The organism is Sphingomonas sp. PP-F2F-A104-K0414 (assembly GCF_004340945.1).
In the GTDB taxonomy this organism is placed as follows: domain Bacteria; phylum Pseudomonadota; class Alphaproteobacteria; order Sphingomonadales; family Sphingomonadaceae; genus Sphingomonas.
Genome location: NZ_SLYD01000008.1, coordinates 1 through 114,220, shown reverse-complemented (window position 1 = coordinate 114,220; position 114,220 = coordinate 1). Strand labels below are relative to the sequence as shown.

The following is a 114,220-nucleotide window of genomic DNA, read 5'->3' as shown; positions in this document are numbered from 1 at the left end:
CGTGGAAAGCGCTACTCCGTCAACATCACCCCGATGCCAATCATGGTGCGGATGTCTCTGCTCGTGCGAAAGAGATCAACGAGGCGTATTCCGTTTTGGGGAAGAAGGAAGCACGCGCCGCCTATGATCGGTCGCAGATCAGGCCGTCTGCTTACCGAGCGACCGCGGACCGCCCGTTTCACCCTAGGAAAGCCGGCGGGCGCCCTACGCGGCCTAGCCCGTCGATGCAGCCCAGCGGTGGCTTCTCGCAGCCCCTACAGCCCAACGAATGGCTGATGGGCCTTTTCCTGCTGATCCTCACCGCCGCACCGATCGCTACAATCCTGGTTCTGTGGAACGAGGAATCCGGATTGGCACCTACGGTTCGACGTAGCGTCACCGCTCATCCCGTGCGTGAGCCTCTCGCAAAAGCCGTCGGGAGCTCATCGCGCACAAAACTTCGACCTAGACAGCCTGCTCCTTAAACTATTGCCCTGTCACGACATTCGAGTTCGCAGGGTCAGGCTCCCAAAGCGGTCGTAACCCCGAGATGAACGAGCGGCCGAAGCTGGGAAGCTGGAAAGGGGGCGGGGACGTCTGCTTGTGGGTCTCAGTGACCGGAGGCTTTTGCATGCCTTATGGCCTAGCTCAGGATGTGCAGTAAATTTGCAACGAAAATCAAACCAGCTGTGTCAGCTACCACTTATAGTATCTCAGTATTTCGCAATTAGTGTGACGCCCCCTACCATCAGTAATGCACCAAAGAAGCGCCAAGGATTCATTTCGTGCTGCTCCATGCGAAACAGCCCGAAGTGATCAATTGCTAAACTGGCAAGGATATTGGCGGTGATCGTAATGCCGTTGACGGGACCGGCGCCAAGTTTCTGGATGAGCAGAAACCCGGCAAACACTGCGACCGCACCGACGATGCCCCCGAGTGGCGCCCACCACGGCATCGCGGCAAGGTCGCCCACGGTAGGTAGCGGCTTAGGCATGCACGCGAAAAGAGCGACCGTCAGGAACAAGACGAGCATGAACGAGATGGATGTAGCGAGCCATGGATTGCCGATCGACTTGTTTAACTGACCGCCCATCGACGCACCCACGGCCTGCAGCATGCCAGCTACGAAAATGAAGGGATAGGCCCAGGCTGCGTTCATAGAATATCCCCCAATTCAAGAATGATAGGTCCGCCGCGTCTCACTCAGGCGCAAACCAGACTTCTAACTGCCAAACCCGGAAGCATTATAAAATATCCGAGGCGGTCCCTCTTTCTTGGAAGACGGGCGTCAGGCTGGTCGCTTTCGGCATCGAGCTTTAGATAGCAACGGGGTTCACGCGATTGCCATCGCACCATGCTTGCGCTTGGCCTCGGGCTACGTGGATCGAGATGATGCTGTCGGGATGATCGGCCTTCAGGGCCGCCTCGATGCGGTCGCAGATAGCGTGCGACGCATCGACGGTCATGGTGCCCTCGACCACCGGGTGGAAGTCGACGAACGTCATCGGGCCAGCGTGCCGCGAACGCTCGGCGTGGCGGATATGGGACCGGGTATACCGGCAAGCCAGCGCGAGCATCCCATGACGCGCTTCGCTCGGCTCGACACCAGCCGTCATTCTGATGGCAGTGGCCTTGGTCTCAGCATTGCACGGGTCGCCGCCCGCGTTCATGGCGCCTCGCTGACGCTGAGCGACAATGCGCCAGGGCTTCGTGCGGCTGTGCACTTTCCGAAGGCGTAAGCATCAGTCTGTCGCGGCCCCACCAAACATGACGCATTCATGAACTTATCGCGAGTTAGGACCCAAAACATGTGAGCGATGTTAGGGGCTTAAGGTCGGCGCCGGGTCGTCCTCATGACAGGGGGCTCCCTCGTGGATCAAACCGCTTTTCTGATCGGCTTCAGCGTGATGTCGGTCGCGTCGCTGGCGATATACGTGACGGGTAAGAAGACGCAGCCGTCGGGTCATCATACGCTCCTGCACGCCAGCGTTCCGTTCATCGCGGCAACCGCGTATCTCGCAATGGCCTTTGGGATCGGCACGCTGGTCAACAGCGACGGCTCGGCGACCTATCTGGCACGCTATGTCGATTGGTCGGTAACGACGCCGATACTATTGTCCGGGCTGGTGCTGCTGGCGTTCCACGAGCACGGAAAGACAGGTGAAGTCGGCGGGTATTTGACATCGGTCATCGTCCTCGATGTCCTGATGATCGTCACGGGCCTGATATCGTCGCTTGCCGCCCCATCGCTGGCGAAATGGATCTGGTACGGATGGTCCTGCGTCGCGTTTCTCGGCGTGCTGTATCTGCTCTGGGGTCCGTTGCGGTCACAGGCCGTCAACCGCGGTGCGGCGTTGGGCGCAGCTTACGCCAAGAACCTCATATTCCTGACGGTGATCTGGTTCCTCTATCCCATCGTCTTCCTGGTCGGTCCGGAAGGTCTAAAACTGATCACTGATCCCACATCGGTCTGGGCGTTCCTGATAATGGATGTCATCGCGAAGGTCGTCTATGCGTTCTATGCGGCAGCCAACCTCGACAAGGCGTTGGCGCATCAGGGCGACGAACGCGGCTACCGGGCATGACACTACGCGCCCCGGCCCTTGGCTGGGGCCTCGTTTTCGGGGCGGCTTTGATCGCATCATTGTGCTCGCTCACCGTGCAGCTTGCGTTCGCAGCCATCGCGGTCAGCATCGTCGGCATAGTGCACGGCGCCAGTGATCTTGAAATCATCGAGCACCAGCGACGCCCGACCTTCCTGGCACTGTACGTCTCCGCGCTACTGGTCTGTCTCTGGTGGTGGATCGTCGATCCCGCGATCGCACTTCCCGCATTCCTGCTGGCATCCGCCGTCCATTTTGGCCTTGAGGATGCCCCGGCAAGCCGTCCGTTGGAGAGGATGGCCCGCGGCATAAGCCTGGTTGCCACCCCTGCGACTCTGCATGCGGCGAGCCTGACCCGCATTCTCCATTCTGCCGGCGTTCAAGCGTCAAGTCTGCCGACCATGGTCAGCAGTCTGGCGATTGCCGGTGGCATAGCCGCCGGCTGCCTCGCGATCATCGGCGTCGCGCGTCACGATCGACGTCTCCTGGTTGGAACGACAGCACTTCTGGTTCTACCCCCGCTCGTCGGGTTTTCGGTGGGGTTCCTCGTGCTGCACGCGGTGCCACAGACGAAAGCGCGTCGTGATCGCTTGCAGTGCGTCACGACCACCGCGTACCTTCGTACCACGGCGCCGGTCCTCGTCGCGGCCGTGACGCTGGTGGGGATCGTGGGAGGGTTGCTGCTGCGATGGGACCCTTCGGGCGCGCGTTCGCTATTTGCCGGCATCGCGGCACTGGCAATGCCGCATCTGCTGGTGACGCCGTATTTCGAAGGGGTTGCCCGGCAATCAGGGATTATGCCCCAGCCTCAAGCACGCCAGAGCTTCCTGTAAGCCGTATCGAAGGCCGTCAGATCGTCAGGATCCGTGATGGTGGTCGTCACCCGCTTTGCGTGGCGAAGCGCGAGCGCCCGTAGCTGCGAACGTGCCTGAAACCTGATCAGACGAAACCGCCATTGGCGCGGATCGTCTGACCATTGACCCAGCCACCATCGGGGCTGGCTAGAAATGCCACGACCGACGCTATGTCGTCGGGCTGGCCAAGCCGCTTCAGTGGATTGGCGTCGATCATCGATTGCACCACGGCCTCCGACTTGCCGTTCATGAACAAGGCCGTTGCCGTCGGCCCAGGCGCGACCGCGTTCACGGTAATGCCACGCACGCCCAATTCCTTGGCGAGGATACTCGTCATGGCCTCGACCGCAGCCTTTGTCGCGGTGTAGACGCCGTACCGGGGAAGTAGCGCGCCGACGACGCTGGTCGAGAAACTGATGATGCGACCTCCATCGCGCAAGCGACGCGCACCTTCTCGCATCCCTCGGAAGACGCCAGCGATATTGACGGCAAGCTGGTGATCGAAATCGGCGTCGCTGACATCGGCAATCGGCGCGAAGATGGCAACACCTGCATTGTTGACTAGGATATCGAGGCCGCCGAAAGTGCGTTCCGCAGCGTCGAACAGCGATGGTATGCCGTTCAGCGTGCTGACATCGGCCTGTACCGCGATCGCTTCGCCGCCTGACGCGGCGATCTCGGTCACAACGTCCTGAGCATCCTCGTGACCGCGCGCGTAGTTTACGATCACGGCCATGCCGTCGGCCGCAAGGCGCTTCGCGATGGCCGCGCCGATGCCCTTCGATCCTCCGGTAACCAGTGCAACTTTACGTTCCGTCATGATCCGTCTCCTTCTGAGCCGGGTATGTAGACGGTCGTGTGGCCGGGATAATCGGTCAGGTCTTGCCAAGTCCATTCGGATATGGCGAACAATAGGCATGGATCGCCTTGAAGCCATGCGGCTGCTCGTACGGATCGTCGAACGTCGCAGTTTCACGGCGGCGGCAACCGATCTCGATATGTCGCGCTCGACTGCGACGGAGGGCATCAAGCAGCTGGAAGCCCAGTTGGGCGTGCGCCTGCTGGAACGCACGACACGCATCGTGACCCCGACGCTCGATGGCGACGCCTATTATCGTCGCTGCATCGCGATCCTGGCCGATATCGAAGAGGCGGAGGGCGCGTTTCAGGATGCCGAGCCGCGTGGGCTGCTTCGGATCGACGTCCATGCGATGATCGCGCGGCGGTTCTTGATCCCGCACATTCCCGCGTTCCTTGACCTTTACCCGCGGATCGATCTTCATATCGGCGAAGGGGATCGCCTCGTCGATCTCGTGCGCGAAGGCGTGGATTGCGTCATCCGTGCAGGCGAGCCAACTGAAAGTGGCTTGATCATGCGTCGTGTTGCCACGCTGAACGAGATGACGTGCGCGAGTCCGGCATATCTCGCCCGCCACGGCGTCCCAGCGACACCCGCCGATCTCCAAGGTCATCGAATGATCGGCTATTTGTCATCACGAACCGGCGAGATCATCCCATTGGAATTTACGGTCGAAGGTCGGCTCGACTATGTCACCTTGCCCAGCCGCGTGACAGTCGGCGGTGCTGATGCGATGGGGGAGCTTGCCCGGCTCGGCATGGGGCTCATCCAGGCCCCGCGTTATCGCTTCGTCGACGATTTTGCCGCTGGCACGCTCACCGAGGTGCTGGCCGACTATCCACCTTCACCGACGCCCCTCGTGGCGCTCTATCCGCAGAACCGACAGCTCTCACCGCGTGTCCGGGTTTTTCTTGACTGGGCTGTAGGCATTTTCGCAACGGCCGATCTTTAAGAACGGGTGCCACCACAGTTCGGCGCAGTACCCGATGTCGCGATCGATCGGCGCCAGTTAACACGAATGTGCGGCAAGCTGTTGAAAGCAGTATGCGACTCCTGTCAAAGTGAGAATGTGAACGAGCGTTCGAAGTTGGGAGGCGAAAAAGGACGCCTGAGTGTCTGGAAGTGGGTCTCCGCAACTGCGGGGGGCCGATCCTTCCTGGATCTCGGTTGGTGGCCGTTGGTGCTGCGCCGAGGTCCTAATCATGAGCTACAACGCCTGCGCGACTATCAAACGCCTGCGCGACTATCAGCTGCTGAAGTATGCCGGACTTCTTAGGTCATCGATTAGGGAGAGCCCGACCGGTGCCCAGCCAAGTTCAGCTTGGGTGAGCGTGCTGCTCACTGGGTTGTCAACCGAGACGAACGGCGCCGTAAAGCCAAACTGGCGTGTGGCGTCGGCCTGCGTCCCCGAGCGCAGGGGCAGGCCCAATCGCTGGCCCATGACCTCGGCAATCTCCCGATAAGTGAGCACGTCGTTACCTACGCCGTGGTAGACGCCCCCAGGCTTTCCGTTTTCGAGCGCCAGCCTAAACAGCGAGACGGCGTCATCGATATGGACGCCGCTCCAGTGATTGGAGCCCTCACCGACATAAATAACCTCGCCGTGTTTGCGCGCTGCCAGGGCGAGCTGGGGGATTAGGCCCTTGTCGCCCGTCCCGTGTACTGCGGGCGCCAGTCTGACGATCGAGGCTCGCACTTTGTGGGACGCCCAATGCTCCACGAGTGCTTCACTGACAGAGCGGACGTAGCCAGGCGACGCCGCGTTCGGGCAGTCAGTTTCAATGGCAATGCCCCGTGCCGATGCACCCGACGCACCAGCTACGCCCATCGTGGCGAAGGCGGTGACTAAGGGGCGCTCCGAACCGCTAAGTGCGCTCGCCAGGGTATTGAGGGCCGCATCGTTGGTTGCTGTAATGGCCTTCATCATTCTTCCCATGATGCCACCAGGCCAGCCACCAAAGATGGCACTGAGCATACGTGTACGCGGCATGTCACCCGGCGAGAAACTGTATGCCAGATGGATTACGCCGTCGGCCGCCTCGGCGCCCTGCCGCAGAACCGAAAGGTTGGTAAGGCTGCCAATGAGAGGTTGGACACCGTTCGCTCGCAGCATTTCAGCGGAGGCTTGAGATCTAGCGAGGCCCACAACTTGGTAACCGCGCTTAATGAGGTCATTCGCAATCGCAGGTCCTAGGAAACCCGTTGCGCCAGTGATGAAGACCCGCATGCAGATTACTCCTATTTGTTGTTCAAGGAATTGCGTCGGCATTGCTGAAGGTTAGGTACAGCTCTGCCAGGACCATGTTGGGCAGCCAGCATGCCCAGGAAATCACGCGATAGGACAGGACCGGGTCGAGCCCGAGTTGAAAGCTAGTCGGCAGGTAGAGCCGCAGCGTTACTGCCGATAACGTCAGTGCAAACGAGCGGATCATCCAGCGCCGATGCGACGACACTCGTTGTGCTAGGATCTCCCGGACCGCAAATATGGTGGCTGCAATCCAAGCGATACCCAGCAAGCTGAAACCGGTGCCGGCGATAGGTCCTGCAGAGACGCCGGTCGCAAGCACCAGCGCAGCGGTGCCCCCGGTGACGCACCCGGCGACGTAGATTTGCCCGCACATCCGGTGAGCGGCTGTCTGGCGCCGACGAAGCACAGGCAGAAACTGCCATGGGCCAACAAAAAGTGCTGTTGCGGCCCCGGTCGCGTGAATCACAAGCCATGGGTTCACATGGGCATTGGCTGCAATTGTCACTGGAACGGGTCCCGCCTTGGCGAGATAGCGATAGGAAACAAGCGCCACAGCGCTACTCAGCATCGCCATGAACGCCCAAGACACACGTCGCACTAGAGAAGAAAGTGGTCGCGGCCTTTCCGTTCGTGGTTGGGTCCAGGACGGCAGATTGGGATCGATCATGCAAAGGCCTCGTATCTCGACACCGTCTAGGCATGAGGCGCTGGACCGAACATACTCATCCGTCCTCTAATTCATTGCGATCGTCCAAACTCATGGACCCACTTTCTGATATTCTGACGTTGATGAAACCGACTGGTTATGGCTTTCGCGGATTGAACGCGGCGGGGGATTGGGCGCTCGCCTTTGAGCCCGCGCAGGGAATCCGCTGTTTTGGTATTGAGACGGGGGCCTGCCAATTGCAGGTCGCGGGCACGTCCGCACCGATATCGCTAGCCGCCGGTGACGTCGCGCTGGTGACGGTAGGGGGAGCGGTGCTCCAATCCTCCGACGCGGCGATACCGGTTGATGCGTTTGCACTGATGACGAGTGTACGAGCTGGACATATCGTCGTCCTGAACGGAGGTGGCGAATGTCGCGGGCTAGGCGGCTTCTTTGGGCTTGGCGGGGTCCAAGCCAAAACGCTGGTCGACGCCATTCCGGCGATGATCCATGTCGGTCCTGGTGCAGGCCGAGAGGCATTGCTGACCGGGATGCGACGGCTGATGGCCGAATTGAGCGATCCTCAGCCAGGCAGCGCTCTTCTGGCGGGCCACCTTGCTCAAGCACTACTGGTCGAGGCTCTGCGTGAACATCTGAAAAGCGGTCAGTCTACCAGCGGCTGGTTAGCAGCGCTTGCTCATCCCAATCTACGGCATGCCATGGCCGCGGTGCATAACGATGTCGCACGTCATTGGTCTATTAGCGACATGGCCCGGGCGGCGGGAATGTCGCGATCAAGCTTCGCCTCGCACTTTGAGAGGGTCACCGGCGCAACGCCGATGGCCTATCTGACCCGCTGGCGCATGATGCTGGCGTCCGAGCTTCTAATTAGCACCGGCATGTCGCTGCCTGCCGTTGCGTCCTCGGTAGGTTATGAATCGGAGAGCGCATTCGGGGCTGCTTTCAAGCGTATCACCGGTCATTCGCCACGCAGGGCCGGGAAGCAACCTCGCAGCTTGCTCTCCGCGACTAGGCCTTAGAACCTGAAGTTCGAACACCGAGGAGTACGGAGGCGAGCTGGAGAATGAAATCCGGTTGGAAACCATAGTATCGTTGTCTTTTCAGATCTTGAAACGACCCGCAGTCACGCCGAAGGCTGCGCGTAGGAGCGTAGTTCATCGACGATCGAATGCCGCGACGGGTGCCAACCAAGCTCACGTACGGCGCGTTGGCCGGAGACCACCTGATCGCATGCGATCGCATCCGCGAAGCTTCCCAGCACCTGCCGAGCTTCCCCCAGTGGCCATTCCGCCAACTGGCCCCCGGCACCTGCTCCCTCGCTGGCGGCCCGTGCAATTTCGATCAGCGGAACAGCGACGTCATGAGCCCCGTTGTAGATCGATGCGGCAGGCGCCTTCTCGAGCGCGAGCTGCCTCATACATTGCTCTGCTTCCAAGATGTTCGCAAAGCTATTGGGCGCGATGATCGCAATCGTCCGCAGCAAGCCGTTGTCAGTGTCTCTCATGCCTGAGGCCACGCGAACTCCGGAAACCTTGCCCATCGCTCGACGGTTACCTGCGAAACAACTGCGAGACGTATATGCTTCTGATCGCCATTGAAGAGCATATCTTGCCACTTAGCGTTCGCGAGGCGTGGGCCTCCGCGCCGCCCCCATATGACCCCGTATCCGCCATTGCGGACGGGGGCGAAACTGGCGAACGCCTAGCCGATTTCGGCAGGGGGCGCCTGGCGCTGATGGACGAGCAGGGCGTTGACGTGCAGGTTCTCTCCCTGACCACGCCAAGTCTCCACAACCTGAAGCCTTTACCGGCCGTAAAAGCGGCTCGACGCGTCAATGATCTGATCGCCGATGCTTGCGCTCGTCATCCCAGCCGCTTTCAGGGCTTTGCGGCATTGCCCACCGCCGACCCGGAAGCTGCTCCACGTGAGCTGGAACGTGCCGTCCGCGAATTGGGCCTCAAGGGGGCGCTACTATGCGGGCGCACGCGGGAACGGCATCTCGACCATCCCGCCCTTAGGCCCATGCTGACGAAGGCGACCGAGCTTGGCGTGCCTCTCTTTATTCATCCCCAGACTCCCGCGGGAGCGGTGCGCGAGGCCAACTACTCAGGGATCAGCGACCGGGCGGACGTCGCACTCGCTGCTTTTGGCCTCGGCTGGCACTACGAGGCAGGCCTCGAATGGGTACGGCTCGCGGCGGCGGGCGTTTTTGACGAACTGCCTACGCTTCAAATCATCCTTGGCCACTGGGGCGAGGTGGTGTTGTTCTACCTCGAGCGCACGGCGGCCGTTATGAGCCGGGCACTCGAACTCGACCGGTCGCTTGATGATTACGCCCGTCGCAATCTCTACGTTACGGGCAGCGGCATGTGGAGCGAGGCTTACCTACAGCGCTGCCTGGCGATCGTCGGACCGGATCGTCTGCTCTTCTCGACCGACTTTCCCTACCAGTATCGCCCAGGCGGCGAGCCGCGGCGGTTCCTCGAAAGTGTCGACCTGGATGACGCGACGCGACGTGGTCTCGCCTTTGCGAATTGGGAACGACTGACCGGACCGGCAACCGACTAGGTTCAATCGGTATCACCGCCAATTTGAAGATGAACCCCGCCCGCAAGCCAAGCTCACTGTGGAGCGTGCTGCGGCGGCCGGCTTGCAGGCGGTTGCGCAAGACGCGGTGTTCGCGCGCAGCGACGTGATCAGCCTCCATCTGGCCTATGCAACCGCGAAACATGGCATCATTGGGCGGGATGCAATCTCGGGGATGAAGCCGGGCGCTTTGGCACCTCCTCCGCTGTCCACATGAATGAATGGCAGAAGGTGGGGAGCCAAAAAGAGGCCGCGAATGACCGGATGTGGGTCTCCGCGCCGATAAGTAGCGCTGGCGGATGAATAGGTGCAGCAAGTTATCTAAATTCCTGAGCTACCCATTTGTCGCCCGCCGCAGTTATCTGGCGGAAGGCAATGTCACCATATTCGTACACGGTCGGCCGGTGCGAGATACTGCTTCTGGCTGGGATCGATCTTCCACGCGGCGTACCAAGCATCCACGTTGCGTAGCGGGTTCACCGCACGGATCTGGCCCGGCGAGTGCGGGTCGCTAACCAGCTGCTGTCGGAGCGCCTCGTTCCGGAACAGCGTCCGCCATACCTGACCCCAACCCAGGAAAAAACGCTGATCGCCAGTAAAGCCACCGATCACGGGGGCAGTCTTGCCGCCAAGCGAGGTATGATACGCGTCGAGCGAGATCAGCACCCCGCCGAGATCGCCGATGTTCTCGCCCATCGACGCGCGGCCGTTGATATGAATGCCGGGCAGTCCGTCGAAGCTGTACGCCTCGTACTGGCCACCGAGCCGCGCCGCCTGCGCCTCGAACTTGGTCGCGTCCTCCGCCGTCCACCAGTCGCGCAGGATACCGCGGCCATCCGACTTTCGGCCTTGGTCGTCGAAGCCGTGGCTGATCTCATGGCCGATCACACCGCCGATGCCGCCATAGTTCACGGCGTCGTCCGCCTTCGGGTCGAAGAATGGCGGCTGCAGGATTGCGGCGGGGAAGACGATCTCGTTCTTGACCGAGTTATAGTAGGCGTTGACCGTCTGTGGGGTCATTCCCCACTCGGCCTTGTCGACCGGGATACCGATCCGTGCCCGCCGGTAATTCCATTCGAAGCGTTGCGCGGCTTCCGCGTTGCCGACGAGGTCGCCCGGCTTGATCTGGAGCGCGGCATAGTCGCGCCACTTGTCCGGGTAGCCGATCTTGACGTTGAAGCCCTTGAGCTTGTCGAGCGCCTGCTCCTTCGTGGCAGCGCCCATCCAATTCAGATTGCGGATGCGCCCGGCCAGCGCCACGCGCAAATTGCCGACGAGCTGGTCCATCTTCGCCTTGGACGCAGGCGGGAAGTAGAGCGCGACATAGTCTCGGCCGATCCCCTCACCGACGCCGTTCTCGGCGAACGCCACCGCCCGCTTCCAGCGCTCGCGCTGCTGTGGTTGGCCGTTCAGGAACTTCGAGCGAAACTCGAACTGCGCGTCGACGAAGCGCTTCGACAGTAGTGGCGCGATGTCGTCCGAGATGCGGAATGCCTCCCACGCCTTCAACGTTGCGAGGTCGCTATCGGCGAATACCTTGGCGATGCCGGGGAAGGCGGTGTTCTGCGCCACGATCGCGCGGTTGGCGGCGTCGACACCAGCGGCCTTGAAGAAGGTCGCCCAGGGAAAACCGGGTGCCTGGCTTGCCAACTGCGCGGGCGTCGTCGGGTTGTAGGTCTTGTCGCGGTCGCGGCTCTGTGCGCGCGTCCAGTGCGCCTGGGCGAGCTTGGTCTCCATCGCCACGACGTTCCCCGCCGCGGTGTCGGCGTCCGGCCATCCCGCGAGCGTCAGCATCTGCGTCACATATTGGCGATACCGCGCGACCTGTGGGGCGAATTTGGGATCGAGATAGAGGTCGCGATCGCCGAGGCCCAGACCGGATTGGCGCAAATAGAGCGCGTACACGTCTGGCTGCTTGGCGTCATCGTTGACGCCCGGCGCGAAGAAGCTCGCGCCGAAGCCGCCGAGCGAGCGACCCATGAATTGTGCGATGTCGTCCTTAGACGTTGCAGCCTTCAGCGGCGCCAGTCGCTGGACCAGCGGCGCGGCGTCGAGCTTCTCCGCCGCCGCCGTGTCCATGAACCCGGCGTAGAGGATCGCTGCCTTCATCCGGTCGGGATGCTCAATATCGGAGGGACTGTAGCGGCCGATGAGGCTGCGCAGCCGCTGCTCGGAGATGTCGCGTAAAACCGCGAAGGCACCGTAGGACGAGCGATCCGGCGGGATCTGGGTTCGATCCGCCCATGCGCCGTTGACGAAGCGGAACCAGTCGTCGCCGGGCTTCACGCTACGATCCATCCCGGTGACGTCGAAGCCCCAACTGCCATAGCTGGTCGCCGCGGTGCTGTCCGTCGGCGATGGTGCTCTCGACTGCGGGGTCTGTCCTGTAACTGCGCTCCCGATCGTGACCACACCGAGGAGGGCAACAAGCGGCATATGCTTCAAAACCAACCATCTTCTCCGATCAAGGACATTGCACCTTACCTTTATGAGGGCTTCGCGCTAGCGGAAAACATTCAATAAGTGGCCGACATCAAGATGCTGCCGAGCTCGTCTGGATAATGAATTGATGCGTAGGTCCCGGAATCGGAGAGGGGCGCGCGAATGCCAGCTATGGCATTCCTGCTCCGGGCCACTCATATTCGCTAGCTCGCCGAACGGCTGGGAACATGTCTCAAGTCGTACACCTCCCGTTTGGGTCGTCCATGGTGCATCGGATGGCTACAGCTGCCAACAACCTCGGCGCTTACCGCAAGACGTGAGAAGGGCATCCGAGTCGCCTCGAATGCCCTAATTTTGTAAGCCGCTTGGGAGCAACCTGCCTGCAACTCTAAGCGCTCAGTCGCTTAGATACCATTCGAAAGATTGGTATCCGGATCGTTGGTGCGCATGTCTTCAGCCTGATTCTGGCCTGTCGCGCGTACTGCGTCGGCCTTGTTCTCCAGGCTCGCTTCAGCTGCTTCGTTGCCCGTCGCGTCGGCCGCGTCTTCGAGGTTATCGGCGACGGCTTCGGTGTTCGACTCGATCTGATCGGCCGCCTGCTCGCGCGGGCTGGTGTTGCATGCTGCGAGCGAGAGCAGACCGGTAACGACGGCGACAGCGAAAACTTTCTTCATGATCAACCCTTTTTGTGGTGCGGTACGGATACACGACGGCGGTTGGAATTCAACGCCGATCCACTTGGTGGGGTATAACCGGCCAGCGGTCAGCAATGCCTTGCCTAAGCTATCCCCTCAACTGGCAGGAACCAGTGGCTAAGCCCATGCGCTCCGATCGGCACCACTAAGGAAACAGCGATGGATGAGTTTGCGCGCATGATGAGTATGGAGGGTGTGCGTCCTCTTGATACCCCAAAGGAAACATCCCGGCGGGTCGTCAAACAGCCATCTCCAGTTTCGAGCCAACCGTTAGTAACTATGCCAGAATTGGGGGTAGGCGGTTATGCGTGGGTTACAGGAAAACGTGCGCGCACTGCGCTCGAGACGGCGTTGGAACGCTTGGCCAGCGAGATCCGCGGCGGACGGCGCGGCTGGGCAACCGGCATTCTGCAGGATGGCAGGACAGTCACATTGCCTGCTTCGTCAGGAGCAGCGTCACTGCTTGGCACCGCAGATCGCCAATCGTTACGCCTGATGATTGTCGGCGGCGACGGCTGGACCTTCGTAATGCATCCGATGATGGGTGTCGCTACGCTGGATGACGATCCTGCCTAGCCCGATGAACAAGCGTCAGGGACGGGAACGCAGGTGGAGCGGCTTGAACGTCGAGAACTAGGTTGTCCTGACTGAGGGGCGGCGGTCCGCGTTACTGTTGCTGATCCGTGGCTCGTTGAGCCCTTTCATCGGATTGTCCTTTCTGCCACGGCCAGCGCCCGTCAATCTCGACCTCGAGCGAGAAGCTCAGGAACGTCCTGATAAGAACAATGCCAGCAAGAACGAGCAGACTTTCGATTGTCGGCTCGACCGCTACCGTGTTGATGATGTCGGCCGCGACCAGGAACTCGAGGCCAAGAAGGATTGATCGGCCAAGACCCGACCGAAAGTCAGCGACTAGCGTTGCTCGGCTGGTTTTGCCCCGGGCCAGACCGAGCAAGAAGGCGGCCAGCGTTCCGAATGCCCCTACAACGATAATGGCGGTACCGACGATCTCGACGGCGCTCGTTGCTAAGTGGATCCACTGGGCTTCGTTCGTGATCATGGTGCTTCATGCCTGAGCGGCTGCAAAGGCACAAACTGCCAGAGGGCAGGTTGGGCTGGGAAGGTTGTTACGGTCCAAAGTTTGCGGCGTTTGCAGGTAAATCCGAGGGCATGCCCAGCCTCCGCGCGCCCACGATGTCGTTCTCCCAAAGTTGGTAAGCTGCGGATGCGTTTACCTTGGCCTGGTCGCCGCTTGCTGCGGGCTTCCTGACTGGCGAATATGCGCGCAGACAGCAGCGAACAGGCTCTGCGGGAACTCGCAAAATGCAGCTGTCGCGCGAATTAAACCCTCGCCAAGGCGTGCTCTCGACTGCCCCCTACTCATCTCATCGAGACAAAAGCTTCTTCCAGCGCACCATCCCCATTCCGAGCGCGATCTGCTTCCAGTCGATGCACGAGAAGTCGATCTGATGTAGTTCACGGTGGATCGTTCGGATCCTGGGCTCGGAGCCGTACCGGCTGCCCGTGCTGACGGGCGCGTGGCCGCAGATCTGGTCCAACGTGCGATCGGTCAGGCGAGCATCGTTACCCTTGGCCTTGAACGCATGGCGAAGGGAGTGGAAGACCAAGCGTCGATCGTTGGAAACATACCGATCGATGATGCGGTTGACCTTCTGGCTGGCTTCCTTCGTCCGCTTGCCTACGCTGTTCTCCTTCAAGTCGGGAAATAGCTGCGTGTGACCGAACGCAGCTAGCGCCTCCAGGTACTCGCGGAAACCAAGTTCGAGGAGCTTATCGTGGATCGGGACGAGCCTGATCGAGTCCTCGGTCTTGACGCTCTTGTCCTCGGCGTCCTCATCATCGGCGTATTCGTCGATGTCGAGGTAGACGATGTCACCGTCGTGGCGAACGTCGGCAAGCGCGACCTGACCGACCTCTTCCAGCCGGGCACCCGTGGTGATCGAAAGCAGAAAAAGCCAGAAGATGGTCACGTCGCTGATACGGGATTCCGTATTCCAAGCGGCCGGTTCGACGAAGAGCGGACTGGCGCAAAGCGTCGCGAGCTCGTGATCCTCGAAGCTACGCCGAGTGCGCCGCTTCTTCGTGTAGCCGACGATCTTGATCCCGCTGCCAATGTTCGCGGGCGTCCAGCGCTGATGGAAGGCATAGGTGAGCAGCGCCTGCAGCGCGCCTACCCGCTTCTTGAGAGTGGGAGGCGCGCATTTGGGCGTGGCGTCCTTGTGCTTCGCCACTCGGGCCGTGAAGGGCAGGGCGCGATCCGCCCTAGGCATCGAGGCGGGGAGCTTCGCGGCCTCGTCGCGGTAGTCGTACAGCATGTCGGCATCGATCATTGATACGGTCGGGTCGCCCGCGAAGTCGATGAAGTCGTCTACCGCGGCCTCGTATTCCCCGGCCGTCTGCGGGCGCGGTTCGTTTCCCGCCTTCCATTCGTGGAACAGCGTCTTGAGACGCAGGTTCGGACGTCGCCTCGAATTCGGAACGCGCGGGCGGTGACGGCTCAGACGTACCCGGTTGACCTCCTCGTCGGCGCTGCGCTTCTCGTCGACGACGTCCAGAAGCGCCTTGATGATCTCCTCCTCCGAGAAATGCACGGCACCCGGGTCGAATGCCCGTAGCCGCGCCGCAGGACCGGTGAGACAGGGGCGCCAAAGCTGTTCGTTGTGGTGCCACCGCAGTCGGATCCAGTTGGTGCCGGTCTGCTCGATGTCGCCCCCATAGGAGTCGGCCACCAACCTTTCGAAGCGTGGCTTGTCCCCGCAAACCAGATCCCAGTCGGTATTGGACGGCGGACCCATGATCGCGGGCGGGAACGGGTCGTCCAAGCCGATCGACTTGCGCGCGCCCGCCGCGGCATCCAGTTCCATGAAAGTTGCGACGAGTCGCTGCTGACCGGTGAGACCGGTGCCCGTTGCGGGGGCTTCGCACCAACGCCGCACCAGCGCGCCGGGTGTCGGGATCAACGTGCCTTCCGCAAGGCGGCGACGCGCGTCTGCGAGTTTCGTCTCGAAGTCGGCGTTCTCGCGCGCGAAGCCGATCTTGGCTTCGGCGGGATCCTTCGTCCTGAGCGATATCTTGATCGCGGCCTTGCCGTCGAACGCCGCCCGGAGTGCTTCGGGGACCGCGCGTCTAAAGTAGAGTTGCCCGGTCCGGGGATCGGCGAAAGGGGACGCCATGCTGGTCTTCTTCACGTTCTTCTGTACCCATGTTCTGTACACATGACGGGTAAAAGAGACGTAAATCCGCGCATTTCCGACGTTTAGTCGAGAATGGTGACCCCTACGAGAATCGAACTCGTGCTTACGCCGTGAGAGGGCGTCGTCCTAACCGCTAGACGAAGGGGCCGTGTAGCAGAAGCGGGCGTCTACGGAATGGGTCGGTAGCCGTCAAGACGGTTACCGACAATTCTTGCGACGCCCGCGTATTTTATCAGGCAGCGACCTTCTTGCGTTCGGCCATTTCCTCGTTGAGCATCTCGGCCAGCAGGAATGCGAGCTCGAGGCTCTGGCTGGCGTTGAGGCGCGGGTCGCAGTGCGTGTGGTAGCGATCGGCGAGCGACTGCTCGGTCACGTCGACCGCGCCGCCGGTGCACTCCGTCACATTCTGGCCGGTCATCTCGGCGTGGATGCCGCCGGCATGCGTGCCCTCGGCGCGGTGGACCGCGAAGAAGCCGCGGACCTCGGCGAGGATGCGGTCGAACGGCCGCGTCTTGTAGCCGTTGGCGGCTTTGACGACGTTGCCGTGCATCGGGTCGCAGCTCCACACCACCGGATGGCCTTCGCGCGTCACGGCACGGACCAGACGGGGCAGGTTGGCCTCGATCTTGTCATAACCATAGCGCGTGATCAGCGTCATGCGGCCGGGTACGCGGCCGGGATTGAGCGTGTCGAGCATCCTCAGCAGGGCGTCGGGCTCCAAGCTAGGCCCGCATTTGATGCCGATCGGGTTGCCGATGCCGCGGAGGTATTCGACATGCGAAGAGCCCTCGAACCGCGTGCGATCGCCGATCCAGAGGAAATGCGCGCTCGTGTCGTACCAGTCGCCGGTCAGCGAATCCTGCCGGGTCAGCGCCTGCTCATACTGGAGCAGCAATGCCTCGTGGCTGGTGTAGAAATGCGTTTGCGCAAGCTGCGGCACGGTCTCGGGATCGATTCCGCACGCCGCCATGAACTCGAGCGCCTCGCCGATCCGGTCCGCGGTCTCGGCGTATTTCTTCGACCAGGGGCTGCGGCCCATGAAGTCGTGCGTCCAGCGGTGCACCTGGTGGAGGTTCGCGTAGCCGCCTTGCGCGAACGCCCGCAGCAGGTTGAGCGTCGCAGCCGACTGCGAATAGGCGCGGATCATCCGCTGCGGATCGGGCGCGCGGGCCTCAGCGGTGAAGGCGATGTCGTTGACGTTGTCGCCGCGGTACGAGGGCAGCTCGACGCCGCCGATCGTCTCGGTATCGGTCGAGCGCGGCTTGGCGAACTGACCCGCCATGCGGCCGAGCTTCACCACCGGGAGCTTCGACGCGAACGTCAGGACGACCGCCATCTGCAGGATGACGCGGAACGTGTCGCGAATGTTGTTCGCGCTATGCTCGGCGAAGCTCTCGGCGCAATCGCCGCCCTGGAGCAGGAACGCCTTGCCGGCAGCGACCTCGGCGAGCGACGCGGTCAGGTTGCGGGCCTCGCCCGCAAAGACGAGCGGCGGGAAGGTCGCCAACTGGTCGGTCGCGGCGGTCAGTGCAGCCGCGTCGGGATAGGTGGGGAGCTGTCGTGCTTCGTGACGCGTCCAGCTGTCGGGGGCCCAGTTCGCGGCCATATCATGTCGTCCGGATGGTGAATTGTGCGGCTGGCCATGCGCGAAAACGCCTTTTCGCGCAATGAAGTAAAGCTTGTCTGCGTTAAGCCTGCGCCCTTGCGCCAGCGATCGGGCGGCTTGCCAGACGCCGCTATGGTACCAAGCCAGGCCCAAGGCTGAGCTCGTGCACGACCGGCCGCGCAGTTCGCATCCGCTCGAACGGTCAATAGCCCTCGTCGAGATCGGCGACGTTCCTCATCGGTTCACCGGCGAGAAACGCGGCAAGATTTTGGAGGAACATCGTCGCCCCGCGTTGGAACATCGTCGTCTGGCTCCTGCCCGACAAGTGCATCGTCACGATCGCATTCGGCGCGGACCAGAGTGGGTGGCCAGCAGGCAGGGGTTCGGGCTGGGTAGGGTCGAGAAACGCGCCGCCGATCGTTCCGTCCGCCAGCGCACTGCATAAGGCTTCGTCGTCAATCATGTCGCCGCGGGCGATGTTGATCAACCAGGCCGACCTTTTCATCTGCTGGAGTTCGGCATGGCCGATCATCGCCTGCGTCGCGCCGGTCGACGGTGCGGCGAGAATGATCCAATCGAACGCGCCGAGCCGGTCGCGCCAGGCATCCGCCGTGATCGTGCCATCGCGGCCGGTCCGCGAGACGCCCGTCACCGCGACGCCAAACCCGGCAAGCCGGTCGCCGATCAACCGGCCGATCGTGCCATAGCCGATGACCAGCGCCTTCGTCCCCTCGAGCTCGATCTTCCCTGGCGCGTCCTTGAGCCATTCGTGGCGGTCGTACGCCCGCAACACCGTATCGAAGCGCTTGGCGGCGACCAGCACGCCCATCACGGCATATTCAGCCACCGTCACCGCATTGATCCCCGCGCCGTTGGTCAGCGTGACGTTATTGGCCTTGAGGTGTTCGAGGGGGAACGCGTCCAGCCCGGCATAGATCGTCGATACCCACGTCAATCGGGGCCCTGCCGCCCGGATCGCCTCGGCAACGAGATGGGTCGGCTGCATGTCGACCCAGGCGATGTCGGCATCCGCGATCATCGCCTTCGCATCGTCCGGCGTCGAAAACCAGGCGACATCGAGCGTCGTCGGGAGATGGGGTTCGAGGAGCGGGCGGGCAGCTGCGGGCAGGACGGCTTTCATTCGCTCAGCATCGGTCGTGGACGGAGCCTGTCAAGTGCCGTGATCGGTGCCGGTACCTCGTCGCCACCTCGTCGCATTGCCGGCCGTCCTGACCGTCATCCGCCGGTCACCGCGGCGACATTGTCGTCGCCGTTACGGTCCACGTAGAAATTATAGGGATCGACCCCGGCGAATGCGGGCTTGCGCGTCGTGACGATGCGGATGACCTGTTCTCCCGAGCGGATCGGGCGGCGTTCCTTCAGGATGACGTCCTTTGTCGCAAAGCTGCCAAGCCCGGGACGCTGATCGAACACGCCGACGTCGATCATATCCGACAACGGTGCTTCGGTTTCGACGCCTGCACCATTGGCATGAGACTTGGTGGCTTTGATCGTCAGCAGCGTTTCGAAACGGCCGTCGGATCGCTTGCGCGTAACGGCTGCGGTCGTCTTCAGGTCGTATACGGTGATCCGGTCGAGCAGGTCGAGCACGAGTTCTCTTTCCGCCGGGGTTCGCGCCAACGACCGGAACCCGTCGACCAGATCGAGCGAGCGCGGATATGGCTTGCCCTTGAACCGATACCGCGCAAGCAGGCCGCGCAGCATCGCATTGACCCGCGCCTCGCCAAGCCGATCCTGGAGAAGATACATCACCAGCGATCCCTTGCGGTAGTGGATGTACCCCTGGCCCTCGACCCGGTCGAGCGGGACTTCTTCGACGACCTCGCTACCACGCGAACGCAGATAGCTGTCGAGTTCATACTTCAGGAAGCGGCGAATCTTGTCGTCGCCATATTGATGTTTCATCACCATCAGCGCCGAATATTGCGCCATCGTCTCGATCAGCATCGAGCCGCCCTGCATGTCCGCGCTGACCAGTTGATGACCCCAATATTGGTGGCCTAGCTCGTGTGCGGTGATGTAGCTGATATAGTCGACCTTGGCCGGATCGCGGTTGTCGGCAATGAACCCGAGCCGTTCGGAATAAGGGATCGTGCCAGCGAACGCCTGCGCGTAGCTCGCATAGCCCGGATATTCGAGGATGCGGGCATAATCGAACTGATAGGGCCCGAAATTGGCGCGGTAATAGCGGAGCGAACGCTGCATCGCGTCGAGCATCCGATCGACGTTGAAGGCGTGCTGCGGATCGTAATACACCGTCAGTGCAGTTCCGTCGGCGGTACCGTTTTTCTGCGCGTACGCCGCTGACTGGACCGAGAAGAAGGCGAGGATTGGAACGGTCGACACGAACCGGGCAGTGCGCCGCCCGCCAGCGATGGCGTCCGAGACTTTCCGACCCGGCGCGATCGGGATCTGGCTGGCGAGCGTCGAGACGGTGATGTCGGAACGAACCCATGGTGCGTTGCCCAGCAGGTTGCGGTCCTGTGCAGTGCGATCCTCGAGCTTGGCAGGACGCAGTTCGGGAGTCAGGCCGTATTTGCGCCGTTTCGAACGCTCCTCGAGCAGGCCATCCTTGCTCATGCCAATCTGCGGCGCGAATTCGCGATTCTCCAGAAACGTACCGTTGGCCACCACGCGGGTGTCGTCGCCCGTAGCGACGAGGCCGCGTTGCCAGCGGGTCGTGTGGAACGTCAGCGTGCCACGCGCGCCCGGCGCAAGCGGAGTCGCGAACCTGTAGATACGGTATTGCAGGTCGGAATCGTCCATCACCAGCACAGCGCCGGGAATGGCGACAGCCCCCAGCCGGGTCCTGTCGTCGGGCAGGCGAACGTGAAGGTCGCGTACCGGCGCACCGCTATCGTTGACGAACGCGTAGGTGCCGTCGGTCTCGAGCCGGCGTTGGTCGGGATAGAGCGCGACGTTCAGCCGGATATCCGTGACCGAAGGCTGCTTTACGCCGAGATAGCGTAGATATTTTTTCTCGTAGAGCGCTTGGCGCGCCTCGCCGTCCTGCTTGGTGCGATAGACGCTCAGAACGTCCATCTGGTAGTACAGGAAGACGCCGGTCGCAGTGGCCACGATGAGCGCGCTGGCCAGGACCGCGCCGGGCGTGCCGATCAGACGACGTGGCACCTGCACAAGCCGTACCCGCAGTCGGGTTTCGGTGCCGCGCCGCCAGAGCAGATGCGCGAACACGCACAGGCCCAGCGCAATCGCGCCCCAGTACAGCCGCAACCACCATGCCCGCGCGCCACCGATCTGTGCGCCGTTCATGTCAGACAGCGTGACGGTGCCGACCGTGCCATATTGGTAGAGTGGGTGTTCGAAGCCCATGTTGGTCAGCGTGATCGTGCCGACGAGGTAGAGGACCATGATCGCCCAACCGATATATTTGTTCGGACTGAGCGCCTGGACGAATACCGCCAGCACCGCGAGGATCACGGCATCGACGGTCATCGGCAGCACCCACCACGCGACGTAATGGCCGAGCGCCAGATCGGTCTGGCCGCGCGAAAGCTGGACGACGCACGCAGTGACGACCGCCACCACGGAGGTCGCGAACAGCACGCCGGTGATCGCCAGGACTTTCGGCACGAGATACGCCCAATTGGGGAGCGGGGTGGCGTCGACGATCTCGTGCATCCCACGCTCGCGGTCGCGCCAGACGAGTTCGCCCGAATAATAGATCGCGATGATGAGCGGGATGATGCTGAATGCACCCTCCAGCGTCCCGATCACCGCAAAGGTCAGCGGGCGGATCGCGGTCCCGTACATCTCGTTGGACGAAAGCAACGCGGCCAGCGCGTTGAAGATGCCGATCAGCATCAGCACGAGGAATGCGGGACTGCGGAACACGAGCGCCATCTCGAACCGGCAGCGCTCGCGAAGGCGGATCCAGCCCGCGGCGGCGGGACGCGCCGCGGGGAGCTGGTCGACCAACAGCGGCGGGGTGGCGGCGAGCTTTGCGGTCGTCCGGCGTTGCCGGCGAAGCGCCCGTTTCGAGACGCCGCGCTCGGCGAACGAAAAGCGGACATAGGCGATGCCGATCGCGACGAAGCCGATCAGGATCGCAAACAGCCGGTTCCACACCAGCACGCCCGTAAAGGGGGGCAGGCCGGCATTCGCCTCGCTGGCGGTGAAATAGCGCGTGGTGCTCGCAAAGGCGCCAAGCCCGAACGGTTCGAGATAGCTGCCGACTGCGCGCCATTCCGGTTTCGCCCGCAGCACCGCGTTGATCGCGAGGTACAGGACCAGGAAGACGATCACGCCCAGATAGCTGTACATCATCGACCGCGTCATCGTCGCCACCGCGAAGAAGATCGCGGAGGTCATGAACACGCTCGGCAGCGCCAGCAGGAAATACGCGTAGGCATAGTCGCCAAGACGATTGGGTCCGAGCCGTTCGGCATCGACCCACGGCATCATCGACCCCAGCCAGATCGCCAACGGGATCGCGACGAACGCCAATGCCGCGGCACCGAACGCACCCAGGAACCGCGCGGTCAGATAGTCGAACTTGCTGACGCGCGTCGACCGGACCATCGGCCCGAACCCGCTCTCGTCGTCGCGGACGATCACGTTGGCGACGAAGGCTGTCGTCACGAACATGAAGAACAGCGACATGATCAGATGGACCTGGGCGATCGCGACCGGTGCATTCTTGTGGATGTTGGCGCCGCTGCCGATCTGGATCTGCTCGATCGTCATCGATCCGAAGCTGAGCAGGAAGAACAGGATCGCGACGGTCCAGAAGACCGGGTTGCGCAGTTGATAGCGCAGTTCGAAGCGGGCGATCTGGCCGAACATCAGGCAGCGACGAACTGGTCGGATGCCGCTGCCGGTATTCGCCGCGACCTAGCGAGCGTCGAGAAATAGACGTCCTCAAGCCCGCCATGCGCGGCGGCAAAGCCATCGCCGGGATCGTCGGGCGACAGAATGTGAATGATCGTCCGGCCAGCGAACAACCGTGTCGAGATCACCTCGTAGCGCAGCTTGGCCTCGTCGAGTTCATCCCGACCGATCGTCTTCGCCCAGACCTGGCCGCGGGTCCGCTCGATGAGGTCGAGCGGGGCGCCTTCGAGCTGGATCCGCCCGCCCGCCAGCACCGCCATCCGTGGGCACAGATCGGCGACGTCCTCGACGATGTGCGTCGACAGGATCACCACGACGCTCTCCCCGATCTCGGCCAGCAGGTTGAGGAAGCGGTTGCGTTCCTCCGGGTCGAGCCCGGCGGTCGGTTCGTCGACGATGATGAGACCGGGGTTGCCGATCAGCGCCTGCGCGATTCCGAAACGCTGACGCATGCCGCCCGAGAAGCCGGCGATCGCCTTTTTGCGGACGGACCAGAGGTTGGTCTGGTTGAGCAGCGTCTCGACCGTCTCCTTGCGTTCGCGCGCCGAGGCGATCCCTTTGAGCACCGCCATGTGATCGAGCATGTCGTAGGCCGACACGCGCGGATACACGCCGAAATCCTGCGGGAGATAGCCGAGCGTCTCGCGCAACGCCTCGGGGTTGGCGATCACGTCGATATCGCCGAACCGGATCGTCCCAGAAGTGGGGGTCTGCAACGTCGCCACCGTCCGCATCAGCGTCGACTTGCCCGCGCCATTGGGACCCAGCAGTCCGAACATGCCGTTGGGGATGCTCAGCGTCACGTCGTCCAGCGCGCGCGTGCCATTGGCATAGACATGCGTGACGTTGACCAGATCGAGCATGTGGAACCCCCGTTCGTTTCGAAAGCGCAACCTATCAAGTGTATTGCCGTTGTAAAGCGCTCAGACTGCGGCTGTCACGAGTGCGGTGGCGTATGATGGATTTGAGGGGCGGCGAGACAGCACGATCCTTGTGTTTCAAAGACGTAGTTAGTGGCCGGGTAGTTGTGCCCATCCTCAGTTGCGCGCGGGCCAACATGCGGAAAACAATCTTGTATTGTTGAGCGGGCCCCGACAGAGACGCGAAGCGGTCGGCGTGGAAAAGGCGGAATGGTGTCGAAGGAATTCGCGTTCTTGGGCGACGGCGGGCGACTGGCGACGCTGATCGGCGAGACGGACTGGGCGTCGACCCCGCTCGGACCAATCGACGGCTGGCCGCAATACCTCAAGACCGCGACCTCGATCATCCTGCGGGCGCCGGTGCCGATGGCGTTGTTGTGGGGCAGCGACGGCGTCATGATCTACAACGACGCCTATGCCGCTATCGTCGGCGCCCGGCACCCCGCCGGTCTGGGGGCTACGGTCCATGATGCGTGGCCCGAGGCGCGGGCATTCAACGAGCACGTCCTGCGCGTCTGTCTGGCCGGCGAAACGCTGTCGTTCGCGCGGCAGGAGATGTCGCAATATTTTCCGACACACGATCACGCGGTCTTTCTCGATCTCAATTACTCGCCGGTGCTCGATCATGATGGCGTGCCCGGCGGGGTGCTCGCCGTCGTCGTCGAGACGACCGACGCGGTGCTCGCCGAGCGCGGGCTGAGGGGAGAGACGCACACGCTCGAGACGCTCAACCTCACCGGCGCGGCGCTGGCGGCCGAACTGGAGCTCGAGCCGCTGATCCAGATGGTCACCGATGCCGGCGTCAAGCTGACCGGTGCGCAGTTCGGTGCCTATTTCCACAACCTGATGGATGAGACGGGCGAGAAGCTGCATCTGTTCACGCTGGCCGGCGCCGAGCGCGCGGCGTTCGAAACGCTCGGGCGCCCGCGTGCGACCGCGGTGTTCGGCCCGACCTTCCGCAACGAAGGCGTGATCCGCTCGGACGATATTCTCGCCGATCCGCGCTATGGTCGCAGCGCGCCGCATTACGGGATGCCCAAGGGGCATCTGCCGGTCCGCAGCTATCTGTCGGTGCCGGTGACATCGCGATCGGGGGCCGTGCTGGGCGGGTTGCTGTTCGGGCATTCGGCGGTTGGGCGGTTCACCGAGCGGCACGAACGGCTGCTGGTCGGGGTTGCGGCGCAGGCGGCGATCGCGATCGACAATGCACGGCTGTTCAAGGCGGTCCAGGACGTCAACGACACGCTGGAGCAGCGCGTGGTCGAGCGTACGCTGGAGTTGACCGAGGCGCACGAGGCGCTTCGCCAGGCGCAGAAGATGGAGACGCTGGGCCAGCTGACCGGCGGGATCGCCCATGATTTCAACAACCTGCTGACGGTAATCCGCGGATCGGCCGATCTGCTCAAGCGCCCCGACCTGACCGAGGATCGCCGGACGCGCTATATCGCCGCGATCGCCGATACGGCCGACCGCGCGACCAAACTGACGAACCAGCTGCTCGCGTTCGCCAGGCGATCGTCGCTGACGCCGACGATAGTCGATGCGCGGACGATCCTGCACGGGATGACCGACATGATCGCGACGCTGTCGGGCGCCTTTATCGAGGTGTCGATGCGGCTTCCCGACGAGCCTTGCCTGGTCAACGCCGACGCCAGCCAGCTCGAGACCGCGATCGTCAACCTGGCGGTCAATGCGCGCGATGCGATGCACCAGCGCGGCCGCCTGACGATCGACGTCGATGCCGCGAAGCGTATTCCTGCGGTCCGCGGTCACGCGGCACAGCATGGGGATTTCGTCAGGATTTCGATCCGCGATACCGGCACGGGCATCGACCCTGCGCATATCGAGCACATCTTCGAACCGTTCTTCACGTCCAAAGCGGTCGGCCACGGCACCGGACTTGGGCTGTCCCAGGTCTTCGGGTTCGTCAAGCAATCGGGCGGTGAAGTGATCGTCGACAGTGTCCCGGGCGAAGGCGCGACGTTCGCGCTGTACCTCCCGCGCGAGCGTAATATGACCCCGATCATCGCCGATCCGGAGCCGGCCATCTGTCCCGAGCAGGCCTCGCTGCGTATCCTCGTGGTCGAGGACAATCCCGATGTCGGCAATTTTGCGATCTCGGCGCTTGCCGATCTGGGTCACGCCATCGTCTTCGCGCGCGATGCCGAGGAAGCGCTCGACGTGCTCGACGGGCAAACCACGAGGTTCGATGTCGTTTTCTCAGACGTGATGATGCCGGGCATGACCGGGATCGAGCTCGGGCGTGAAATCCGCCGGCGCTATCCCGAGACCGCGATCCTGCTGACCAGCGGGTATAGCGAAGTCATTTCGCGCGAGGGCTCGCACGGATTCGATTTGTTGCGGAAGCCGTATTCGATGGGCGAACTTGCCGCTGCGCTTCAGCGCGCAACGGCGGCGTTCGTCGAGTAGATCCAGTCAGTCAACCGGCGCTGCGGCGCAATAGGCGGCGACCATCGTCCGGATATCGACCTTCGCCTTCAACCGGGCAGCCAACAACGCCGTGCCGCTGATCTTGCGCTGGACGAACAGCGTGTCGATCGGCGGAAGGTGCCACGTCTCGCGATCGCGCGCGATCTCGGTGCCCTGCTCGCGAAGCACGCCGACGAACGCGCGGTCGCCAAAGTCGAACGGGCCGGGCTTGGCGAGCTCGCCGAGGATCACGTCGATCATCCGGTCGACCAAGGCTCGATGCCGGACCACCGCCGCCTCGCCGAGGAAACCCGCAGCGATGGCGGCCTCGCGAACCGCATCGCGGTCGCCAGCCACTGCGGCGGCGAGCAGGCGGCGATAGCCTTCGCCGGTTTCGGCAGGCAGCGGTCGCGCCGCGCCGAAATCGAGCAGCACGAGCTTTTCGGTGTCGGGCTGCCAGCGGTAATTGGCAAAGTTCGGATCGGTCTGCATCAGTCGCCAGTCGAACAATTCTCGAAGGACCAGCGAGATCAGATCATGCATCACCCGATCACGCACCTCCTGGGGAGCGGTTTCGAGCGACTCGACGGGCACGCCGGTGACGAAGCTCATCGCCAGCACGCGCGGTGTCGTCAGGTCGGCGACCAGCGATGGCACGACGAACGCGCTCTCGCCCGCCAGGAGTTCGCCGTAGCGCGCGAGCATCGTCGCCTCGCGCAGATAGTCGGCCTCCTCGTGGAGCTGGCGCTTCGCCTCGTTGAGCAGCGGGGCGATGTCGAGCGACTTGGGCAACAGCCCCGACACGCGGAGTAGCGTGGCGACGTTGTCGACATCGGCGTCGATGCTGTCCTTCACGCCGGGATACTGGACCTTGATCGCCAGTTCCGATCCGTCGGGCAGGCGCGCGCGGTGGACCTGGCCGATCGACGCGGCGGCGACCGGGTGCGCCTGGAAATGCGCGAACCGACGCCGCCAGTCCTTGCCCCATTCGGTGGCGAGCACGCGGTCGAGCTGTTGCGGTGGCATGTGGTGCGCGTTGTTACGGAGCTTGGCGAGGATCGTCGCGAGTTCGGGCGGGAGCATGTCGCCCGCGTCCATCGAGATCATCTGGCCAAGCTTCATCGCCGCGCCGCGCAGGTGCGAGAGCTGGTCGGCGACGCGCGTGGCGTTCGCTGGCGTGAGCAGCAGATCGCCCATGCTCGGGCGTTCGCCACTGGCGAGCCGCCGTGCACCTTCGGCGACGACCCCGCCGGCGACACCACCGGCGAGACGTCCAAAAACGCCGAGACGCGCGAGACGGCCACTGGGAATCGCGCGTCCTGCGCTGGCTTTGCTGCCGCGGTCTTCGGTCAAATCAGATCCTTCAGTCGCTGGGCGCGACCTTCGACCAGAATATGGGGCGGGAGAGCGAGGGCGCAATTGATGTGAGTCACCGCGGACCGATAAGGTCTCAATCCTCCCCCGCCAGGGGGAGGTGGCAGGCGCAGCCTGACGGAGGGGGAGGGAGGGGAAACGTACGTTCCGGGCCCTCCCCTCCGTCGCCTTCAGCGCCACCTCCCCCTGGCGGGGGGAGGATCGCTCCGACGTTCTATTTTGCGTCGGTCAGGCGAACCGTCGGTGTTGCGGCCTCCAGCGGATCCGCAAGTATCGTTTCGCCGAGCGATGCCAGCACCGCGGCTGCGAGCGCGTCGAGGCCGTACGGCTTCTCCAGCATGATCGCATCGGTCTCGTCAGCGACCGATGCGGTGTCGCCGGTCGCGAAGACGATGCCGACGCCAGGCCGCAACGCCCGCGCGGTCCGTGCAAAGTCCGGTCCGGACACGCCCGGCAGGTTTACGTCGGTCACCAGCGCATCGATCGGCACGGTCTGGAGCGCGGTCATCGCGTCCTCCGCGCTCGCCGCGTCGACCACCACGAAGCCGCTGCCCTGCAACATCTCGGCGGTGTTGGCGCGGATCAGCGCGTCGTCCTCGACCAGCAGCACGGTGCGGCGGGCAGGCGTGTCGAGCCGACGATCGGCCTCGATCCGTGCGTCGCGCGCGGCCTTGGCGGCGGGGCTGCCCGAGCGCTGGCGATTGGCGAGCACCTGGCGGAATTTCCGCGCAAGGGCTTCCCGCGTGTATGGCTTCGACAACAGCTCGAGACCCGCATCGAGCTTGCCGCCATGAACGATCGAGTTCTCGGTATAGCCAGACGTGAACAGCACCGCGAGATCGGGCAGGCGTTCCTTGGCCTTCCGCGCGAGTTCAGGACTTTTCAGCGTGCCGGGCATCACGACGTCGGTGAACAGGATATCGATCGGCACGCCGCTCTCGACCACGTTCAGCGCGCTGGCCGCGTCGACTGCCTTCAGCACGCTGTAGCCGAGATCGGTGAGCAGCTCGACGACCGTGCCGCGGACCTCGTCATCGTCCTCGACCACCAGCACGGTCTCGGTGCCGCCGGAGATCGGGCTGGCATCGGCGACGACCTCGACGTCCTCGCTCCCCATCGCGCGTGGTAGATAGAGCTTGATCGTGGTGCCTTCGCCGACCTCGGAATAGATCTTCACATGGCCGCCGGACTGTTTGACGAAGCCATAGACCATCGACAGGCCGAGGCCCGAGCCCTTGCCCTCGCTCTTGGTCGAGAAGAACGGTTCGAAGACCTTTTCGATGATCTCCGGGCTCATGCCGGTGCCGGTGTCGGACACGGCGAGCATGACATATTGTCCTGCCTCGACCTCGTCATGACCCTGTGCATAACTGTCGTCGAGGTGCGCGTTGCCGAGTTCGATGGTCAGCTTGCCTTGGCCCTCCATCGCGTCGCGCGCGTTGATCGCGAGGTTCAGGAGCGCGTTCTCGATCTGCGCGGGGTCGATGAAGGTGTTCCACAGGCCACCGCCGACCACCGTCTCGATCTCGATGCCTTCGCCGATCGCGCGACGGAGCATGTCGTCCATCCCGCGCACGAACCGCGTGACGTTGACGACCTTGGGCTCGAGCGCCTGGCGACGGCCGAACGCGAGCAGCTGGGCGGCGAGCTTCGACCCGCGCGATACGCCCGCCATCGCATTCTCGACCCAACGTTCGGCGCGCGCATTGCCCGCCAGATTCTTGCCGAGCAGCTGGAGATTGCCAGAGACGACCTGGAGCAGATTGTTGAAGTCGTGCGCGACGCCGCCGGTGAGCTTGCCGACGGTCTCCATCTTCTGCGACTGGGCGAGCTTGGCTTCGGCCTGGCGACGTTCGTCGATCTCGCGGATCACGCGCGCTTCGAGCGTCTCGTTGAGCTGGCGGAGCTGATCCTCGGCGCGCTCGCGGTGGCGGACTTGCCGCGCGAGCGCCTCGGCCTGTTCGCGCAAGGCGGCCTCGGCAGCGCGCTGATGCGTGATGTCGGTGTGGACGCCGACCCATTCGAGGATTTCGCCGGCGTGGTCGAACATCGGCAGGCCGCGTACCGCGAAAGTGCGCCACGTCCCGCAGTGCCGACGGACGCGGTGCTCGAAAACGAACATCGACTTGCTAAGGACGGCAGCAGTCCAGGCCTTGATCGTCGACGCGACATCGTCCGGGTGGATCGCGTCGGCCCAGCCGAAATTCTGGTATTCGTCGATCGACTGGCCGGTCAGCGCCGCCCAACCGGGCTGTTCGCCGATCATCCGGCCATCCGGGCTGTTGGTCCAGAGTACGCCGTGGACCGCGTCCATCGCGGTGCGGAAGCGGCCGTTGCTGATGCCGATCGCCGCTTCGCGCTCGGCGCGCTCCTCGACGTCGATGCCGAGCACGTAGATGCCAGGGATCGCGCCATCCGCCGCGATGTGTGGCACGTAACGAAATTCGGCACGGCGCGCGCGACCGTCGCGATGCGGAAAGACGGTCTGCGCGGTGAAGCTTTCGCCGGCCAGCGCTCGGTCGAATGAGGGGCGGCGATCCTGATAGACCGCGTCGCCGAGGACGTCGCGGACGGGTCTGCCGATCATGGCTTCGGGGTTGGCGCCCAGCCACTCCTCGTACTGCGCATTCGCCAGGCGATAGACGTGATCGCGGTCGATGTACGAGATCAGCATGGGCACCGCATCGGTGATCCGGCGCAGTTCGGCTTCGCTGGCGGCGAGACGGTGCTCGGCTTCGACCCGGCCGGTATTGTCGACCATCGTGCATAGCACGCCGCCGACGCCGGCATGCGGGCGGTAGACGGGCGTGTAGAACAGGTCGAGCGTCAGCGTCTCGGGGCCGTCGGGGCGCTGGAACAGGATCGGCTGATCGCGATAGGCGACGGTCTCGCCGCGGAAGCCGGCTTCGAGGACGGCGCGGTTCCAGTCCCACACTTCGGGGAACGCGGTCGCGACCGGGCTGCCGAGCGCGGCGGGGTGGCGGTCGCCGGCGACGGCACGGTAGCTGTCGTTGTAGAGCATGATGTGCTCGGGACCCCACATCACGACCTTGGCGACCGGCGAGTTGAGGATGTTGGCGAGCGTGACGCGGAGCTCGGCGGGCCATGAGTCGATCGGGCCGAGCGAGGTCGCGCTCCAGTCGCGCTGGCGGACCAGCATGCCGCATTCGCCGCCACCGATCAGGCTTTCGCTCGACGATGTCGCTTCGCCGTCGCGCATCCGTTCGAGCGCGGTGCGGAGGATCATGGTGGCGTCGCCGTGGCCGGCGGCGGTGAGATCGTCGATATAGCCTGCAAGGTCGTCTGGCAGGGAAATGGTGCGCGACGCGACTGGGATTGTCATGCCGGACTAGTGCGTATGCGGCGCACGCGTGTCAATGAATTCGCGTGGTTAGGGATGGCATGCGCCGTATCCAAACACCCGTCACCCCAGCGAAAGCTGGGGTATCCCCGTGACGAGCGATCCCTGCGCCAAGCCTGATACCCCAGCTTTTGCTGGGGTGACGGCGTTTGAATGCGTTGGGCGCAGCAGCTTCCGGCGGACACCGTGCCACCGGCAGAACCCAAGAGGGCGCTTCCGTACGGCAGCGCCCTCTTCCCTATCACTTCGAGTCGATCAGCCCTCGGTGCGCGGCAGGTTCAGCGGGTTGCCGTGCTTGACCGCCTTGGGCAGCAGTGCGTCGGGCAGATCCTGGTAGCAGACCGGGCGCAGGAAGCGCTCGATCGCCGCGGTGCCGACCGAGGTCGTGCGTGGGTCCGAGGTGGCCGGGAAGGGGCCGCCATGCACCATCGCCGGCGCAACCTCGACACCCGTCGGCCAACCGTTGGCGAGGATGCGCCCAGCCTTGCGCTCGAGCACCGGCACCAGCGCGGCGGCGTCGGCATAGTCGCCCTCGTCGATCTGCAGCGTGATCGTGAGCTGACCCTCGATCTTTTCCAGTACGCTGTGAACCTCGGCGAGATCGGCGCAGCGGACGATGATCGAGGCCGCACCGAACACTTCGTGCGACAGCGCCGGATCGGCGACGAACGCCTTGCCGGTGGTCGAGAACAGCGCGGCACGACCGCGGTTTGCGCCCTCGGCCTCGGTACCGCGCGCGAGTGTCTCGACCGAGTCGTGCCCGGCGAGCGCCGATACGCCCTGTTCGTAGCTGGCATGGATGCCCGGGGTGAGCATCACCTGCGGCGCGGCCTCACCCAGGGCGGCAGCCGCTGCCTCGACGAACACGTCGAGATCGGGGCTATCGACCGCGACGACGATGCCGGGGTTGGTGCAGAACTGCCCCGACCCCATCGTCAGCGACCCGACATACGCCTTGCCAAGCGCCTCGCCGCGCGCCGCGAGCGCCGCGGGGAACAGGATCACCGGGTTGATGCTGCTCATCTCGGCATAGACCGGGATCGGCTCGGGACGTGCTGCGGCGAGCTTGACCAGCGCGAGGCCACCGCCACGCGACCCGGTAAAGCCGACCGCCTTGATCCGCGGATCGGTGACGAGCGCCGCGCCGAGCTCGTTCGCCGGACCCTGGACCAGCGAGAACACGCCTTCGGGCAAGCCGCATTTGGCGACTGCGGCCTGGATCGCCTTGCCGACCATCACCGACGTGCCGGGATGTGCGGGGTGACCCTTGACCACGACCGGGCAACCGGCCGCCAGCGCGGAGGCGGTGTCGCCGCCCGCGACCGAGAAGGCGAGCGGGAAGTTCGACGCCCCGAACACCGCGACCGGACCGACCGCGATCCGACGCTGGCGCAGATCGGACCGCGGCATCGGCTTGCGGTCGGGCTGCGCCTCGTCGATCACGACCGACGCCCAAGTGCCGGCGCGCAGATGCTTGGCGAACAGGCGAAGCTGGCCGGTGGTACGACCGCGCTCACCCTCGAGGCGCGGCCGGGGCAGGCCACTCTCTTGGATCGCGCGCGCGACGAGCGGCTCGTGGATCGCCTCGATCTCGTCGGCGATCGTCTCGAGAAATACTGCGCGAGCCTCGGGATCGATCTCGCGGAAAACGTCGAACGCCGCTGCGGCGAGCGTGCACGCCTCGGCGACATCGGCCTCGCTCGATACCGCGAAGGCGGGCTCGATCCTTGCATCCGTCGACGGGTCGATCGCGAGGAAGGTGACGTCGCTGCTCACGGCGCGCGCGCCGATCGGGAAGGTGCCGTCCATATCAATTCTCCAGGTCAGTCGATGCCCGCCGGACCATCGCGTCGGGGCCGGCGAGCGTTGCGCATGCAGTATTAGTGGGAGCGGTAACACGCAAGCGCAAGCCAAGCGTGATCGCGGTGCAACGGCTTCGACGGCGTTGCCATCACGGCGCCGCGACCGACGGAAGGATGCTTTCAAACCGGGTTTGCCCCGCGAGGGAATGGGTGAGCGTAAGGTCGCCATTATGGCCACGAACGATCTGGCGAGCGAGGGCCAGCCCTATTCCGCTGCCCGCCTGTTTCGTCGTGAAAAAGGGTCGGAAGATATCCTTCAGGTTCTCAGCAGGAATACCGGGTCCGTTGTCCGTCATGGTTATGCGCGTTTCGCCGACGCGGGCCTGGATAGCCAGCGTGACGTGAGGAGCAGGCGTGGCGTCCAACGCCTCCGCTGCGTTTTGCAGCACCGCCCAAATTGCGGCGGTCAATTGATCAGGATCGGCCAGCAGAAACGCCGGCGCCTCCTCAAGATCGGCGGTGAAGGCGATGTGGGGCCATCTGATCGTGAACAACGCCGTAAGGTCGTTCACAAATCCCGTAAGCGGGATCCGCGCGGGGATCGGCAAGGGCAGCTTTGCGAGCGTACGGTAGCTTTCGCCGAAACGATGCAGGCTGGCGGCGCGGCGCGCGACGGTCTCGATCGCCTCGCGGATCTTGGGCAGCGCAGGCTCGGGATCGTCGAGCATCGCCACCGCGGTCTCGGCGAGCGAGGCGATCGGGGTGAGCGCGTTGACGATCTCATGGCTCAGCACCTGGACGAGATCGCGCAATGCGGCGGCTTCCGCGGCCTTTAGTTCGGCGTCGATGTCGATCAGCGCGCCGATCCGCGTCATCCGGCCGGTCAGCGCGAGATCGCCGGTGGCAAGCGCGAAGCTGCGGACGTCGGCGTCTTGGCCGATGTCGATCGTGACGGTGCGGCCGGGGCGGGTTTCCGAGAGCGCCGCGACGAGCCCCTCGGGTGGATCGGCGACCAGATCGCTAGCGCCAAGCAAGCGCCGCGCGGCGCGGTTGACGACGCGCAGCCGACCGTCGTCGAGCGCGACCAAGGGGGCGGGCGACAGATCGAGATAGGCGTTCAGGCGGCGCCGTTCCTCTTCTCCGGGGAAAACGGGCGCAGGGGGCGGAGGTGCCGGCGGCCGTCGAGGACCGCGATCGACCAGGTCGAGCGCGGCGATCCAGATCGTGATCAGCGCGGCAAGCAATGCGGTGGCGTACAGGCCGCGCATGGCGGCAACCGCGCCGCCTGCACCGGCCGCGGCGATCACCAATGCGCGCAACATCGCGCGCGCCTGGTCAGAGGCCATAGCGCGCCATCCGTCGATACAACGCGGCGCGCGTCAGACCGAGCTGGGCGGCGGCACGGCTGACGTTGAAGGCATGGCGTTCGAGCGCTGCGGTGATCAGGGACTCTTCGTTGCGTGCCAGCGACAGGTCGGGCGCGAGCGCTGCGGGCTCGGCGGTAGCGGGTGACAGCATGAGGTCGCCGTTGCCGAGCAGTACCGCGCGTTCGATCGTCTGGCGCAGACCGCGGACGTTGTCTGGCCAGCGATCCGCGGCGATCGCGCGCGCGGCATCTTCGTCGAGCGCTATGGTCGGCCGGCCATGGCGGTACGCGAACAGCGCGAGGAAATGGCGGGCGAGCACCACCGCGTCGCCGACGCGATCGACGAGCGGGGACAACGGGATCTCGATCGTGGCGATCCGGTCGAGCACGTCTTCGCCGATCGCCGCCCGGATCCCGGTGCGATCCAGCCGCGCGGTCGCTATGACGCGAATGCCATCTAACGCAGCCAGCAGAACGCCGTTGAGCGCGCGAGGCAGTCGGTCGATATGGTCGATCACCAGCATCCCACCAGCTGCGGCCGCAGTGCGTTCGGCGATAGCCGCGGCGTCCGCCGCCTCGGCATCCAGCGTGACGAGCGGCAAATGGGCATGCAGCGAGGCCTGATGGATCAGCCGGGCGATCAGCGTCTTGCCGGTGCCCGCAGCACCGTGGACGAGGATCGGCGCGGTGGTCTGCGCGACGCGGGCGATCAGGTCGCGGGCGCGCGCGATCCCGGCGCTTTCGCCGAGCAGGATGCCGTCATGGACAGGCGGTATCGCGGCGGTCTCCAGCCTCGCGCGGCGCAGCGCGAGACCGCGTTCGACCGTGGTCAGCAGCCGTTCGTTGTTCCAGGGCTTGATCACGAAATCGGTCGCGCCGCTGCGCATTGCGCGAACCGCCACCGCGATCCCGCTGTGCCCGGTGACGACGATCACGACCGCGCGCGCGTCCGCGGCGATCAGCCGGTCGAGCATCGTGAAGCCCTCCTCGCCGGTGGTCCGCCCGCGCGCGAAATTCAGGTCGAGCAGGATGACGTCGATCGGTTCGCCCGCGAGCAAGACCCAGGCCGCCTCCGGGTTCGCCGCGGTCGACACGCGCATCCCGTGCCGCTCGAGCAGCAACCGCGCCGCCTTGGCGATGTCGGGATCGTCGTCGATGACCAGGATATGCGATTCGGTTGACATGGCCGTCATAGTGTCCGGAAACGGACAGTTGGTACAGTCGTAGTGACCGCTCCGGTGCTTTCCTCAAGAAAGCCGCCTAATAACAGCGGCTTAGGTTTGCTTCGTTCGATCCCGTACACTGTCAGCATGACGGAGACGACCTCAACAGGCACCGGTGCCGCGATGGACCGGCGTATCGAGCGTCCGCACGCCCGGCGGCGCAAGCGGATCGTGCGCGGTGCGCTTGTACTCGCCGTGCTGGCTGCCGCGGTGCTGCTATGGGTGCTGATGCCCGGCGCCAATGCGCTGACCGTCGATGCCGCGGCGATCCGCACCGGCGATGTGTTGCGCGCGCCGTTCCGCGATTTCGTGCCGCTACGTGCCGAGGTCGCACCCTTGCGCACCGTGTTCGTCACCGCGATCTCGGGCGGACAGGTCGCCGAACTCGCCGCAAGCGACGGCGCGATGGTCGCGGCCGGCACGCCGCTCGCGCGCCTGTCCAATCCATCGCTCGAACTCGACGTCGCCAGCCGCTCGGCCGATATCGTCGGGCAATTGAGCGCGATCAGCGGCCAGCGGCTGTCGGTCCAGAACACCCGGCAGGATGGCGCACGCGATCTGGCCGAGGCACGCAACGCGCTGTCCAAGGCGCGGACGTTGCTCGCGCAGAAGCAGGTGCTGTTCGACCGGGGGATCATCACGCGCGCCGCGATCGATCCGGTGCGCGAGGATGTCGGCTATCAGCAGGCGCGTGTTTCGGCGCTCGATCGCGGGACCGCGGAAGCGGGCGCGACGCTGGCGGACCAGTCCTCGGGGATCGCCGCGACCGCGCGACAGTTGCGCGAAAGCCTGGCGATGGTCCGCGCGAGCCTGTCCGCGCTAGTGTTGCGCGCGCCGGTCGCGGGGCGGCTGACCGCCTTCACGTTGCAACCCGGCCAGACGCTCAAGGCCGGCGACCCGGTCGGGCAGATCGACTCCGAAGGACAGTGGAAGCTGACCGCCGATGTCGATCAATTCTACCTCGGACGCGTCCGGGGGGGGCTGGCGGCGACCGCGGATATCGACGGACGCAGCTATCCGATGTCCGTCATCAAGATCCTGCCACAGGTGACCGAAGGCCGGTTTCGCGTCGAGCTTGGTTTTCGTGGGGCTGCACCCACGGGACTGAACCGCGGCCAGACGCTCGACGTGCGGCTCGTGCTCGGCGCGGACCGGCCCGCGGTGGTCGCGCCCTCGGGCGGCTGGCTCGATGCCGGCGGCACCACCGCGTTCGTGCTCGACGGCGACAAGAAGGCCGTCAGGCGGGCGATCGTCACCGGCCGACGCAATCCCGACCAGGTCGAAATCGTCTCCGGCCTCGCCCCCGGCGAGCGGATCGTGACCACCGCGCTCGGCACCTACACCCCCTTCCAGACCCTCCTCATCCGATAGGATTCGATATGATCCAGCTACAGGACCTCAGCCGCACCTATGCCTCGGACGAGATCGAGACGACCGCGCTCGGCGGTATCGACCTGCTCGTCGAGGCGGGGGAATTCGTCGCGATCATGGGCCCGTCGGGGTGCGGCAAATCGACCTTGCTCAACATCATCGGCACGATCGACCGACCGACCGACGGGCGGTACCTGTTCGAGGGCGCCGATATCGCGCGCGCTCCGGAGGCGGAGCTTGCCAGGCTGCGCCGAGACCGGCTGGGCTTCGTGTTCCAGAGCTTCAACCTGATCGACGAGCTGACGATCGCCGAGAACGTCGCGCTGGGGCTCGCCTATCGGACGATGCCCGCGCGCGAGAAGAAGGAGCGGGTTGCGGCGGCGATGGACCGCGTCGGCATCGCCCACCGCCAGCGTCATCACCCGCACCAATTGTCGGGCGGCCAGCAACAGCGCGCCGCGATCGCCCGCGCGATCGTCGGCGAGCCGCGGCTGATCCTCGCCGACGAGCCGACCGGCAACCTCGATACCGAGAACGGCGCGCAGGTGATGGACATTCTCGGCCAGCTGAACGCGGAGGGCGCGACGATCGTGATGGTCACGCACAGCCCGTCGCACGCCGATATCGCCAAGCGAACGGTGCATATGCTCGACGGCCGCATCCTGTCGTCCGCACGGCGCGCCGCCTGATGCGCCGCTCGCTCCAGATGATCGTGCTGATGCTGCTCGTGGTGGTGCTCGTCCGCCATCTCGCGGCGACCAAGCCCGGGGCCAAGCCCGGCCCCCAGCTCGACCCCACGCCCGATAGCGAAGCCTGAAGGAACCGCCATGTCCGCGCTCACCAGTCTCTATCGCTCGCTCGCGCATCACCGGTTGTTCGCGCTGCTCAACATCGGCGGTCTCGCACTCGGGATCGCGACGTTCCTCGTCCTGTTTCTCTTCGTGCAATTCGAGACCGGGTACGACCGCGTATTGCCGCAACAGGACCGGTTGTGGGTGATGGAGGAGCGCTATGTGATGCCGGGCTATCCGGCGGACACCAATCCGAACACGATGGGCAGCGAACTCAAGATCCTGCAGGCGGATTACCCGCAGTTGGTCGGCACGCGCTACATGAACATGGCGGCGACCGTGCAACAGGGCGGGCAGGCGACCGCCGAGGATTTGGGCACGGTCGACCCGAACTTCTTCGATCTCATGCGCTTTCCCGCGGTCGAAGGCGATCCGGCAGCAACGCTCGCCGATCCGAACGGCTTGGTCGTCACGCAGAAGACCGCGCGGAAATATTTCGGGAGCCAGTCGGCGATCGGCCGAACGCTGCAACTGTCGATCGATGGGACGACCTATCCCTACAAGGTCGGGGCGGTGCTGCGCGACATGCCCGACGACGTCACCTTCAAGAGCGAGATGTTCGCGCAAATCTCACGGACGCGCTTCGGCAACGAATGGTGGGAGCATTGGGGCAGCGCGTCGCTGACCACGTTCCTGCGGTTTCCCGATGCGGTGGCAGCGCGGGCGTTCGAGGCGCAGTTGCCATCCTTTCTCGATCGCCACGCTTATGCCGGGGGCAATCTGAAGAAAGGCGAGTATTTCCAGTCGCTGCGGCCGCTGACCGCGATGCATCTGTATAGTCCGGGCGATCGCGCGATCGTCACGACCTTGGGGGCGGTCGGGCTGCTGACGCTGCTGATCGCCATCGTGAACTACGTCAATCTGGCGACCGCGCGCGCCGGGTTGCGCGCGCGTGAAGTGGCGATGCGCAAGGTGCTGGGCGGCACGCGGCGGTCGCTCATCCGCCAGTTCCTGGGCGAGGCGCTGGCGACGGTCGCAGTGGCGGCGCTGATCGGGCTCGCGCTTGCCGAGATCGCGCTGCCGTTCGTCAACGCGCTTGGCGGAACGTCGCTGGCGATCCGCTATGTCGGTTGGGACGGCGTCGTCCTGCCGCTGGTCCTGCTGGTCCTGGGTATCGCACTGGTCGCGGGGCTGTATCCCGCATTCGTGCTGTCGGGGTTTCGCCCGGCTGCGGTGCTTGCCTCGACGCGCGCGCCCGGTGGTGGACGGAGTGGCACGAGGCTGCGGAGTGCCTTGGTGGTCGTGCAGTTCGCGATCGCGATCGCATTCGCCATCGCCACCGGCGTCATGCTCAAACAGACCGAGCATATCCGTGACGCCGATCTCGGGTTTCGTCGCGACGGCTTGATAATCGTCCGCTCGCTGATGACCGGCGGGATCGACTCCCCGCAGCGCGCTGCGATCCTGCGCAGCCTCGCGGCGGCCCCCGGCGTCGTCGGCGTCACCGTCGCCAACAATGCCCCGGGCGACCAGAGCACGACCAATTTCTCGGGGTACAGCCGTGCCGGCGTGTCGGGCAGCAAGATATCGTTGATGGATGTCGGCACGGGCCGCGACTATTTCCGGGTGTACGGCGCGCGTCTCGTCGCGGGGCGCCTGTTCGACGCCGCGCATGCCGACGACCGCGGCCTGTTGACGATGGCCGAACGCAAGCGGGCAGGGCCCAATGTGGTGATCAACCGGACGGCGGTGACCGCGCTGGGCTTCGCGTCGCCTGCCGCGGCACTGGGGCAGGCGATCAACGACGGCGAGCGGGACGCGACGATCATCGGCGTGGTCGACGACCTGCGCTTCAGGAGCCCGCGCGATGCCGTCACGCCGGTCGCCTACACCTACAACACGGTCGATATCCTCTCGCCGTTCGCGGCGGTGCGCTATGCCGGCCGCGATGCGAAGACGATGATGGCGGCGCTCGAGGCGGCCTGGAAGCGCGTCGTTCCCGGCGTTCCGTTCGAGGCGCGCTCGGTCGAGGACAATCTGTACCAACGCTATTACAAGGCGGATGCGCAACGCTCGCGGCTGTTCACGATCGGCGCGGTGCTGGCGGTCCTGATCGGTTGCATCGGGCTGTACGGTCTGGCGGCGTTCGACACCGCACGGCGCGTGAAGGAGATCGGTATCCGCAAGACGCTCGGTGCTTCGACCGCCGAGGTGCTGCGGCTGTTGATCGGGCAATTCCTGCGCCCCGTGATCCTCGCCAACCTCGTCGCGTGGCCGCTCGCTTATGTCGCGATGCAGCGCTGGCTCGGCGGGTTCGACGACCGGATCGCGCTGTCGCCGCTGTTCTTCGTCGGCGCCTCGCTCGCCGCGGTGCTGATCGCGAGCGGCACGGTCTTCGGCCAGGCCTGGCGCGTCGCCCGTGCCGAGCCCGCGCGCGCGCTGCGTCACGAATAGGCGCCGATCGATGTCCTCAGCCTTCCTGACGCTGTACCGTTCGCTCACCCGGCATCGGCTGTATGCGGTGCTCAACATCGGCGGGCTCGCGCTCGGCATCGCGGTGTTCCTGGTGCTGTTCCTCTTCGTCCGCTTCGAGACCGGCTACGACCGCGTGTTGCCGGGATGGGAGCGGGTCCGCGTCGTCAAGCAGACGATGCAGTTTCCAGGGTCTCCGGAAATGGCCATTCCCTCGCCGATGCCGCTGCTCGGCCAAATCGAGAGCGACTGGCCAGAGGTCGACGGCGCGCGGTTGCTGGAGGACTCGATGCCGGTGCAGAACGGCACTATGCTCACCAAGGAGAAGGTGGCCCGCGTAGACCCTGCCTATTTTACGCTGTTTCCCCTGTCAGCGATCGCCGGAAACCCCCATGCAACACTCGCGACCCCCGATGGCGCGGTGGTCACGCAGCGGATCGCCGAAACCTACTTCGGCAAGGGACCTGCGATCGGACGCACGCTGATGCTGATAATCGATGGCAAGGCGACGCCGTTTCAGGTCGGAGCGGTGATCGCCGAACCGCCGGCTGCGATGACGTACCGCCACTCCATTTATGTCGCCTTGCCGAGCGTGGATGTCGGCTTGGCAGGCGGGTCGGGCGTAGTCACCTTCCTCCGCTTTGCCGATGCACAGGCCGGGGCGCGAAGGGCCGCGATGTTTCCGGCATTCCTGCGCCGCCATCCCGGTCTCAATTTCGCGGACCTGCCGCGCGACGTGCTGAAGCAGAGCTTGGTACCGGTGGCCGATGTTCATCTGGCGAACCCGACCGACCGGATCGTCGTCGGTGCCTTGGGGTCAGTCGGCGTCCTCGCGCTGCTGATTGCAATCGTGAACTATGTGAACCTCGCGACCGCGCGCGCTGGGTTGCGGGCGCGCGAAGTCGCAATCCGCAAGGTTGTCGGTGCGACCAGCCAAGAGCTCGTCGCGCAGTTCGTCGGCGAGGCGATGGTGACCGCGGCAATGGCTGGGCTGATCGGGCTGGCACTTGCCGAACTGGTGTTGCCGCTGGTCAATGTCGCTGGCGGTACGACGCTGTCGATGACGTATATCGGCACGGGATCGATCGTGCCGCCGCTTATGCTGCTGATCCTCGCGGTCGGCCTGGTCGCCGGCATCTACCCCGCGTTCATCCTGGCGGGGTTCCAGCCGGCGGCGGTGCTTGCGTCGGTCCGTTCGCCGGGTGGCCACCGTGCCGGAACGCTGCTGCGTCGCGCGATGGTCGTCGGCCAATTCGGAGTCGCGATCGGGTTGATGATCGGTACCGCGGTGTTGGTAGCCCAGACGCACCATCTCCAGGCTTCGGACGTCGGGTTCGATCGTGAAGGGCTGATCGCTCTACGCATGTTCGGGGACCAGGCCATCGACGATAGTCAGCGGCGGGCGTTCATGGCCGCGGTTGCGCGACTACCCGGTGTCATGGCGGTGGCACAATCGGCGGTGGCACCGACCGGTGGCAGCTTCGGGATCGCGGCGATGCACCGCGAGGGTGCAACCGGCACGGAGCCGATGATCGTGCGTGCCGACGTCGCGCAGGGGTTCTTTGCGACCTATGGCGCGCATCTGCTCGCCGGACGATTTCTCGATGCGCACCGCTATCGCGGTGACGACGCGCTACGCAAGGCACCCGGTGCCAGCGCGATCGTGCTGAACCGGACCGCGGTGCGAATGCTGGGTTTCGCCACCCCGCAGGCGGCGATCGGCCGTACCGTCCGCGACGCCAGCAACGCGGGCACGGGGAATAGTGCCACCGTCGTCGGGGTCATTGATGACATGCGGTTCAAATCACCCCGCGATCCGGTCGAACCGCAAGCCTATTACCAACGCGATCAGACCCTTTCGAACCCCGTCTTAGCCGTCCGTCATGCCGGCGATGGTCGCCAGTTGACGGCTGCAATGGAGACGCTCTGGCGGCGGATCGCGCCGGCCATACCCTTTGTCGCGTTGCCGGTGGATCGACAATTATACGACACCTATTACCGCGCCGATGCGCAACGGTCGCACCTGTTCATGATCGGAGCAGTGCTCGCCGTCGCGATCGGCTGTGTCGGTCTCTATGGCCTAGCCGCATTCGACACCGCGCGGAGGATCAAGGAGATCGGTATCCGCAAGACGCTTGGGGCCTCGACCCGCGACGTCCTGACGCTGCTGATCGCGCAGTTCCTGGTTCCGGTCTTCGCTGCCGGAGTGATCGCAATACCGGTGTCATACCTTGCGATGACCCGCTGGTTGGCCGGGTTCGACGATCGGGTCGCGCTATCCCCTTGGCTGTTCGTGGGAGCGATCGTGTTTGCCGAGAGTATCGCGACGGCAACGATCTTCGGTCAGGCATGGCGGGTCGCGCGCAGCGAGCCTGCGCGAGCCTTGCGGTACGAATAGCTCCGACGCGGCGCTCCGTAGTTCGCAACCGGTCTACGCACCCGAGGATCATGACGTTTTACGCTATTCGTGCAATGAATCTGTACGATGCGGACGACGCCGCGCGAAGAGATATTCGTTTCATGGTGCGGGACGCGTTGCGGACGGTGGCGGCGCTACCATGTTGTCGAGATGCATGATGATTTGATCGGTCTCGGCCTTATCGATGACGACGACGTCGTTCTCGACGAGGCGGCGCTGGCGTTGGCGATGCCCGATCATCCCAATGTCGATCCCGATCGCGTGCTGAATGTGTTCCAGTCGATCGCGGACAGGCTGGCCGCAATCGGCGGCGAGGTGCGTGACGCCAAGTCGCAGGCCCGGCTTCTCGCCAATGTCCTTGGCGACGAGTTCGGTTTTGTCGGCGATCGAACGACGTATGATGATCCCGCCAATACCGACATGATCCGCGTTATCGAACGCCGGCGGGGGCTGCCGGTGAGCCTGTCGATCCTCTACGTCGCGGCGGCGCGACGGCTGGGTTGGACGGCGAACATGCTCGACGTTCCGGGCCATGTGCTCGTGTTGCTCGGCGAAGAAGCGGTTCCGGTCATGATCGATCCGTTTCGCGGAGGCGAGGCCGTCGATCGCGATCAACTCGTCGTACTGTTACAAACGATGGATCCCGGGCGGATCGCTGCGGCCAGCCACGTTGCCACCATGTCGAACCGGGCGATTCTGGTCCGCCTGTTGCTGAACGAGGCGACGCGGGCGGAAGCGGCAGGGGAGGGGCGCCGTGCGCTCACCCTCTACCACCGTATGACTCTCGTAGCGCCCGATTCCGGTCATGCCTGGTGGGAGCGGGCGCGTCTCGAACTCATCGGCGGCGACGTCGCCGGCACTCGCAAGAGTCTGAGTGCGATGCTGGAGATCACACGCGAGCCGGAACTGCGCGCAAAGGTCTCCAGCATATTGGCGTCCTTGCAGACGTGAGAGCTGCGTCCGGGTTCAACCGGGAATACCCCAGTTCGCATCCTCGTCGGCGGCCTTCGCGGTCCGCACCAGATGCTCGACATAGTTCTGGAAGACCGGGACCGTAAAGGTGACGAGCGTCGGCTCGCCGTTCGGCTCCTTGAACGTGAGCACGACGAAGCGGCTGCCTTCCTCGTCGAGGACCAGGCCAGCTTCCATAGCGCCGGGGCCGCTGGGCGTGATGACAGTTGGAGTCATAGACAGGTTCTCTTGGGTGCGGCGTTACGCGCTAGGCGGACGCAGCCACCTCGCAACGCCGATGTTGTCGGTTCGGCATCAATTTGCACAGGTTCGTCGACGTGTCACGGTCGCGTGCGGCGCAGATCGATGATCAGAGCATCGATCGCGTGGCGGTCGAACGTATGCGGCGGGACGCGACGATCGGGTAATGATACCGACAGGCCGCGACGCGCGTCCGGCGGCATCGCGGCAACTGTCTCCACCACGCGGTGCAGCGGGCCTTGCTGCACCATCTCGCGGCTAGCCGCCGTTTCGGTCGTACGGTCGGTGACCCGGATCAGCGTCGCCAACTCGTTCCACGGGATACCCATGTCATTCCCCCCAGGCCACAGTCCAAAAGGGTGTTTAGCATCGTCGTCGCAAACTGAAATTGACGTGGCGCAATACGGGCGGGTTTCAGGCGGAGGCGGTCATCGTCACCGCCGCGAGGCCGTGTTCGATGATCGCGGTGCCGGCCGTCTTCACCGGCGCATCGGGACGCGTGACCGTGTCGACGGTGCGGAACTCGGTTTCCACTGGTCGGCGGTCACGTCGCAGAGCAGGTAACCGCGCCGGTCATTGGTCCAGGCGAGGAACGGGTTGCGGTCTCGGATGCGGTCCTCTCCGACGCGGCGGTCCGCGCCATCGCCGCCCGAGGTGATCGACGTGCCGACGAACTCGACGGCGACGGCGTCCCCCTGGCCAGCCTCGGTACGTAGCACGCCTGCATAGTTCTGATGCTCGTCGCCGGTCAGGACGACGGTGTTGCCGAGTCCTTCGACCATCTTCAGCACGCGTTCGCGCGGCGCATCATAGCCGCCCCAGCTGTCCATGTTGCGGATCGGCGTGGGCTCGTCACCGGTGCGCCGGTCGAGCGGCATCATCATCACCTGCTGCGCCAGCGCGTTCCAGCGCGCCTTCTTCTGCTTCAGCGCGGTCGCCAGCCACGCTTCCTGCGCGCGTCCCATGACCTGCGCCGCCGGATCCGCCCACCCCTTGCACCGCGTCTTGAAACCATCGTCGCAGGGCTGATCGGTCCGAAATTGCCGGGTGTCGAGCAGGTGCAGGTCGAGCAAATTGCCGATCGTCGCGCGACGGTAGATCTGCATGCCGGCCGGTCCCGGAAACGCCGAACGGCGCAGCGGCATATGCTCGTAATACGCCTGGAACGCCGCAGCCCGGCGCAGCGCGAACACTTCGGGCGGATCATTCTCCTGGTCGATCTCGCCGACCCAGTTGTTCTCGACCTCGTGATCGTCGAAACTCACGAACCACGCCGCCGCCGCATGCGCCGCCTGGAGGTCCGGGTCGGTCTTGTATTGGGCGTAGCGGCGGCGATAATCGGCTAGGTCGAACAGCTTCTGCCCGGCATGCTCGCGTACGAACCGCCGCGGCTTGCCGTCATACCCGACCGGCATCGGTGCGCTTCGGCCTTCGTAGATATAGTCGCCATAGTGGAAGACGAACGCCGGTTCCTCCGCTGCGAGGTGGCGATAGGCGGTATAGAGCCCATCCTCGTAGTTCTGGCACCCGGCGACCGCGAAGCGAAGCCGCTCGAGCGACGCGCCGGCGATCGGCAGTGTCCGGGCACATCCTGCCGGCGAGCGCTCGCTGCCGACGCTGAACCGGTACCAATAGGGGCGATCGGGCAGTAGGCCTTCGACCTCGACATGGACCGAATGCGCGAGTTCTGGACGTGCCAGCGCCTTGCCGCCGGCGACCAACGTCGCGAAGCGCGGATCGGTCGCGACCTGCCACGCGACCTCGACCGGCTGCATCGGCATGCCGCCATGCTCGGCCAGCGGATCGGGGGCGAGCCGCGTCCAGATGACGAAGCCGTCCGCGACCGGATCGCCCGCCGCGATGCCCAGGCGAAACGGGTAGGCGCCGAACAGCTGTTGTGCGTGCAGGATCGCCGGTGCGCCGATCATCGCTGCGGCGGCACCGATCAGGGTGCGGCGATCGAGAAGCAGGCGCGAGCTAGTGTCGGTCATGGATGTCCTGTCAGTAGAGAGGTTGGGTATGCAGAATGCCGTGTCGGGTTTCGCCGCGCCGCCGTCCTGTCGGAGCGCCGCGATCTCGTGTCGGGCCGCGGCGAGATCGGCGGTGAACGCCGGGTCGCCTTGCATCGCTGACACCATCAAACGCGTCATAGGGTGAGCATCCTGCTGCCTCGGACCACAGATGAGCCCGGCTGACACGTGTCGATCATGGATCGCGAATGTGTCAGCTGCGTTGCATGGGGCCGTTTTCCCGCCATTACGGGTCTGATGTTCGAGGACAGTCCAACGCGCGAAGCCACCGCGCCTCCGCAGCGGGAGCCCTTCGTGGAGACTCTGGATCCGATATTTTGGTCCGAACAACGTCGAAGCTTTCTTGCGACCGCATATGTTGCATCGGTGTTTTACCCAATATAGGAGATGATGTATCATACCCTAAAGTATGTGAGGTCGGCAAGATGAAGAGTGCGCGTATCTACGGTGTAGACTGGCTCGATCGGGTGGCGGTGACGGGATCGGCGGCGTGCATGATCCATTGTCTGGCACTGCCGTTGCTCCTGGCTGCGGCACCGTCATTGTCCGCGATCATCGCGATTCCCGAAAGCTTTCATCGCTGGGTGCTGCTGTTCGCGGCACCGGTCGCGGTGGTCGCTCTGCTAGGTGGAAACGTCAGCCACAAGGCCCCGTTGCCGCTAGGTCTCGGGCTGATCGGGATCGTGCTGATGACGATCGGCGCATTTGCGCTGCAGGAGGGAGCGGCCGAGATCGCCATGACCGTTGCCGGTAGCGTCCTGGTTGCTACGGCGCACATCATAAACCTGCGTCTGCGGCATTCCTCCTGCACCGCCTGACGGCACGATGCGCAATACGCGCTCGGTACGATATCCCGCCTCTAAAGGCCGCGCGATGGCCGCGAAATTGCGCCGGATATAATCCAGTTTGGGATCGATATAGCGGCGGCAAAAGGGCCGGTCCGGGTTGCTGCGGTAGTAATTCTGGTAGCGCGCCTCGGACGGTTTGAAGGCGACGAACGGGAGCACCATCGTCCGTGCCGGCGCTCCGGACTCGGTCGCGATATGGTCAATCATCAGCACCGCTGTCTGACGCTGATGCGCGTCGAAAACGTAGATAGCGCTGCGATACCGTCCGCCGGGGGAGTAGGTTCCGTTCGCCGAATGCGTCCTCAGGTGGACCTCGGCGAGTGTTCCGAGATCGATGATCGCAGGGTCGAAATGGACCAGCACACCTTCTGACCAAGCATCCCACGGGGCGTCAGACTGAATGAAGCCCTGCTCAACCTCGACGACGCCGAGCAACGCTTGGAATACCCCTTCGGTGCACCAGTGGCAGCCACCGCCAAAGCCGATTTTCTGCATTGCCAATTCCCCAACGCTGGTTGCGACGCCATGTTACGCCGGGCGGTCAGCGGCAGACCGCCCGGAGAGTATGACCGCTGTCCCCAGCCGGCGCGCCATGGTGATGAAACGTCCGAGCCTAGCGCCCGTCAACCGAACGGACGTCGTAACATAACAGGACGGCGCCGTGATCGAGGCGATCGCAGCTTTTCAACGACAGACTGGTTTTGCCGGCAAGTCCGTCTCGGCCATATGAGACGAATGCCTGCATGTCCGTACGCGCGTCGAGCGTTGGCGTGACGATGACGTTCAATTCGTCGACCAGACTCTCTGCCAGAAAGCTGCCGATGATTGCGGCACCGCCCTCCACCAGCAAACGCGTGACGCCAAGATCATCGCGCAGGGCGCGAAGCGCTGCCTTGAGATCGACCTGCTCTTCGGCAGAGACAATGTAAGATACGCCGCTGGCTGCCAGTTCCGCGAGATGCGTGTCCGAGACGTCTCTGCCGAGCAGCACCACGACGTCGTCGCCGGCTATCTTCGGCTCACCGAAGTGCAGTTCGCCGCGCGTATCGACTGTGATCGCGAACGGCTTGGCAATCCCCTTTGCGAAATGCCGTGGCCGCTGGACCGTCGAGACGGCCGCAAGCGGGTTAGCCTCACCCTTCGCCATTTCCGCCATCGTCGCGCGCCCGACGAGCCAGGCATCTCCCGCCAACCGATCGTGCAGAGCCTCGTAGAGCATGGCCCAGTCCTTCGACGTGCCGTCGGGGCTCTTGGTACACCGACTGGCGTGGAGACCGCCGTCGAGGGATGATGACATCAGGCAAATGGTGTGAAGGCGATCAGGCATGGGCGAACTCCGCTACGACGTTGAAGCGCCGGTCGTGTGATACTCTACGCCGGAGATACCCATTATTGTCAGCGCCTTATAGCGCCATCACAATTAACGGGACGGTCTCGCGATGATCGCCGCGCCGAGCCGGGTGCAGCTGGCGAACACCGCCCTGAGCCGATCTGAGGGTATTGCCCGAGCTGGGCGCGTGCGGGGTGATCCACCCCCGATTGCGTAGTTTCCGACGGTGATGCCCGGCGACTTCGATCGATAGCAGCGGGTCGAATGCTCGCCTCGGCGAGGCCCTTTGGATCGGAACAGATCATGAAGCCGTGCCGAACCTCGCGCCGTATCCGTCCCGCACGGTCACTTGTCCTGCCGCTGGCCCTGACGCTTGCCATGACGCTCGCGGGCCCCGTGGTAGCGCAGGCCCCGCCGAGCATCGACGGTCGGATCGAGCACCTCAAACCCGGCGAGTATCTCTGGGCGCCCGAGATCGCCCCCGCCGGGCCCGTCACGGTGATCGTCAGCCTCGCCACGCAAAAGGCCTATGCCTACCGCAACGGCGTGCCGATCGGCGTCTCGACCGTGTCGACCGGCAGCGACGGCCATGCGACGCCGTCCGGAGTCTTCACCGTGCTCCAGAAGGACGCGGATCACGTCTCGAACGTCTACAAGGACGCGGCGATGCCCTTCATGCAGCGGCTGACCTGGGGCGGGATCGCGATGCACGCGGGCAACCTGCCGGGCTATCCCGCGTCGCATGGCTGTATCCGCCTGCCGCCCGCGTTTGCCAAACTTCTGTTCGGGATCACCCGGCTTGGGATCACCGTCGTCATTACGCGCGACGCGACTGTTCCGGTGGTGGCTGCGGTGCCGGCTATGCTGATATCGGCGGGACCGGCGGGCGGGGACTTCGCTTGGAACCCCGCCCTGTCGCCCAGGGGGCCGGTGTCGATCGTGATCAGCGGGCGTGATAGGCGCGTGGTGGTGCTGCGCAACGGTATCGAGATTGGCTCCAGCGCGATCGCGTTCGATGCGCCGATCGCGCGGACCTCGGCGTTTACGCTGCAATCGGTCGATGCGGACGGCGAGCATTGGCTGCGCCTGCCTTTGCCCAGTGACCCGAGAACCGGCGAATTGTCCGCTGAAGACCGCGCCAAGGGGCATCTTCCGGAGCGCTTCCGCATCGCGCTGGCGACCGTGACGACGCCCGGCACGACGCTGCTGGTGACGCGCGAGACGCTGGCGAGCGCGGGCACCGGTACGCCCGTGACGATTATCGAGGCGACCGGGCAATGATCGCCGAGCGCCCGATCGACCAGCCGCACACGCCGGCGCTCATTCCGCGACCCTGGCATGCGACGTCGGCAGCACGCGTGATGGCGTTGCTCAACACCCGTGCGACCGGCTTGAGCGCGAGCGATGCGGCCGCACGTCTGGTCCATGATGGTCCGAACGCACTCGCGCCACCGCCCGTCCCATCGATGCTGCGGCTATTCGTGCGGCAGTTCGACAGTCCGCTGATCTATCTGCTGATCGCGGCGGCGGCGATCTCGCTCGGGCTTGGCCACTACACCGATGCCGGGTTCATCGGCGTCGTCCTGCTCGTCAACGCGGCGATCGGCACGGTGCAGGAGAGCAAGGCGGCCGACAGTCTCGCCGCGCTCGGGCAGATGATCGGGCAGACCGCGACCGTGCTGCGCGACGGTGCGGTGTCGGTGATCGACGCGCGCGCGCTCGTCGTCGGTGATGTCGTCGCGCTCGAGAGCGGCATGGCGGTGCCCGCCGATATCCGCCTCTCGTCGAGCAGCGCGCTACGCGTCGATCAGTCGACCTTCACCGGCGAATCCGTCGCGGTTGCCAAAAACCAGGCGGCGCTGTTGCCCGAGCGGACCGCGCCGGGCGAGCGGACGACGATGGTGCTGGCGGGGACGATGATCGAGCAGGGGCGGGGTGGCGGCATCGTCGTCGCGACCGGCGCGGATACCGCGCTGGGGGCGATCGATGCGTCGTTGCGGACCGCGAAGGCGACGCTGCCACCGCTCGTGATCCGGCTCGACCGGCTGGCGCGGCAGATCAGCCTCGCGACGATCGCGCTGATCATCCCGTTCGCGCTCGTCCTGCTAATGCAGGGGCGGCCGGGCGACCAGATCCTGCTGCTCGCGGTCGCGCTGGCGGTGTCGGCGATCCCCGAGGGGTTGTCGATCGCGGTGACCGTTGCGCTGGCGGCGGGCACGCGGCGGATGGCGGCGCGGAACGTGATCGTCCGCTCGCTGCCCGCAGTCGAGGGGTTGGGTGCGTGCACGATCATCGCCAGCGACAAGACGGGGACGCTGACGCGGAACATCCTCTCGGTGGAGAGGATATTGCTCGCCGACGGACAAACTTTTGCGGGTGCCGACTGGGGCGCGGATGCTCTGGCGGAGATGCGTCGTGCCGCCGCGCTCTGCAACGAGGCAGCGATCGGACCCGATGGCGTGCCGATCGGGGATTCGGTCGACGTCGCGTTGCTCCGGTTCGCGGGTGAGGGCGGCGAGGATCTGCGCGCGCTGCATGCGGTGGTGCGGACTGCGGCGCTTCCTTACGAACCAGTCCGCAAATTCTCGACCGTCGCCGTTGCCGAGGGGAAGGGCGTCCGCGTGTTCGCCAAAGGGGCGCCCGAGATCATCCGGCAGATGTGCTGCATGATCGATCCCGCCGCGTTCGCCGCCGCCGCCGCGATGGCCGGTGAAGGCTATCGCGTGATCGCGGTCGCTGCGTCTGACGGTGCGACGACCACCGACCTGACCGCGCCGAACGATCTCGTGCTGCTGGGCTGGATCGGGCTGATCGACCCGGTTCGCCCCGAAGTCCCCGCCGCGATTGCGCGCTGTGCCGAGGCGGGGATCGGCGTGCGGATAGTCACCGGCGATCATCCCGGCACCGCGTTGACGATCGCTCGCGGGCTCGGGCTTGAGGTCGCGGCCGAGCAGGTCGTCACCGGCGCGCAGATGACCGACCTCGTGGACCAGCCGGAACGGCTCGCCACCCTCGTGCTCGGCGGCCGCGTGTTCGCGCGGATCGAACCGGTGCAGAAGCTGGAGATCGTCCGCATCCTCGCTGCCAGCGGCGAACTCGTCGCAGTCACCGGAGACGGGGTGAATGACGCCCCCGCGCTCCAGGCGGCGCATATCGGCGTCGCGATGGGCGTGGCCGGCACCGACGTCGCGCGCGGCGCCGCCGACCTGGTGCTCGCCGACGACAATTTCGCGTCGATCGTCGCAGGCGTCGAGGAGGGCCGCGTCACTTACGCCAACGTCCGGCGAATCGTCATTATCCTGCTCGCGACGGGCGCCGCCGAGATCGGCATGTTCATCGGCGCGGTAATGCTCGGTCTGCCGATGCCGCTGACCGCGGTGCAGCTATTGTGGCTCAACCTTGTCACCAACGGCGCTCAGGACGTGATGCTGGGCTTTGGTCGCGGCGAGGGCGACGAACTGCGCCAGCCACCGCGTCCGCCGAGCGCGCCGATCCTCGATCGAAGCGCGATCGCGTTGATGATCCCGCCGGCGCTGCTGATGACTGGGCTCGCGCTGTATCTCGTGGCGCAGATGCGCGGCGAGGGTCGACCGCTCGCCGAGATCCAGAATGCTGTGCTGCTGATGACGGTACTGTTCCAGAACGCCTATGTGCTGTGCATGCGCAGCGAGCGCCGCTCGATTGTCCGAGAGCCGCTGTTCTCGAACGCCTGGCTGCTGCTCGGTGTCGGTATCGCGCTGGCGTTGCAGGCGACCGCGATGCTGTGGCCGCCGCTCGACAGCGTGCTCGGGACCACGCCGGTCTCGGTCGCGACGATGCGGTTCTGCGTCGTCGCGGTCTTCGGGACGATCGTCGTCACCGAAGTGACCAAGCAGGTGGTTGCGCTATGGCAGCGGCGCGCGTGACCGCCTTCGTCCCGAAGATCGTCACGACGATGCGCGAAGGCTATTCGCTCGCGACGCTGCGCGCCGATGCGATCGCCGGCGCGACGGTTGCGGTCGTCGCGCTCCCGCTCGCGATGGCGCTTGGCATTGCGAGCGGCGCTTCACCCGACAAGGGGCTGATCACCGCGATCGTCGCAGGCTTCCTAGTGTCGGCGCTCGGCGGATCGCGCGTCCAGATCGGTGGCCCCACCGGGGCGTTCGTGGTCGTGGTGTTCACCGTGATCGCGCGGCACGGTTATGACGGCCTGGTCCTGGCGACGTTGCTCGCCGGCATTATCCTGATCGTCGCTGGCTATGCCCGGTTGGGGGCGATGATCCGGTTCATCCCCTATACCGTCGTCACGGGCTTTACCGCAGGCATCGCGGTGATCATCGCGTCGAGCCAGGTTCGTGACTTCCTCGGGCTGGCCATGGCCTCGGTGCCCGCCGACTTCGTGCCGAGATGGGCGGCCTATGCGGGCGCGATCCGGACCATCGACGTCCCGACTGTCGCGATCGGCATGGGCGCGCTCGCCGTCATCCTGATCCTCAAGCGGATCGCACCGCGCGTGCCGGGGTTCCTGGTCGCGGTCGTCCTTGCTTCAGTCGTCGTCATCGCGAGCGGCGTAGATGTCGCAACGATCGGCTCGCGCTTTCCGGCGATGCCGAACGGGATCGCGATGCCGGCTTTCCCCGTCTGGACGCTCGCGAAGCTTCAGGCGGTGCTGCCCTCGGCGTTCACTATCGCGTTTCTTGCCGGTATTGAGGCGCTGCTCTCCGCGGTCGTCGCGGACGGGATGATCGGATCGCGACACCGGTCGAACCAGGAACTGGTCGCGCAAGGGATCGCCAACATCGCGTCGGCGCTGTTCGGCGGGCTGCCCGCGACCGGCGCGATCGCGCGCACCGCGACCGCGATCAAGGCGGGCGCGCGGACCCCGGTCGCGGGGATGCTCCACGCGGTGTTTATCCTGCTGTTCGTGGTGTTCGGCGGGCGGCTGATGGCGTTCGTCCCGATGGCGGCGCTCGCGGCGATCCTGTTCGTCGTCGCCTGGGGGATGAGCGAGCAGGAGCGCTTCGTCGGCCTGTTGCGGATGCCCAATGGCGACCGGGCGGTGTTGCTGCTGACGTTTGGCCTGACGGTGCTGTTTGACCTGACGGTGGCGATCGGCGTCGGCGTGACGCTCGCCGCGCTGCTGTTCATGGCGCGAATGAGCGAGACGGTCGCGATCATTGGCCCCGAAGACGACGCGCCCACCGAACGCGCGGCGCTGCCTGCCGGCGTCGAAATGTTCCGGATCGACGGGCCATTCTTCTTCGGTGTCGCGGCCGGATTGATGGATACCTATCGCAGGTTGGGCAGCGTGCCGCGCGTGCTGATCCTGCGGCTGGAACGCGTGCCGATGCTCGATGCGAGCGGCGTCGCGGCGATCGCCGAGCTGCTGCGGCGGGCGGGGATGACGCATACGCGCGTTATTCTCTGCGGCATGGCCGCGCAACCGGCCGCGATGCTGGGCCGCGCCCGGCTAGGGCCGATGACCAGCACCGCCACGTATGCCGAGGCGTTGGCGATGTCTGCGTCAGGCTGAGAGCGTCATTCGCAGCATCATTGAAGCGGGATCGCCCGGGCAGGCGGACGCGATCCAGCCGCGTTGTCGTTCCAGCTCGATTGCTTGGTGATTGTCCCGGCTCTCGATCGATTCGAGCGTCGCGATACCCTTCGCACGGGCGAATGCCGCGACTTGATCGAGCAAAGTCCAGCTGATCCCGCGGCGTTTGAAGTCGGCGCGGATCGCGACGGCGACTTCGGCGCGGGTCAGGCTCTCGTCCGCCGCCAACATCGCGGTCGCGATGATCCGCCCGGTCGCGGGATCGAAGGCGAGGAAGCTCTCAATATGCTCGTGGTCGACGGTGACGAGTGCGCGGAGCTGGTCTTGACCGACCTTGTGGATCGCGCTGAGGAATCGGAACCGGAGGTCCTCCCTGTCGACATGCTCGAAGAATTCCGCGAGCGCGGGTTCGTTAGCGGGCGAGGCGGGGCGGACGTGGAAGACGTAACCGTCGCGTGTCGTCAGGTCGGCGCTCCACGACACGGCCGGGAGTGTATGTGGGGCGGCTGCGCGCTCGCTGACAGGTTCGACCATGAGAAATCTTTTGCGATTGCGCGCCGTCGATGGCGATGCACGTCGTGCTAACCGCAAAGCCCGCGTCCCCGCAGCGTCGGGAAACACGTAGTTTCCGACGCTACCGGGCCGGTTGGTGCGCGCTAGGCTGCCTCCCAAGGGCGATCTCCGCCCGTCAAGGAGACCGCATGACGATCGATATCCAGCGGATGCAGGATCTGGCGCACGAGATCGTCTGGCTTCAGGGCGAACTCGACCGCGAGATCGAGAACAGGCGGCGTGCACTCGGCGTCGAACTCACCGGCCGGATCGTCGGGTTCGAGCACGGCGTGCTCGATGCGCAGCGACGGCTGAAAGTATCGGTGCTGCGGTTCGTCGCACGGTCCGACGTAGTCTCGATCGTCACGGCGCCGGTGATCTATTCGCTGATCGTGCCGCTGGCCATCGTCGATCTCTGGGTGAGCGCGTATCAGGCGATCTGTTTCCGCGCCTACGGGATCGCGCGGGTGCGGCGGCGCGACTACATCATGTTCGACCGCGCGCATCTCGGTTACGCGCAGGTCCGCGACTTTATCATCCTCCATTATCATGCGACCGAACGATCGGATTCGCCATTCTGGGACCATTGTCGGACCATGGCGCTGCCGGAATCGTTGAAGGGCAAACTCGCGTTATGGCGGGGCAAGGCGCGGGTGTTTCGCGAGCAGGGCGAATTGTTCACCCCCGATAGCTGGATCGCGGTGTTGCTCGGCCAGAATGTGCAGCCGGCGTCCTTCGATCCGTTGACGGGCGGGTTGCCGCTTGGAGAGGCGACGCGGTTCATGGCCCATATTCGAGAGATGATCGGCAAGACCGCCGAAGCGATGCCGACGCACGAGGATTTCATCGCCCGGCACTGCTCGGCACCGATGGTCCGACAAGCATGATGGGGACGCGCTATTCGGCCGATGCCGCGGCGATGTGTAGGGTGGGATGAGATACGGTGCCGGCGAGGCAATCGGGTGCGCTCATGATCTTCGCAGCGTAAAAGTGGGCACCTATCGTCCGATATGCAGAGGGACGCTTGTAGCGGTCACGAATTTGGGCGACCAAGCCCTATGACCGAACCCAAGCCCACGAAGGTCCGCACGGCGCTGGGCCGCAATCTGACTTACGGTATGCTCGACGCCGTGGGTAGCGCGATCGTCACCGGCCATTACGACGGAAAGCGATTTCCTACCGAGGCGGAACTGGCGATCGAGCACGGCGTGAGCCGGTCGGTGACGCGCGAGGCGGTCAAAATGCTGACCGCGAAGGGTTTGCTTTCCGCGCGTCCGCGGCAGGGTACCATCATTCAGCCAAATTCGACCTGGAACCTCTTCGACACCGATGTGCTGCGTTGGCTACTCGAACGCCAGTTTACCCTGCCGTTGCTCCGCAGCTTCAACGAGCTGCGCCTTGCGGTCGAGCCGATGGCGGCGCAGCTCGCGGCACTGCATGCCACGCCGTCGGGCATCGCGATGATTGCTGCGGGCTATGCGCGCATGGAGGCGGCCGAGCGCGGCGATGACGATGCGCTCGAGGCCGACATCGTGTTCCACGTTGCGATCCTGCGAGCGTGCGACAACCCGTTCTTCGCGCAGTTTGAGGATCTTGTGTCGACGGCGCTGCGGACCTCGATCCGCTTCACCAACCGGTTCAAGGGCCGCAGCGCAAGCCTGCCCGCGCATAAGGCCGTGCTCGAGGCGATCGCTGCGCGCGATGCGGCTTCCGCCAGCGCCACGATCCGATCGATCATCGAGGACGTCATGATCCTGATTCGCCAGGCCGAGAGCGAGGGCGCGGTGGTCGATCGCGGGGCGGCCTTGCTGGGCTGAGCAGCGCTCCCGATCGTATCTGCTTTGATCCGGGGTTGGTAAGGCGCGGCCCGAAATGATTAGACCAAGCCTCGGCCTTCGATCTTCAGGACAGGGACGAACCCGCCGCCCGGGTTCGCGGGCATCGTCAGGTGCAGGCCGCGCGCATCGCGGCGATGCGCCGTGCTGCCGCCGCCGAGCAACGTCACGCGCTCGACCACGCCATCGGCGAAGCGGTTGCGTCCCAGCGCCTCGATCGTGACCGCACCCTGCGGCCAGCCTAGGAACAGCGCGTAGAGCGCGCCCTTATTGGTGGTGAAGCGCACGTCGCGGGCGGTGAACACGCCCGACGACTGTTCGTTCTGCATCCCAGCCTGCAGCTTTGTCGGGCCTTCGCCGTAGATCCGCCATGGCCGCGAGCCGAAGATCGCTTCGTCGTTGACCGCGATCCAGCGGCTCATGCCGTCGAGGATCTTTTCCTCCTCGCCGTCGATCGAACCGTCGCCAGGCTGCGGGATGGAGAGCAGCAAATTGCCGTTCTTCGACACGACATCGGCCAGCCGCTGGATCACTTGCTCAGCGGTCTTGTAGCTTTTGTCGTTGAGCCGCGCGACGTTGTAGAACCAGTCGCCGATGCACGTGTCGGTCTGCCACGGCTCGTCCCACAGATGGTCGGTGAAGCCGCGCTCGACGTCCTGCACGAGGCCGAACCGCGCATAGGGCTTCAGCTGCTTGGCGGTCAGCACAACGTCGATCTTGCCGTGCCACGCGGTCGAGCGGTTGTAGTAATCCGCCGCCGCCTGGAGCCCGATCGGGCCGAACGGCAGTTCGTAGTCGTCGAAATAGCAGAAGTCGGGCTTGTACTTGTCGATCAGGTCGGTCTGGCGCAGCAGCCATTTCGCGGCATAGCCCGGATCGTTCGGTGGCGGCGTCTCGATCCACTGGCCGTCGTTTGCGTCATGCCATGCATTCATCGCCGCGATCGTATCGATGCCGTTGGGCAGGACCGCGTGTGCGCCGGTATACAGCTGTTGCGGGTCTAGCCCGTCCCACCATGTGCCGTGGCCATCGGCGGTCCGCAGTTTGAACGCGTCGTATCGCTGGCCCTTCAGCGGCCCGGTCGGGTCATAGCCATAGGCGGTCTGATACCAGTGCCAGCTATGCGCGGCGTGGTTCGAGACGCCGAATTTCAGCCCGGCTTTCCGCGCGGCCTTTTCCCATGTGCCGACGACATCGCGCTTCGGCCCGACGCGGAGCGAGTTCCAGGCGTGATAGCGGCTGTCGTAGCAGTCGAGATTGTCATGATGGTTGGCGAGCGACACGAAATATTTCGCCCCCGCCTTGGCATAGCGGGCGATCAGCGCGTCGGGATCCCAGCGCGCCGCAGTCCAGCGATTCATCACCTCCATCATCCCCGACTTGGTCGGATGACCATAGGTCTTGAGGTGATGTTCGTACGCCGGATGGCCCTGCATATACATGAAGCGGCCGTACCAGTCGCCTTGCTCGGGCACCGATTGCGGGCCCCAATGCGACCACAGGCCGAGCTTCGCGTCACGGAACCACTCGGGGTAGCGATAGTGATCGACCAGCGATTGCCAGGTCGGCTGCACCGGACCGCGCGCCAGCCCCATTGGGCTCTGCGCGAGCGCGTGTGTCGCTGGACCGAGTGCGGCGATCCCGGCGAGTACCGAACGGCGGCTGAGATCGATACTCACTTGGCTGCGATGGTCCGGCGGATCGCGGCCAGGACCAGCGGGCGCATCATCGCATAGCCGGCGGGAGTCGGGTGGACGCCGTCGCTCGCCAGCCCCGGCTTCATCGCGCCTTCGGGTGTGGCTAGCGCGGTGTAATAATCGACATAGGTGAAGCCGTTCTTCGCCGCATAGGCCTTCAGCCAGCTGTTGAGCGCGCGAATCTGCGGCACCGGCTGCTTGTCCTTGCTCCACGGAAAGGCCGCGGCGGGCGGGGTCGAGGCGATGATGACCTTGATGCCGTTCGCGCGCGCGAGGTCGGCCATGCTGGCGATATTGCCCTCGACGATCTCCATCGTCGAGGCGCCGGTGTTGCCGGCGATGTCGTTGGTGCCCGCCATGATATGGACGGCGCGCGGTTTCAGCGCGATCACGTCCTCGCGGAAGCGCACCAGCATCTGCGGCGTGGTCTGCCCGCTGATCCCGCGATCGACCAGTCCGCCAGTGAACAGCGCAGCATCCGCACCGATCCAGTTGTCGGTGATCGAATCGCCCATGAAGACCACCCGGACCGGCGTGTTCGACGCTTTCAGCTGTTCGTTCTGCGCGCGGTACCGGCACAATTGGCCGAAGTCGCGCGTGAGCGAATGCAGTTTCCATGCCTCCCATCCGGCTCCATCGGTCGGCGACGGATGCGCAGGGCAGGGGGCCGCGACGATCCCGACCGGATCGCCGGCATAGGGATCGCCCGGGACATTGGTCTGCGCGGCCACCGGTAAGGCGACCAACGTCAGTGCGGCGATGCAGACTGCGCGGATCACTTCGAAGAGACGATCTGGACCAGCGATGCGGTGTCCTGCCCTGTCGGCAGCTTGCCCGAGGCGGTCAGCCGCCGGGTCTTGTCGTCCCAGCGCAGCATCGCCTTGCGACCTCCCTTGGTCCGATAGTCGTTGGTCACGCCGTCATCGTCGTACAGCGCGAAGCTTGCGTCCGCGCCGGGATAGACGCGGATGCTCTCCAGCGCCTGCGCGGTCGCGGTGCTCGGCACCTGGACGCCCATCGGGATGATCGACCCGGCGCGCACGAACAGCGGGATCTTGTCGATCGGCGCATTCGCGGTGACGGTCTGGCCACCGGTAAACCGCTGGTTGGTCCAGTAATCATACCATTCGGCACCGGCCGGCAGATAGACCGGGCGGCTCGTCTTGCCCTGTTCGGTGACTGGCGCGATCAGGAAGGCCGGGCCGAACATATATTCGTCGCCCATGTCGGCGACGTTGGGATCGTTCGGGAAATCCATGAACAACGCGCGCATCATCGGCGCATTGCTCTCGTACGTATGGCGACCGAGCGAGTAGATGTACGGCATCAGCGAGTAACGCAGTTTCAGGAAGTTCGCGAGGACGGGCTCGGCTGCGGTGCCATATTGCCAGATCGCGGTGGCCGGGCGCTGGCCGTGGATCCGCAAGGTCGGCGTGAACACGCTGTACCCGAACCAGCGCGTGAACAGCTCGGGATAGTCCGCGTAATCCGGCGCCATCGCGGTCGCGCCCGCAGGGTCGAGCAGCACCGGACGCGTCGACTTGGGCCCGTTCGGCCATTGCCAACCACCGATGTCGCTACCCCAATAGGCCATGCCGCTCGCGGTGAAGCCGAGCCCCGCGGGGACCTGCCGGTGCAGCGCTTCCCAGGTCGACTTGATGTCCGACGACCAGAACAGCCCGCCGTTGCGCTGGGCACCGAGATACGCCGCGCGCGACAGGATCAGGTTGCGCATCGTGGGACGGTCTTTCGCCGAGCCGTCCGCGACGCTCATCGTATGGAGCAGCGGGAAGACGTTGTGATAGCGGTCGCCCGAGCCGATCGAATAGAAGCTGCCGTCGGGCACGAGATCGGGCTCGGTCTCGTCGAGCCAGAACCAGTCGAAGCCCTGGCTGGCGATGTTGTCGCGGATCCGTTCCCAGAACCAGTGGCGCGCATCGGGATTGGTGCTATCGAGCAACGCGCCCGCGCGATCCGACCGGATCGGCAGGCCGTCGACGACGTTGCCGTCCTTGTCCTTCAGCAACCAGCCCTTGGTCGACAACAGGTCGAAATACCGCGATTCCTTCTCGACGCGCGGCCAGACGCTGATGATCGAATGCATCCCCATCGACTTCAGCTTGTCGTTCATGCCCTTGGGATCGGGGAAATAATTCCGGTCGATGTCGAGCTGGCCCATGCGCGACCAGTAGAACCAGTCGAGCACCATGATATCGAGCGGCAGCCCGCGGCTGCGATACCCGTTGGCGACGTCGAGCAATTCCTTCTCGGTCTCGTACCGCGCCTTGCTCTGGATAAGGCCGAACGCGGCCTTGGGCGGCAGCGGCGTGGTACCGGTCAGCGTCGCATAGCCGGCATAGATCTCGTCGGTAGTGGCGCCGGTGATGACGAAGAACGAGACGCGCTCGCCGACCTCCGACTGCCAGTGTGTCGAACTATGCAGGCCGGGGGAAACGACGGTCGAGGACGGGTTGTCCCAGACGATGCCATAGCCCTTGTTGGTGACCATGAACGGTACGCAGACCGTCTCGCCCGCGGGCGCGTCGTAATTGTGGCGGCAGTCGATCGTGCGGCCGCGCAGGTCGAGCTTGCCCTCCTGGTTCTGGCCGAGCCCGTAATAATGCTCGTCGGCGGGCGAGGCGAAGCTCGCGCCGACGCGGAACGTCTTCTCGCCGTTGACGGTATGCGGCGCCATTTCCCAGCCGGTCATCTGCGTCAGCATAGTGCCGTCGGCCTTGCGGATCGTCACCGACACCGGCGGCAGCGACGGCGCGAAATAGCGCTCCATCTGCGTCGGCGCCTTGGGCCAGGGCTTTGCATCGACCGAGAGCGATAGTGCGGCAGACGCGAAAACGTCGGCGCCTGCGTCGTTACGATGCGTCCACCCTGCGGCATCGGGCTTTGCGTTGGGGCCATCGCCGGGTGGCGCATCGACCTGTCCGCGGTCGGTGGCGATCGTCACGCGGACGATGTTGGGCGCATAGACCTCGACCGAGACGAGACTGCCGTTGCGATCGACGGTCGCGATCGGTGCGGCGATCGCGGCGGTGCCGAGCGTTGCGAGCGAGACTCCAACGGTCAGCCGTGCGACCAATCGCAAAGGCCAGCCCAGTCGCGACGTGGTGCGGGACTGGTCAGACGATTGCGCGTCGATACGGGCTGGGGAAATGTACATCTAAATCCTCTCCACGGGTCTATGCCCTGACGATAGCGCTATCTTCGCCGGTACGGCAATTTTGTCGTATAATTGCAGATACGGCGCGCGGATCAACCGTATTCCGCGTCAACGCAAGGCGAAGGCCCGGATTGGCCACTTGTCGGGCGTCGTTATTGGAGCAGCGCCACGCCGTACGGCGGAAGGTCGAGCCGATCGGTAGAGGCTCTGCCGCTCAGAATATCGTGTTGCTTGCCTGCCAAGGCCACACGAGCAGGCGCGGTGTTCGTGTTGACGTACAGCGTCCGCCCATCGACGACGCGCGCGACCACGCCCGGCGGAGTGACCGGGCCACGCTCGATTCCGAGTTCGGTATAGAGCGATCGCACGAGCGGATCGGGAAACGCGCCTTGTGCGGCGGTAGCGAGGTAGATCGCGCGGCCCTTGCCGAAGCGGTTGACCGTGACCGCCGGGCTGGGCTTGGGCGTGTTGGTGAACATCGCCAGCGGTTTGGCCGTGCTCGGTTCGAGCACCTCGTAAAAGGGATCGCTACCAGTCTGCTCCTTGCAGTCGAACATGATCTTCAGCGGTTGCTCGGCGCGGTAGAATTCGTTGGTCCGCACGCCGAACACATCGGTCAGCCGACCAGGCAGCGGCGTCTCGAACCATTTGCCGGTTTCGTCGACCTTGGCGGAATAGCCGGTCATGATCACCGTCCCGCCGTTCGCGACGTAGCGCCGCACCGCCTCGGCGGTTTCCTTGTCCATCAGTAGGCGCTGGGCAGGATCACGAGCTTGTAGCGGTCGATCGCGTCGTGGCCGATGTCAATCACCGCGGTGTCGATATTGTCGACGAACAGCGGTGCGAGCGCGGCCTTGGCCTGGTCGGGATAGCTGGTCTTGAAATATTCCTGCATCGTGTTCGGCCCCGGCGGGGGCGAGGTCAGCTAGTTGGTCTGGAACGAATAGGCGATCGCCACCTCGGGGTTGCGGTAGCGTGGGAAGCCCATCGTCTTCAGCTTGGCGAACTCGCTGGCGATCTGGCCGAACTCGCCGACCTTCCACGATGGGCGGCCGTCATGGTCGACCAGCCCGAACAGGGCCTGTTCCTTGCCACCGCTATGCGAGTTGAAGGAAGGTTTGCGCATAATAGATCAGCCCGAAATAGGCCCACATCCGTGACCGGCCCGGCGTGCCGTAATAGCCGCCACCGCCGGCGGTGAACTCGTTCAGCCACATCGGCGTATCGTGGCCTGCGCGGTTGCGCGACACGTCGAGCGCCGCGCCTAATGGCTCGCCCGGATAGAAGCCTTGGCCGCATAGGTCGAGACCTTGTCCCACGACCGTAGATAATCGAACCCCTTGGTCCAGGCGTCGGGCCAGAAGTTCGACGCGACGGGCAGGTTGGGCGCAAATTGCTTGCGCACCGCTTCGAGGTCGGTGAGCGCGCCGATCGTGTCGTCGGACCAGTAGCGGCGAAGATCGAGATTGCGCTCGTTTGGCCCCGGACCATTGCCATAGGGTAGGTCGACCCCGTCCCAGCTGTTGATCCGACGCGACCAGCGCTGCGTCGCCCAGGCGGTGTTGAGTGCAGCGATCGTCCCGTATTTCTTCTGCAGCCAACCGACGAAGCGTTGCCGATCGGCCGGCGAATACGACATCTGGCCATTGCCGATCTCGTTGGTGTAGCCGATCGCGATCACCGCGGGGTTATGGGCGTAGCGCTTGAGCATCTGCTCGGCGAGCCGCCGGACGAGGCGGCGATAATCGGGATCGCTGATATTGTCCCAATAGCGCGTCGCCGCATTGCGGCGGCCGCCGTCCTGCGTGACGAGATCGACGCCGGGATATGTCTTGTGCAGCCAGGTCGGTGCCGGCTGGCCGGGAATGTCGAGGAGCACCTTGATCCCGGCGGCGTGCATCTGATCGAGGATCGCGTCGAACCATTCGAAGGTGAAATGGCCTTCCTGCGGCTCGAACGAATCCCACGACAGACCGCCCATCCGGACCATGGTGAAGCCGGCCTTCTTCATGATCGCGACGTCCTGGCGGATCTGTTCGGGCGAACGATCGATCGGCTGGTAGCAGGTGCCGACGAACAGGTCGCCGTGGCCGGGCCAGTCGGGATGCCCGACGGCACTCTGCGCCTGCGCTGGAACGATGCCGGCAAGCGGAACAGCCAGCGTAGCCGCCGCAAGCATCGCAAACCGCAGGGCGCGGATCAGGGGGTGTTTCAAATAGCCTCTCCAAGCTCGTATTCGATCGACGCGCACATCGTGCACGTGCGGTATTTCTGGTCAGGCGAAATCGATCGCGAATGCGCTCGCGTGTCGCGTCGGCAAGGTCGCGGGCAGATCGATCACCAGAGCCTGTCCGGTCTGGCGAAACGCGATGTCCCCGGGGCGGCCGAGCAGGCGCACCCCGCGTACCCGGCGTCGTTCGTGCGGGTTGGGTTGGGCGAGCGACGTGATTACGGTCTGCCCCCGAGGCGTGCCGAGCGTGATCGCGTACAGCGTCTCGCCCTTCGTCGTGAAGCGGATGTCCTGCGGCGTATAACTCGTTCTTTCCGCAAACGCGCCGGCGGCGGCGGTGGTCGGACCCTTGCCATAGATCTTCCACGGGCGCGTACCGTGGATCGCCTCGCCATTGGCGGCCATCCACGGCGCCAGACTGTCAACAGCCGGTCGGATTCCGCGGGCAGGCTGCCGTCGCCGTGCATTACGACGTTCAGCAGCAGGTTGCCGTTCTTGCTGACCACATCCGCCAGCATCGCGACGACCTCATCGGTGGTCTTGTAGGTGTCGGTCCGGTTGAAGAACCAGTCGCCGTTCGAGGTGTCGGTCTGCCAGGCGTGCGGATTGATGCCCTTCAGCACGCCGCGCTCTACGTCCTGCACCGCCCAGTCCGTGCTGAACGCGCCCGAGCCCGTATCCTTGCAATTGTAGACGGCGTCCAGCTTTCCGGTACGCGCCATGCTGCTGTTGAAGAAATGCGCGAGCAGCGAGCGTCCGACCTCGCCGAACGGCAGGCCGCCGTCCGAATACAAAAGGTCGGGCTGGTAGCTGTCGATCAGGTCGCGGATCCGGTCGAACCACAGCGCGTGATATGTCGGGTTGGTCGTGTACCAGCTCGCGGGCGTGTTGATGAACGGCTCGTCGCGGTTGGTATGGTAGAGATCGACATAGCGCGGATCGGCGCCGTCATAGGCGACCCCGAGCTTGGGCCAGAACTGATCGTAGAGGTGGTTGGGATACCACCAGCTATAGCTTGCGCCGAGATGCTCGGACACGCCGAAGCGCAGCCCGCGCCGGGTGGCGGCCGCCTTCCCTTCGCCGACGATGTCGCGCTTCGGGCCCATCGCCACCGCGTTCCAGCGGTAATGCTTGGACCGCCACAGGTCGAAATTATCGTGATGCACGCCCATCGAGACGAGATAGCGCGCGCCGGCGGCGGCATAGCGCGCGGCGAGTGCGTCGGGATCGAACTTCTCCGCGCGCCATAGAGGGATGATATCCTTGTAGCCGACCTTGGAGGGGTGGCCGTAGGTCTTGACGTGGTGGTCTTAATGCGGGTGACCGGGGACGTACATGAAGCGTGCGTACCAGTCGCCCTGGCTCGGTACCGCCTGTGGTCCCCAATGCGCCCAGATCCCGAACTTGGCGTCGCGAAACCAGTCTGGTGCGCGATAACCGGCGAGCGACTGTGCGGTGGAATCGAACCGGCCGGGCGTTATGGCGCGATGGAAGAGAGGCGACGGTTTCGTCGCCGCCGGCGATGCGGCGGCACCCGACAGCCCGCTCAGACCCAGCGTCGCTGCTAGCGGTGCTCCCAGTATCTCGCGTTTGCTGAACGTCATTACGCTTCTCCCCACACGCGGTTTCGACAGTCCGGAAAGAGCGTCGATGGAATTACGCCATTGTTACGAAGGTCGGCGTTTAAGTCCTACAATTACAATTTGATACGCTACCTTGCTGGAAGCCTACACCAGCATCGCATGTCAGTTTAGGACCGATTTGGTCGGATATTGACGTAATTCGACGAAACAACTTCGAGTATCGTCATTTCATGTGCGACATTTTTGCCATCATATTTGATGAATTGTCCGGGTAAATCGAATTAGCATATAAATGATCTAAATCATTCGCTAGGCGCCGCGGACGATACGGTAGCGGCGTGGCCGCGCACGATATCCAAGAGTGAACCGCGGGCGGTCCGTAAGGATCAGACCTGCTGGGAGGAGAGTGTGATGAAGCGTTCCAAGATTAGCGTTGGCAGCATCAAGGGTCTGAGTACGACCGTGTCGCTGCTAGCACTCGTGATAGTCGGTTCGGTAGCGCAGGCGCAGGTCGCGGCACCGCAAGATGGCGCGCCCGCGTCGGTTGCGGACGCTCAGCAGACCAGTGGTACTGCAGCCCCGAGCGCCGATCAGGGCCAAGCAGTCGATACCGCGCCCGTCGCCGCAGAGGCGGGCGATGACATTGTCGTGACCGGCGTCCGTGCGAGCCTTCAGTCCGCCCAGAATATCAAGCGCAACTCGGCGCAGATCGTCGACTCGATCGTCGCCGAAGACATCGGCAAATTGCCCGACCGCAACATCGCCGAAGCCCTGCAGCGCATCTCGGGCATCCAGATCCAGCGCAATTTCGGCGAGGGCAGCTCGGTCGCGATCCGAGGGCTCACGCAGGTCCGCACCGAGCTGAACGGTCGCGACATCTTCACCGCGAGCGGTTCGAGCAACGCGCTGAGCCTCGAGGACGTGCCGTCCGAGCTGCTTGCCGGGATCGACGTCTACAAGAACCCGTCGGCGGACCTGATCGAGGACCATCTCAGCGGCACGATCAACTTTCGTACGCGCAAGCCGTTCGACTTCGACGCCTTCAAGATCTCGGGTTCGGCGACCAACACCTATTACGACCTGATCAAGAAGAGCCAACCGGCCGCATCGCTGCTCGTCAGCGATCGCTGGAATACCGGCATCGGCGAAATCGGCATGCTGGCGAGCGCGTCGTATCAGAAAACCAATTTCCGCCAGGACACGATCTCGACCGAGCCGTTCTACACGCTCGACGAAAGCAATCCCGGTGACGCCGCGACCGCCGCGCTGCTCGGGCGGACCGGCCAGACCACGACGCTGCCGCATGGCACCGGCATCGGCGAAGTGTTCGGCGACCGCCGTCGCCTCGGCATCGACGTGTCGCTCCAGTGGCGCCCGACCGATACACTGGAGTTCACCGGTGAGGTGTTCCGCAACGATTACAAGCTGCGCTCCTATGGCTACAGCTATTTCGCGTACACCAGTGGGGCGTCGATCACGCCGCTGGCCGGCGCGCCGTTCACCTATGCACCGAACGGCGATTTCCAGAGCGGCACGTTCACCAACGTACCGATCGGCAACAACACCTCGCTCGGTTCGCGGCATTCGGTGACGACCGATTATTCGCTCAACGGCAAGTGGAAGCCGACCGCCAACCTGACGATCACCGGCGATCTCCAATATGTCGATTCCAAGACCGACAACCTGAACTCGATCGTCGGATTGAGCGGCGTCGCCACCACGTTGACGCAGGACATCTCGGGCGAGATACCGTCGTTCCAGATCGCGTCCGCCGATGGCCTCGCGAACCCCGCGACCTACAGCAACGGCTTCTACCTGGATAACCTCAACAACTCGAAGGGTACCGACAAGGTCGGCCGCCTCGACGGCGAATATCGCTTCGACGGAGGTATCCTGAGCTCGATCAAGGCGGGCTTCCGGTTCGCGGATCGTCGTAACCGGACCAGCGATACGGGCTATCGCTATACCGGGCTGACCGGCGCTGCGACCAATCTCCGTTATGTCGACCTCAGCGGCTTCTTCCGCGGCCAGGCCGATCTGTTCGGCGACATCCAGGCGTTCTCGCTGCCGACCGTCCTCGACTACGACGCCACGCGAGCGTCGCTCGGCATCGCGACCACGCCGAGCTATGTGCCGAGCGGGACCAACACACAGGCACAGAAGACCTATACCGGCTATGCCGCGGCGTTCTTCAAGGCGGACGACCTGCCGGTGCCGATCGACGGCAACATCGGCGTGCGCGTGGTCCAGAGCAAGGTCGCGGTCTCGGGCTTCTACCAGCAGGTCGACCTGATCACCGCGCCCGACGGCACCCAGTCGACCGCGGCGCCGACCTTCACCGAGGTGAACGAGGCTACCAAGTACACGTCGGTTCTGCCCAGCCTTAACGTCCGTGGGCGTCTGACCGACTGGCTTCAGCTGCGTTTTGCCGCGTCTAAGAATATCTCGCGCCCGAACTTCAACCAGCTCAACCCGAGCCTGACGATCACCGAGCCCGGCACCGCGCAGATCGACCAGCAGCACGTCACGTCGACCGGCAATCCCTATCTCAAGCCGATGAAGTCGACCAATTTCGATGCCTCGCTCGAATGGTATTTCGCCAAGAGCGGATCGCTGACAGTCGCGGGATTCTACAAGGATATCTCGAACTACATCCAGACGGTCATCACGCCGCGTGACGTAACCTTTACCGACGGCGTCACCGCTACCTACGACGTGACCACCTACAGCAACGCCGCCAAGGCCAAGGTTAAGGGTGCCGAAGTCGCGTATCAGCAGTTCTTCGACTTCTTGCCGGGGCCGCTCGCCGGCCTGGGCGTGCAGGCGAACTTCACTTATGTCGACTCCGAGGCGCCAAGCCCGGCCAGCGACGGTCCGGTGACGCAATTGTCGCTCGAGGGGCTGTCGAAGTATAACTACAACCTGATCGGCATATACGAGCGTGGGATCGTATCCGCGCGCGTCGCCTATAACTGGCGCAGCGAGTTCCTGGTGACGACGTCGGCCAACGGCACCGGCAATCTGCCGCAGTTCCAGAAAGCGTCGGGGCAGCTCGATGCGTCGATCACCGCCAACGTGACCCCGCATCTGTCGCTGACGCTGAACGGGACCAACCTCACCAATACGGTGCGGTCGACCTATTACGGCATCACCACCCGGCCGCGCGATTCGATCATGAGCGACCGCCAGATCAGCGGCGTGGCGCGGATCACCTTCTGATCCGGGAACGCTGGACGTCAGGGCTGGGCTCGATCTTCGGATCCGGCTCAGCCCCTGACGGGCAGGGAATGATAGACACGGTTATGACAGGGCCGCTGGCTTCGGATACGCAAGCGTAAAGCACGGCCGCCATATGCGCGCTTCGGAGGGGGGAACGATGAAGCAGGACCAGCCGACGACTCGGATCAGCCGACGCCTGTTTCTTGCGAATGGTGCAGCGCTTGGCGCGGTGGTAGGTCCGGCTCAAGTCGCGCGCGCCACAGTGCGTTCCGCCGAACCCGATGCGGGGGCACTGCCTATGCCGGCGACGCGCGATGCTCTGCCGCTACGGGCGCCGGTCGAGGATCCGGGCCGGCTGCTGCTCGACGGCGGCTGGCGGTTTCATCTCGGCGACATACCGATGCCCGAGATTCGCGGGCATGGCTGGTCCTACAACAGCGCGAAGGCCGGACAGGCACAGGGTGCCGCGGCCCTATATTATGACGATTCGGACTGGCCCAAGGTCGCATTGCCGCACGACTGGGCCATGGCGATGCCCGTCGCCGAAAGCGCCAACGTCTCACAAGGCTATCGCCGCCGCGGTTTCGGATGGTACCGGCGCGCGCTGCGGCTCGATCCGCAGGATCACGGTCGGTATCTCGAAATCCAGTTCGGCGGGATCGCGACGAACGCGACGATCTGGTTCAACGGATCGGTCGTGGCGCACAACTGGAGCGGCTACAATTCGGTGTATGTCGATATCACCGATCTCGCACGCTATGGCGACGATCTGAACACGATCGTCGTGCGCGTCGATGCGCAGACGATGGAAGGCTGGTGGTACGAGGGCGCAGGGCTGTACCGCCACGTCTGGCTGGTGAAGCGCGATGCCACATACATCACCACCGATGGTATCCATGCCGATCCGCGCCGCGGACCCGACGGCGCATGGTCCGTCCCGGTCACCGCGACGCTCGGCAATATCGGCAAGGATGCGGCTAACGTTTCGATCGAAGCGACGCTGATCGATCCCGACGGCCGCGTGATCGCGACGCAAACTGCCGGCGGGAGGGTGGCGTCGCTCACCCCGACCGACGTTGCGCTCACTCTCCCGGTAGCGGTTCCCCGACTGTGGTCGGTCGAGACGCCGACGCTCTACACGCTGCGGACCAAGCTGATTCGCGCCGGAAAGACGGTCGACGAGCGGACGCTCCGGATCGGCTTCCGTACGCTGCGGTTCGATGCTGCGACCGGGTTTTACCTCAACGACCGCCCGCTCAAGATCAAGGGGACGTGCAACCATCAGGATCATGCCGGCGTCGGCGTTGCAGTGCCCGATGCGCTGTGGGACTGGCGGCTCCGGCGGCTGAAGGATCTTGGCTGTAACGCGATCCGGTTTTCGCACAACGCAATCGCGACCGAGGTGTTGGATGCCTGCGATCGGCTGGGTTTCTTGGTGATGAGCGAGAACCGCAACTTCAACACCAGCCCCGATTACATGGCGCAGCTGCAATGGCTGGTCCGGCGCGATCGCAACCGGCCGAGCGTCATCATGTGGTCGGTCTTCAACGAGGAGCCGATGCAGGGTACGCCCGCCGGCTATGAAATGGTCCGTCGCATGTCGCGGACCGTCAAGGCGCTCGACGACAGCCGCCCGGTGACCGCGGCGATGAACAGCGGGATGTTCGCGCCCGTCAACGTCAGCCAAGCAGTCGACCTGGTCGGCTTCAATTATCAGCGCGACCAGTATGACCGGTTCCACGCCGCCAATCCGACGCTGCCGATGATCAGTTCGGAGGACACGTCGAGCTTCATGACGCGGGGCGCGTGGAAGACCGACCGGGCCGCGCACGTCATGGCGTCCTATGACGAGGAGCCGGCCGACTGGGGCAGTACGCACCGCGCCGGCTGGAAATCGATCGCCGAGCGGCCCTTCGTCGGCGGGACGTTCGTGTGGACCGGGTTTGACTATCACGGCGAACCGACACCGTTCGAATGGCCGTCGGTCAGCAGCTATTTCGGGATCATGGACCTGTGCGGGTTCCCCAAGATGGCCTTTTATCTCCACCGCGTGCAGTGGATCGACGACGTGCCGCTGCTCGACCTGATGCCGCACTGGAACTGGTCAGGCCGCGAGGGCCAGCCGGTCAAGGTGATGGCGCTGACCAACGTCGATACGGTGCGGCTGCTGCTCAACGGTACGGTGATCGGCGAGCAGGGGGTCGATCGCTTCACGATGCCGCAGTGGCAGGTCCCCTATGCGCCGGGCCGGCTGGAGGCGATCGGCTATCGCGGTAGGCGCGAGGTCGTGCGCAGCGTGGTCGAGACGACCGGCGAGCCGGTCGCGCTTCGGATCACACCCGATCGCCGTATAATGGCCGCCGATGGCGAGGACGTGCAGCCGTTTACAATCGATGCGATCGACGCGCGCGGGCGCCATGTACCGACCGCCAACCTCCCCGTCGTGTTCGCCGTGACCGGGGGCACGATCATCGGGCTCGGCAACGGCGATCCGATCAGCCACGAGCCCGAGCAGGGTGACGGGCGCGCGCTGTTCAACGGGCTAGCACAGGTCATTGTTCGTGCCAGGCAGGGCGGGGCAGGGGCGCTGTCGCTCAAGGCAACGTCGGCCGGCCTGCGCAGCGCGACGACCACGCTCCGCCTGCTGGCAACCCCGCCCCGGCCGAGCGTGCCGACCACCGCGGCGACGCTCATGCTGCAGGACTGGCGGCAATCGCCCGCGTTCGCGACCCGGCCATCGCCCAATATCGTGCTCGCGGACAACGACATGAACAGCTGGCTGTTCGTGCGGGCGGGCCAGATTCAGCCGGCGCAGGGTCAAGGAACCTGGAGCGTGTTGCGCGCGAAGGTCACGCCGCGTCGGCCGGTGCGGGACCGCGGCGGTAAGCTGGTCTTCCAGGGCGTCGTCGGTCGTGGCGAGGTCTGGATCGACGGCAAGCGCGTCGGGACGAAGGCCGGGTTCGCACCGGGGACGGTCGTTGTGCCGATGCCTGCGGGCGAAGGCGAACGGATCGTATCGGTTCTGCTGGAAAGCAACGGCACGCAAGCGTCGGGGCTGGGGGGCATCGTATTCGTAGAGGAATGACGCGGTGCGCCTGCGTGCGTCACGCCGATAGCCGGTGCGGAACGCAAGTATTTCGGTGTCGATTGGCAGGGGATTTCCGGTCGGCGCCGCTTCGACAGAAAAGGATTCAGTGATGGTTCGTATGAAGAAGATGGTCGCGGGCTTGGCCCTGTCGGCGTCGCTGATCGCCGGCATCGCGTCGGCACAGACGACGACCGAAGTTCCGCGGATCATCACCAAGGGCGGCCGTCATGCGCTGATGGTCGATGGGGCGCCGTTCCTGATGCTCGGCGCGCAGGTCAACAACAGCAGCAACTATGCGTCCGCACTGCCGCAGATATGGCCGATGCTCGACCGGATGCATGCGAACACCGTCGAGATCCCGATCGCCTGGCAACAGATCGAGCCGGTCGAGGGCAAGTTCGACCTGTCGTTTCTCCAGACGCTGCTCGATCAGGCGCGCGCGCATGACAAACGCGTCGTGCTGCTCTGGTTCGGGACGTGGAAGAACACCTCGCCCGGCTACACGCCCGACTGGTTCAAGGCTGACAACCGCCGTTTTCCGCGGATGAAGCTGAAGGACGGCACGGACCATTATGTCCATTCGCCAATGTTCCGCGCGACGCTGGAGGCGGACAAGCGCGCGTTCGTCGAGGTGATGAAGTACCTCAAGGCGCATGATCCGCAGAACACGGTGATCATGGTCCAGCCCGAGAACGAGGTCGGCAGCTATCGCTCGCCACGCGATTACGGCGCCAAGGCCAGTGCGGTGTTTGCCAAGCCGGTGCCCGCCGAACTGGCGAAGGCGCTGAAGAAGCCGGGCGGAAGCTGGACGCAGATGTTCGGTGCGCAGGCGGATCGCGCGTTTAACACCTGGCATACGGCGCGCTTCGTCGATGAGATCGCGGCGGCGGGGAAGGCGATCAAGCCGTTGCCGATGTACGTCAACGCCTCGCTCGCCGGGCCGTCGAACGTGCCCGATCCGACCGGCGTCGCGAGTGGCGGCCCACAGCAGGACGTGCTGGATATCTGGAAGGCGGCGGCGCCCGCGATCGATTTCCAGGCGCCCGACATCTACGATCGCGATGCCGCCCACGTCGCACTGTACCTCGATGCCTATGCGCGCCCCGACAACGCGCTGATGGTCCCCGAGATCGGCAACGCGAAGGAATTTGCGCGGTTCTTCTACGCGGCGCTGGGGCGCGGCGCGATCGGCTATGCGCCCTTCGGGATGGATGACACCGGCTATTTCAATTATCCACTGGGGGCGAAGGCGCTCGACGACGAGACCGTCGATGCGATCGGGCTGAAATACGCGGCACTGTCGACGATGGCGCGCGACTGGGCGAAGATCGCGTTCGAACATCCCACCTGGGGTGTCGCCAAGCCTGACGAAAGCGCGGGGCAGGCCGCAGTCCAGTCGGTCACGATGGGCAACTGGACGATCGGCACCAGCTATGGCGAATGGCAGTTCGGGCAGAAGGACTGGACGTGGATCAAGTCCGAGCCGCCGGTCTGGGCGGAGGAGCCGGTCGGCGGTGTCGCGGTCGCGCATCTGTCGCCGAACGAATTCCTGGTGGTCGGCGATCACGTCCGGCTGAACTTCGGGACCGCAAAGGGTGGCCCCGCGAACGGTTCGGTATTCCGCGTCGAGGAGGGCCGCGTGGTCGACGGACGCTGGGTGATGAGCCGCGTGTGGAACGGCGACCAGACCGATTACGGGATCAACCTGCTCACCCCGGTCATTCTTAAGGTGACGATGGGGCGCTACAAATAGCGATCGCGGCGCGGCTGATCGTCGCGCGGGGACGCGCTGAACGCTATCCGCTTTTCTGGTGCTGCCGGCAGGTCAGGCAGCACCAGAAGCTGACGCGTGCGTCTGGACAGCCGGGCACGGCGCGGCTTTCAGACGAAAGCAGATATGAAAATATCGCGTCCGTCGCCTGAACGCCAGCGGGGCGGAGAGAGGGATCGACGGCAAGGCTAGGGCCCCTGCCGTAAGCGTTAACCTTGCGTGAAGCGCCCTAGAATGCCATATCCGGCATGGATAGTCGCCGCTTACCATAGACATGGCGACACCCAGACATTCCGACGACAGATTAGGCGAGGACTTGGAGCATCAGCTGTGCTCGGTCGTCGGCCTCGTGCTGTCGGTTCCGTTTCACACATGCTCCCGACGATAACCAGGTGATGGACGATCGCCTTTCGCCGTTTGACCGGTGAAAAGCGCGCGAGGCCAGCCGCAACGAGAAGGTAGCATGGTGCCGCGCGACATGAACAACGATAACTCACATTCCACGACCATTTCGGCCGCAGATCCGGCCGGTGCCGCGGCAGGCGTAACGCGGCGCGGCCTACTCGGCTCCGCGATCGGCGCGGGCGTCGTTGGCGGGGCTTCGATGCTACCGCTGGCGCAAGCCGATGCCGCGACGACCGAGCGCAACGTCGACGTGCTGCTGGTCGGCGGCGGCATCATGAGCGCGACGCTCGCGGTGCTGCTCCACCAGCTCGAACCGACCTGGACGATCGAGCTGATCGAACGCCTCGACAAGGTCGCCGAGGAGAGCTCGAATGGCTGGAACAACGCCGGTACCGGCCACTCGGCATTGTGCGAGCTGAACTACACGCCGGTCAACGCGGCGGACGGACTGGTCGAGATCAAGAAGGCGATCGAGATCAACGAGCAGTTCCAGGTCACGCGCCAGTTCTTGAGTCATCAGGTCAAGGCCGGGATGCTCGCCAACCCGCGCTCGTTCATCAACTCGACGCCGCACATGAATTTGGTGTGGGGCGACGCAAACGTCGAATTCCTGCGCAAGCGCCATGCTGCGTTGCAGGCGAGCCCGCTGTTCTCGGGGATGGAATTTTCGACCGATCGCAAGCAGATCGCACAGTGGGTGCCGCTGATGATGCAGGGCCGCGACCCGACGATGAAGCTCGCCGCGACGCGCTCGCCGCTCGGCACCGACTGCAACTGGGGCGAAGTGACGCGCCAGTATATCAAGACGATGACCGCGCAGCCGGGGTTCACGCTGACCACCGGGCATGAAGTGCGCTCGCTCGAACGTAACGCCGACAAGCGCTGGCGGGTGACCGCGCGCGACATGAAGAGCGACGAGAAGCAGATCATCAACGCGCGCTTCGTGTTTGCGGGCGCGGGCGGCGGCGCGCTGCCGATTCTGCAGAAGTCGGGGATCCCCGAGGCCGACGATTATGCCGGCTTCCCGGTCGGCGGGTCGTTCCTGGTAACCGAGAAGCCCGCGGTCGCGCAGGCGCATCTCGCCAAGGTGTACGGCAAGGCGGCGGTCGGTTCGCCGCCGATGTCGGTGCCGCATCTCGACACGCGCTATCTCGATGGCAAACAGGCACTGCTGTTCGGGCCGTTTGCGACCTTCTCGACCAAGTTCCTCAAGGAAGGCTCGTATTTCGATCTGCCGGCGTCGGTGACGCTCGACAATTTCCGGCCGATGATCGCGGTCGGCTGGGACGATTTCGACCTGGTCGAGTATCTCGCGGGGCAGCTGATCATGTCGGATGCCGACCGGATGACCGCGCTGCGCGAGTATTTTCCGGGCGCGAAGGATGGCGACTGGCGGTTGTGGCAGGCGGGCCAGCGCGTGCAGATCATCAAGCGCGATCCCGAGAAGGGCGGAGTGCTCAAGCTCGGCACCGAGATCGTCGCGTCGAAGGACGGCTCGATCGCCGCGCTGCTCGGTGCATCGCCGGGGGCGTCGACCGCGCCGTCGATCATGCTCGATCTATTGAAGAAGGTGTTCCCGAACCATCTCGCGACCGCGGCGTGGCAGGGCAAGATCCGCGAGATCGTGCCGAGCTATGGCACCGCGCTGAACGATAATCCGGAAGCGATCGCCAAGACTTGGGCGTCGACGGCCGAGACGCTGCAACTGACGGTGCCGTCGCCTGCGGTGTCCGTCGCGACCCAGCCGAAGCCGGCGGCGACGCGGGTGAAGGTGGACCGGAGCCCTGATCTGGCGCTGTAGTGCGCGGAACGGTCCAAGCACGCACCTCACGTCATCCTGACGAAAGTCAGGACCCAGAGCCAAGCAGCGCTGTCCTTGGTATCCCTGGGTCCTGACTTTCGTCAGGATGACGGAGGGGTGGCGGCACAATCCAGCCAAAAAAAAGGGCGCTGCCGGTCGAACCGGCAGCGCCCTTTTTCGTAGTGGTCGCGGCTGAGGACCCGCCGCGACCTTGCGTTCTTACACGCGGCGACGGGTCGCTGCGGTTGCGCCGAATGCAGCGGCGGCTGCACCGATCAGGAGCGCGATCACGATCGTGAACGACGTCCCTGCAGCAGCACCGGCAGCCGTGTCGGTGGCCGACTTGGCGGTTGCGATCGCCTTGTTCTTGCTCTGAACGAACTGCGCCTTGGCGCGGGTCACCTGGGCCTGGGCTTCCGGACGGCTGATCTTGCGCTGCGCTGCGATGATGTCGACGATCCGGCTCTCGGCACGGGCGCCATCCTGGCCACCAGCGGCGAGCGCGGGCAGTTCCTGGGCGATTTCCTTCTGCGCCTGCTCAGGCGTCATCTGTGCGGGATCCGACGGTGCGGTCGAGAAATACTGCGCCGCTTCATTGCGCACGTCGCTGACGTCCACACCGGCGACGTCCGCCACCTTGGGAGCCGCCGCGCCGATACCGGTGCCGGCTGCCGAGGCGACCGAACCGACGGTGCGGAAGGCGCCGCCGACGATGCCGCCGACTGCCGAGGTGAGCAGGTACAGCGTCAGGATCAGCGTGACGCCCCACACGACCAGGCCGTGGACCAGACCGTCGAAGCGGTCATGGACGCCGGCGACGCGTGCTGCGGTGTAGCCGCCTGCGCCGAGCGCGATGACCGTGGTGATCAGCCAATAGATGCCCGCGCCGATGCCGAATCCGGCTGCCCCCGGCGTCGTGCCCTCGACCGGATCGACCATGCTGAGGCCAATCCCAGTGCCGAGGATGCCGAGCACGAGCTGAACCGCGATCGCGAGGACGACGCCTGCGAAGATCGCGCCCCAGGATACGCGGGTGACGGACTTGCCGTAGCGTGCGTCTTCGCCCGGCACGTAGCCGGTGGTATTGTTGATCATAAACACTCCTGTTGAAACGAAAATTTGTCGGTCGGCGTCAGTGCGCGCCGTCCTTTTGCCCCGTGCGCCTCCGTCCCGATGTCGGACGGGAATCAGGCTTCGGCTCAGGGGAAGACTTGGTACGCGGTGGCGCTGCCTTGGCGTCGGCCCCATCGGCCTCGCGCGCGCCGGCTTCGCTTTCGCTGGCCCCGCGCTGCGTGACACTGGTATCGCCGATCAGCTTGCCGATCGCCTCCTGTACGGAGCCCTTGGCCTGCCGCGCGCGGCCCTTGTCGGTGTCGCGAGTCATGCGGCGACCTCCTTGATATTGGGAATGACGACCGAGTCCCCGTCGAACCCGCGTGCACGCGCCCAGGCCGCAGCGGCGTTGCGACGGTTGACGCCGATCTTCGAATAGATCCGCGCGACATGGTTGCGCACGGTGTTGGCCGAGACGTCGAGCGTCCGTGCGATCGACTTGTCGTCCAGCCCGCGGCAGATCAGCGCCAGCACCTCGCGCTCGCGCTGCGTCAGTTCGCCGAGACCGACACCGGTCGTTTCGGCTTGCGGGGTACGGATCCGCGCGAGCTTCTCCATGATCGAGCGGCTGAGCCAGCTTGTATCCTGCATCACCGCCTCGATCGCGTTGACGAGTTCGCGCTCTGACGTTTTCCGCGTGGTGATGTCGCGCATCGCCCACAGCACGCACTTCTCGTTCTCGAGCATGATCGGCTCGGTCGAGACGATGCCGTCGATCACCGTGCCATCCTTCAGCTTGATCCGGACCTCACGATCGCGGATCGGGCGACCTGCCGCGATCTCGTCCTCGAGTTCGTGACGTTGTGCCGCAGTTTCCCATAATTCGACATCGCCGAGCGGCGTGTCGGTGATGTCCGATGCGGCATAGCCCGTCAGCTCGGTGAACGCCGCGTTGACGTCGCACAGGCGATGACCGTCGAGCGTGCCGATCGCCAACGCGACGGGAGCGAGCGAGAAGGTCCGCATGAAGCGTTCCTCGCTCTGGCGCAGCGCGGTCTCGGCCTTTCGACGCGGCTCGAGATCGGCGAAGGTGAACAACATGCAGGGCTGATTGCCCATGTCGATCGGCTGACCCGCGACGATCACCAGCTTCGACGTGCCGTCCGGCAACGCCAGTTCGGCTTCCATCTGCGGGATCGTCCGACCCTCGGCAAGGCGTTCCTTGGCCAGATCGCGTTGCTCGGCGCGTTCGAGCACGTCGATGTCGTACACCGTCCGCGCAAGCACGACCTCGCGCGCGTGCCCGGTCATGTCGACGAACCCCTGGTTCACCTTCACGAACCGCAGATCGCATAGGCGACAGATGACCGCAGGCGCGGGGTTGGCGTTGAACGACTGTTCGAAGCGATCCTCCGCCTCGAACCGTGCCGAGACGTCCTGGATGATCATCACCAGGCATTCGGGCTCGTCATGATCGTCGGTCAGGACCAGGCTGCGAACCTGATGGACCCAACGCGGTTCCGCCTCGCCCGCGACCGCCACCTCGACGACCACCTCCGAAAATGCCTCGCCGGAAACGACGCGTTCGATCGGATAGTCGGCGTTATCAAGGCGGTGGTTGTTGCGATACCGCAGCTGAAAACGGTCGCGATACTCGTCGACCGTCTCACCGAGCTCGGCCATCGACTCGACGCCGTGCATCCCGAGGGCGGCGGCGTTTGCCCACAGGATGCTCTGATCGGGATCGATCAGGATCACGCCTTCGTCGAGCCCAGCGATGATCTGACGCAGGTGCATCAGATCGGCAGAGTCGCGCAGCGATTTCAAGGCTGTCCGGGTCGCCAAGGTCTCAGTCGCGCGAACCGTGGACGAGCCAGGCGAGGCCGTAACCGACTGCCGCTGCGCCGAGCGCCCAAAGCAATGGCGCATCCTTGGCAGAGTCCTGTGCGGTCTGCGCACCGCGGCGGGCGACATCCGCAGCGCGATCGGCGACGTCACGCGCGTCATGGCTCAGCTTGTCGGCGAGCTCGGGGGCGCCATCGACGATGTCACCGACCGCCGACTTGGCGCGACCGTAGAGGTTCTGCGCGCCGCCCGCGACTTGATCGACGACACCATCGACCTGCCAGTCACGGCTGCCGACCACATCGCCCACGCCCTTTTCGACCTTGCCGCCGACATAGCGCGCGCCGCCCTGGAATTCGTCCTTGTTCATGGTCATTACCTTTGCTTGAGGTCTCGCCGACGCACGTCACCGGTCCCGTCGCGATTGGAGCGACGAGGGCCGATGACGGACTGCCGATAGAGCTTCGTCAAATCTTGCCAGGACCGGCCGCAACGATACGTCCGGTGTGGACGGATAAACCCCGTCCCGGTCACTAGGTTCCTGGTATTTCTAACGAATTTCCTAAGCGGAATGTACCAGCTCAGGACAATGCACGGGCGTGATACAGCTTTGCAAAGCGCAGATGGATCGATCGCGTACTGTCGTCGGTGGCCATTTGCGCACGATGTTCGTGCCACTGCGCGCGGCTCAGGAAATAGGGCTTTTCACCTTCGCCGACGGATTGGGTGTAGTTGGTCTCGTCTAGCGTCACGCTTGGCATCCATCGCAATGTTGCGCCTTTATACCCGGCCTGACACGCCGCGCGTGATCGGGAAGGACTAGACCATAGGGTGTTTTGGACAGTCCCGCAGACCATCGTGCCAAGTTGCGAAAGGCGATTGGCGCGCCCGGAGGGGTTCGAACCCCCGACCGAGGAGGTAGAAGCTCCTTGCTCTATCCAGCTGAGCTACGGGCGCGCGCTACGGCGACGACTAGCGCGGATTGTGCGGGCTTGGAACCTCGATCATAACGCGCGCATGGAAATTGGAACGGATGCGGTGCGGGGGCTCGAACCGGTCGACGCGAATGCGGTCGGCGGTGCGCAGTTTCGCTATTTCGACTTCGTGATGGCGGCGTTCGTCACGATCCTGCTGCTGTCGAACGTGATCGGCGCGGGCAAGCGCGCGGTGATCGACCTGCCGTTCATCGGCGCGTGGCCGTTCGGCGCGGGCATTCTCTTCTTTCCGGTCAGCTATGTGATCGGCGACGTCCTGACCGAGGTGTACGGGTACGCGCGGGCGCGCCGCTGTATCTGGGCAGGGTTTGGCGCGATGTTGTTCATGGTGTTCATGTCGGCGGTGGTCGTCGCCTTGCCGCCCGACAAGGGGTGGACGGGGCAGGCGGCGTACGAGTCCGTCTTCGGTCAAGTGCCGCGGATCGTGTTCGCGTCGATCTGCGCGTTCTGGGTCGGCGAATTCGCAAACAGCTTCGTGCTCGCGCGGATGAAGATCTGGACGCAAGGGCGGATGCTGTGGACCCGGACGATCGGCAGCACCGTGGTCGGGCAGGCGTTCGACAGCCTGATCTTCTACCCGCTCGCGTTTTATGGCGCACCGGACTGGCCCGTCGAGGCGATGCTGATGGTGATGGTCAGCCAGTTCTTGCTGAAGGTGTCATGGGAGGTGCTGCTGACCCCGCTGACGTATGTCGCGGTGGGCTGGCTGAAGCGGCGCGAGGGGGTGGATGTGTACGACCGGGGGACGGACTTCTCGCCGTTCCGGACTCGGGTTTGAGGCCTGCAGCCCTCATTATTCCATTCCCGCATCCGTCCCCCCACCCGTTCGTGCTGAGCGAAGTCGAAGCACTCGAGTATCAGGCCCTTCGACTTCGCTCAGGGCGAACGGAGTGTGGGGTGGCGAATGGGGGGGGGCGGCGCTTAAGCGCTGACCGCTTCGAGCAGGCCTTCGAACAGACGTCGGCCGTCCGTTCCGCCATGCGCGGCTTCGATGCGACGCTCTGGGTGGGGCATCATGCCGAGTACGTTGCCCTTCTCGTTGAGCAGTCCGGCGATGTTGCGGGCCGAACCGTTGACGCTCTCCGCATAACGAAACGCGACGCGGCCTTCGCCTTCGAGACGATCGAGCGTCTCGGTGTCGGCGAAGTAATTGCCGTCGTGATGCGCAACCGGGAAGGACACGCGTTCACCCGCCGAATAGCCCGACGTGAAGGTCGAGCTTGCCGTCTCGACCGTCAGCGCGACATCGCGGCAGACGAAGTTCAGCCCCTCGTTGCGCATCAGCGCGCCGGGGAGGAGACCTGCTTCGGTCAGCACCTGGAAACCGTTGCAGATGCCGAGCACGGGCAAGCCCTTGCTAGCCTGCTCGACCACAGCTTGCATGATCGGCGAGCGTGCGGCGATCGCGCCCGAGCGAAGGTAATCGCCGTAGGAGAATCCGCCCGGCACCGCGACCAGGCCGACATCCGACGGCAAGTCCGCATCACCGTGCCAGACCATGAGCGGCTTGACGCCGGTCACCGCCTCGAGCGCGACGGCGATGTCGCGGTCGCAGTTGGAGCCGGGGAAGACGATGACCGCAGTCTTCATGACAGTATCGCCTTCATGCGCGCTCGACCCGGTAATTCTCGATCACCGTGTTGGCGAGCAGCTTGCGGCACATGCCGTCGATCGTCGCGTCGTCGGTGTCGTCGGCGACTTCCAACTCGATCAGCTTGCCCTGGCGGACGTCCTGGACGCCTTCGAAGCCGAGGCTGCCGAGTGCGTGGTGGATCGCCCGGCCCTGCGGATCGAGCACGCCGGGCTTCAATGTCACGAAAACCTTGAGTTTCATTTACTTGCCCCGGTTCTTGCGATGCTTTTCGAGGTCGAGGACCGAATTGTCGCCACCCTCGGGCAACAGGCCGAGACGGCGTGCAACCTCTTGATAGGCCTCGACTTCGCCGCCGAGATCGCGACGGAAGCGATCCTTGTCCATCTTCTCGTTGGTTTCCATGTCCCACAGACGACAGCCATCGGGGCTGATCTCGTCGGCGAGGATGATCCGACCGAAGTCGTTGTCGAAGATGCGGCCGAATTCGAGCTTGAAGTCGACGAGGCGGATGCCGACGCCGGCGAACAGCCCGCACAGGAAATCGTTCACGCGGATCGCGAGGTCGGCGATGTCGTGCATCTCCTCCTGGCTGGCCCAACCGAACGCGGCGATGTGTTCGTCGGAGATCATCGGATCGCCGAGCGCGTCGTCCTTATAGTAATATTCGATGATCGTGCGGGGCAGCTTGGTGCCTTCCTCGATCCCGAGCCGCGTCGAGATCGAGCCTGCGGCGACGTTGCGCACGACGACTTCGATCGGGACAATCTCGACCTGGCGGATCAACTGCTCGCGCATGTTGAGGCGGCGGATGAAGTGCGTCGGCACACCGATATGATCGAGCAGCGTGAAGATGTGCTCGGAAATCCGGTTGTTGAGCACGCCCTTGCCGTTGATCGTGCCCTTCTTCTGGGCATTGAACGCGGTTGCGTCGTCCTTGAAATACTGGATCAGCGTGCCTGGCTCGGGACCCTCGTAGAGGATCTTGGCCTTGCCTTCGTAGATCTGGCGGCGGCGAGCCATGCGCGGTCCCCTGGAAATCGAGCGGTAAAAATCGAGCGGCCCCAGCCTACGCGATATGTACCGCGAAGCCGAGGCCGGAATAGGCCGCGCCTATAGGCGAAGGGTGCGGGGGGTGCAATCGGATCGGTGCGGTGAGGCGAAACGGATCGCGTGGCGGCAATGCCGTGGATCGGTGAACTGGGAAAAGCAGGTCGGAGATCCTGGCCGCTTTCCTCCGTCGGGCCTTGGCGATAGGAGCCGATGGATGGAGCCACTCACACGCGATCGCCAAGACGAACAGACGCGCGCTCGCCCGGATTGCCACCAGGCGATCAGCATCCTCGATCTGTTCACGATCGGGATCGGGCCGTCGAGTTCGCATACCGTCGGGCCAATGCGTGCGGCGTGGCTGTTCGCCGATCTGGTCGCGGACGAGCAGCCGGTGGCGGTGTGCGTCGATCTTTACGGCTCGCTGGCGCTGACCGGGCGGGGGCATGCGACCGATAGCGCGGTGATGCTGGGCCTGAGTGGCGCGCAGCCGGAGACGATCGATCCGGACCTGATTCCGGTGCGGCTGGCGGCGATCCGGTCGAGCGGGCGAATGATGCTGGCGGAGCGTGTGGAGATCGGGTTCGAGGAGAGCCAGCATCTGCTGTTTCATTCGAAGACCTTCCTGCCGGGGCATCCCAACGCGGTGACCTTCACTGCCTCGTTCGGCGACGGGCACACGGTCGAGCGGACCTATTTCTCGATCGGCGGCGGGGCGATCGTCGAGGCGGGCTCGGGGCCGGTGAAGGCGAACATCCTGTTGCCGCGGCCATTCTCGTCGGGGGCGGAGCTGCTCGCGACCGGCGATGCGACGGGGATGACGATCGCCGACATCGTCCGCGAGAATGAGATCGCCTGGCGGCCGGAGAGCGAGACCGATGCGTTCCTCGATGCGGTGCGTGGCGCCATGTTCGCGTCGATCGATCGCGGGTGTCGGCAGGGCGGTATCCTGCCGGGCGGGCTGAAGGTGCCGCGGCGGGCGAAGGCGTTGTTCGAGGGGTTGCAGGCACGCGATACGGCGGCGGATCCGTCCGCGGTGTTCGAATGGGTCAGCCTGTATGCGCTCGCCGTGAACGAGGAGAATGCCGCGGGGGGCCGCGTCGTGACCGCGCCGACGAATGGCGCGGCGGGCGTGCTGCCGGCGGTGCTGCGTTTCTACGAGACGTTCACCAAGGACCCGACGGCGAAGGGCGCGCACGACTTCCTGCTGACCGCGGCGGCGATCGGTTTCCTTTACAAGAAGCGTGCATCGATCTCGGCGGCGGAGATGGGGTGCCAGGGCGAGGTCGGCGTCGCGTGTTCGATGGCGGCGGGGGCGCTGGTCGCGGCGCTCGGCGGGACCAACGAACAGATCGAGAATGCGGCCGAGATCGGCATGGAGCACAATCTCGGGCTCACCTGCGATCCGATCGGCGGGCTGGTCCAGATCCCGTGCATCGAGCGCAACACGATGGGTGCGATCAAGGCGATCAACGCCGCGTATCTGGCACTTCGCGGGGACGGTCGCCATATCGTCAGCCTCGATGCGGTGATCGAGACGATGCGCCAGACCGGTGAGGACATGCGCTCGCAATATAAGGAGACGTCGCTTGGTGGCCTGGCCGTCAACGTCGTCGAATGCTGAAGGATTTTCCATGACTGCCCCGACGAACCCGCTTCTCGATACGCTGTCGCTGCCCCGTTTCGCGGAACTCTCGCCCGACCAGATCGCGCCCGCGCTCGACGATGCGATCGCGCGGCATGAGGCGATGGTCGAGGCGCTGACCACCGCGCGGCCGATCGATTTCGCGAGCGCGTGGCTGCCGTACGAGCGGGCGAATACCGAGATCGGCGCGATCTGGTCGGCGGTGTCGCATCTGCACGGGGTTGCGGACACGCCAGAGCTGCGCGCGGCGTATTCGGAGGGGCAGAAGCGGCTCGTCGAGAACGACATGAAGGTCGGGCAGAACCGCGATTTGTACGAGGTGTTCGTGGCGCTGAGCGTGTCGCCCGAGTTCGCCGACCTGCCCGTTGAAGATCGCGTCGCGGTCGAGCAGGCGATCCGCGACTTCACGCTGTCGGGCGTGGCGCTGGAGCCCGAGGCGCGCGACCGGTTCAGCGAGATTTCGGTCGAGCTGTCGGGATTGTCGAACGAGTTCGGCAGCGCGGTGCTGGATGCGACCGACGCGTGGTCGGAGCTGGTGACGGACGAGGCGGATCTCGCGGGGATTTCGGACGCGGACAAGGCGATGTTCGCGGATGCCGCCAAGGCGAAGGGGCAGGCGGGCTGGCTGGTCACGCTGCAACAGCCGAGCGTCAACGCGGTGCTGACCTTCGCCGAGAACCGTGAGTTGCGCGCCCGCATGTACCGCGCGTTCGCGACGCGCGCGTCGGACCAGGGGCCGAACGCTGGCGAGTTCGACAACAGCGCGCGGATCGCGCGTATCCTCGAGTTGCGGCACGAGGGCGCCAAGCTGCTCGGCTTCACCGATCCGGTCGCCTGGTCGCTGGAGACCAAGATGGCGCCCAATGGCGCCGAGGTGATCGCGTTCCTGCGCGATCTGGCGCGCCGTGCTAAGCCGGCGGCGGAGCGTGACTTGGCCGAGCTGAAGACGTTTGCCGCCGAACAGCTTGGGATCGCCGATTTCGAACCGTGGGATGCGGGCTTCGTGTCGAACCGGCTGCGGCAGGATCGCTATGCGGTCGATGCGCAGGTGGTGAAGGCGTATTTTCCGGTCGAGCGCGTGATGGAAGGCTGGCAGACGCTGATGCAGCGGCTGTTCGGCATCAAGCTGGTCGAGCGCGACAATGTCTCGCTGTATCATGACGATGCGCGGTTCTTCGACGTGGTGGACGAGAGCGGGACGGTGTTCGCCGGGCTGTATCTCGACCTGCACGCGCGCACCGGCAAGCGGGGCGGCGCGTGGATGGCGCAGGCGCGGCCGCGGCTGCACGACGGCAATACCGTGACGGTGCCGGTCGCGTATCTCGTCTGCAACTTTGCCCCGGATGGCGGCGAGACGCCGTCGCTGCTGAGCCACAACGATGTGACGACGCTGTTGCACGAGACCGGGCATTGCATCCACCTGCTCTTCACCAAGGTGAACCGCCCGAGCATCGCCGGCACCAACGGTTTCGAATGGGACGCGATCGAGCTGCCGAGCCAGCTGATGGAGGATTTCGCCTGGGACAAAGACGTGCTGACCGGCATGTCGGGCCACTACAAGACTGGCGAGACGCTGCCTGCCGACCTGTTCGAGCGGATGGTGAAGGCGCGGCATTTCCAGGCGGGGATGTTCATCCTGCGGCAGGTCGAATTCGCGCTGTTCGACCTGCTCCTGCATCTCGGCACGATGGGCAGCGATCCGATCGAGGTGATCGAGGCGGTGCGCGACGAGGTGGCGGTGATCCGCCCGCCCGCATGGCACCGCTTCCCGCATGCGTTTAGCCATATTTTCGCGGGCGGGTACGCGTCGGGCTATTACAGCTATCTCTATGCGGAATTGCTGGCGGCCGACGGCTTCGAGGCGTTCGCCGAAGCGGGCCTGGTGGATCGCAAGACCGGCGACCGGTTCCGCGAGGAAGTGCTCGCGCGTGGGGCCACGCGGCCGGCGGCGGACAGCTTCCGCGCGTTCCGCGGGCGCGATCCCGAACCGACCGCGATGCTGGTCCGTCACGGGCTGCAAGGGTGACGAAACGCGTCGACCGGCGCTGGTTGTCGGAGGCGGTGCGGCGGATCGAGGCGGACTATAACCGGTCCGCCGACACGCACCTGATCCGCGTCGATTTGCCGCGTTACCCCGGCATCGTGCTGTATCTGAAGGACGAGAGTTCGCATCCGACCGGCAGCCTCAAGCACCGGCTCGCGCGCTCGCTGTTCTTGTACGCGCTGTGCAACGAATGGATCGGGCCCGAGACGACGGTGATCGAATCCTCGTCGGGGTCGACCGCGGTGTCGGAGGCGTATTTCGCCAAGATGCTGGGCTTGCGCTTCATCGCCGTGGTACCCGCGACGACCGCGGCGCCGAAGCTCGACGCGATCCGCTTCCACGGCGGCGAGATCCACATGGTCGACGATCCGCGCACCGTCTACGCGGTGTCGCACCGGCTCGCGGCCGAAACCGGCGGGCATTATCTCGACCAGTTCACCTATGCCGAGCGCGCGACCGACTGGCGCGGCAACAACAACATCGCCGAAAGCATCTTCGCGCAGATGGCCGAGGAGGAGCATCCGTGCCCGTCCTGGATAGTCTGCGGCGCAGGGACGGGGGGCACGTCGGCGACGATCGGGCGCTTCATCCGCTATTGCCGGCACGACACGAAATTGTGCGTCGCGGACCCGGTGCACTCGGTGTTCCACCGGCATTTCGAGGACCGCTCGGTGGTCGCGTTGCCCGAAGGGTGCGCGTCGCGGATCGAGGGGATCGGACGGCCGCGCGTCGAGCCGAGCTTCGTGCCTAGCGTCATCGACCGGATGATCGCGGTCGAGGATGCGGACAGCATCGGCGCGATGCGCGCGCTGTTCGACCGGCTCGGCCGGCGCGTCGGCGGCTCGACCGGGACCAACCTCTGGGCCTGCGCGCAGATCGTCGAGGAGATGGCGGCGGCGGGCGAAACGGGCAGCATCGTCACGCTGTTGTGCGATGGCGGCGACCGCTATGGCTGCACCTATTACGACGATTCATGGCTCGACGATCGCGGGGTCGCGTGGACAGGGGCGGCGGCGCGAATGACGCAATTTCTGGGCTGAGTAACCGATGACCACATGGCAGTTCTGGATCGACCGCGGCGGCACGTTCACCGACGTCGTCGCGCGGCGGCCTGACGGGCGGATCGTCACCGCCAAGCTGCTGTCGGAAGATCCCGAACGCTATGATGACGCCGCGGTCGAGGCGATTCGGCGGCTGACTGATGGGGCGGACGTGCCGCTCGAACTGCGGATCGGGACGACGGTTGCGACCAACGCGCTGCTCGAGCGCAAGGGCGAGCCGACGTGTCTCGCGATCACCCGCGGGTTCGGCGATGCGCTGCTGATCGGCCACCAGGAACGATCCGACATCTTCGCGCGCGACGTGAACCGTCCGCCGCCGCTGTTCGCGCACGTCGTGGAGATCGACGAGCGGGTCGGGGCGGAGGGCGATGTGCTCCGGCCGCTCGACCTAGACGCGGCTCGCGCAGGATTGCAGGCTGCATTCGACAGCGGCCTGCGCGCCGTCGCGATCGTCCTGATGCATGGCTATCGCTTCACCGCGCACGAGGAAGCGCTGGCGACGATCGCAACCGAGATCGGCTTCACGCAAATCTCGGTCAGCCACCGCGTCGCGCCGCTGATCAAGCTGATCGGGCGCGGCGATACGACCGTCGTCGATGCGTATCTGTCGCCGGTCGTCGATCGCTATGTCTCGGGCCTGAGCGACGCGCTGGGGCAGGGCGCGCTGTTCATGCAGTCGTCGGGCGGACTGGTCGACGGCGCAGGCTTTCGCGGCAAGGACGCGATCCTGTCGGGTCCCGCGGGTGGCATCGTCGGCATGGCCGCGACCGCGCGCGAGGCCGGGTTCGAACAGATCATCGGCTTCGACATGGGCGGCACCTCGACCGACGTCTCGCACTACGCCGGCACGTACGAGCGCGATACCGAGACGCTGATCGCCGGCGCCCGTATCCGCGCGCCGATGCTGCGGATCCACACGGTGGCGGCGGGCGGCGGTTCGATCTGCCGGTTCGATGGCGAGCGGCTGATCGTCGGCCCCGAGAGCGCAGGCGCGGTGCCGGGGCCGGCGTGTTACCGCCGCGGTGGGCCGCTGACGGTGACCGACTGCAACGTGATGCTCGGCAAGGTGCGCCCCGAATTCTTCCCGGCGCTGTTCGGATCTGCGGGCGACCAGCCGCTCGATGCCGGGGCGGTGGCCGCCCGGTTCTCAGAATTGCCGCTCGATCCGCAGGTCGCGGCGGAAGGGTTCGTCGCGGTCGCGGTGGCCAACATGGCGAATGCGATCCGGACGATCTCCGTCGCGCGTGGGCATGACGTGACGCGTTACACGCTGGCATGTTTCGGTGGGGCCGGGGGGCAGCATGCATGCCTCGTCGCCGACGCGTTGGCGATGGACCGCGTGATGATCCACCCGCTGGCCGGCGTGCTGTCGGCGTACGGCATGGGGCTGGCCGATCGTCGCGTGCTCCGCGAGGCGACCTCGGGTGCTGCGTTCGCGGACTATGCCGCGATCACGCAGGCGCTGGACGGTCTGGCGGAAGCAGCGCGCGACGCGCTGGTGGCGCAGGGTGTCACGGCGGACGACGTCCGGATCGAACGCCGCGTGCATCTGCGTCGAGGCCAGACCGACCACACCATCGAACTTGATCTCGACGACCCGGCAGCAATAATCGCCGCGTTCGACGCGGCACACGTCGCGCAGTTCGGGTTCGCCAGCGAAGCACCGCTGATCGCCGACCGGATCGTAGCCGAGGCGATCGCCGAGAGTCCGGCGATCGACGCCGCGCTGGTCGCGTTCCCCGAAGAGCCGGCCGCGCCGCTGTCGGTCGCGCCCGTCTACATGGCCGGTGCATGGCACGACACGCCCGTCCTGGCGCGCGAAGGCCTCCCCGCCGGCCACGCCATCGACGGCCCCGCGCTGATCCTCGACAGCGTCTCCACCACCATCGTCGAGCCCGGCTGGCGCGCGCGCGTCGATCCGATCGGCAATCTGATCCTCGACCGCATCGCACCCCGTGTCGGCGCGAGCATCGGCACTGAATCCGATCCCGTCCGGCTGGCGATCTTCGCCGGTCTGTTCATGAGCATCGCCGAGGAAATGGGCGCCGCGCTCCAGCGCTCCGCCGCGTCGGTCAACATCCGCGAACGCCTCGATTTCAGTTGCGCGCTGTTCGACGCGCACGGCAACCTCGTCGCCAACGCGCCGCACATCCCCGTGCATCTGGGCTCGATGGGCGAAAGCATCCGCACGATCATCGACGCGCGCGGCGGCGGCGCAGACGGCCGCGGTATCCGCCGCGGCGACGCCTACGCGCTCAACGCCCCCTATCGCGGCGGCACGCACCTGCCCGACATCACCGTCATCATGCCGGTCTTCGCGGACGACGGCGACGCGCCGGCGTTCTTCGTAGCCGCCCGCGGCCATCACGCGGACGTCGGCGGCATAACCCCAGGATCGATGCCGCCCGAAAGCCGCTCGGTCGAGGAAGAGGGCGTTCTGCTCGACGATCTTCTGATTGTCGATGAAGGCCGCTTCCTCGAAACCGAACTTCGCGCCGTGTTCGCCGGCGGACCCTATCCCGCACGCAACGTCGACCAGAACATCGCCGATCTCGCCGCGCAATTAGCCGCCTGCACGCGCGGCGCGACTGGTCTCACACGACTCGCGAACGAGTACGGCACGGACGTCGTCGCGGCCTACATGGAGCACGTTCAGGCCAACGCCGACGCTGCCGTCCGCCGCCTGATCGCGACGCTAGGCGATGGTGCGTTTGCCTATGAGATGGACGACGGCGCAGTCGTGCGCGTGGCGGTCCGCGTCGATCGCGAGGCCGCGACGATGGAGGTCGACTTCGCCGGCACCAGCGACCAGCGCCCGACCAACTTCAACGCCCCCGTCTCGATCGTCCGCGCGGCGGTGCTCTACGTCGTCCGCGCGCTGATCGACGAGGCGGTCCCGCTCAACGACGGCTGCCTGCGCGGCGTGACGATCCGCGTGCCCGAAGGCTCGATGCTCAACCCGCGCTGTCCGGCCGCGGTCGTCGCCGGCAACGTCGAGACCAGCCAGGTCGTCACCGACGCGCTGTTCGGCGCGCTCGGCGCGATGGCCGCCAGCCAGGGGACGATGAACAACTTCACCTTCGGCAACGACACGCACCAATATTACGAGACGATCGCCGGCGGTGCAGGCGCAGGCCCCGGCTTCAATGGCGCCTCGGTGATCCAGACGCACATGACCAACAGCCGGTTGACCGATCCGGAAATCTTCGAAACGCGTTTCCCCGTGCTGCTGGAAGAATTCTCGATCCGCCGCGGCTCGGGCGGGGCAGGCGCCCATCACGGCGGCGACGGGGCAACGCGGCGCGTGCGCTTCCTCGAAGACATGACCGCCTGCATCCTCGCCAACCGCCGTCGCATCGCGCCGTTCGGCATGGCGGGCGGTGCAAGCGGCGGGCTGGGCTCGGCGACCGTCGAGCGCGCCGATGGCAGCGTCAAGCCGCTTGGTTCCACCGCCAAGGTCCACATGAAAGCTGGCGACGTATTGGTCATCGAAACGCCCGGCGGCGGCGGGTTTGGGAGAGACGAATGACACACGGCATCGATCAGGCGACCGCGGCGCGGTTCGCGACGCTGACACTGGGGCATCTGACCCGCGAATGGCCGTACAAACTCGACCAGACGCTGGGTGGTCCCGGCGATCTTGCCTTGCCCAAGACGCTGCATCCGATCTTCCACGGCAGTTTCGACTGGCATAGTTGCGTGCACGGCTGGTGGCAGGTGATGCGGCTCGCGCGCCTGTACCCGGCCATGCCCGAGACCGTGGCGATCGAGGCGCTGGCGAACCATATGCTCGTGCCGACTTTGGCGGCAGGCGAACTCGCCTATCTGGCAAGGCCGACGACGGGAAGTTTCGAGCGCCCTTATGGCTGGGGCTGGCTGCTCGCGTTGCATGACGAACTGGCGCGCCGGCCCGATCATCCCTGGGCGTCCGCGCTCGCGCCGCTCGCACGCGCATTCGCCGCCCGGCTCGCCGAGTATCTGCCGAAGCTTATTTATCCGGTGCGCAGCGGCAAGCATGACTGCACGGCATTTGCGCTGGTCCATGCGCTCCGCTGGGCGCGCACGCATGATGCCGCGCTCGCGGCGTTGATCGAGATGCGGTCGCGCGACTGGTTCGGAGCGGATCGTGACTGCCAACCGTGGGAGCCAAACGGTGAGGATTTCTTGTCCGCGACGTTGTGCGAGGCGGTGCTGATGCGCGAGGTGCTCGGTGCCGACTTCACGGCGTGGCTGGCCGCATTCATGCCCGATCCGTTCGGCGCGGCAACGACCTGCCTGCGAACGCCGGCGATCGTCAGCGATCGCTCGGATGGACGGCTCGCGCATCTGGACGGCGTGAATTTGTCGCGAGCATGGGGGTGGCGGTCGATCGCCAAGGCACTACCCGACCCGAAGCGGGCGTGGTTGGTGGCGGACGATCACCTCGCCGAGGCGCTGCCGCATCTTGCCGACGATTATATGGGTGAACACTGGCTAGCGACGTTCGCCCTGCTCGCCCTCGATGCCGAATCATAAGATGATATCGAGCCTTGCGGTGGCTTCGTATCGTTACGCAACCGAAATGGACCCTTCTCCGGTGATGTACCGGCGATAGTCGATCGGTGTCGCTGCTGATGGTCTGACGTACGGAGCTTCGGGATTGTGTCGCCACAGCAAGGGTTTCCGGACCGGTCCTGCCTCCGTCGCTCTGACCCCTGCTTAAACTCTGCCTCATCCGTACCCGATCGGATCGTGCGCTGAAACCGATCGACGATTGACCGCTCGAAGCGGGCGTGAAAGCGTCTGTTCAAGGAATTTTGCAGGAGGCGGCCATGCTAGTTCTCGCTCTCGTTATCGGTATCGTCGCCGGGTTGCGCGCGATGATGGCGCCGGCCGCGATCGCCTGGGCAGCCTCAACCGGGTTGGTGCCTCTGCAGGGGACATGGCTGGCCTTTCTCGGGTGGCGTTTCACGCCCTGGGTAATATCGTTTTTCGCAGCCGCCGAACTCGTCACCGACCAACTGCCCTCGACGCCAAGCCGGACGGTACCGGCGCAGTTCGGCGTACGGATCGTCACGGGCGGAATTTCGGGCGCGGCGATCGGTTATGCCTTGGGGGCGCCGGTTTTTGGACTGGTGCTCGGCGTGATCGGCGCCGTCCTCGGGACGCTGGGCGGTGCGAGATTGCGCGCGCGGCTGGCGGCATCATTCGGCAGCGATCGTCCCGCCGCGTTGGTTGAGGATGCGGTGGCGATCGGCCTGGCTGTGCTGGTCGTCGCGCTGTTGTGATGCGGCGGTTCGACGCGATCATCGTGGGCGCCGGTCAGGCGGGACCGCCGCTCGCGGGGCGTTTGACCGAGGCCGGGATGACGGTGGCACTGATCGAGCGCAAGTTGGTCGGAGGTACCTGCGTCAATACCGGGTGCATGCCGACCAAGGCGCTGGTTGCAAGCGCCTATGCCGCCCATCTGGCTCGTCGGGTCGCGGAGTTCGGCGTGCGGACCGGCGAAGTCGGCATCGATATGCCGGCGATAGCGGCGCGCGCGCGTGCCATCGTGATGGATGCGCGTTCGCGTAACGAAGCCTGGTTGGACGGCATGGCAGGGCTGACCTTGTTGCGCGGTCATGCGCGCTTTACCGGCCCTGGTACGATCATGGTCGACGGGGAGGAACTGACCGCACCGCGGATTTTTCTCAACGTCGGCGGACGCGCGAGCGTGCCTGATATGCCGGGCGTAAGCGACGTCCCCCATCTGGACAACACCGACATGGTCGCGCTCGAGGCCGTACCCAAGCATCTGGTCATCGTCGGCGGAAGCTATGTCGGGCTTGAGTTCGCGCAAATGTATCGACGGTTCGGTGCTGCGGTGACCGTGGTCGAGCGGGGCGAGCGGTTGATCGGACACGAGGACGCCGACGTGTCGGAGGCCGTGCGCGCGATCCTGGAAGACGAGGGGGTCGCCGTACGAACGGGCGCCGAATGCATCGCGTTCTCGCAGCATGCAGACGGCGTCGCGGTATCGGTCGACTGCCAGGCGGGCGATCCGCAAGTGATCGGTAGCCATGTGCTGCTGGCCGTCGGACGGCGGCCCAACACCGATGATCTCGGGCTCGAGCTTGCCGGGGTCATGACCGATGCGAAGGGCTATGTGATCGTCGACGATCTGCTCCAGACCAACGTGCCGGGCGTCTGGGCGCTCGGCGATTGCAACGGCCGGGGCGCGTTTACGCACACCGCCTATAATGACTTTGAGATCGTCGCCGCGAACCTGCTCGATGGCGACGAGCGGAGCTTGAGCCAGCGGCTGGTCGGCTATGCGCTCTATATCGACCCGCCGCTCGGTCGCATTGGTATGACGCAGACCGATGCGGAGAAGACTGGTCGAAAGATCCTCGTTTCGACGCGGCCGATGACTCGGGTCGGTCGCGCGATCGAGAAGGGCGAGACCAAGGGCTTCATGAAGATAGTCGCCGATGCGGAGACGCAGCGGATTCTGGGTGCGGCGATACTCGGAACGGGCGGCGATGAGGCGATCCACGGTATCCTCGACGTGATGAACGCAGATCAGCCGGTGTCGGCGTTGCGCTGGGCGGTGCCGATCCATCCGACCGTATCTGAGTTGATCCCGACACTGCTGCTCGGTCTCGAACCGGTGGAGCCTCGATGACCACGACCGGCAGCGTCGCCTCGCGCGAGCACCAGATGTTTCCGGTGCTCGACGCCGACCAGATCGAGACGGCCAAGCGGTTCGCGAGCGGCCCCGCGCGAAAATTCGCAGCGGGCGAGCAGATCTATGCGATCGGCGAACAGGGCGCGCCTGCATGGCTAGTGCTGGCGGGATCGATCAAGGTCATCCGCCGCGACGGGCTGAGCCACGAGGCGCCGATCACCTCGCACGGAGTCGGACAGATCACCGGCGAGGTAAACCAGCTCGCCGGACGCCCCTCGATCGCGGGGGGCCGCGCCGGCGCCGATGGCTGCACCGCGCTGCCGTTCGATCCGGCGCATCTGCGCGCGCTGATGGTCGGCTCGGCGGACGTCGGCGAAGTCGTGATGCGCGCGCTGATCCTGCGCCGGGTCGGACTGATCGAGCAGGGCAGCGGCGGGACGGTGATCGTCGGCGTGCCGGGCAGCCCCGATATCGTCCGGTTGCAGGGTTTCCTCACCCGGTCGGGCTATCCCAACATCGTGCTCGATGCGGCGTCGGACGAGGAAGGGCGTGCGCTGGTCGAACGGATCGGCGTGTTACGCGCCGATCTGCCGCTGGTGGTCTGTCCGAACGGGAAAGTCCTCAAGCGACCGTCGGATGTCGAGGTTGCCGCGTGCCTGGGGATCACGCCCGATCTCGATCCGGACGTGGTGTACGACGTTGCGATCGTCGGCGCGGGGCCGGCGGGGCTGGCGGCGGCGGTGTATGCCGCGTCTGAGGGATTGTCGGTGGTCGTGCTCGACGAGCGCGCGATTGGCGGGCAGGCGGGGGCGTCCGCGCGGATCGAGAATTATCTGGGGTTTCCGACCGGCATTTCAGGGCAGGCGCTGGCGGGCCGCGCGTTCAACCAGGCGCTGAAGTTCGGCGCGGAGATCGCGGTGCCGCTCGAGGTCGCGCGGCTCGACTGCGATGACGCGCGGCCGGCGGACGATCCGCTGGTGCTCGCGCTGCCGGATGACACGCGGGTCCGGTCGCGGACCGTGATCGTCGCGTCGGGTGCGCGCTATCGCCGCCCCGACATTCCCGGTCTGGCGATGTTCGAGGGCGCGGGTGTCTCTTACTGGGCGTCGCCGATCGAAGCGCGATTGTGCGAAGGCGAGGATGTCGCGCTGGTCGGCGGCGGCAACTCGGCCGGGCAGGCGGTGGTATTTCTCGCGCCTCGCGTGAAACATCTGCACCTGATCGTGCGACGACCGCTGGCGGCGACGATGTCGAAATACCTGATCGACCGGATCGCGGCGCTGCCCAGCGTCACCCTGCATGTCGGCACCGAGATTATCGGTCTCGAAGGCGACCGCGCGACCGGGCTCACGGGGGCAATGTTCCGCCAAACAGACGGCTCGACCAAACAGTGCGCGATGCGTCACCTGTTCCTGTTCATCGGCGCCGATCCTAATGCCGGATGGCTGCAAGGATGCGTCGATACCGACGACAAGGGGTTCATCGTCACGGGCAAGGCTGCGCTTGCGTTACAGACGAGCCGCGAGCGCGTGTTCGCGATCGGCGACGTGCGCGCTGGCTCGACCAAGCGCGTCGCGGCGGCGGTCGGCGAGGGGGCGGCGGTGGTCGCGCAGGTTCATGTCGCGCTGGCCGACATGGCCGAACGGGAGGCGTCATGAGTTACGGCTGCACGCATATGGAGACGATCCGGTCGGTCACGCCGAGCGCCAAGGGGTGCGAGGATTGCCTTCGGATCGGCAGTGAATGGGTCCATCTGCGGCTGTGTCGGGCATGCGGGCATGTCGGCTGCTGCGACGACTCGCCACACCGCCACGCGACCGCGCACTTTCATGCGACGCGGCATCCGATCATCGAGGGCTATGACCCACCAGAGGGCTGGGGTTGGTGTTTCGTGGACGAGTCGATGGTCGACCTGCCCGACCAAACGCCGCAATGGGGGCCTATCCCGCGGTATGTTTGATTAGGAGTAGGCTTTGTTTGCGTCGGTTCAGCCGCGTGTACTACCATCCCGGCGGAGGCCGGGGCCCAATCGGCAAAGCCGCAGTAACGGCGGGCGATCCTTTGTTATTGCCGTCCCCCAATTGGGCCCCGGCCTGCGCCGGGGTGGTGTTGGTCAGCGCGGCAACGACCGTCGATGCAACCACACCGTTGATCACCCTCGCTTGCTTCGCCCGACCCTGACCGCTAGCCGACCTTCATCGGTAAAGGCGTGAGTAAGCGAACATGCGGCGTGTGATGATGGGGCTGGTGGCCGTTGCGGCGCTCGCCACGGCGGGATCTGCGCAAAAGCCGAACCGCGCAGGGCCGAAACCGGGCATCGTCCGCGTTCGTCTGGTGACCTCCGAGGGCCCGATACTGCTGGCGCTCGACACCCGTCACGCGCCGAAGACGACCGCAAATTTCCTGGCCTATGTCGATGACGGGCGGTTCGACGGGACCGACTTCTACCGCGCGAGCCGCCAGAAATCCGCGCCGAAGCTCGGCTTCATCCAGGCGGGCATCCGCACCGACGCGCGGCGGATCCTGCCGCCATTCCCCCTTGAGACCACGGCGATGACCGGGATCAAGCATCTCGACGCGACGATCTCGATGGCGCGCGGGATGACGCCGGCGTCGGCTGGCGGGAATTTTTTCATCACGATCGGTCCGGCGCCAGCGATGGACGCGCGCGCGGGCTATTCCGGATATGCGGCGTTCGGGCACGTCGTTGCGGGAATGGACGTGGTGAAGCGCATTCTCGCCAAGCCGACCGGGGGCGGGATGGATGCGTTCAAGGACCAAATGATCCTGAAGCGCGTGGCGCTGGTAAGTGCGCGACGGCTCGACGGGGTGGCGAAGCCAACGGGGTTGCCGCGGGCTTGGCTGATCGAGACGGGGCTTGGTCGGAAGAAGTGAAGTATCCGTCGCCCCAGACTAGTTTCGGCGCCTATCCCCTTCGAACACGTGCCGACGATGGTCGTACGGTACCACGTCCTTCCTTGTTCTCCCGCGAAAGCGGGAGCCCAGACTGGATCCCCGCCTTCGCGGGGAAACAAGCTTTACTTACAGGACGGAGGGTCCCGCAGTCAGGCTGAGCGCTACCGATTCCGCGACCTTGATCCCGTCGACTGCGGCGGAAAGGATGCCCCCTGCATAGCCGGCGCCTTCGCCTGCCGGAAACAATCCCGCGGTGTTGAGGCTCACGAAATTATCACCGCGCGTAATCCGAACCGGCGACGAGGTCCGCGTCTCCACCCCCGTCAACACCGCATCGGGATGATCATAGCCAGGAATCTCGCGGCCGAACGCCGGCAGCGCCTCGCGCAACGCGGTGATCGCGAACTCGGGCAGGCACTCCGACAAGTCGGTCATGTGCACGCCCGGCTTGTACGACGGGATCACCGAGCCCAGCGCGGTCGACGCACGCCCTGCGAGCAGGTCGCCAATGCGTTGCGCAGGCGCCTTGTAGTTCGAGCCGCCGGCGACATAGGCGCGCGATTCCCAGTGGCGTTGCAGTTCGATCCCCGCCAGCGGGTGGCCGGGATAATCGCGCTCGGGGTCGATGCCGATGACGATCCCCGAGTTCGCGTTGCGTTCGTTGCGCGAATATTGGCTCATGCCGTTGGTGGCGACGCGGCCCTCTTCGGACGTCGCGGCGACGACGGTGCCGCCCGGGCACATGCAGAAGCTGTACACGGTGCGGCCGTTCTTGCAGTGGTGCGACAGGCTGTACGCCGCCGCGCCGAGATCCGGATGGCCGGCGCAGGGACCGAACCGCGCTTCGTCGATCCACGATTGCGGATGCTCAATGCGAACGCCGATCGAGAACGGCTTGGCCTCGACGTGGACGCCCTTGGCATGGAGCATTTCGAACGTGTCCCGCGCGCTGTGGCCGACCGCGAAGACGACGTGGTTGGCTTCGAGATAGTCGCCCGTGCTCAGGTGGAGCCCGCGGAGCTGGCGCGTGCCGGCGTCCTCGACGATGTCGAGACCGTCGACGCGCGTCGAGAAGCGGTATTCGCCGCCGAGCGACTCGATCGTTTCGCGCATGCTCTCGACCATCGTGACGAGGCGGAAGGTGCCGATGTGCGGGTGCGCTTCGGTGAGGATTTCGGGTGGGGCGCCGGCTTTCACGAACTCGGTCAGGACTTTGCGGCCGAGATGGCGCGGGTCCTTGATCTGGCTCCAGAGCTTGCCGTCGGAAAAGGTGCCGGCGCCGCCTTCGCCGAACTGGACGTTGGATTCGGGGTTGAGGACGCTCTTGCGCCACAGGCCCCAGGTGTCCTTGGTGCGCTCGCGGACGACTTTGCCGCGGTCGAGGATGATCGGGCGGAACCCCATCTGCGCTAGGATCAGGCCGGCGAACAACCCGCACGGGCCTGCGCCGACCACCACCGGGCGGGGGCCGGTGTAGGTCGCGCCGCCCTTGGTGACGAAGCGGTAGCCAGTGTCGGGCGTGCGCTGGACGTGGCGATCTTTCCGAAAGCGCGTGAGGACGGTGTCCTCGTTCTTCAGCGTGACGTCGACCGAATAGACGAGCTGGATGTCCATCTTGTCGCGGGCATCGTGCGCGCGCCTCGCGATCGTGTAGCGGATCAGGTCGCGCGGGGTGACGCGCAGGCGGTCGCGGATCGCGGCGGGGAGCGCTTCGTCGGCGTGGTTGAGCGGCAGCTTGAGATCGGTGATGCGGAGCATGCTCGGTCCTCTAGCGCCGCGCGCCACGATCCGCCATCGGCAGTACAGGGCGCGAGCGCGAGAGGACATGATCATGCGGACCGACGACGAGCAGAATGCCAGGAGCGCCAAGCGCAAAGCGGTCCATGATAAGATCGTCGCGAGCAAGACGATCGAGAAGGGGCTGATCATCGTCCACACCGGCAAGGGCAAAGGCAAGTCTACCGCCGCGTTCGGCATGGCGGTGCGGATGATCGGCCATGGGCGAAAAGTCGGCGTGGTGCAGTTCGTCAAGGGCGCGATGACCACCGGCGAGAAGACGGTCTTCGACGCGTTCCCCGCATTGTGCGAGTTCAAGCCGATGGGGGAGGGCTTCACTTGGGACACGCAGGACCGCGCGCGCGATATCGCCGTGGCGCGCGAGGCTTGGGACGAGGTCAAGCGGATGATCGCCGATCCGTCCTATGCGATGGTAGTGGCGGATGAGCTGAACATCGTGCTGCGGTATGACTATCTGCCGGTCGACGAGGTGCTCGCTGTGTTGGCGGCAAAGCCGGAGATGACGCATGTCGTGGTGACAGGTCGGAATGCGCCGGATGCGTTGATCGAGCTGGCGGATCTGGTGACCGAGATGACGCAGGTAAAGCATCCGTTCCGGTCGGGCGTGAAGGCACAGGCGGGGGTGGAGTTCTGACTTCTTGATCCTCCCCTTGCAGGGGAGGTGGCTGGCGCTTGCCAGACGGAGGGGTATTGCGATCACGACGACGGGTCACCCCTCCGTCAGCCCAAACGGGCTGCCACCTCCCCTGTCAGGGGAGGATTAGAGGCTGCTTGTCTACGGTCGATCGTACGCGTATCGCTCGGCCTGCGACAGGTTTTCCCGAGGCGGCAACGCTTAGGGAAATGAAAATGGGAACGGGAAACACCCGGCTGCCCCTGCAACTGTACGCGGCGAGCCATCGTGCCTCATGCCATTGGGATACTCCCGAGAAGGCGGCGCGGACGGCGTTGACCCGCGAGCCAGGAGACCTGCCCGTCGCGGTCGTCTTTCGTCCGGCCAGGGTGCGCCGAACGGACGGGTAACACCCCGAGCGACGACATCGCTTCGCGTCGCGCGGAGGCTGGAGGCGTGCGCCTTTCGCCCTTTGCGCGGTGCGGGATCGACTGTCCGAAGGGGTTCCTATGCCTAGTATAAATCGTTCTGTGATCGTCCGGGAACGGACATGCTGAAGCCCGCCGAAGACGGCGTCGCGGTGGTCGCGTGCAACACGTGCCGCCATTCGGCCGATGCGCGCGACGACGGTGACGGCGTGCGGGGCGGCGCACGGCTGGTCAGTGCGTTGAAGACGGTACAGGCGAGCGATCCGGCCTATGCCGACGTCGCGGTGCAGGAGATGCCGTGCTTGTTCGCGTGCCAGGATTTCTGCACGATTTACCTGCGCGCACCCGCCAAGGTCGGCTATGTGCTCGGCCGGTTCGAACCGACCGAAGACGCCGCGCGCGCGATCCTCGATTACGCGAGGCTCTACGGCGAGAGCGCGTTCGGGCAGGTGCCGTTCAAGCAATGGCCGCAGGGCGTGAAGGGACATTTCATCACCCGCACCCCGCCCGAAGGCTTCGTCGTCGAATGACCGCGTTCGCGACGCCCGCCGGGTTTCTGGCGGCCTTGCGCGGCTTGCCGCAGGCGGACGCCGCGGCGCGATCCGCGGCGATCGTCCGGCAAAGCGAACTGACCAAACCGCCGGGCTCGCTAGGGCGGCTGGAGGATATAGCGGTGTTCATGGCCGGCTGGCAGGGCAACCCGCTGCCGCGGCTCGATCGCGGCAGCGCGGTGGTGTTCGCCGGCAATCACGGCATCGTCGCGCGAGGTGTGAGTGCGTTTCCGGCCTCGGTCACCGCGCAGATGGTCGCCAATTTCGAGCATGGCGGCGCGGCGATCAATGCGCTGTCGCGAGCGGCGGGCCTCGAGCTGAAGATCGTGTCGCTCGACCTCGACCGGCCGACGGCGGATTTCACGCAAGCGCCTGCGATGTCGGAGGACGAGTGCCTCGCCGCGTTGAACGCGGGCGCGGCTGCCGTCTCGGACGCGCCGGACTTGGTGGTGCTCGGCGAGATGGGGATCGGCAATTCGACGACCGCCGCGGCGCTGTGCTTGGCGAGCTTCGGCGGATCGGCGAGCGACTGGGTGGGGCCGGGAACCGGGGTCGACGATGACGGCATCGCGCGGAAGATCGCAGTGGTCGAAGCCGGGGTCGCGCTGCACCGGGACGCGCTGGGCACGCCGTTCGAGATCTTGCGGCGGCTCGGTGGACGCGAGTTGGCGGCGATCGCAGGCGCGGTGGTTGCCGCGCGACTGGCGGGCGTGCCGGTGATGCTCGACGGGTTCATCTGCTGTGCGGCGGTCGCGACATTGGCGGCGGCGTGTCCGGACATTCTCGCGCATTGCCTTGCCGGACATGTCTCGGCCGAGCCGGGGCACCGTCTTCTGCTTGAGCGAATGGGCCTCGAACCATTGCTCTCGCTCGGGATGCGGCTGGGCGAGGGCAGCGGTGCCGCCACCGCGGCGTTGCTCGTCCGCGCGGCACTGGCCGCGCATGCCGAGATGGCGACGTTCGCCGAGGCGGGCGTTTCGGCGGCGTGAGCGCGTACATGTTGCACCTGATGCGACATGGTGCGCCCGACGTGGCAGGGCGAATGCTCGGGCGGACCGACGACCCGGTAACCGAGGGAGGGATTGCCGTCTGTATGGCACGCGCCGAGAGTCTTGCGATCGAACGGATCGAGGCCTCCGATCTGATCCGCGCACGCGCCTGTGCGGCGGCGATCAGTGAACCGCGAGGCGTTGCGGTCGAGGTCGACCCACGCTGGCGCGAACTCGATTTCGGGGCATGGGACGGGCTGGCCCCGGCGGCAATCGATCCCGCCGAATTGGCCGCATTCTACGACGATCCCGATGCGTCACCACCGCCGGATGGCGAACGCTGGTCCGCGTTGCAGGACCGGGTCGCGCAGGCACTGGCCGCGATGCCGCAGGTCTCGACACTCGTCGTGACGCACGGCGGCGCGATCCGGGCGGCGCTCGCGGAGTTGTGCGGGTTCGATCGAAGGCAGATCTGGGCGTTCGACCTCCCCTATGCCGCGCTGGTGTCGCTGCGGATATGGCCAGGCCCGACGCGGACCGTGCAGATCGTCGGCTTGGCGACATGAAGCGGTTGATCATCGCGTTCGGCTTCCTCACCCGGCTGCCGATGCCGCGCGTCGAAATGGGTGCCGACGATTTCGCAGCGGCCATCCGGTGCTACCCTGTCGTCGGTCTCGCGATCGGCCTGATCGTCGCGGCGGCCGGCTGGCTGGGTGCGCTGGTCGATCCTTGGGCGGGGGCCTGCGCTGCGCTGCTGACGTGGATCGCAGTGACGGGGGTGCTGCATCTCGACGGGCTCGCCGACCTCGCCGATGGGTTGGGCGCGGCGCATGGCGATCGGACGCGGCTGCTCGCGGTGATGGCCGATCCGCATATCGGGAGCTTCGGCGTCGTCGCAACTGTTAGCCAGATGCTGGCCAAGCTGGTATTGCTCCACGCGGCGGGGATTGGCTGGACGCTGATCCTAGTACCGTTCGCGGCAAGGATGGGGCCGCTCGTCTGGACGAGGCTGCTACCGCCACTGCGGTCCGGCGGGCTGGGCGCGGCCGTCGCCGGCGCGGTCCGAACGCGTGACCTGCTGGGGTGGGGACTTGTGCTTGCGCTCGCGGCGGTCGCGGTGCCTGCACTGGTCGCTCTCCCACTGCTCACGTTAGGCGTCGCGGCATGGTTGCGGCGGACGCTGGGCGGCGTGACCGGCGATGCGCATGGCGCCGGGATTGAGATCGTCGAGACCGGGCTGCTAGTTGCGCTCTCGGTGGCCGGCGCGCTCGCTTAGCGCGAGTAGCGCATCGAGATCGACATGGCGTTCAAGCGTCGCGGCGATCGCATCGAGCGCGGCGTCGATCGACGCGCCATGATCTGGTCCACTGGCCGCGACGCCGAGCCGAGCCAGCCACGCCGTGCGTTGCTCCGCGAGCGCCAGCAGGCCGTGAACATAGCTGCCCGCCACCAGCCCGTCCGCACTCGTCGCGCCTTCGGGGCTGCCATCGGCGCGGTGGCCGACCGGGCGCGCGGTCGCGGGTCCGGTGGTCGCGCCCATGTGCATCTCATAGCCCTCGAATGCCGCGCCTTGTGCCCGGCCGCGCACCCGCTCCAGCGTCTTGCGGCCGGTAAGGACCGTGTCGATGTCGAGCATCCCGAGCCCGTCGACACGCCCCGCCGGCCCCTCGATCCCGTCGGGGTCGGCGATGCTGCGACCGAGCATCTGATAGCCGCCGCAGAGCCCGAGCACCGGCTTGCCGCGGCGGTAATGCGCGCGGATATCGATGTCCCATCCCTGCGCACGAACGAAGGCGAGGTCGGGGATCGTCGCCTTCGATCCCGCGAGCACGATCATGTCGACGTCCGGGATCGGCGTGCCCGGCGGTACCATGACCAGCGCGACACTGGGCTCAAGGCGAAGCGGATCGAGGTCGTCGAAATTGGCGATCCGCGGCGTGATCGGGCAGGCGATCGTAACGCGACGCTGAGCACCGGCGGAGGGGCGCTCCAAAATCACGGCGTCCTCGCTCGGCAATCGTACCGCGTCTGCGAGCCACGGCACGACGCCATACCCCCGCCATCCGCTGCGCGCTTCGATCGCGCGATAGCCGTCGTCGAACAACGCGGGGTCGCCGCGGAACTTGTTGATCAGGAAGCCGTGGATCATCGCCGCGTCGGCCGGATCGATCACCGCGCGCGTGCCGACGATCGCCGCAATCACGCCGCCGCGGTCGATGTCGCCGACCAGCACCACGGGCACGTCGGCAGCGCGCGCGAACCCCATATTGGCAATGTCGCCGGCGCGCAGGTTGATCTCCGCCGGGCTGCCCGCGCCTTCGACGACGACGAGATCGCAGCCTGCCGACAGCCGTTCGAAGCTGTCGAGCACGTCGACCAGCAGCCCTTCGCGTCCCTCGCGCCAGCGTGCCGCGGCGAGCGTGCCGCGCACCTGCCCGCGGACGATCAGTTGCGAGGTGCGGTCGCCCTGTGGTTTCAGCAGCACCGGGTTCATGTCGACGCTCGGCTCGACGCGACACGCGATCGCTTGGGTGGCCTGCGCGCGACCGATCTCGCCGCCATCGGCGGTAACGGCGGCGTTGTTCGACATGTTCTGCGGCTTGAACGGGCGGACCGACAGTCCGCGATTGGCGAACGCGCGGCATAGCCCGGCGACGAGCACCGACTTGCCGACGTCGGAGCCGGTTCCCTGGAGCATCAGAGCGCCCATGCGATCCCTCCGGCAATGACAAACAGGAGCACACACGCTCGGCGATAGATGCCGAGCGCGGCGCGTAGATCGGCGGCGGTAGCGTCCGCACGGCCATCGCCGATATAGGGCTTGGCGACGCTCACCCCGTCATAGGCGATCGGCCCGGCGAGACGCAGGCCAAGCGCGCCCGCCATTGCCGCCTCTGGCCAGCCGGCGTTCGGCGAGGCGTGGTTGCCGGCATCGCGCCACATCGTCTGCCAACCGCCGAGCCCGGCGACGCACAGCAGCACGCCGCTCAGCCTCGCCGGGATCAGATTGGCCAAATCATCGGTCCGTGCCGCAGCCCAGCCGAACGCACGCCAGCGCTCTTCACGGTGCCCGATCAAACTGTCGGCCGTGTTGATCGCCTTATACGCCCACAGTCCCGGCAGCCCGGCCACGAGCAACCAGAACAGTGGCGCGACGACGCCATCGCACACGCTCTCGGCAAGGCTCTCGATCGCCGCCCGCGCGACGCCGGCTTCATCGAGCGACGCGACATCCCGCCCGACGATCATGCCAACGCGGTCACGGGCAGTCTGGAGGTCGCTCGCTCCCAGCGCATGCGCCACGGGAACGACATGATCGTGCAGGCTACGGATCGCGAGTCCCGGCGCGGCTAACAAGGCGATCGCGACCCAGGCGGAAGACCCGAGCAGCATTCGCAGAACGACGTCTAGCGCGAGCGCGATGACGACCGCGACCCCGACGACGACTGTCATCGTCAAGACACCCGCCGCCCGACGGGTCGCAAACGATGTTCGCGGATCGTTCCAGCGTGCCTCGGCGGCGCCGATCAACCGCGCGAACCCGCCTACCGGATGTCCTATCCGTGCATAGAGTGCGGCCGGCCAGCCGATCGCAGCGTCGATCGCTATCGCTAGGACCGCTATCGGCTCAGCCATGCGCCAGCGCTCGGTCCAGCCGGTCGAAGGCGATGTCGTCGCGTGGCAGGCCGATCCGCAGCCAGTGTGGCTCATGGTCGAACGTGCGCGTCAGTATCCCGGCATGCGCCAGACGGTCGAATATCGCGGCTGCGGCGCTGCTTTCCACGAGCCGGAACAGGGGGCAGGCACCGGTCGCGTGCAGCCCGTGGCGCGCCAGCATCGTGTCCAAGCGTGCCGCCCGGTCGATGCAGGCGAGCCGGTTCGCATCGATCCAGGCGCTATCGCGGTAGGCGGCCGTCCCATAAGCCACTGCGCAGGCGGAAACCGGCCAGCTTCCCAGCCGGTGGCGCATCGCGGAAACCTGCGCCGGCGGGGCGATCATGAAACCGAGCCGGACGCCGGGCAGGCCGAACGTCTTGCCAAACGAGCGAAAAACGATGACGCGGTCGGATGGCCGAAGATGCGGGACGATGCTGTACGATGGGACCAGGTCGACAAACGCTTCGTCGACCACCAGCCATGCGCCGTTTCGCGTTACGGCGAGCAGGCGCTCTGGTTTGTCGAGTAGTCCATCCGGATTGTTCGGGTTTGCGAGCAGCAGCGTTCCGTCTTCGATGTTATCGATGGTCGGTCGCATAACGGCGCTGGCGTGTCCGAACACTTCCGCATGGGTTGCGTAGCTCGGCGCTACAAATCGGGCGGGCCGTGGCAGATCGAGACCGGCCAGCAAGCGTAGTCCGATCTCGCTGCCCGGCAACGCGAGAACGCAGGCGGAATCGGTTCCGAACATTGCAGCCGCCGCTTCTTCGAGCACCGCGATCGATGCCGGCGATGGCAGCGTCGTGAGATCGACGGGCGGCAAAGGGTCGGACCGCCAGGCGCACGGATTGATCCCGGTCGACAGATCGATCCACGGGGTGGGGGCATCGGGGTACAGGGTTGCGGCGAGATCGACCCTCCCGCCATGCGCGCGCAACCCCGTCATGATATCCTTTCGCTTGATCTTGCGCCGCTCATCGTCATTCCGGACGCGCGCTGCAAGCGCGAAGGAGAGACCATGCCGCCATTACAAACCAGCCCGTCGTTCGGTAGGAGCCTGTTCGTGCTCGGCGGCGCGCGGTCCGGCAAGAGCCGTCATGCGCAGGCCGTCGCCGAAGCCGCCGCGGCATCGTTGGCGGGACCGCTGGTGTATATCGCGACCGCGCAGGCATTCGACGACGAGTTGCGCGATCGGGTAGCGCGGCATCGTACCGACCGCGATGCGCGGTGGCAGACCGTCGAGGCCCCGACCCAACTCGCCGCCGCATTGCGCGAGGTGGATGGCGCGAACACGGTCGTCCTCGTCGATTGCCTTACTTTATGGCTTTCCAACCTATTGCTCGCCGATCTCGACATCGACCAGGAAGTCGATGTTTTGCTAGCGACGCTCGCCTGCGCCCAGGCGCGGGTCATTCTCGTCTCGAATGAAGTCGGTCTCGGTATCGTCCCCGACAACGCGCTCGCGCGGCGCTTTCGCGACGCCGCGGGATTGTTGCACCAGCGGCTTGCGGCACAGGTGGATTCGGTCGACGGTCTGATGGCTGGTCTGGTCCAGTCTTGGAAACGCCCGGTCTGAGCGCGGCACGACGCCGCGCGCACCGACCGCAATTGGTATCTTGCCTGCCGACACCGGGAATGGTTAATCGTCGCAAACTGCACCGAACTGGTCGCAACGACCATCATGCGTGAACGGAGGCCGGAATGCATAGCAAAGCGCAGGCAGTCGCGCGTTTAAAATCGATGGTCTTCCTGATCGAGGAAGCGCTGCGGATCGCCGATGAGGGCGACAATCCGCTATTCGGTGCCAAGCTGAGCGATTGTATTGATTGCCTGCAAAGCGCATTGGATGAAATCAGCAGCGCGACATCCGTCAAACCGTAACGCGTCGCGTGATCGATATCCGTACGGATAAAACGCTACGGCGCAAAGGCAATGTCCCGACAGGCCAGTATAGTCTAAGATGCTGGCAGCATCGGCTTTGATAGACCCGGGGTCATAGCTTATCGATTCTAACGCAGGTTTATTTTGCGTGAAGACCAAATGTTACGATAAGCCTTATCCGAATATGTTATCGTCTTTTACCGACAGCCGATCATTGGGCGCTGACGGCCGAGAGAGGCATGTGCTCCCGCCCCGATTTGTGCGGGAGAACGCATTTGAACGATGTTCTGACGGATCATGGTGCTGTGATTTCCCCTTTGGCCCCCTTGGCTTTGATGGTGCGAAAGCTCGAAACACACGCGGTTCTGCACGAAGCTGATCGTCGCGCATTGCTGGCGTTACCGTATACGCTGCGAACCTACGAACCGTCGTCCTATCTCGTCCGCGAAGGCGACGCGCCCGAGCAATGCGCTGTCTTGCTGTCCGGGTTTGCATACCGCCAGAAGCTGACCGGCTCGGGGATGCGACAGATCGTGTCACTGCACGTGCCGGGGGAGGCGCTGGACTTCCAGCACCTGTTTCTCGACGTCGCCGACCACAATGTGCAGACGCTGACCCGCGCGGACGTCGCGACGATCTCACGAACGGCGTTGCGCGATCTCGCCCGGACGCGAGCGTCGATCGGCAATGCAATCTTCGTCAACACGCTGGTCGAGGCATCGATCTTCCGCGAATGGATCCTCAATATCGGCCGGCGCGATGCCCGGTCGCGGCTGGCGCATTTCCTGTGCGAATTCGCGATCCGGCTCGACATGCAGGGCTTGGTCGACGAGACCGGCTACGAACTGCCGATGAGCCAGGAACAGCTCGGCGATGCGCTCGGGCTGACCGCGGTGCACGTCAACCGGACGATCAAGTCGCTCGAAGCGGACGGTCTGATCTCGCGCAACCGGCGGCGGATCAGCTTTCCACGCTGGGATGCGTTGCGCGAACTCGCCGACTTCTCGAGCCGCTATCTGCACCTGTCGCAGCAGAAATCCTGACGGGTCAGCGTTCTCGGCCGTGACTGACCGAGTCGATGATCCGCCCGCCTGCCATGAAGACTGCGATCGGGCAGGCGGCGAACAGCATCCAACCGCCATAGCCGGGATATTGCTGAAGATAATGGATGCCGCGCTCGACCGCGCCGAGCCCGAGCCCGTAGATGACGAGGAATGCCTCGAACTTGGTCTTGATGATGAAGAGGCGGGCAAAGCGAGTCCACATGGCCGCGACACAGCAAGACCGGTGCCAATGGCTGATTTCTGCGGTTTAGCCCTCCGCAAAGATGGTTAAGTGTAAATTAACCCGACAGGGCAGAACTCTGCGCTTCTGACGCGAGAATACCGGAAAACCTCCGCTGTTTCCACCGAGACGAAGGGTGCGAAATGGAAAACTGTCAGAGCCTCATTCCAGTTAATTCCCGGCCCGCAGCGGCGCCTATGCGGGCCGCGAGTAATGGGATGGTCGCTGCCCTCTATGTCGAGGCTGGCGGCAGCTACTACGATCTGCCGAACGTCGACCCGTGGGACGAGCGCCGCGATGCGCGGCTCTACCCAGGACCGTACCCGGTCGTCGTGCATTCGCCATGCCAGCGGTGGGGTAAACTGTGGGCCGGCCAGCCGCTCCACATCAAGCGGACCGGCCAGCGCAAGCAGAAGGGCGCCGATCAGGGCTGCTTCAAGTGCGGGCTATCTGACGTCCGCCGCTGGGGCGGCGTAATGGAGCACCCGTGGGGATCGCACGCATGGGCGTTCTTCGGCCTGACGGTCCCGTCGCGCGCCGGCGGATGGGTGAGGGCTGACGAACTGGGCGGCTGGACATGCTGTGTCGAGCAGGGCCGTTACGGTCACTATGCCCGCAAGCCCACCTTGCTGTTGGCATATGACTGCGACCTTCCCGATCTCGACTGGGGCATTGGCGAGCCGCGACTCGATCCTGAGATCGTCGCGCGCATGGGACTCAAACGGGCCAAGCGATTGGGCGAGGTCGGCGGCAAAGGTGGGGGAAGGGACAGCGCACCGCGAATCGGTACGCCAGCTCCGTTCCGAGACCTGTTGATAGCGATGGCTCAAAGTGCCAACCGGCTGAGGCTCGCAGCATGACCGAGAACCTATGCGACTTGGTGAGCGCTCGTTTGCGCCGTCCCGGCACCTATCGAACTGACGCCCTTGTGGCGCGTTCGGCGGCGGGCATTATACCCCCAGGGGTACCCCCGCGTGCGCAGGGGTGGGCAGCATGACTATGCTCCCGAACCTATACCCGGGCGTATCGAAGCCGCTGCCGGACGCCAAACTCCGGATCCTGTTGAATGGTCTCGGCGTCCAATCGGTGACGATGTTCCTCATGGCCGAGCGGGGACTGATCGGGCCTAAGCCGGATTATTCGTTCACGTCGGACACCGGCGACGAAAGTACCGGGGCCATGGAGAACCTGGCGTTGCTGCGATCGCCGAACATGGGCGCGACGATTCCGATCATCATGTCGGAACCCGGCGGGCTGGCGGATGACTTCGACATGGCGACGGCCGGGTTCGTTGATCGCTTTTCGAACCCGCCGCTGTTCATCCGTAACGATGACGGCACGCGCGGCATTCTCGCTCGTGGCTGCACCCGTGATTACAAGGTTCGCCCCGGTAATCGGCAAGTGCGCAAGCTGCTGGGGCTAGGACCCCACTCCAAGCTGCCGACGACGCCGGTCGTTGAGCAATGGCTTGGGATCACCACTGACGAATCCCACCGGATGGCGATCAACCCCCAGCCGCATATCTATAACCGGCACCCGCTGGTCGAGATCGGCTTCAGCTATGCCGATTGCGAGAACTGGCTGTGGCGCGAGTACGAACTCCGGGTGCCGTCGTCCGGCTGCAAGAGGTGCCCGTTCCGTGACAATGCTGAATGGCTGAGCATGCAGCGCAACTACCCGGATGATTTCGAAGTGGCTTGCCAAGCGGACGAGGCGGCGCGCGACGGGATGCCCGGCGTCCGTCAGCCGGCATATCTCCACGACAGTTTGCGCCCTCTCCGGTCAATCGACTTCGAAGCGGAAGTGGCGGCGCGGCGCGGCGGGCTCTTCGATCCGAACGTCAACCTTTGCGGCGGGGAATGCGGGACCTGATCGACCTCGTCACGCCGAGCGCCGAAGAGCTATTGGTCAGCAGGCAAGAGCATCACGACGTCGCGCAGGCGGTCCTGGAGCGGCGAGCCGCATTACGAGATGGGAATGCAGCGACATAATGTTGCCGCCCAGTCAAAGGCCGGTGAAACGCAAAACGCCGCCCAAAAAAGGGCGGCGTTCAGGTCGCGGAATGTCGCGGATTGATACTTGATCAGCCACCGGTATTCATAAATGCGCCCTCCATGACGACTGCAAACCCAACCCCTAAGGGCCTCCCGGAGTTCCGCCTCACCGGCGGCTTGGATATCAACCTAGGCGACATCCTTGTATAAAACAACCTGTCCGGCAGCAACTGCCATGAGCTGTACCCATGGCTGAAGGGCGTTAAGATTTCGTGCCGTTGGCATTATAACTGCCGCGCTTTTGAAATCGCGGCCGTGAGACAAGGCATTCCGGATTTCCCGAATCGCCTTCGTGAAGGTCTCCACCCCTTTAGGCGCGAAGGTTGACTCCTTCGTCGTCGGAGCCACAATCGCCTTCAAAGTAAACCCGCCGTCAAATTTAACATCTTTCGAGAATGCGGGTAGATTCTCTTTCATTCCCGCCCATAATATTTTTGCGTCGACAACATCGTGCATAAGTTGTGAAAATTTAGCGTATTCGTCCAACTTTGACATCTGGAAAGCCATCATGAGCTTATCTGTGGTAGCTCCAAGATCGTCCGTTGCATCTGGTGATGATAATATCCTTTTTAGTGTCGTTCTAGCTGAGCTTTCAAGGTAAAAAAACGATGCATACTCAATAATGCGATAATAGTACTGAAACCTTCTGGCGGGATCCCCCGAAGAAGAAGCTTCCCAAAAACTCAAGAGATTATTATCAAGGCGCTTGCCTCGAATTGTCGTCGGAAACTTGCCCGATATGTAACGGTGCTTTGGCTGTGGTTTGTGAGATATTTCTTCGTGGAGAGCTATTACAGGCCCCTCGTTATCATAGTAGCTCAGGTAAAAATTCAGGTTGTTAACGAGCTCTACAAGAGCGTCTGGGTCCCAATCTATGTTTTCAAGCCAAAATGATATGGGCTCAGAAATGGAGCTATCGGGTCTGGCGCCCTCAATCTGGCTTCTTGAGAACGCGCGAAAAGATTGCATATTCCGAAAACTTGTACTCGACATCTTAAGCGGGACAAATATCCCGGCGAACAGGACAAGCCGATTACTTGATCTGCTGAAATGGCACTTATGTGTCATGCCAGCGTAAGAAAAATTGAAGCTTCGACCTACTACTTCTCTTTGGCTGTCAGGTAGCCCGTACGCGGTCCAGATGACTTCTAAAGCCCGATTGTCTTTATGATATACTGCGGACAAGCGCTGAGGTAAAATTACGGAGTTCAACGCCTCGCACAAATCTTCGGTCAAATCCGTAATGTTGAAAGCGACAGATTTATCCGCCCATGGAGAATCAATGGCTTGATGTACCTGCTCTCCTACGACAATTTCGACGATCTCAGAGCCGGCGTTTGACGCTATATAAGGCGCCAGTCGATCCCGAGCATTTGCAAGCGCCTGCGATTCTGCCTTGTTTTTTGTCATGTGCCCCACCTTGAAGCACGTTAGTTAGCCTTGGGTATGTCCAAAGCCAAGCGGCTGGCTAGGCGCCGAACTCCGGTCCTTCCTCATCAGGATAGAACCCGGGGAAATCGGCAAATCGAGTCGACGGCTTCGCCCTTTCAGCCGACGACGAGCTTCAAACTCGGTTCACCGTGATGCGCTGGCCGCCCCGCAGCCTGCGAGAGCGCGATCACTCGCTCTTCGTAAAATTGGGCGAGGTTCATATGAAATTCCATCACCGGCACGGTTACCGCTAATGTCGCCAGCATGATGTGATGTCGCCGAGCAGCCTCGAGGTCGATCAGATTAAAATCAGGCGGGAATAGCATGTGGGCCATCTACCGCGTTGAGATTTAACGGGACAGAGATGATGACCCGATTTGTGGCTAACCAAGGTTAATATGGCCGGAATTGTAAGCATCGAGCCAAGGCCCAGGCCTATGCACCGAGGCTGGGGCGGCGATATGCTGCAATATGCCCCCTCGCAATGATCCAAGCGCTCCGTCGCGCGCATCGATATATTTCATCGAGGGGGGGACGTTGGTCGGGCAGGCGGGGTGTCGCGGGATTGCCGCTATTTTAGAGGGTCGATAGCCTTTACGGAGTGGATGGCGGGCTTTCACGAAGGATGCGCGGCTCACTTCGATCTCACCGACGAGATGGTGATCGGATCTTCCTATGCGCCGAACTCGGGCCCTTCCTCATCAGGATAGAGCGTATGCTAGCCACGCAAGCGAGCTAGCTCCGCTTCGAGTTCACTGGCAGCGCGTTCGAGGGCCAAAGCGACCTGCTCGATAGCGTCGGTTAATACGGCGCCAGACATGTAATTGTGAAGGTTGCGGTATTCCTGTGCCTGCTGTCGCATTTGGTCGGGCGTTTTCGTCATGCCGGGCCCGTTAAAAGCTACAACATTGACGGCTCGTTGATGAAACGGCGATGCAGGGTTCAAAATCGTATTGAGCCAAAGCAGTAGGGCGACCGATCATCGATCGCGAGCGTTTTCCCGGCATTGGAGAAAGCCCGTGACTGAGACCCTGCGACCCGAGGCGTTCGAGATCACCGCTTTTGAGGGAAGGGTGCTGGTCGAAGCGCCAGGCATTGTCGCAACGCTGGACGTCGAGGCGGCATCAACCCTATCTGACCAACTGCTCGCCGCATGCGGGTCAGCTCGGCTTCAACAGCGCCGTGCTATCGGTCAGCAGAAGATAGGCCAGGATAATCACCCAGTCGATTGGGTCTGACTAGGCGCCGAACTCTGGCCCCTCGTCGTCTGGATAGAACGCGTGGGGATCGTACACCGGTCGCTGCGCGGGCCGCGCCTGACGTGGGGGAGGGCGCTTCGGAACATCAGGGACTGGGTCGGGCAGGGTAGGTAACCCGCCTCCGAACCGGATCCGGATATAGGCCCCGTTCCCGTGCATCGCCTGGAAGACCGCGGTCGCGTCGTCTTCCTTCATCCGCTTGCCGATCAGGGGCGCACGCTCGGCGCTGACGTAGCCCAGCTGCGTTCCGCGATCGCTCCAGACGGCGACCGCGTTCTCGTCGAACGGGTTCTTCGGCTCGAGCCGCAGTTCGACCAGGTCACCCGGGGCGCACATCATGCACTCCATCCGCCTGTTGCTCTTGCTCGCGTCCTCGTTCGGGAAGTCGATGCCGACTATGGAGGTGGTGAGTTCGTCCATGAACTATTGCTCCGTCTCACCGGTAGCGACCGCGCCCATGGTCATCGCTAGAAGGGACGCGCCGCGCGTCTCGTTGTCGATCTTCAGAAGCCGGACCCAGTGCGAGATGTGTTTGCCAGCTGCCTCGACGCCTTTGCGTTGCAACTGCGGCGTGGTCAGGTTCGTATCGTTTTGAATTACTGAGGCGATCGACAGCGCGAAAAAGTCGATGATGTCATCCGCGATCAGCGCCTGGTCTGGCGAGTTCGCCGCGAGGTACTGCATGACAATGGGCATAATCTCCTGGAACAGGTCGATCTTAGCCTGATCGTCTACTTTCATGGTGCTCATGGGAACCGTTTGCCCGAATCGGTCGGCCGCGCATAGGTTCTGCGAATGGACCAGCCGACACCAAAGCCGAGCGAGATGGCAGACGCAGAACTGCTGCGAGCATATCAGCAGACGACGGGGCGGGGGAACGACATGGTCGCTAACGCGCTGCTCGCCGAGATCGAGCGGCGTAACCTCGACATATGATGAGCGACCGCGACGTGTGGGTTCGGGCGGGCGCGATCTTCGCGGAACATGGAGCCGGAGCATCCGACTACATCATCTCTCAGCTATGCGACGTCCTCGGCGACATGGAAGCGGTTCAAGACTGGCGGAGGGTGGCGAACGCCGTTGACGCGATCGAAGATGCGGTCCCGCAGTAGCTACGGGCTGGTTTCCGAATAGACACCGGATCGCCGCAGCTGGCGGACGATCCCGTTAAATGAAGCGGTAACGCTTTGGCTACGGCCGATCTCGTTATCCTGCTGCGCACCTTCCCAGAACATCACTAAGGGCCAGCGTTCAGGACAGTGCGCCCACAGACACCGGAGAGCCAGACGCACCGGCACGGTATCGACGCGACCCGTACTGGTCTGATCAAGCGTCGACCGCAGGATCTGTACCGCCAGATCGACCGTGATTCGCGTTTGCCGGTGCATCCGTCTATGGAACGCAACGGGAACAAACATGCAAGGATTCGATATGGCTGGGCGATGCCGGCTTTGCACGAGCAACGACGATGACGCGGTGATCGAGCACGTTGCGGCATACATGTGGGAAAGCCGGATGGAGCGGGTCGAAGATCGTACGCCATGGGAAGAGGCGGGCGCGACTTGGAAAACGGCGTTTGGCGAGATGGCCGTTGCCGCTCAGCAAGCACTGAGGCTACCGTGATCTGTCGCGGCGAGCATCCCTATTCCGTGCTCGTCACATGGGCTCGTCGCGGCATCGTTTCATTTCGGGATTTTTCGGCGATTGCTTACCAATAGGTAAAGTGACAGTATCGTGACATCGCAGCGGGTTGAGCTTTCCCAAGACGCCTCCCCGCTGCGGTGCCCTCACCGGTAATTCCTGATATGTATGGATCAGTCGCGGCGTCATCTCTGCCTTGGTGAGTGACGCCGCGATACCTCTGCCGTCTCGTTTTTGAGCAGCCCCTCAAGAACGGCATGTGGCAAATCGCTCGGTCACAGGTATAGGCCGCCCTTCACAAGTTTGATGCCGGGCGGGAAACGATGGTGCGCAAACATTTCGCGATGTTGGACTTCCTACGCGGCGTTGCGGCGTTCGCCGTGGTCGTTTTCCATCAGCCTGCCGGATCGCTGAAGCTGTTCGCGCATGGATATCTCGCGGTAGATTTCTTCTTCCTGCTGAGTGGCTTCGTCATAGCCGCCTCCTATGAGGATCGCTTGGCAAACGGTTCATTGGGCTTCGGCGTATTCGTCCGCACAAGATTTATCCGGCTGTATCCGCTCGTAATTTTGGGCGGCATACTCGGCAGTCTTCAGCACTTCGGGGAATTTGCACCGTATGTTGTCGCTGGAGGCATATTACTCATACCGACCAGCGCTACCGGCGATCCCTCGGCCTTCGCGACAAATCCTCCCGCATGGAGCCTGTTTTGGGAGGTCGCGGTTAATATCGTCTACGGGAAGCTCAGCAGGTTTCTGACCAACGGCATTTTGTACGCTCTGACCGCGCTTGGCTTTGCGGCTGTGGTTGCCTGCGCGTACCAAGCGGGGACTATGAATTATGGCTTCTCCTGGTCGCAGTTCTATGGTGGCGGGGCGCGGGTCGTCTTCTCGTTCTTCGCCGGCATATTGATTTACCGCGTATGGCTGAGCGGGTGGCGCCCCACGTTGCCCTGGTACGCTGTTGTGATCGGTTTGGTCGCCCTTCTCATCCTGCCTCGTCGGCTTGAGTCTTGGTATTTTGACAGCGCGATAGTGCTGGCTTTCCCGCTCCTTGTTCTGGTTGCGGCCAGCTGTGACCTTCCGGCAAAATATACAAAGCTAGCCACGCTGATGGGCAACGTATCCTATCCGCTCTACATCCTTCAGCATGGCCTTGGCGTGCCGAAGAAGCTTCTAGACCACCTGCAGTCGACGGGCTTCAACATGTTGATAATAAGCTGGGCATGACGTGACCCCCGCCTTTCATCCAGCGGCAACCAGAGACCGACCGTTGTTGTCGCGCAGGAGCGCGGGTGAAGCAACGGTGGGGTTTAAACCCC

100 protein-coding genes, 2 tRNA genes, 1 pseudogene and 1 riboswitch are annotated in these 114,220 nt (G+C 64.6%); of the genes and pseudogenes, 47 read left to right on the top strand and 56 right to left on the bottom strand.

Annotated elements, in window-relative coordinates:
• Window positions 1–692: 692 nt before the first annotated feature.
• Complete coding sequence (locus tag C8J46_RS17630) at window positions 693–1,139, bottom strand: DMT family transporter (protein WP_132741869.1); 447 nt, start codon at window positions 1,137–1,139, stop codon at window positions 693–695.
• Between the two features lie 157 nt (window positions 1,140–1,296).
• A complete protein-coding gene (locus C8J46_RS21435; RefSeq protein ID WP_132741867.1) occupies window positions 1,297–1,650 on the bottom strand; it encodes a cation transporter dimerization domain-containing protein in 354 nt (117 codons plus the stop codon).
• Window positions 1,651–1,851: 201 nt separating this feature from the next.
• Between C8J46_RS21435 and C8J46_RS17620 the strand changes: the two genes are divergently transcribed.
• Complete coding sequence (locus tag C8J46_RS17620) at window positions 1,852–2,565, top strand: bacteriorhodopsin (RefSeq protein WP_132741865.1); 714 nt, start codon at window positions 1,852–1,854, stop codon at window positions 2,563–2,565.
• Window positions 2,562–3,416 (top strand): Brp/Blh family beta-carotene 15,15'-dioxygenase, encoded by an 855-nt coding sequence (locus C8J46_RS17615; RefSeq protein WP_132741863.1) that lies wholly within the window; start codon window positions 2,562–2,564, stop codon window positions 3,414–3,416. Before C8J46_RS17620 ends, C8J46_RS17615 begins: the two co-directional genes overlap by 4 nt.
• 106 nt (window positions 3,417–3,522) lie before the next feature.
• On the opposite strand, the gene C8J46_RS17610 is transcribed toward C8J46_RS17615, so the two are convergent.
• On the bottom strand, window positions 3,523–4,257 hold the full coding sequence (locus C8J46_RS17610; RefSeq protein ID WP_132741861.1) for an SDR family oxidoreductase: 735 nt from the start codon (window positions 4,255–4,257) through the stop codon (window positions 3,523–3,525).
• On the opposite strand from C8J46_RS17610, the gene C8J46_RS17605 reads away from it, so the two are divergent.
• A complete protein-coding gene (locus C8J46_RS17605) occupies window positions 4,199–5,248 on the top strand; it encodes a LysR family transcriptional regulator (RefSeq protein WP_243643489.1) in 1,050 nt (349 codons plus the stop codon). The genes C8J46_RS17610 and C8J46_RS17605 overlap by 59 nt on opposite strands.
• 294 nt (window positions 5,249–5,542) lie before the next feature.
• Here C8J46_RS17605 and C8J46_RS17600 read toward each other — a convergent pair whose 3' ends face one another.
• Both C8J46_RS17600 and C8J46_RS17595 read right to left on the bottom strand, forming a co-directional pair.
• Entirely contained in the window at window positions 5,543–6,523 is a 981-nt protein-coding gene (locus C8J46_RS17600) for an SDR family oxidoreductase (RefSeq protein WP_165886617.1), read from the bottom strand.
• A 22-nt stretch (window positions 6,524–6,545) separates the two neighbouring features.
• Window positions 6,546–7,118: a DUF2306 domain-containing protein gene (locus C8J46_RS17595; protein ID WP_207894215.1), complete on the bottom strand. Its 573-nt coding sequence runs from the start codon at window positions 7,116–7,118 to the stop codon at window positions 6,546–6,548.
• Between the two features lie 125 nt (window positions 7,119–7,243).
• On the opposite strand from C8J46_RS17595, the gene C8J46_RS17590 reads away from it, so the two are divergent.
• Window positions 7,244–8,230: an AraC family transcriptional regulator gene (locus tag C8J46_RS17590; RefSeq protein ID WP_243643488.1), complete on the top strand. Its 987-nt coding sequence runs from the start codon at window positions 7,244–7,246 to the stop codon at window positions 8,228–8,230.
• Between the two features lie 104 nt (window positions 8,231–8,334).
• Here the strand turns inward: C8J46_RS17590 and C8J46_RS17585 are convergent, their stop codons facing one another.
• The gene (locus C8J46_RS17585) at window positions 8,335–8,751 is read right to left on the bottom strand and encodes a hypothetical protein (RefSeq protein ID WP_132741855.1); all 417 of its coding nucleotides are present in this window, start codon (window positions 8,749–8,751) and stop codon (window positions 8,335–8,337) included.
• Between the two features lie 38 nt (window positions 8,752–8,789).
• Between C8J46_RS17585 and C8J46_RS17580 the strand changes: the two genes are divergently transcribed.
• Complete coding sequence (locus tag C8J46_RS17580; RefSeq protein ID WP_132741853.1) at window positions 8,790–9,779, top strand: amidohydrolase family protein; 990 nt, start codon at window positions 8,790–8,792, stop codon at window positions 9,777–9,779.
• Between the two features lie 396 nt (window positions 9,780–10,175).
• Here C8J46_RS17580 and C8J46_RS17570 read toward each other — a convergent pair whose 3' ends face one another.
• Entirely contained in the window at window positions 10,176–12,209 is a 2,034-nt protein-coding gene (locus C8J46_RS17570) for a M13-type metalloendopeptidase (protein ID WP_243643487.1), read from the bottom strand.
• Window positions 12,210–12,643: 434 nt separating this feature from the next.
• The gene (locus C8J46_RS17565; protein WP_132741849.1) at window positions 12,644–12,913 is read right to left on the bottom strand and encodes a hypothetical protein; all 270 of its coding nucleotides are present in this window, start codon (window positions 12,911–12,913) and stop codon (window positions 12,644–12,646) included.
• 180 nt (window positions 12,914–13,093) lie between these two features.
• Between C8J46_RS17565 and C8J46_RS17560 the strand changes: the two genes are divergently transcribed.
• Window positions 13,094–13,510 carry a hypothetical protein gene (locus C8J46_RS17560; RefSeq protein WP_132741847.1) on the top strand — a complete coding sequence of 139 codons (417 nt, stop codon included), beginning with the start codon at window positions 13,094–13,096 and terminating at the stop codon, window positions 13,508–13,510.
• A gap of 91 nt (window positions 13,511–13,601) precedes the next feature.
• On the opposite strand, the gene C8J46_RS17555 is transcribed toward C8J46_RS17560, so the two are convergent.
• The 7 genes from C8J46_RS17555 to C8J46_RS17525 form a co-directional block, all read right to left on the bottom strand.
• The gene (locus C8J46_RS17555) at window positions 13,602–13,994 is read right to left on the bottom strand and encodes a DUF1622 domain-containing protein (protein WP_132741845.1); all 393 of its coding nucleotides are present in this window, start codon (window positions 13,992–13,994) and stop codon (window positions 13,602–13,604) included.
• 325 nt (window positions 13,995–14,319) lie between these two features.
• Window positions 14,320–15,915 (bottom strand): site-specific integrase, encoded by a 1,596-nt coding sequence (locus tag C8J46_RS17550; RefSeq protein WP_165886616.1) that lies wholly within the window; start codon window positions 15,913–15,915, stop codon window positions 14,320–14,322.
• Window positions 15,916–16,222: 307 nt separating this feature from the next.
• A tRNA-Glu gene (locus C8J46_RS17545) sits at window positions 16,223–16,297 on the bottom strand.
• Window positions 16,298–16,381: 84 nt separating this feature from the next.
• Complete coding sequence (locus C8J46_RS17540) at window positions 16,382–17,755, bottom strand: 3-deoxy-7-phosphoheptulonate synthase class II (protein WP_132741841.1); 1,374 nt, start codon at window positions 17,753–17,755, stop codon at window positions 16,382–16,384.
• Window positions 17,756–17,957: 202 nt separating this feature from the next.
• Complete coding sequence (locus C8J46_RS17535; RefSeq protein WP_132741839.1) at window positions 17,958–18,896, bottom strand: D-2-hydroxyacid dehydrogenase; 939 nt, start codon at window positions 18,894–18,896, stop codon at window positions 17,958–17,960.
• Window positions 18,897–18,991: 95 nt separating this feature from the next.
• Entirely contained in the window at window positions 18,992–22,582 is a 3,591-nt protein-coding gene (locus C8J46_RS17530; RefSeq protein ID WP_132741837.1) for a M1 family aminopeptidase, read from the bottom strand.
• Window positions 22,582–23,490 (bottom strand): ABC transporter ATP-binding protein, encoded by a 909-nt coding sequence (locus C8J46_RS17525; protein ID WP_132741835.1) that lies wholly within the window; start codon window positions 23,488–23,490, stop codon window positions 22,582–22,584. The genes C8J46_RS17530 and C8J46_RS17525 overlap by 1 nt, the downstream gene beginning before the upstream one ends.
• A gap of 270 nt (window positions 23,491–23,760) precedes the next feature.
• Between C8J46_RS17525 and C8J46_RS17520 the strand changes: the two genes are divergently transcribed.
• Window positions 23,761–25,977, top strand: coding sequence for an ATP-binding protein (locus tag C8J46_RS17520; RefSeq protein WP_165886615.1), 2,217 nt, complete (start codon window positions 23,761–23,763; stop codon window positions 25,975–25,977).
• Window positions 25,978–25,983: 6 nt separating this feature from the next.
• Here C8J46_RS17520 and C8J46_RS17515 read toward each other — a convergent pair whose 3' ends face one another.
• The 5 genes from C8J46_RS17515 to C8J46_RS17495 form a co-directional block, all read right to left on the bottom strand.
• On the bottom strand, window positions 25,984–27,330 hold the full coding sequence (locus tag C8J46_RS17515; protein WP_132741831.1) for an AarF/ABC1/UbiB kinase family protein: 1,347 nt from the start codon (window positions 27,328–27,330) through the stop codon (window positions 25,984–25,986).
• 235 nt (window positions 27,331–27,565) lie between these two features.
• A complete protein-coding gene (locus C8J46_RS17510) occupies window positions 27,566–30,694 on the bottom strand; it encodes a PAS domain-containing protein (RefSeq protein ID WP_243643486.1) in 3,129 nt (1,042 codons plus the stop codon).
• A 273-nt stretch (window positions 30,695–30,967) separates the two neighbouring features.
• A complete protein-coding gene (locus C8J46_RS17505) occupies window positions 30,968–32,521 on the bottom strand; it encodes an aldehyde dehydrogenase (NADP(+)) (protein ID WP_132741829.1) in 1,554 nt (517 codons plus the stop codon).
• Window positions 32,522–32,663: 142 nt separating this feature from the next.
• The gene (locus tag C8J46_RS17500) at window positions 32,664–33,860 is read right to left on the bottom strand and encodes an ATP-binding protein (RefSeq protein ID WP_132741827.1); all 1,197 of its coding nucleotides are present in this window, start codon (window positions 33,858–33,860) and stop codon (window positions 32,664–32,666) included.
• A complete protein-coding gene (locus tag C8J46_RS17495; protein WP_243643485.1) occupies window positions 33,850–35,073 on the bottom strand; it encodes a response regulator in 1,224 nt (407 codons plus the stop codon). Before C8J46_RS17495 ends, C8J46_RS17500 begins: the two co-directional genes overlap by 11 nt.
• 117 nt (window positions 35,074–35,190) lie before the next feature.
• On the opposite strand from C8J46_RS17495, the gene C8J46_RS17490 reads away from it, so the two are divergent.
• From C8J46_RS17490 to C8J46_RS17475, 5 genes are read left to right on the top strand one after another with little or no spacing between them, the layout of a single operon-like run.
• Window positions 35,191–36,474, top strand: a complete 1,284-nt coding sequence (locus tag C8J46_RS17490; protein ID WP_243643484.1) for an HlyD family efflux transporter periplasmic adaptor subunit — start codon at window positions 35,191–35,193, stop codon at window positions 36,472–36,474.
• Between the two features lie 8 nt (window positions 36,475–36,482).
• A complete protein-coding gene (locus tag C8J46_RS17485; RefSeq protein ID WP_132741823.1) occupies window positions 36,483–37,163 on the top strand; it encodes an ABC transporter ATP-binding protein in 681 nt (226 codons plus the stop codon).
• Entirely contained in the window at window positions 37,163–37,291 is a 129-nt protein-coding gene (locus C8J46_RS21430; protein ID WP_279388909.1) for a hypothetical protein, read from the top strand. Before C8J46_RS17485 ends, C8J46_RS21430 begins: the two co-directional genes overlap by 1 nt.
• Before the next feature lie 10 nt (window positions 37,292–37,301).
• Entirely contained in the window at window positions 37,302–39,719 is a 2,418-nt protein-coding gene (locus tag C8J46_RS17480) for an ABC transporter permease (RefSeq protein WP_132741821.1), read from the top strand.
• A gap of 10 nt (window positions 39,720–39,729) precedes the next feature.
• The gene (locus C8J46_RS17475; RefSeq protein ID WP_132741819.1) at window positions 39,730–42,135 is read left to right on the top strand and encodes an ABC transporter permease; all 2,406 of its coding nucleotides are present in this window, start codon (window positions 39,730–39,732) and stop codon (window positions 42,133–42,135) included.
• Between the two features lie 120 nt (window positions 42,136–42,255).
• Here the strand turns inward: C8J46_RS17475 and C8J46_RS21300 are convergent, their stop codons facing one another.
• Window positions 42,256–42,396, bottom strand: coding sequence for a hypothetical protein (locus tag C8J46_RS21300; protein WP_243643483.1), 141 nt, complete (start codon window positions 42,394–42,396; stop codon window positions 42,256–42,258).
• Here C8J46_RS21300 and C8J46_RS17470 point away from each other — a divergent pair.
• Window positions 42,385–43,107 carry a transglutaminase-like domain-containing protein gene (locus tag C8J46_RS17470; RefSeq protein ID WP_243643495.1) on the top strand — a complete coding sequence of 241 codons (723 nt, stop codon included), beginning with the start codon at window positions 42,385–42,387 and terminating at the stop codon, window positions 43,105–43,107. The genes C8J46_RS21300 and C8J46_RS17470 overlap by 12 nt on opposite strands.
• A 15-nt stretch (window positions 43,108–43,122) precedes the next feature.
• On the opposite strand, the gene C8J46_RS17465 is transcribed toward C8J46_RS17470, so the two are convergent.
• The 5 genes from C8J46_RS17465 to C8J46_RS17440 form a co-directional block, all read right to left on the bottom strand.
• A complete protein-coding gene (locus C8J46_RS17465) occupies window positions 43,123–43,344 on the bottom strand; it encodes a hypothetical protein (protein ID WP_132741815.1) in 222 nt (73 codons plus the stop codon).
• A gap of 104 nt (window positions 43,345–43,448) precedes the next feature.
• On the bottom strand, window positions 43,449–43,697 hold the full coding sequence (locus tag C8J46_RS17460) for a hypothetical protein (protein WP_132741813.1): 249 nt from the start codon (window positions 43,695–43,697) through the stop codon (window positions 43,449–43,451).
• 150 nt (window positions 43,698–43,847) lie between these two features.
• Window positions 43,848–45,518 (bottom strand): alkaline phosphatase D family protein, encoded by a 1,671-nt coding sequence (locus tag C8J46_RS17455; protein WP_243643482.1) that lies wholly within the window; start codon window positions 45,516–45,518, stop codon window positions 43,848–43,850.
• 539 nt (window positions 45,519–46,057) lie between these two features.
• Window positions 46,058–46,741: a peptide-methionine (S)-S-oxide reductase gene (locus C8J46_RS17445; RefSeq protein WP_243643481.1), complete on the bottom strand. Its 684-nt coding sequence runs from the start codon at window positions 46,739–46,741 to the stop codon at window positions 46,058–46,060.
• Between the two features lie 118 nt (window positions 46,742–46,859).
• On the bottom strand, window positions 46,860–47,543 hold the full coding sequence (locus C8J46_RS17440; protein ID WP_243643480.1) for a dihydrofolate reductase family protein: 684 nt from the start codon (window positions 47,541–47,543) through the stop codon (window positions 46,860–46,862).
• A gap of 336 nt (window positions 47,544–47,879) precedes the next feature.
• Between C8J46_RS17440 and C8J46_RS17435 the strand changes: the two genes are divergently transcribed.
• From C8J46_RS17435 to C8J46_RS17425, 3 genes are read left to right on the top strand one after another with little or no spacing between them, the layout of a single operon-like run.
• The gene (locus C8J46_RS17435) at window positions 47,880–48,857 is read left to right on the top strand and encodes a L,D-transpeptidase (protein WP_132741807.1); all 978 of its coding nucleotides are present in this window, start codon (window positions 47,880–47,882) and stop codon (window positions 48,855–48,857) included.
• Window positions 48,854–51,481 carry an HAD-IC family P-type ATPase gene (locus C8J46_RS17430; protein WP_132741805.1) on the top strand — a complete coding sequence of 876 codons (2,628 nt, stop codon included), beginning with the start codon at window positions 48,854–48,856 and terminating at the stop codon, window positions 51,479–51,481. The genes C8J46_RS17435 and C8J46_RS17430 overlap by 4 nt, the downstream gene beginning before the upstream one ends.
• Window positions 51,463–53,088 carry a SulP family inorganic anion transporter gene (locus C8J46_RS17425; protein WP_132741803.1) on the top strand — a complete coding sequence of 542 codons (1,626 nt, stop codon included), beginning with the start codon at window positions 51,463–51,465 and terminating at the stop codon, window positions 53,086–53,088. The genes C8J46_RS17430 and C8J46_RS17425 overlap by 19 nt, the downstream gene beginning before the upstream one ends.
• On the opposite strand, the gene C8J46_RS17420 is transcribed toward C8J46_RS17425, so the two are convergent.
• On the bottom strand, window positions 53,080–53,643 hold the full coding sequence (locus C8J46_RS17420; RefSeq protein ID WP_132741801.1) for a GNAT family N-acetyltransferase: 564 nt from the start codon (window positions 53,641–53,643) through the stop codon (window positions 53,080–53,082). The genes C8J46_RS17425 and C8J46_RS17420 overlap by 9 nt on opposite strands.
• Window positions 53,644–53,810: 167 nt before the next feature.
• On the opposite strand from C8J46_RS17420, the gene C8J46_RS17415 reads away from it, so the two are divergent.
• Both C8J46_RS17415 and C8J46_RS17410 read left to right on the top strand, forming a co-directional pair.
• Window positions 53,811–54,548, top strand: a complete 738-nt coding sequence (locus C8J46_RS17415) for a tryptophan 7-halogenase (protein WP_132741799.1) — start codon at window positions 53,811–53,813, stop codon at window positions 54,546–54,548.
• A 171-nt stretch (window positions 54,549–54,719) separates the two neighbouring features.
• Window positions 54,720–55,478: an FCD domain-containing protein gene (locus C8J46_RS17410; RefSeq protein WP_132741797.1), complete on the top strand. Its 759-nt coding sequence runs from the start codon at window positions 54,720–54,722 to the stop codon at window positions 55,476–55,478.
• Between the two features lie 59 nt (window positions 55,479–55,537).
• Here C8J46_RS17410 and C8J46_RS17405 read toward each other — a convergent pair whose 3' ends face one another.
• The 10 genes and pseudogenes from C8J46_RS17405 to C8J46_RS17385 all read right to left on the bottom strand — a co-directional run bounded on the left by C8J46_RS17405 (window position 55,538) and on the right by C8J46_RS17385 (window position 64,202).
• Window positions 55,538–57,169 (bottom strand): alpha-L-fucosidase, encoded by a 1,632-nt coding sequence (locus tag C8J46_RS17405; RefSeq protein ID WP_243643494.1) that lies wholly within the window; start codon window positions 57,167–57,169, stop codon window positions 55,538–55,540.
• A 2-nt stretch (window positions 57,170–57,171) separates the two neighbouring features.
• Window positions 57,172–57,972: an SGNH/GDSL hydrolase family protein gene (locus tag C8J46_RS17400; RefSeq protein ID WP_132741795.1), complete on the bottom strand. Its 801-nt coding sequence runs from the start codon at window positions 57,970–57,972 to the stop codon at window positions 57,172–57,174.
• A complete protein-coding gene (locus C8J46_RS17395) occupies window positions 57,969–60,368 on the bottom strand; it encodes a glycoside hydrolase family 31 protein (protein ID WP_132741793.1) in 2,400 nt (799 codons plus the stop codon). The genes C8J46_RS17400 and C8J46_RS17395 overlap by 4 nt, the downstream gene beginning before the upstream one ends.
• Before the next feature lie 152 nt (window positions 60,369–60,520).
• Window positions 60,521–61,114, bottom strand: coding sequence for a beta-galactosidase trimerization domain-containing protein (locus C8J46_RS21295; RefSeq protein WP_243643479.1), 594 nt, complete (start codon window positions 61,112–61,114; stop codon window positions 60,521–60,523).
• Complete coding sequence (locus C8J46_RS21290; protein WP_243643478.1) at window positions 61,114–61,263, bottom strand: hypothetical protein; 150 nt, start codon at window positions 61,261–61,263, stop codon at window positions 61,114–61,116. Before C8J46_RS21290 ends, C8J46_RS21295 begins: the two co-directional genes overlap by 1 nt.
• Window positions 61,264–61,293: 30 nt before the next feature.
• Entirely contained in the window at window positions 61,294–61,494 is a 201-nt protein-coding gene (locus C8J46_RS21285) for a hypothetical protein (RefSeq protein WP_243643477.1), read from the bottom strand.
• Window positions 61,466–61,618, bottom strand: a complete 153-nt coding sequence (locus C8J46_RS21280) for a hypothetical protein (RefSeq protein WP_243643476.1) — start codon at window positions 61,616–61,618, stop codon at window positions 61,466–61,468. Before C8J46_RS21280 ends, C8J46_RS21285 begins: the two co-directional genes overlap by 29 nt.
• Before the next feature lie 14 nt (window positions 61,619–61,632).
• Window positions 61,633–62,583 (bottom strand): beta-galactosidase, encoded by a 951-nt coding sequence (locus C8J46_RS21275; protein ID WP_243643475.1) that lies wholly within the window; start codon window positions 62,581–62,583, stop codon window positions 61,633–61,635.
• A 60-nt stretch (window positions 62,584–62,643) separates the two neighbouring features.
• A complete protein-coding gene (locus C8J46_RS21270; protein WP_243643493.1) occupies window positions 62,644–62,850 on the bottom strand; it encodes a hypothetical protein in 207 nt (68 codons plus the stop codon).
• Window positions 62,817–64,202: pseudogene (locus C8J46_RS17385) on the bottom strand (alpha-L-fucosidase). The gene C8J46_RS21270 and the pseudogene C8J46_RS17385 overlap by 34 nt, the downstream one beginning before the upstream one ends.
• Window positions 64,203–64,592: 390 nt before the next feature.
• Between C8J46_RS17385 and C8J46_RS17380 the strand changes: the two are divergent.
• The 4 genes from C8J46_RS17380 to mqo all read left to right on the top strand — a co-directional run bounded on the left by C8J46_RS17380 (window position 64,593) and on the right by mqo (window position 74,465).
• On the top strand, window positions 64,593–67,400 hold the full coding sequence (locus C8J46_RS17380; protein ID WP_132741791.1) for a TonB-dependent receptor: 2,808 nt from the start codon (window positions 64,593–64,595) through the stop codon (window positions 67,398–67,400).
• Window positions 67,401–67,557: 157 nt separating this feature from the next.
• Complete coding sequence (gene galA, locus C8J46_RS17375) at window positions 67,558–70,485, top strand: beta-galactosidase GalA (RefSeq protein ID WP_132741789.1); 2,928 nt, start codon at window positions 67,558–67,560, stop codon at window positions 70,483–70,485.
• Window positions 70,486–70,606: 121 nt separating this feature from the next.
• Window positions 70,607–72,241 (top strand): DUF5597 domain-containing protein, encoded by a 1,635-nt coding sequence (locus tag C8J46_RS17370; RefSeq protein WP_132741980.1) that lies wholly within the window; start codon window positions 70,607–70,609, stop codon window positions 72,239–72,241.
• A 496-nt stretch (window positions 72,242–72,737) separates the two neighbouring features.
• On the top strand, window positions 72,738–74,465 hold the full coding sequence (mqo, locus tag C8J46_RS17365) for a malate dehydrogenase (quinone) (protein ID WP_132741787.1): 1,728 nt from the start codon (window positions 72,738–72,740) through the stop codon (window positions 74,463–74,465).
• Window positions 74,466–74,684: 219 nt separating this feature from the next.
• Here the strand turns inward: mqo and C8J46_RS17360 are convergent, their stop codons facing one another.
• The 6 genes from C8J46_RS17360 to C8J46_RS17340 form a co-directional block, all read right to left on the bottom strand.
• Window positions 74,685–75,560 carry a hypothetical protein gene (locus tag C8J46_RS17360; RefSeq protein WP_132741785.1) on the bottom strand — a complete coding sequence of 292 codons (876 nt, stop codon included), beginning with the start codon at window positions 75,558–75,560 and terminating at the stop codon, window positions 74,685–74,687.
• 37 nt (window positions 75,561–75,597) lie between these two features.
• Window positions 75,598–75,849, bottom strand: coding sequence for a CsbD family protein (locus tag C8J46_RS21115; protein WP_207894213.1), 252 nt, complete (start codon window positions 75,847–75,849; stop codon window positions 75,598–75,600).
• Complete coding sequence (locus tag C8J46_RS17350; protein ID WP_165886613.1) at window positions 75,846–77,315, bottom strand: PAS domain S-box protein; 1,470 nt, start codon at window positions 77,313–77,315, stop codon at window positions 75,846–75,848. The genes C8J46_RS21115 and C8J46_RS17350 overlap by 4 nt, the downstream gene beginning before the upstream one ends.
• Before the next feature lie 52 nt (window positions 77,316–77,367).
• Window positions 77,368–77,733 carry a CsbD family protein gene (locus C8J46_RS17345; RefSeq protein ID WP_132741781.1) on the bottom strand — a complete coding sequence of 122 codons (366 nt, stop codon included), beginning with the start codon at window positions 77,731–77,733 and terminating at the stop codon, window positions 77,368–77,370.
• Window positions 77,734–77,944: 211 nt separating this feature from the next.
• Window positions 77,945–78,115: a hypothetical protein gene (locus C8J46_RS20950; RefSeq protein ID WP_165886612.1), complete on the bottom strand. Its 171-nt coding sequence runs from the start codon at window positions 78,113–78,115 to the stop codon at window positions 77,945–77,947.
• Window positions 78,116–78,243: 128 nt separating this feature from the next.
• Window positions 78,244–78,320, bottom strand: a tRNA-Arg gene (locus tag C8J46_RS17340).
• Between the two features lie 60 nt (window positions 78,321–78,380).
• Between C8J46_RS17340 and C8J46_RS17335 the strand changes: the two genes are divergently transcribed.
• Complete coding sequence (locus C8J46_RS17335) at window positions 78,381–79,136, top strand: queuosine precursor transporter (RefSeq protein ID WP_132741779.1); 756 nt, start codon at window positions 78,381–78,383, stop codon at window positions 79,134–79,136.
• A gap of 143 nt (window positions 79,137–79,279) precedes the next feature.
• On the opposite strand, the gene purQ is transcribed toward C8J46_RS17335, so the two are convergent.
• Genes purQ through purC form a run of 3 tightly spaced genes read right to left on the bottom strand, consistent with a single transcriptional unit; the run spans window position 79,280 to window position 80,972 of the window.
• Window positions 79,280–79,948 (bottom strand): phosphoribosylformylglycinamidine synthase subunit PurQ, encoded by a 669-nt coding sequence (gene purQ, locus C8J46_RS17330; RefSeq protein ID WP_132741777.1) that lies wholly within the window; start codon window positions 79,946–79,948, stop codon window positions 79,280–79,282.
• Window positions 79,949–79,961: 13 nt separating this feature from the next.
• Window positions 79,962–80,192, bottom strand: a complete 231-nt coding sequence (purS, locus tag C8J46_RS17325; protein WP_060527016.1) for a phosphoribosylformylglycinamidine synthase subunit PurS — start codon at window positions 80,190–80,192, stop codon at window positions 79,962–79,964.
• The gene (gene purC, locus C8J46_RS17320; protein WP_055876188.1) at window positions 80,193–80,972 is read right to left on the bottom strand and encodes a phosphoribosylaminoimidazolesuccinocarboxamide synthase; all 780 of its coding nucleotides are present in this window, start codon (window positions 80,970–80,972) and stop codon (window positions 80,193–80,195) included.
• Between the two features lie 244 nt (window positions 80,973–81,216).
• Between purC and C8J46_RS17315 the strand changes: the two genes are divergently transcribed.
• The 10 genes from C8J46_RS17315 (at window position 81,217) to C8J46_RS17270 (ending at window position 95,293) form a co-directional block, all read left to right on the top strand.
• Window positions 81,217–82,623, top strand: a complete 1,407-nt coding sequence (locus C8J46_RS17315) for an L-serine ammonia-lyase (protein WP_132741775.1) — start codon at window positions 81,217–81,219, stop codon at window positions 82,621–82,623.
• 10 nt (window positions 82,624–82,633) lie between these two features.
• Window positions 82,634–84,670 (top strand): M3 family metallopeptidase, encoded by a 2,037-nt coding sequence (locus tag C8J46_RS17310; RefSeq protein WP_132741773.1) that lies wholly within the window; start codon window positions 82,634–82,636, stop codon window positions 84,668–84,670.
• Window positions 84,667–85,728, top strand: coding sequence for a PLP-dependent cysteine synthase family protein (locus C8J46_RS17305; RefSeq protein WP_132741771.1), 1,062 nt, complete (start codon window positions 84,667–84,669; stop codon window positions 85,726–85,728). The genes C8J46_RS17310 and C8J46_RS17305 overlap by 4 nt, the downstream gene beginning before the upstream one ends.
• A gap of 7 nt (window positions 85,729–85,735) precedes the next feature.
• The gene (locus C8J46_RS17300; protein ID WP_132741769.1) at window positions 85,736–89,278 is read left to right on the top strand and encodes a hydantoinase B/oxoprolinase family protein; all 3,543 of its coding nucleotides are present in this window, start codon (window positions 85,736–85,738) and stop codon (window positions 89,276–89,278) included.
• Window positions 89,275–90,264 (top strand): DUF2891 domain-containing protein, encoded by a 990-nt coding sequence (locus tag C8J46_RS17295; RefSeq protein ID WP_132741767.1) that lies wholly within the window; start codon window positions 89,275–89,277, stop codon window positions 90,262–90,264. Before C8J46_RS17300 ends, C8J46_RS17295 begins: the two co-directional genes overlap by 4 nt.
• Before the next feature lie 296 nt (window positions 90,265–90,560).
• Entirely contained in the window at window positions 90,561–91,016 is a 456-nt protein-coding gene (locus C8J46_RS17290) for a DUF4126 domain-containing protein (protein WP_132741765.1), read from the top strand.
• Window positions 91,013–92,395: an FAD-containing oxidoreductase gene (locus tag C8J46_RS17285; RefSeq protein WP_207894212.1), complete on the top strand. Its 1,383-nt coding sequence runs from the start codon at window positions 91,013–91,015 to the stop codon at window positions 92,393–92,395. The genes C8J46_RS17290 and C8J46_RS17285 overlap by 4 nt, the downstream gene beginning before the upstream one ends.
• Complete coding sequence (locus C8J46_RS17280; protein WP_132741761.1) at window positions 92,392–94,056, top strand: FAD-dependent oxidoreductase; 1,665 nt, start codon at window positions 92,392–92,394, stop codon at window positions 94,054–94,056. The genes C8J46_RS17285 and C8J46_RS17280 overlap by 4 nt, the downstream gene beginning before the upstream one ends.
• Window positions 94,053–94,358 (top strand): UBP-type zinc finger domain-containing protein, encoded by a 306-nt coding sequence (locus C8J46_RS17275; protein ID WP_132741759.1) that lies wholly within the window; start codon window positions 94,053–94,055, stop codon window positions 94,356–94,358. The genes C8J46_RS17280 and C8J46_RS17275 overlap by 4 nt, the downstream gene beginning before the upstream one ends.
• Before the next feature lie 263 nt (window positions 94,359–94,621).
• Window positions 94,622–95,293: a peptidylprolyl isomerase gene (locus C8J46_RS17270; RefSeq protein WP_243643474.1), complete on the top strand. Its 672-nt coding sequence runs from the start codon at window positions 94,622–94,624 to the stop codon at window positions 95,291–95,293.
• A gap of 147 nt (window positions 95,294–95,440) precedes the next feature.
• Here the strand turns inward: C8J46_RS17270 and C8J46_RS17265 are convergent, their stop codons facing one another.
• Window positions 95,441–97,072 (bottom strand): NAD(P)/FAD-dependent oxidoreductase, encoded by a 1,632-nt coding sequence (locus C8J46_RS17265; protein WP_132741757.1) that lies wholly within the window; start codon window positions 97,070–97,072, stop codon window positions 95,441–95,443.
• Window positions 97,073–97,139: 67 nt separating this feature from the next.
• Here C8J46_RS17265 and cobO point away from each other — a divergent pair, with 67 nt between their 5' ends.
• The 5 genes from cobO (at window position 97,140) to cobS (ending at window position 100,968) form a co-directional block, all read left to right on the top strand.
• A complete protein-coding gene (cobO, locus tag C8J46_RS17260; protein WP_132741755.1) occupies window positions 97,140–97,745 on the top strand; it encodes a cob(I)yrinic acid a,c-diamide adenosyltransferase in 606 nt (201 codons plus the stop codon).
• Between the two features lie 161 nt (window positions 97,746–97,906).
• A riboswitch (cobalamin riboswitch) is annotated at window positions 97,907–98,103 on the top strand.
• A gap of 171 nt (window positions 98,104–98,274) precedes the next feature.
• On the top strand, window positions 98,275–98,682 hold the full coding sequence (locus C8J46_RS17255; protein ID WP_132741753.1) for a DUF1636 domain-containing protein: 408 nt from the start codon (window positions 98,275–98,277) through the stop codon (window positions 98,680–98,682).
• A complete protein-coding gene (gene cobT / locus C8J46_RS17250) occupies window positions 98,679–99,692 on the top strand; it encodes a nicotinate-nucleotide--dimethylbenzimidazole phosphoribosyltransferase (RefSeq protein WP_132741751.1) in 1,014 nt (337 codons plus the stop codon). Before C8J46_RS17255 ends, cobT begins: the two co-directional genes overlap by 4 nt.
• A complete protein-coding gene (locus C8J46_RS17245) occupies window positions 99,689–100,258 on the top strand; it encodes a histidine phosphatase family protein (protein WP_132741749.1) in 570 nt (189 codons plus the stop codon). Before cobT ends, C8J46_RS17245 begins: the two co-directional genes overlap by 4 nt.
• On the top strand, window positions 100,255–100,968 hold the full coding sequence (cobS, locus tag C8J46_RS17240) for an adenosylcobinamide-GDP ribazoletransferase (RefSeq protein WP_132741747.1): 714 nt from the start codon (window positions 100,255–100,257) through the stop codon (window positions 100,966–100,968). Before C8J46_RS17245 ends, cobS begins: the two co-directional genes overlap by 4 nt.
• On the opposite strand, the gene C8J46_RS17235 is transcribed toward cobS, so the two are convergent.
• From C8J46_RS17235 to C8J46_RS17225, 3 genes are read right to left on the bottom strand one after another with little or no spacing between them, the layout of a single operon-like run.
• Window positions 100,933–102,402: a cobyric acid synthase gene (locus tag C8J46_RS17235; protein ID WP_132741745.1), complete on the bottom strand. Its 1,470-nt coding sequence runs from the start codon at window positions 102,400–102,402 to the stop codon at window positions 100,933–100,935. The two genes, cobS and C8J46_RS17235, sit on opposite strands and share 36 nt — an antisense overlap.
• Entirely contained in the window at window positions 102,390–103,328 is a 939-nt protein-coding gene (cbiB, locus tag C8J46_RS17230) for an adenosylcobinamide-phosphate synthase CbiB (RefSeq protein ID WP_132741743.1), read from the bottom strand. Before cbiB ends, C8J46_RS17235 begins: the two co-directional genes overlap by 13 nt.
• Window positions 103,321–104,295: a threonine-phosphate decarboxylase gene (locus tag C8J46_RS17225; RefSeq protein WP_132741741.1), complete on the bottom strand. Its 975-nt coding sequence runs from the start codon at window positions 104,293–104,295 to the stop codon at window positions 103,321–103,323. The genes cbiB and C8J46_RS17225 overlap by 8 nt, the downstream gene beginning before the upstream one ends.
• Before the next feature lie 72 nt (window positions 104,296–104,367).
• On the opposite strand from C8J46_RS17225, the gene cobU reads away from it, so the two are divergent.
• The 3 genes from cobU to C8J46_RS17210 all read left to right on the top strand — a co-directional run bounded on the left by cobU (window position 104,368) and on the right by C8J46_RS17210 (window position 106,273).
• Window positions 104,368–104,925 (top strand): bifunctional adenosylcobinamide kinase/adenosylcobinamide-phosphate guanylyltransferase, encoded by a 558-nt coding sequence (gene cobU, locus C8J46_RS17220; protein WP_132741739.1) that lies wholly within the window; start codon window positions 104,368–104,370, stop codon window positions 104,923–104,925.
• Between the two features lie 125 nt (window positions 104,926–105,050).
• On the top strand, window positions 105,051–105,230 hold the full coding sequence (locus tag C8J46_RS17215; protein ID WP_132741737.1) for a hypothetical protein: 180 nt from the start codon (window positions 105,051–105,053) through the stop codon (window positions 105,228–105,230).
• 335 nt (window positions 105,231–105,565) lie between these two features.
• Window positions 105,566–106,273 (top strand): Crp/Fnr family transcriptional regulator, encoded by a 708-nt coding sequence (locus tag C8J46_RS17210; RefSeq protein ID WP_132741735.1) that lies wholly within the window; start codon window positions 105,566–105,568, stop codon window positions 106,271–106,273.
• Between the two features lie 4 nt (window positions 106,274–106,277).
• Here C8J46_RS17210 and C8J46_RS17205 read toward each other — a convergent pair whose 3' ends face one another.
• Window positions 106,278–106,496, bottom strand: a complete 219-nt coding sequence (locus C8J46_RS17205) for a hypothetical protein (protein WP_132741733.1) — start codon at window positions 106,494–106,496, stop codon at window positions 106,278–106,280.
• A 236-nt stretch (window positions 106,497–106,732) separates the two neighbouring features.
• Between C8J46_RS17205 and C8J46_RS17200 the strand changes: the two genes are divergently transcribed.
• Window positions 106,733–107,374, top strand: a complete 642-nt coding sequence (locus C8J46_RS17200) for a hypothetical protein (RefSeq protein WP_132741731.1) — start codon at window positions 106,733–106,735, stop codon at window positions 107,372–107,374.
• Window positions 107,375–107,600: 226 nt separating this feature from the next.
• Window positions 107,601–108,386 (top strand): hypothetical protein, encoded by a 786-nt coding sequence (locus C8J46_RS17195; RefSeq protein ID WP_132741729.1) that lies wholly within the window; start codon window positions 107,601–107,603, stop codon window positions 108,384–108,386.
• A gap of 311 nt (window positions 108,387–108,697) precedes the next feature.
• On the opposite strand, the gene C8J46_RS17190 is transcribed toward C8J46_RS17195, so the two are convergent.
• The 3 genes from C8J46_RS17190 to C8J46_RS20945 form a co-directional block, all read right to left on the bottom strand.
• Complete coding sequence (locus C8J46_RS17190; RefSeq protein WP_132741727.1) at window positions 108,698–109,978, bottom strand: hypothetical protein; 1,281 nt, start codon at window positions 109,976–109,978, stop codon at window positions 108,698–108,700.
• Window positions 109,979–110,115: 137 nt separating this feature from the next.
• On the bottom strand, window positions 110,116–110,334 hold the full coding sequence (locus C8J46_RS17185) for a hypothetical protein (RefSeq protein ID WP_132741725.1): 219 nt from the start codon (window positions 110,332–110,334) through the stop codon (window positions 110,116–110,118).
• A 383-nt stretch (window positions 110,335–110,717) separates the two neighbouring features.
• The gene (locus C8J46_RS20945; RefSeq protein ID WP_165886611.1) at window positions 110,718–110,882 is read right to left on the bottom strand and encodes a hypothetical protein; all 165 of its coding nucleotides are present in this window, start codon (window positions 110,880–110,882) and stop codon (window positions 110,718–110,720) included.
• 136 nt (window positions 110,883–111,018) lie between these two features.
• Between C8J46_RS20945 and C8J46_RS17180 the strand changes: the two genes are divergently transcribed.
• The gene (locus C8J46_RS17180) at window positions 111,019–111,237 is read left to right on the top strand and encodes a hypothetical protein (protein WP_132741723.1); all 219 of its coding nucleotides are present in this window, start codon (window positions 111,019–111,021) and stop codon (window positions 111,235–111,237) included.
• Here C8J46_RS17180 and C8J46_RS17175 read toward each other — a convergent pair whose 3' ends face one another.
• Together C8J46_RS17175 and C8J46_RS17170 are read right to left on the bottom strand one after the other, a co-directional pair.
• Window positions 111,238–111,678 (bottom strand): HIRAN domain-containing protein, encoded by a 441-nt coding sequence (locus tag C8J46_RS17175; protein WP_132741721.1) that lies wholly within the window; start codon window positions 111,676–111,678, stop codon window positions 111,238–111,240.
• A gap of 3 nt (window positions 111,679–111,681) precedes the next feature.
• Entirely contained in the window at window positions 111,682–112,008 is a 327-nt protein-coding gene (locus C8J46_RS17170) for a hypothetical protein (RefSeq protein WP_132741719.1), read from the bottom strand.
• Window positions 112,009–112,053: 45 nt separating this feature from the next.
• Between C8J46_RS17170 and C8J46_RS20940 the strand changes: the two genes are divergently transcribed.
• The 3 genes from C8J46_RS20940 (at window position 112,054) to C8J46_RS17160 (ending at window position 114,128) form a co-directional block, all read left to right on the top strand.
• Window positions 112,054–112,194, top strand: coding sequence for a hypothetical protein (locus C8J46_RS20940; protein WP_165886610.1), 141 nt, complete (start codon window positions 112,054–112,056; stop codon window positions 112,192–112,194).
• Complete coding sequence (locus C8J46_RS20935) at window positions 112,194–112,370, top strand: hypothetical protein (RefSeq protein WP_165886609.1); 177 nt, start codon at window positions 112,194–112,196, stop codon at window positions 112,368–112,370. The genes C8J46_RS20940 and C8J46_RS20935 overlap by 1 nt, the downstream gene beginning before the upstream one ends.
• Before the next feature lie 855 nt (window positions 112,371–113,225).
• Window positions 113,226–114,128, top strand: a complete 903-nt coding sequence (locus tag C8J46_RS17160) for an acyltransferase (protein ID WP_165886608.1) — start codon at window positions 113,226–113,228, stop codon at window positions 114,126–114,128.
• Window positions 114,129–114,220: the final 92 nt, after the last annotated feature.

What these genes read in the sequence shown, in the direction of transcription:
- C8J46_RS17295 (WP_132741767.1), top strand. Translation starts at nt 89,275, where the DNA reads ATGACACACGGCATCGATCAGGCGACCGCGGCGCGGTTCGCGACGCTG.
- C8J46_RS17435 (WP_132741807.1), top strand. Translation starts at nt 47,880, where the DNA reads ATGAAGCCGTGCCGAACCTCGCGCCGTATCCGTCCCGCACGGTCACTT.
- purQ (WP_132741777.1), bottom strand. Translation starts at nt 79,948, where the DNA reads ATGAAGACTGCGGTCATCGTCTTCCCCGGCTCCAACTGCGACCGCGAC.
- C8J46_RS17595 (WP_207894215.1), bottom strand. Translation starts at nt 7,118, where the DNA reads ATGGCGATGCTGAGTAGCGCTGTGGCGCTTGTTTCCTATCGCTATCTC.
- C8J46_RS17460 (WP_132741813.1), bottom strand. Translation starts at nt 43,697, where the DNA reads ATGGGTATCCCGTGGAACGAGTTGGCGACGCTGATCCGGGTCACCGAC.
- C8J46_RS21115 (WP_207894213.1), bottom strand. Translation starts at nt 75,849, where the DNA reads ATGACTCGCGACACCGACAAGGGCCGCGCGCGGCAGGCCAAGGGCTCC.
- cbiB (WP_132741743.1), bottom strand. Translation starts at nt 103,328, where the DNA reads ATGGCTGAGCCGATAGCGGTCCTAGCGATAGCGATCGACGCTGCGATC.
- C8J46_RS17465 (WP_132741815.1), bottom strand. Translation starts at nt 43,344, where the DNA reads ATGACTCCAACTGTCATCACGCCCAGCGGCCCCGGCGCTATGGAAGCT.
- C8J46_RS17315 (WP_132741775.1), top strand. Translation starts at nt 81,217, where the DNA reads ATGGAGCCACTCACACGCGATCGCCAAGACGAACAGACGCGCGCTCGC.
- C8J46_RS21285 (WP_243643477.1), bottom strand. Translation starts at nt 61,494, where the DNA reads ATGCGCAAACCTTCCTTCAACTCGCATAGCGGTGGCAAGGAACAGGCC.
- C8J46_RS17425 (WP_132741803.1), top strand. Translation starts at nt 51,463, where the DNA reads ATGGCAGCGGCGCGCGTGACCGCCTTCGTCCCGAAGATCGTCACGACG.
- C8J46_RS17335 (WP_132741779.1), top strand. Translation starts at nt 78,381, where the DNA reads ATGGAAATTGGAACGGATGCGGTGCGGGGGCTCGAACCGGTCGACGCG.
- C8J46_RS17555 (WP_132741845.1), bottom strand. Translation starts at nt 13,994, where the DNA reads ATGATCACGAACGAAGCCCAGTGGATCCACTTAGCAACGAGCGCCGTC.
- C8J46_RS17275 (WP_132741759.1), top strand. Translation starts at nt 94,053, where the DNA reads ATGAGTTACGGCTGCACGCATATGGAGACGATCCGGTCGGTCACGCCG.
- C8J46_RS17485 (WP_132741823.1), top strand. Translation starts at nt 36,483, where the DNA reads ATGATCCAGCTACAGGACCTCAGCCGCACCTATGCCTCGGACGAGATC.
- C8J46_RS17190 (WP_132741727.1), bottom strand. Translation starts at nt 109,978, where the DNA reads ATGACAAAAAACAAGGCAGAATCGCAGGCGCTTGCAAATGCTCGGGAT.
- cobT (WP_132741751.1), top strand. Translation starts at nt 98,679, where the DNA reads ATGACCGCGTTCGCGACGCCCGCCGGGTTTCTGGCGGCCTTGCGCGGC.
- C8J46_RS17420 (WP_132741801.1), bottom strand. Translation starts at nt 53,643, where the DNA reads ATGGTCGAACCTGTCAGCGAGCGCGCAGCCGCCCCACATACACTCCCG.
- C8J46_RS17265 (WP_132741757.1), bottom strand. Translation starts at nt 97,072, where the DNA reads ATGCTCCGCATCACCGATCTCAAGCTGCCGCTCAACCACGCCGACGAA.
- C8J46_RS17255 (WP_132741753.1), top strand. Translation starts at nt 98,275, where the DNA reads ATGCTGAAGCCCGCCGAAGACGGCGTCGCGGTGGTCGCGTGCAACACG.
- C8J46_RS17505 (WP_132741829.1), bottom strand. Translation starts at nt 32,521, where the DNA reads ATGGACGGCACCTTCCCGATCGGCGCGCGCGCCGTGAGCAGCGACGTC.
- C8J46_RS17500 (WP_132741827.1), bottom strand. Translation starts at nt 33,860, where the DNA reads ATGGCCTCTGACCAGGCGCGCGCGATGTTGCGCGCATTGGTGATCGCC.
- C8J46_RS20935 (WP_165886609.1), top strand. Translation starts at nt 112,194, where the DNA reads ATGAGCGACCGCGACGTGTGGGTTCGGGCGGGCGCGATCTTCGCGGAA.
- C8J46_RS17270 (WP_243643474.1), top strand. Translation starts at nt 94,622, where the DNA reads ATGCGGCGTGTGATGATGGGGCTGGTGGCCGTTGCGGCGCTCGCCACG.
- C8J46_RS17475 (WP_132741819.1), top strand. Translation starts at nt 39,730, where the DNA reads ATGTCCTCAGCCTTCCTGACGCTGTACCGTTCGCTCACCCGGCATCGG.
- C8J46_RS17580 (WP_132741853.1), top strand. Translation starts at nt 8,790, where the DNA reads ATGCTTCTGATCGCCATTGAAGAGCATATCTTGCCACTTAGCGTTCGC.
- C8J46_RS17600 (WP_165886617.1), bottom strand. Translation starts at nt 6,523, where the DNA reads ATGCGGGTCTTCATCACTGGCGCAACGGGTTTCCTAGGACCTGCGATT.
- C8J46_RS21430 (WP_279388909.1), top strand. Translation starts at nt 37,163, where the DNA reads ATGCGCCGCTCGCTCCAGATGATCGTGCTGATGCTGCTCGTGGTGGTG.
- C8J46_RS17445 (WP_243643481.1), bottom strand. Translation starts at nt 46,741, where the DNA reads ATGCAGAAAATCGGCTTTGGCGGTGGCTGCCACTGGTGCACCGAAGGG.
- cobO (WP_132741755.1), top strand. Translation starts at nt 97,140, where the DNA reads ATGATCATGCGGACCGACGACGAGCAGAATGCCAGGAGCGCCAAGCGC.
- purC (WP_055876188.1), bottom strand. Translation starts at nt 80,972, where the DNA reads ATGGCTCGCCGCCGCCAGATCTACGAAGGCAAGGCCAAGATCCTCTAC.
- C8J46_RS17560 (WP_132741847.1), top strand. Translation starts at nt 13,094, where the DNA reads ATGGATGAGTTTGCGCGCATGATGAGTATGGAGGGTGTGCGTCCTCTT.
- purS (WP_060527016.1), bottom strand. Translation starts at nt 80,192, where the DNA reads ATGAAACTCAAGGTTTTCGTGACATTGAAGCCCGGCGTGCTCGATCCG.
- mqo (WP_132741787.1), top strand. Translation starts at nt 72,738, where the DNA reads ATGAACAACGATAACTCACATTCCACGACCATTTCGGCCGCAGATCCG.
- C8J46_RS17210 (WP_132741735.1), top strand. Translation starts at nt 105,566, where the DNA reads ATGGTGCGAAAGCTCGAAACACACGCGGTTCTGCACGAAGCTGATCGT.
- C8J46_RS17525 (WP_132741835.1), bottom strand. Translation starts at nt 23,490, where the DNA reads ATGCTCGATCTGGTCAACGTCACGCATGTCTATGCCAATGGCACGCGC.
- C8J46_RS21300 (WP_243643483.1), bottom strand. Translation starts at nt 42,396, where the DNA reads ATGATCGGGCATCGCCAACGCCAGCGCCGCCTCGTCGAGAACGACGTC.
- C8J46_RS17470 (WP_243643495.1), top strand. Translation starts at nt 42,385, where the DNA reads ATGCCCGATCATCCCAATGTCGATCCCGATCGCGTGCTGAATGTGTTC.
- C8J46_RS17310 (WP_132741773.1), top strand. Translation starts at nt 82,634, where the DNA reads ATGACTGCCCCGACGAACCCGCTTCTCGATACGCTGTCGCTGCCCCGT.
- C8J46_RS17370 (WP_132741980.1), top strand. Translation starts at nt 70,607, where the DNA reads ATGAAGAAGATGGTCGCGGGCTTGGCCCTGTCGGCGTCGCTGATCGCC.
- C8J46_RS20945 (WP_165886611.1), bottom strand. Translation starts at nt 110,882, where the DNA reads ATGACGAAAACGCCCGACCAAATGCGACAGCAGGCACAGGAATACCGC.
- C8J46_RS17530 (WP_132741837.1), bottom strand. Translation starts at nt 22,582, where the DNA reads ATGTTCGGCCAGATCGCCCGCTTCGAACTGCGCTATCAACTGCGCAAC.
- C8J46_RS17290 (WP_132741765.1), top strand. Translation starts at nt 90,561, where the DNA reads ATGCTAGTTCTCGCTCTCGTTATCGGTATCGTCGCCGGGTTGCGCGCG.
- cobU (WP_132741739.1), top strand. Translation starts at nt 104,368, where the DNA reads ATGCCGCCATTACAAACCAGCCCGTCGTTCGGTAGGAGCCTGTTCGTG.
- C8J46_RS17565 (WP_132741849.1), bottom strand. Translation starts at nt 12,913, where the DNA reads ATGAAGAAAGTTTTCGCTGTCGCCGTCGTTACCGGTCTGCTCTCGCTC.
- C8J46_RS17345 (WP_132741781.1), bottom strand. Translation starts at nt 77,733, where the DNA reads ATGAACAAGGACGAATTCCAGGGCGGCGCGCGCTATGTCGGCGGCAAG.
- C8J46_RS21290 (WP_243643478.1), bottom strand. Translation starts at nt 61,263, where the DNA reads ATGCAGGAATATTTCAAGACCAGCTATCCCGACCAGGCCAAGGCCGCG.
- C8J46_RS21295 (WP_243643479.1), bottom strand. Translation starts at nt 61,114, where the DNA reads ATGGACAAGGAAACCGCCGAGGCGGTGCGGCGCTACGTCGCGAACGGC.
- C8J46_RS21435 (WP_132741867.1), bottom strand. Translation starts at nt 1,650, where the DNA reads ATGAACGCGGGCGGCGACCCGTGCAATGCTGAGACCAAGGCCACTGCC.
- C8J46_RS17350 (WP_165886613.1), bottom strand. Translation starts at nt 77,315, where the DNA reads ATGCACCTGCGTCAGATCATCGCTGGGCTCGACGAAGGCGTGATCCTG.
- C8J46_RS17535 (WP_132741839.1), bottom strand. Translation starts at nt 18,896, where the DNA reads ATGAAAGCCGTCCTGCCCGCAGCTGCCCGCCCGCTCCTCGAACCCCAT.
- C8J46_RS17440 (WP_243643480.1), bottom strand. Translation starts at nt 47,543, where the DNA reads ATGTCATCATCCCTCGACGGCGGTCTCCACGCCAGTCGGTGTACCAAG.
- C8J46_RS17215 (WP_132741737.1), top strand. Translation starts at nt 105,051, where the DNA reads ATGCATAGCAAAGCGCAGGCAGTCGCGCGTTTAAAATCGATGGTCTTC.
- galA (WP_132741789.1), top strand. Translation starts at nt 67,558, where the DNA reads ATGAAGCAGGACCAGCCGACGACTCGGATCAGCCGACGCCTGTTTCTT.
- C8J46_RS17300 (WP_132741769.1), top strand. Translation starts at nt 85,736, where the DNA reads ATGACCACATGGCAGTTCTGGATCGACCGCGGCGGCACGTTCACCGAC.
- C8J46_RS17170 (WP_132741719.1), bottom strand. Translation starts at nt 112,008, where the DNA reads ATGAGCACCATGAAAGTAGACGATCAGGCTAAGATCGACCTGTTCCAG.
- C8J46_RS17455 (WP_243643482.1), bottom strand. Translation starts at nt 45,518, where the DNA reads ATGACGCGTTTGATGGTGTCAGCGATGCAAGGCGACCCGGCGTTCACC.
- C8J46_RS17585 (WP_132741855.1), bottom strand. Translation starts at nt 8,751, where the DNA reads ATGGGCAAGGTTTCCGGAGTTCGCGTGGCCTCAGGCATGAGAGACACT.
- C8J46_RS17540 (WP_132741841.1), bottom strand. Translation starts at nt 17,755, where the DNA reads ATGGCCGCGAACTGGGCCCCCGACAGCTGGACGCGTCACGAAGCACGA.
- C8J46_RS17590 (WP_243643488.1), top strand. Translation starts at nt 7,244, where the DNA reads ATGAGGCGCTGGACCGAACATACTCATCCGTCCTCTAATTCATTGCGA.
- C8J46_RS17175 (WP_132741721.1), bottom strand. Translation starts at nt 111,678, where the DNA reads ATGGACGAACTCACCACCTCCATAGTCGGCATCGACTTCCCGAACGAG.
- C8J46_RS17615 (WP_132741863.1), top strand. Translation starts at nt 2,562, where the DNA reads ATGACACTACGCGCCCCGGCCCTTGGCTGGGGCCTCGTTTTCGGGGCG.
- C8J46_RS17410 (WP_132741797.1), top strand. Translation starts at nt 54,720, where the DNA reads ATGACCGAACCCAAGCCCACGAAGGTCCGCACGGCGCTGGGCCGCAAT.
- C8J46_RS17430 (WP_132741805.1), top strand. Translation starts at nt 48,854, where the DNA reads ATGATCGCCGAGCGCCCGATCGACCAGCCGCACACGCCGGCGCTCATT.
- cobS (WP_132741747.1), top strand. Translation starts at nt 100,255, where the DNA reads ATGAAGCGGTTGATCATCGCGTTCGGCTTCCTCACCCGGCTGCCGATG.
- C8J46_RS17360 (WP_132741785.1), bottom strand. Translation starts at nt 75,560, where the DNA reads ATGATCAACAATACCACCGGCTACGTGCCGGGCGAAGACGCACGCTAC.
- C8J46_RS17200 (WP_132741731.1), top strand. Translation starts at nt 106,733, where the DNA reads ATGGTCGCTGCCCTCTATGTCGAGGCTGGCGGCAGCTACTACGATCTG.
- C8J46_RS17495 (WP_243643485.1), bottom strand. Translation starts at nt 35,073, where the DNA reads ATGACGGCCATGTCAACCGAATCGCATATCCTGGTCATCGACGACGAT.
- C8J46_RS17610 (WP_132741861.1), bottom strand. Translation starts at nt 4,257, where the DNA reads ATGACGGAACGTAAAGTTGCACTGGTTACCGGAGGATCGAAGGGCATC.
- C8J46_RS17380 (WP_132741791.1), top strand. Translation starts at nt 64,593, where the DNA reads ATGAAGCGTTCCAAGATTAGCGTTGGCAGCATCAAGGGTCTGAGTACG.
- C8J46_RS17185 (WP_132741725.1), bottom strand. Translation starts at nt 110,334, where the DNA reads ATGGCCCACATGCTATTCCCGCCTGATTTTAATCTGATCGACCTCGAG.
- C8J46_RS17280 (WP_132741761.1), top strand. Translation starts at nt 92,392, where the DNA reads ATGACCACGACCGGCAGCGTCGCCTCGCGCGAGCACCAGATGTTTCCG.
- C8J46_RS17480 (WP_132741821.1), top strand. Translation starts at nt 37,302, where the DNA reads ATGTCCGCGCTCACCAGTCTCTATCGCTCGCTCGCGCATCACCGGTTG.
- C8J46_RS17605 (WP_243643489.1), top strand. Translation starts at nt 4,199, where the DNA reads ATGGCCGCGCCGATGCCCTTCGATCCTCCGGTAACCAGTGCAACTTTA.
- C8J46_RS17490 (WP_243643484.1), top strand. Translation starts at nt 35,191, where the DNA reads ATGACGGAGACGACCTCAACAGGCACCGGTGCCGCGATGGACCGGCGT.
- C8J46_RS17395 (WP_132741793.1), bottom strand. Translation starts at nt 60,368, where the DNA reads ATGTACATTTCCCCAGCCCGTATCGACGCGCAATCGTCTGACCAGTCC.
- C8J46_RS20940 (WP_165886610.1), top strand. Translation starts at nt 112,054, where the DNA reads ATGGACCAGCCGACACCAAAGCCGAGCGAGATGGCAGACGCAGAACTG.
- C8J46_RS17225 (WP_132741741.1), bottom strand. Translation starts at nt 104,295, where the DNA reads ATGACGGGGTTGCGCGCGCATGGCGGGAGGGTCGATCTCGCCGCAACC.
- C8J46_RS17630 (WP_132741869.1), bottom strand. Translation starts at nt 1,139, where the DNA reads ATGAACGCAGCCTGGGCCTATCCCTTCATTTTCGTAGCTGGCATGCTG.
- C8J46_RS17415 (WP_132741799.1), top strand. Translation starts at nt 53,811, where the DNA reads ATGACGATCGATATCCAGCGGATGCAGGATCTGGCGCACGAGATCGTC.
- C8J46_RS17205 (WP_132741733.1), bottom strand. Translation starts at nt 106,496, where the DNA reads ATGTGGACTCGCTTTGCCCGCCTCTTCATCATCAAGACCAAGTTCGAG.
- C8J46_RS17510 (WP_243643486.1), bottom strand. Translation starts at nt 30,694, where the DNA reads ATGACAATCCCAGTCGCGTCGCGCACCATTTCCCTGCCAGACGACCTT.
- C8J46_RS17235 (WP_132741745.1), bottom strand. Translation starts at nt 102,402, where the DNA reads ATGGGCGCTCTGATGCTCCAGGGAACCGGCTCCGACGTCGGCAAGTCG.